101 protein-coding genes, 1 tRNA gene, 1 pseudogene and 1 riboswitch (1 of these 104 running past the window's edge) are annotated in these 114427 nt (G+C 60.7%); of the genes and pseudogenes, 49 read left to right on the forward strand and 54 right to left on the reverse strand.

What is annotated here, in order from left to right; translation table 11 throughout:
• Positions 1-57: 57 nt before the first annotated feature.
• Positions 58-1155 carry a calcium:proton antiporter gene (locus G5380_RS10855; protein WP_266134562.1) on the forward strand — a complete coding sequence of 366 codons (1098 nt, stop codon included), beginning with the start codon at positions 58-60 and terminating at the stop codon, positions 1153-1155.
• A 145-nt stretch (positions 1156-1300) separates the two neighbouring features.
• Here G5380_RS10855 and hutH read toward each other — a convergent pair whose 3' ends face one another.
• The 10 genes from hutH to ftsY all read right to left on the reverse strand — a co-directional run bounded on the left by hutH (position 1301) and on the right by ftsY (position 13352).
• Positions 1301-2833, reverse strand: coding sequence for a histidine ammonia-lyase (hutH, locus tag G5380_RS10860; RefSeq protein ID WP_376901819.1), 1533 nt, complete (start codon positions 2831-2833; stop codon positions 1301-1303).
• A 4-nt stretch (positions 2834-2837) separates the two neighbouring features.
• Entirely contained in the window at positions 2838-4547 is a 1710-nt protein-coding gene (gene hutU, locus G5380_RS10865) for a urocanate hydratase (RefSeq protein WP_421352733.1), read from the reverse strand.
• A gap of 53 nt (positions 4548-4600) precedes the next feature.
• On the reverse strand, positions 4601-5557 hold the full coding sequence (hutG, locus tag G5380_RS10870) for a formimidoylglutamase (protein ID WP_421352734.1): 957 nt from the start codon (positions 5555-5557) through the stop codon (positions 4601-4603).
• A complete protein-coding gene (hutI, locus tag G5380_RS10875; protein WP_421352735.1) occupies positions 5550-6785 on the reverse strand; it encodes an imidazolonepropionase in 1236 nt (411 codons plus the stop codon). The genes hutG and hutI overlap by 8 nt, the downstream gene beginning before the upstream one ends.
• Before the next feature lie 154 nt (positions 6786-6939).
• Entirely contained in the window at positions 6940-7644 is a 705-nt protein-coding gene (hutC, locus tag G5380_RS10880; RefSeq protein WP_110304222.1) for a histidine utilization repressor, read from the reverse strand.
• Positions 7645-7655: 11 nt separating this feature from the next.
• A complete protein-coding gene (gene can / locus G5380_RS10885; RefSeq protein ID WP_005339998.1) occupies positions 7656-8315 on the reverse strand; it encodes a carbonate dehydratase in 660 nt (219 codons plus the stop codon).
• Positions 8316-8440: 125 nt separating this feature from the next.
• Complete coding sequence (gene rpoH / locus G5380_RS10890; RefSeq protein ID WP_005339997.1) at positions 8441-9295, reverse strand: RNA polymerase sigma factor RpoH; 855 nt, start codon at positions 9293-9295, stop codon at positions 8441-8443.
• Between the two features lie 451 nt (positions 9296-9746).
• Positions 9747-10700, reverse strand: a complete 954-nt coding sequence (gene ftsX, locus G5380_RS10895; protein WP_005342860.1) for a permease-like cell division protein FtsX — start codon at positions 10698-10700, stop codon at positions 9747-9749.
• A complete protein-coding gene (gene ftsE / locus G5380_RS10900; RefSeq protein WP_005339995.1) occupies positions 10700-11368 on the reverse strand; it encodes a cell division ATP-binding protein FtsE in 669 nt (222 codons plus the stop codon). Before ftsE ends, ftsX begins: the two co-directional genes overlap by 1 nt.
• 58 nt (positions 11369-11426) lie before the next feature.
• Complete coding sequence (ftsY, locus tag G5380_RS10905) at positions 11427-13352, reverse strand: signal recognition particle-docking protein FtsY (RefSeq protein WP_421352736.1); 1926 nt, start codon at positions 13350-13352, stop codon at positions 11427-11429.
• Between the two features lie 110 nt (positions 13353-13462).
• Between ftsY and rsmD the strand changes: the two genes are divergently transcribed.
• Positions 13463-14092, forward strand: coding sequence for a 16S rRNA (guanine(966)-N(2))-methyltransferase RsmD (gene rsmD / locus G5380_RS10910; RefSeq protein WP_124930360.1), 630 nt, complete (start codon positions 13463-13465; stop codon positions 14090-14092).
• Complete coding sequence (locus tag G5380_RS10915) at positions 14076-14387, forward strand: DUF1145 domain-containing protein (RefSeq protein WP_042052536.1); 312 nt, start codon at positions 14076-14078, stop codon at positions 14385-14387. Before rsmD ends, G5380_RS10915 begins: the two co-directional genes overlap by 17 nt.
• Positions 14388-15185: 798 nt before the next feature.
• On the opposite strand, the gene G5380_RS10920 is transcribed toward G5380_RS10915, so the two are convergent.
• The 5 genes from G5380_RS10920 to G5380_RS10940 form a co-directional block, all read right to left on the reverse strand.
• Entirely contained in the window at positions 15186-16172 is a 987-nt protein-coding gene (locus G5380_RS10920; RefSeq protein ID WP_005339987.1) for a helix-turn-helix transcriptional regulator, read from the reverse strand.
• A gap of 290 nt (positions 16173-16462) precedes the next feature.
• Positions 16463-16849 carry a SirB2 family protein gene (locus tag G5380_RS10925; protein WP_421203295.1) on the reverse strand — a complete coding sequence of 129 codons (387 nt, stop codon included), beginning with the start codon at positions 16847-16849 and terminating at the stop codon, positions 16463-16465.
• The gene (locus G5380_RS10930) at positions 16846-18702 is read right to left on the reverse strand and encodes a monovalent cation:proton antiporter-2 (CPA2) family protein (RefSeq protein ID WP_128816427.1); all 1857 of its coding nucleotides are present in this window, start codon (positions 18700-18702) and stop codon (positions 16846-16848) included. Before G5380_RS10930 ends, G5380_RS10925 begins: the two co-directional genes overlap by 4 nt.
• Before the next feature lie 67 nt (positions 18703-18769).
• Positions 18770-19366 (reverse strand): NAD(P)H-dependent oxidoreductase, encoded by a 597-nt coding sequence (locus G5380_RS10935; RefSeq protein ID WP_005339958.1) that lies wholly within the window; start codon positions 19364-19366, stop codon positions 18770-18772.
• 101 nt (positions 19367-19467) lie between these two features.
• The gene (locus G5380_RS10940) at positions 19468-20310 is read right to left on the reverse strand and encodes a LysR family transcriptional regulator (RefSeq protein WP_199416573.1); all 843 of its coding nucleotides are present in this window, start codon (positions 20308-20310) and stop codon (positions 19468-19470) included.
• Between the two features lie 142 nt (positions 20311-20452).
• Between G5380_RS10940 and G5380_RS10945 the strand changes: the two genes are divergently transcribed.
• The 6 genes from G5380_RS10945 (at position 20453) to G5380_RS10970 (ending at position 28498) form a co-directional block, all read left to right on the forward strand.
• Positions 20453-21175 carry an SDR family oxidoreductase gene (locus G5380_RS10945; RefSeq protein WP_005348556.1) on the forward strand — a complete coding sequence of 241 codons (723 nt, stop codon included), beginning with the start codon at positions 20453-20455 and terminating at the stop codon, positions 21173-21175.
• Between the two features lie 88 nt (positions 21176-21263).
• On the forward strand, positions 21264-21587 hold the full coding sequence (locus G5380_RS10950) for a hypothetical protein (protein WP_204420131.1): 324 nt from the start codon (positions 21264-21266) through the stop codon (positions 21585-21587).
• A gap of 46 nt (positions 21588-21633) precedes the next feature.
• The gene (locus G5380_RS10955; RefSeq protein WP_005339953.1) at positions 21634-22065 is read left to right on the forward strand and encodes a DUF411 domain-containing protein; all 432 of its coding nucleotides are present in this window, start codon (positions 21634-21636) and stop codon (positions 22063-22065) included.
• A 234-nt stretch (positions 22066-22299) separates the two neighbouring features.
• Positions 22300-24453, forward strand: a complete 2154-nt coding sequence (locus G5380_RS10960; protein WP_368194872.1) for a S9 family peptidase — start codon at positions 22300-22302, stop codon at positions 24451-24453.
• A gap of 414 nt (positions 24454-24867) precedes the next feature.
• Positions 24868-25839: a TAXI family TRAP transporter solute-binding subunit gene (locus tag G5380_RS10965; RefSeq protein WP_204382487.1), complete on the forward strand. Its 972-nt coding sequence runs from the start codon at positions 24868-24870 to the stop codon at positions 25837-25839.
• Positions 25840-25942: 103 nt separating this feature from the next.
• The gene (locus tag G5380_RS10970) at positions 25943-28498 is read left to right on the forward strand and encodes a TRAP transporter permease (protein WP_139747997.1); all 2556 of its coding nucleotides are present in this window, start codon (positions 25943-25945) and stop codon (positions 28496-28498) included.
• 75 nt (positions 28499-28573) lie between these two features.
• Here G5380_RS10970 and pmbA read toward each other — a convergent pair whose 3' ends face one another.
• Positions 28574-29917, reverse strand: coding sequence for a metalloprotease PmbA (gene pmbA, locus G5380_RS10975; protein ID WP_421352737.1), 1344 nt, complete (start codon positions 29915-29917; stop codon positions 28574-28576).
• Between the two features lie 114 nt (positions 29918-30031).
• On the opposite strand from pmbA, the gene yjgA reads away from it, so the two are divergent.
• Together yjgA and G5380_RS10985 are read left to right on the forward strand one after the other, a co-directional pair.
• Positions 30032-30556: a ribosome biogenesis factor YjgA gene (gene yjgA, locus G5380_RS10980; RefSeq protein ID WP_005336359.1), complete on the forward strand. Its 525-nt coding sequence runs from the start codon at positions 30032-30034 to the stop codon at positions 30554-30556.
• A 401-nt stretch (positions 30557-30957) separates the two neighbouring features.
• Positions 30958-31740: a gamma-glutamyl-gamma-aminobutyrate hydrolase family protein gene (locus G5380_RS10985; protein ID WP_421208906.1), complete on the forward strand. Its 783-nt coding sequence runs from the start codon at positions 30958-30960 to the stop codon at positions 31738-31740.
• A gap of 12 nt (positions 31741-31752) precedes the next feature.
• Here G5380_RS10985 and G5380_RS10990 read toward each other — a convergent pair whose 3' ends face one another.
• Positions 31753-32136, reverse strand: coding sequence for a hypothetical protein (locus tag G5380_RS10990; protein WP_040069030.1), 384 nt, complete (start codon positions 32134-32136; stop codon positions 31753-31755).
• Between the two features lie 145 nt (positions 32137-32281).
• Between G5380_RS10990 and G5380_RS10995 the strand changes: the two genes are divergently transcribed.
• Positions 32282-33808, forward strand: coding sequence for a cyclic nucleotide-binding domain-containing protein (locus G5380_RS10995; RefSeq protein ID WP_421208907.1), 1527 nt, complete (start codon positions 32282-32284; stop codon positions 33806-33808).
• Between the two features lie 45 nt (positions 33809-33853).
• A complete protein-coding gene (locus G5380_RS11000; RefSeq protein WP_421208908.1) occupies positions 33854-34252 on the forward strand; it encodes an STY0301 family protein in 399 nt (132 codons plus the stop codon).
• A gap of 76 nt (positions 34253-34328) precedes the next feature.
• Here G5380_RS11000 and G5380_RS11005 read toward each other — a convergent pair whose 3' ends face one another.
• The 6 genes from G5380_RS11005 to lptM all read right to left on the reverse strand — a co-directional run bounded on the left by G5380_RS11005 (position 34329) and on the right by lptM (position 39289).
• Complete coding sequence (locus tag G5380_RS11005; protein ID WP_421208909.1) at positions 34329-35039, reverse strand: HAD-IA family hydrolase; 711 nt, start codon at positions 35037-35039, stop codon at positions 34329-34331.
• A gap of 32 nt (positions 35040-35071) precedes the next feature.
• Positions 35072-36049 carry a tyrosine recombinase XerC gene (xerC, locus tag G5380_RS11010; RefSeq protein WP_337073095.1) on the reverse strand — a complete coding sequence of 326 codons (978 nt, stop codon included), beginning with the start codon at positions 36047-36049 and terminating at the stop codon, positions 35072-35074.
• Positions 36042-36722, reverse strand: a complete 681-nt coding sequence (locus G5380_RS11015; RefSeq protein ID WP_005336370.1) for a DUF484 family protein — start codon at positions 36720-36722, stop codon at positions 36042-36044. The genes xerC and G5380_RS11015 overlap by 8 nt, the downstream gene beginning before the upstream one ends.
• Before the next feature lie 91 nt (positions 36723-36813).
• On the reverse strand, positions 36814-37644 hold the full coding sequence (gene dapF, locus G5380_RS11020) for a diaminopimelate epimerase (protein WP_005336371.1): 831 nt from the start codon (positions 37642-37644) through the stop codon (positions 36814-36816).
• Positions 37645-37829: 185 nt separating this feature from the next.
• Positions 37830-39080 (reverse strand): diaminopimelate decarboxylase, encoded by a 1251-nt coding sequence (gene lysA / locus G5380_RS11025; RefSeq protein ID WP_064335261.1) that lies wholly within the window; start codon positions 39078-39080, stop codon positions 37830-37832.
• A gap of 32 nt (positions 39081-39112) precedes the next feature.
• Positions 39113-39289 (reverse strand): LPS translocon maturation chaperone LptM, encoded by a 177-nt coding sequence (gene lptM / locus G5380_RS11030; RefSeq protein WP_019444858.1) that lies wholly within the window; start codon positions 39287-39289, stop codon positions 39113-39115.
• A 73-nt stretch (positions 39290-39362) separates the two neighbouring features.
• On the opposite strand from lptM, the gene cyaY reads away from it, so the two are divergent.
• Together cyaY and G5380_RS11040 are read left to right on the forward strand one after the other, a co-directional pair.
• Complete coding sequence (gene cyaY / locus G5380_RS11035; protein ID WP_069554181.1) at positions 39363-39677, forward strand: iron donor protein CyaY; 315 nt, start codon at positions 39363-39365, stop codon at positions 39675-39677.
• Entirely contained in the window at positions 39674-40327 is a 654-nt protein-coding gene (locus G5380_RS11040) for an alpha/beta hydrolase (RefSeq protein ID WP_421352738.1), read from the forward strand. Before cyaY ends, G5380_RS11040 begins: the two co-directional genes overlap by 4 nt.
• A 70-nt stretch (positions 40328-40397) precedes the next feature.
• Here the strand turns inward: G5380_RS11040 and G5380_RS11045 are convergent, their stop codons facing one another.
• A complete protein-coding gene (locus G5380_RS11045) occupies positions 40398-42917 on the reverse strand; it encodes a class I adenylate cyclase (RefSeq protein WP_421352739.1) in 2520 nt (839 codons plus the stop codon).
• A 323-nt stretch (positions 42918-43240) separates the two neighbouring features.
• On the opposite strand from G5380_RS11045, the gene hemC reads away from it, so the two are divergent.
• Genes hemC through G5380_RS11065 form a run of 4 tightly spaced genes read left to right on the forward strand, consistent with a single transcriptional unit; the run spans position 43241 to position 47121 of the window.
• A complete protein-coding gene (gene hemC, locus G5380_RS11050; protein WP_421208942.1) occupies positions 43241-44170 on the forward strand; it encodes a hydroxymethylbilane synthase in 930 nt (309 codons plus the stop codon).
• Positions 44167-44901 carry a uroporphyrinogen-III synthase gene (locus tag G5380_RS11055; RefSeq protein WP_257725499.1) on the forward strand — a complete coding sequence of 245 codons (735 nt, stop codon included), beginning with the start codon at positions 44167-44169 and terminating at the stop codon, positions 44899-44901. The genes hemC and G5380_RS11055 overlap by 4 nt, the downstream gene beginning before the upstream one ends.
• Positions 44898-45947 (forward strand): uroporphyrinogen-III C-methyltransferase, encoded by a 1050-nt coding sequence (locus G5380_RS11060; protein ID WP_236341209.1) that lies wholly within the window; start codon positions 44898-44900, stop codon positions 45945-45947. The genes G5380_RS11055 and G5380_RS11060 overlap by 4 nt, the downstream gene beginning before the upstream one ends.
• A 10-nt stretch (positions 45948-45957) precedes the next feature.
• Positions 45958-47121: a heme biosynthesis HemY N-terminal domain-containing protein gene (locus G5380_RS11065; protein WP_421208911.1), complete on the forward strand. Its 1164-nt coding sequence runs from the start codon at positions 45958-45960 to the stop codon at positions 47119-47121.
• Positions 47122-47191: 70 nt separating this feature from the next.
• Here the strand turns inward: G5380_RS11065 and G5380_RS11070 are convergent, their stop codons facing one another.
• Positions 47192-47443: a YkgJ family cysteine cluster protein gene (locus G5380_RS11070; RefSeq protein ID WP_005336384.1), complete on the reverse strand. Its 252-nt coding sequence runs from the start codon at positions 47441-47443 to the stop codon at positions 47192-47194.
• A gap of 134 nt (positions 47444-47577) precedes the next feature.
• Complete coding sequence (glpX, locus tag G5380_RS11075) at positions 47578-48588, reverse strand: class II fructose-bisphosphatase (RefSeq protein ID WP_005336386.1); 1011 nt, start codon at positions 48586-48588, stop codon at positions 47578-47580.
• A 218-nt stretch (positions 48589-48806) separates the two neighbouring features.
• Here glpX and G5380_RS11080 point away from each other — a divergent pair, with 218 nt between their 5' ends.
• The 8 genes from G5380_RS11080 (at position 48807) to G5380_RS11115 (ending at position 59176) form a co-directional block, all read left to right on the forward strand.
• A complete protein-coding gene (locus tag G5380_RS11080; RefSeq protein ID WP_216952723.1) occupies positions 48807-49868 on the forward strand; it encodes a porin in 1062 nt (353 codons plus the stop codon).
• A gap of 119 nt (positions 49869-49987) precedes the next feature.
• Positions 49988-50908, forward strand: a complete 921-nt coding sequence (locus G5380_RS11085) for an ABC transporter substrate-binding protein (protein ID WP_216952722.1) — start codon at positions 49988-49990, stop codon at positions 50906-50908.
• Positions 50909-50941: 33 nt separating this feature from the next.
• Positions 50942-51820, forward strand: coding sequence for an EamA family transporter (locus G5380_RS11090; RefSeq protein WP_421172968.1), 879 nt, complete (start codon positions 50942-50944; stop codon positions 51818-51820).
• 436 nt (positions 51821-52256) lie between these two features.
• Positions 52257-53723 carry a glutamate/gamma-aminobutyrate family transporter YjeM gene (gene yjeM / locus G5380_RS11095; RefSeq protein WP_421352740.1) on the forward strand — a complete coding sequence of 489 codons (1467 nt, stop codon included), beginning with the start codon at positions 52257-52259 and terminating at the stop codon, positions 53721-53723.
• 259 nt (positions 53724-53982) lie between these two features.
• The gene (gene pbpG, locus G5380_RS11100) at positions 53983-54894 is read left to right on the forward strand and encodes a D-alanyl-D-alanine endopeptidase (protein WP_042053464.1); all 912 of its coding nucleotides are present in this window, start codon (positions 53983-53985) and stop codon (positions 54892-54894) included.
• A 222-nt stretch (positions 54895-55116) separates the two neighbouring features.
• Positions 55117-56154 carry an acyltransferase gene (locus G5380_RS11105; RefSeq protein ID WP_227341551.1) on the forward strand — a complete coding sequence of 346 codons (1038 nt, stop codon included), beginning with the start codon at positions 55117-55119 and terminating at the stop codon, positions 56152-56154.
• A gap of 291 nt (positions 56155-56445) precedes the next feature.
• A complete protein-coding gene (locus G5380_RS11110; protein WP_421208913.1) occupies positions 56446-58488 on the forward strand; it encodes a TonB-dependent receptor in 2043 nt (680 codons plus the stop codon).
• Between the two features lie 64 nt (positions 58489-58552).
• The gene (locus G5380_RS11115) at positions 58553-59176 is read left to right on the forward strand and encodes a PepSY-associated TM helix domain-containing protein (RefSeq protein WP_421208914.1); all 624 of its coding nucleotides are present in this window, start codon (positions 58553-58555) and stop codon (positions 59174-59176) included.
• A 237-nt stretch (positions 59177-59413) separates the two neighbouring features.
• Here G5380_RS11115 and G5380_RS11120 read toward each other — a convergent pair.
• Positions 59414-59499: transfer RNA gene (locus tag G5380_RS11120), tRNA-Leu, on the reverse strand.
• A 143-nt stretch (positions 59500-59642) separates the two neighbouring features.
• Here G5380_RS11120 and G5380_RS11125 point away from each other — a divergent pair.
• Positions 59643-60176 carry an RDD family protein gene (locus G5380_RS11125; protein WP_421352741.1) on the forward strand — a complete coding sequence of 178 codons (534 nt, stop codon included), beginning with the start codon at positions 59643-59645 and terminating at the stop codon, positions 60174-60176.
• A gap of 66 nt (positions 60177-60242) precedes the next feature.
• Here the strand turns inward: G5380_RS11125 and lptG are convergent, their stop codons facing one another.
• Positions 60243-61313: an LPS export ABC transporter permease LptG gene (gene lptG / locus G5380_RS11130; protein ID WP_216952705.1), complete on the reverse strand. Its 1071-nt coding sequence runs from the start codon at positions 61311-61313 to the stop codon at positions 60243-60245.
• Positions 61314-61339: 26 nt separating this feature from the next.
• A complete protein-coding gene (gene lptF / locus G5380_RS11135; RefSeq protein ID WP_005342794.1) occupies positions 61340-62452 on the reverse strand; it encodes an LPS export ABC transporter permease LptF in 1113 nt (370 codons plus the stop codon).
• A gap of 172 nt (positions 62453-62624) precedes the next feature.
• Here lptF and pepA point away from each other — a divergent pair, with 172 nt between their 5' ends.
• The 3 genes from pepA (at position 62625) to G5380_RS11150 (ending at position 67680) form a co-directional block, all read left to right on the forward strand.
• The gene (gene pepA, locus G5380_RS11140) at positions 62625-64133 is read left to right on the forward strand and encodes a leucyl aminopeptidase (protein WP_005336423.1); all 1509 of its coding nucleotides are present in this window, start codon (positions 62625-62627) and stop codon (positions 64131-64133) included.
• Positions 64134-64307: 174 nt separating this feature from the next.
• Positions 64308-64763, forward strand: coding sequence for a DNA polymerase III subunit chi (locus G5380_RS11145; RefSeq protein ID WP_100644885.1), 456 nt, complete (start codon positions 64308-64310; stop codon positions 64761-64763).
• 64 nt (positions 64764-64827) lie between these two features.
• A complete protein-coding gene (locus G5380_RS11150) occupies positions 64828-67680 on the forward strand; it encodes a valine--tRNA ligase (RefSeq protein ID WP_421352742.1) in 2853 nt (950 codons plus the stop codon).
• 67 nt (positions 67681-67747) lie between these two features.
• On the opposite strand, the gene G5380_RS11155 is transcribed toward G5380_RS11150, so the two are convergent.
• Positions 67748-68734: a sodium:calcium antiporter gene (locus tag G5380_RS11155; RefSeq protein WP_227341555.1), complete on the reverse strand. Its 987-nt coding sequence runs from the start codon at positions 68732-68734 to the stop codon at positions 67748-67750.
• Positions 68735-68822: 88 nt separating this feature from the next.
• A riboswitch (yybP-ykoY riboswitch) is annotated at positions 68823-68929 on the reverse strand.
• A gap of 169 nt (positions 68930-69098) precedes the next feature.
• Here G5380_RS11155 and G5380_RS11160 point away from each other — a divergent pair.
• On the forward strand, positions 69099-69686 hold the full coding sequence (locus tag G5380_RS11160; protein ID WP_216952701.1) for a superinfection exclusion B family protein: 588 nt from the start codon (positions 69099-69101) through the stop codon (positions 69684-69686).
• A 96-nt stretch (positions 69687-69782) separates the two neighbouring features.
• Here G5380_RS11160 and G5380_RS11165 read toward each other — a convergent pair whose 3' ends face one another.
• Together G5380_RS11165 and G5380_RS11170 are read right to left on the reverse strand one after the other, a co-directional pair.
• Positions 69783-70637 carry an AraC family transcriptional regulator gene (locus G5380_RS11165; protein ID WP_421352756.1) on the reverse strand — a complete coding sequence of 285 codons (855 nt, stop codon included), beginning with the start codon at positions 70635-70637 and terminating at the stop codon, positions 69783-69785.
• 4 nt (positions 70638-70641) lie between these two features.
• Positions 70642-71139: pseudogene (locus G5380_RS11170) on the reverse strand (GNAT family N-acetyltransferase).
• A gap of 644 nt (positions 71140-71783) precedes the next feature.
• Between G5380_RS11170 and G5380_RS11175 the strand changes: the two are divergent.
• Complete coding sequence (locus tag G5380_RS11175; RefSeq protein ID WP_421352743.1) at positions 71784-72947, forward strand: hypothetical protein; 1164 nt, start codon at positions 71784-71786, stop codon at positions 72945-72947.
• 109 nt (positions 72948-73056) lie between these two features.
• Positions 73057-73836 carry a substrate-binding periplasmic protein gene (locus G5380_RS11180; protein ID WP_216952698.1) on the forward strand — a complete coding sequence of 260 codons (780 nt, stop codon included), beginning with the start codon at positions 73057-73059 and terminating at the stop codon, positions 73834-73836.
• Between the two features lie 7 nt (positions 73837-73843).
• Here G5380_RS11180 and G5380_RS11185 read toward each other — a convergent pair whose 3' ends face one another.
• The gene (locus G5380_RS11185) at positions 73844-74653 is read right to left on the reverse strand and encodes a LuxR C-terminal-related transcriptional regulator (protein WP_421352744.1); all 810 of its coding nucleotides are present in this window, start codon (positions 74651-74653) and stop codon (positions 73844-73846) included.
• 145 nt (positions 74654-74798) lie between these two features.
• Between G5380_RS11185 and tyrS the strand changes: the two genes are divergently transcribed.
• The 3 genes from tyrS (at position 74799) to G5380_RS11200 (ending at position 77890) form a co-directional block, all read left to right on the forward strand.
• Entirely contained in the window at positions 74799-76064 is a 1266-nt protein-coding gene (gene tyrS, locus G5380_RS11190; RefSeq protein WP_421352745.1) for a tyrosine--tRNA ligase, read from the forward strand.
• A gap of 168 nt (positions 76065-76232) precedes the next feature.
• A complete protein-coding gene (locus G5380_RS11195; protein ID WP_421352746.1) occupies positions 76233-77144 on the forward strand; it encodes a lipase family alpha/beta hydrolase in 912 nt (303 codons plus the stop codon).
• Positions 77141-77890, forward strand: a complete 750-nt coding sequence (locus G5380_RS11200; RefSeq protein ID WP_421352747.1) for a lipase secretion chaperone — start codon at positions 77141-77143, stop codon at positions 77888-77890. Before G5380_RS11195 ends, G5380_RS11200 begins: the two co-directional genes overlap by 4 nt.
• 36 nt (positions 77891-77926) lie before the next feature.
• Here the strand turns inward: G5380_RS11200 and G5380_RS11205 are convergent, their stop codons facing one another.
• Genes G5380_RS11205 through sgrR form a run of 3 tightly spaced genes read right to left on the reverse strand, consistent with a single transcriptional unit; the run spans position 77927 to position 80835 of the window.
• A complete protein-coding gene (locus G5380_RS11205) occupies positions 77927-78628 on the reverse strand; it encodes a hypothetical protein (RefSeq protein ID WP_421205763.1) in 702 nt (233 codons plus the stop codon).
• 44 nt (positions 78629-78672) lie between these two features.
• Positions 78673-79068 carry an acyl-CoA thioesterase gene (locus G5380_RS11210; RefSeq protein ID WP_216952694.1) on the reverse strand — a complete coding sequence of 132 codons (396 nt, stop codon included), beginning with the start codon at positions 79066-79068 and terminating at the stop codon, positions 78673-78675.
• 48 nt (positions 79069-79116) lie between these two features.
• The gene (gene sgrR, locus G5380_RS11215; protein ID WP_421352748.1) at positions 79117-80835 is read right to left on the reverse strand and encodes an HTH-type transcriptional regulator SgrR; all 1719 of its coding nucleotides are present in this window, start codon (positions 80833-80835) and stop codon (positions 79117-79119) included.
• 100 nt (positions 80836-80935) lie between these two features.
• Here sgrR and G5380_RS11220 point away from each other — a divergent pair, with 100 nt between their 5' ends.
• The 3 genes from G5380_RS11220 (at position 80936) to G5380_RS11230 (ending at position 83264) form a co-directional block, all read left to right on the forward strand.
• Entirely contained in the window at positions 80936-81112 is a 177-nt protein-coding gene (locus G5380_RS11220) for a hypothetical protein (protein WP_005355239.1), read from the forward strand.
• A 150-nt stretch (positions 81113-81262) separates the two neighbouring features.
• Complete coding sequence (locus G5380_RS11225; RefSeq protein WP_005336464.1) at positions 81263-82531, forward strand: O-acetylhomoserine aminocarboxypropyltransferase/cysteine synthase family protein; 1269 nt, start codon at positions 81263-81265, stop codon at positions 82529-82531.
• Between the two features lie 106 nt (positions 82532-82637).
• Positions 82638-83264, forward strand: a complete 627-nt coding sequence (locus G5380_RS11230; RefSeq protein ID WP_236353289.1) for a glutathione S-transferase family protein — start codon at positions 82638-82640, stop codon at positions 83262-83264.
• A 64-nt stretch (positions 83265-83328) separates the two neighbouring features.
• Here the strand turns inward: G5380_RS11230 and G5380_RS11235 are convergent, their stop codons facing one another.
• Positions 83329-84228: a DMT family transporter gene (locus G5380_RS11235; protein ID WP_216952690.1), complete on the reverse strand. Its 900-nt coding sequence runs from the start codon at positions 84226-84228 to the stop codon at positions 83329-83331.
• A 72-nt stretch (positions 84229-84300) separates the two neighbouring features.
• Positions 84301-84741, reverse strand: coding sequence for a DUF2214 family protein (locus G5380_RS11240; RefSeq protein ID WP_421172982.1), 441 nt, complete (start codon positions 84739-84741; stop codon positions 84301-84303).
• A gap of 83 nt (positions 84742-84824) precedes the next feature.
• Between G5380_RS11240 and G5380_RS11245 the strand changes: the two genes are divergently transcribed.
• A complete protein-coding gene (locus G5380_RS11245) occupies positions 84825-86465 on the forward strand; it encodes a sensor domain-containing diguanylate cyclase (RefSeq protein ID WP_421172983.1) in 1641 nt (546 codons plus the stop codon).
• Between the two features lie 97 nt (positions 86466-86562).
• On the opposite strand, the gene G5380_RS11250 is transcribed toward G5380_RS11245, so the two are convergent.
• From G5380_RS11250 to G5380_RS11275, 6 genes are read right to left on the reverse strand one after another with little or no spacing between them, the layout of a single operon-like run.
• Positions 86563-87216, reverse strand: coding sequence for an HAD family hydrolase (locus G5380_RS11250; RefSeq protein WP_421172984.1), 654 nt, complete (start codon positions 87214-87216; stop codon positions 86563-86565).
• 39 nt (positions 87217-87255) lie between these two features.
• Complete coding sequence (locus G5380_RS11255; RefSeq protein WP_158110437.1) at positions 87256-88263, reverse strand: ABC transporter ATP-binding protein; 1008 nt, start codon at positions 88261-88263, stop codon at positions 87256-87258.
• Between the two features lie 6 nt (positions 88264-88269).
• The gene (locus G5380_RS11260) at positions 88270-89046 is read right to left on the reverse strand and encodes an ABC transporter permease (protein ID WP_204380513.1); all 777 of its coding nucleotides are present in this window, start codon (positions 89044-89046) and stop codon (positions 88270-88272) included.
• Complete coding sequence (locus G5380_RS11265; protein ID WP_421208925.1) at positions 89039-89938, reverse strand: ABC transporter permease; 900 nt, start codon at positions 89936-89938, stop codon at positions 89039-89041. Before G5380_RS11265 ends, G5380_RS11260 begins: the two co-directional genes overlap by 8 nt.
• On the reverse strand, positions 89938-90771 hold the full coding sequence (locus G5380_RS11270) for an alkaline phosphatase family protein (RefSeq protein WP_421208926.1): 834 nt from the start codon (positions 90769-90771) through the stop codon (positions 89938-89940). The genes G5380_RS11265 and G5380_RS11270 overlap by 1 nt, the downstream gene beginning before the upstream one ends.
• Before the next feature lie 9 nt (positions 90772-90780).
• On the reverse strand, positions 90781-91842 hold the full coding sequence (locus G5380_RS11275; RefSeq protein ID WP_031227932.1) for an ABC transporter substrate-binding protein: 1062 nt from the start codon (positions 91840-91842) through the stop codon (positions 90781-90783).
• Between the two features lie 264 nt (positions 91843-92106).
• On the opposite strand from G5380_RS11275, the gene G5380_RS11280 reads away from it, so the two are divergent.
• Complete coding sequence (locus G5380_RS11280; protein WP_088868366.1) at positions 92107-92871, forward strand: UTRA domain-containing protein; 765 nt, start codon at positions 92107-92109, stop codon at positions 92869-92871.
• 150 nt (positions 92872-93021) lie between these two features.
• Here the strand turns inward: G5380_RS11280 and G5380_RS11285 are convergent, their stop codons facing one another.
• Positions 93022-93786 carry a helix-turn-helix domain-containing protein gene (locus tag G5380_RS11285; RefSeq protein WP_005336490.1) on the reverse strand — a complete coding sequence of 255 codons (765 nt, stop codon included), beginning with the start codon at positions 93784-93786 and terminating at the stop codon, positions 93022-93024.
• 1276 nt (positions 93787-95062) lie between these two features.
• On the opposite strand from G5380_RS11285, the gene G5380_RS11290 reads away from it, so the two are divergent.
• Positions 95063-95689: a porin family protein gene (locus tag G5380_RS11290; protein WP_421208927.1), complete on the forward strand. Its 627-nt coding sequence runs from the start codon at positions 95063-95065 to the stop codon at positions 95687-95689.
• Positions 95690-95764: 75 nt separating this feature from the next.
• On the opposite strand, the gene G5380_RS11295 is transcribed toward G5380_RS11290, so the two are convergent.
• Positions 95765-96763 (reverse strand): sensor domain-containing diguanylate cyclase, encoded by a 999-nt coding sequence (locus G5380_RS11295; protein ID WP_216952682.1) that lies wholly within the window; start codon positions 96761-96763, stop codon positions 95765-95767.
• 190 nt (positions 96764-96953) lie between these two features.
• Positions 96954-97850: a helix-turn-helix transcriptional regulator gene (locus tag G5380_RS11300; protein WP_227341565.1), complete on the reverse strand. Its 897-nt coding sequence runs from the start codon at positions 97848-97850 to the stop codon at positions 96954-96956.
• Between the two features lie 75 nt (positions 97851-97925).
• Between G5380_RS11300 and G5380_RS11305 the strand changes: the two genes are divergently transcribed.
• Positions 97926-98324 (forward strand): VOC family protein, encoded by a 399-nt coding sequence (locus G5380_RS11305; protein WP_421205737.1) that lies wholly within the window; start codon positions 97926-97928, stop codon positions 98322-98324.
• 332 nt (positions 98325-98656) lie between these two features.
• Positions 98657-99826, forward strand: coding sequence for a helix-turn-helix domain-containing protein (locus tag G5380_RS11310; RefSeq protein WP_421312821.1), 1170 nt, complete (start codon positions 98657-98659; stop codon positions 99824-99826).
• Between the two features lie 41 nt (positions 99827-99867).
• Here the strand turns inward: G5380_RS11310 and recD are convergent, their stop codons facing one another.
• The 6 genes from recD to G5380_RS11340 all read right to left on the reverse strand — a co-directional run bounded on the left by recD (position 99868) and on the right by G5380_RS11340 (position 110620).
• Positions 99868-101931 carry an exodeoxyribonuclease V subunit alpha gene (gene recD, locus G5380_RS11315; RefSeq protein WP_421352749.1) on the reverse strand — a complete coding sequence of 688 codons (2064 nt, stop codon included), beginning with the start codon at positions 101929-101931 and terminating at the stop codon, positions 99868-99870.
• The gene (gene recB / locus G5380_RS11320) at positions 101928-105527 is read right to left on the reverse strand and encodes an exodeoxyribonuclease V subunit beta (protein ID WP_421352750.1); all 3600 of its coding nucleotides are present in this window, start codon (positions 105525-105527) and stop codon (positions 101928-101930) included. The genes recD and recB overlap by 4 nt, the downstream gene beginning before the upstream one ends.
• Positions 105527-108880 carry an exodeoxyribonuclease V subunit gamma gene (gene recC, locus G5380_RS11325; protein WP_421352751.1) on the reverse strand — a complete coding sequence of 1118 codons (3354 nt, stop codon included), beginning with the start codon at positions 108878-108880 and terminating at the stop codon, positions 105527-105529. The genes recB and recC overlap by 1 nt, the downstream gene beginning before the upstream one ends.
• 258 nt (positions 108881-109138) lie before the next feature.
• Positions 109139-109531, reverse strand: coding sequence for a DoxX family protein (locus G5380_RS11330; RefSeq protein WP_005342720.1), 393 nt, complete (start codon positions 109529-109531; stop codon positions 109139-109141).
• A 39-nt stretch (positions 109532-109570) separates the two neighbouring features.
• Positions 109571-110257, reverse strand: a complete 687-nt coding sequence (locus G5380_RS11335; protein ID WP_216952676.1) for a pirin family protein — start codon at positions 110255-110257, stop codon at positions 109571-109573.
• Between the two features lie 30 nt (positions 110258-110287).
• Positions 110288-110620, reverse strand: coding sequence for a hypothetical protein (locus G5380_RS11340; RefSeq protein ID WP_013723379.1), 333 nt, complete (start codon positions 110618-110620; stop codon positions 110288-110290).
• Between the two features lie 258 nt (positions 110621-110878).
• Here G5380_RS11340 and G5380_RS11345 point away from each other — a divergent pair, with 258 nt between their 5' ends.
• Entirely contained in the window at positions 110879-111793 is a 915-nt protein-coding gene (locus tag G5380_RS11345; RefSeq protein WP_213390526.1) for a LysR family transcriptional regulator, read from the forward strand.
• Positions 111794-111892: 99 nt separating this feature from the next.
• The gene (locus G5380_RS11350; protein WP_421208934.1) at positions 111893-112312 is read left to right on the forward strand and encodes a hypothetical protein; all 420 of its coding nucleotides are present in this window, start codon (positions 111893-111895) and stop codon (positions 112310-112312) included.
• Positions 112313-112490: 178 nt separating this feature from the next.
• Here the strand turns inward: G5380_RS11350 and G5380_RS11355 are convergent, their stop codons facing one another.
• Positions 112491-112841: a hypothetical protein gene (locus tag G5380_RS11355; protein WP_005355311.1), complete on the reverse strand. Its 351-nt coding sequence runs from the start codon at positions 112839-112841 to the stop codon at positions 112491-112493.
• 199 nt (positions 112842-113040) lie between these two features.
• Between G5380_RS11355 and G5380_RS11360 the strand changes: the two genes are divergently transcribed.
• Positions 113041-113763 (forward strand): response regulator, encoded by a 723-nt coding sequence (locus tag G5380_RS11360; RefSeq protein ID WP_216979694.1) that lies wholly within the window; start codon positions 113041-113043, stop codon positions 113761-113763.
• Between the two features lie 33 nt (positions 113764-113796).
• On the forward strand, positions 113797-114427 hold the 5' portion of the coding sequence (locus G5380_RS11365; protein ID WP_371878966.1) for an ATP-binding protein. Its footprint extends 734 nt past the window's final position; the window shows 631 of its 1365 coding nt (coding positions 1-631); its start codon is at positions 113797-113799; its stop codon lies beyond the right edge, outside the window.

Raw genomic sequence — 114427 nt, forward strand, 5'->3', positions numbered from 1 at the left:
CACGCCTCCCATCAATCCCTGTCGGCCAGCGCCGTCCCGAGATGAGAACCATTGCCTATGAAGACATTTATCCGGCAAGAGATTGCCCTGCCCGTCGGCCTGCTGACCCTGCTCTTTTTCAAGACGATCGGGAGCGACCTGCTGACAGAGACAACTCCGCTCGGGATCTATCTTCCAGTTTCGGCGGCGCTGCTAGCCATCGTCACCTGGGCCATCTTCTCGGTGGTGCGCCACTCAGATGCCCTCGCCATCAAGCTAGGCGAGCCCTTCGGCACCCTGATCCTCACCCTCTCGGTCATCTCGCTGGAGGTGGTGATGATCTCCTCGGTGATGCTGACCGGCGAGCCCAACCCCACCATGGCCCGCGATACCATGTTTGCGGTAGTGATGCTGGTGAGTACCGGTCTGGTGGGCTTCACCCTGCTGTTTGGCGGCTGGCGCTACCACACCCAGAGCTTCAATCTGGACGGAGTGAAATCCTATCTGGTGGCCATCATCCCGCTGGCCCTGCTCTGTCTGGTACTGCCCAACTTCACCGAGGGCGGTGCAATCGGCAGCATGTCGCGCGCCATGTCGTGGATGCTGATCATCATCTCGATCCTGCTCTACGGGGTCTTTCTGCTGATCCAGACCCGCAGCCACAGCCACTTCTTCGTCGACAGCGATCACGAGGATTACGAGGAGCACCACGGCCCGCTGCAGAGCAACGTCTATCACACCATCCTGCTGCTCGCCTACCTGCTGGTGGTAATCCTGCTGGCCAAGACCCTGGCCATCCCCATCAACTACGGGGTGCATGTGATGGACGCGCCCGCCGCACTGGGCGGCTTTATCGTCGCCTGCATCGTGCTGGCTCCCGAAGCAGTCGGCGCCATCAAAGCCGCCTTCAACAACCAGTTGCAGCGAGCAATGAACCTCTACTTCGGCTCGGTGCTGGCCACCATCGCCCTCACCGTACCTGCCGTGCTCTTTATCGGCTCCATGCTGGGTCAGGAGGTACGCCTCGGCCTCTCCCCCGCCGATATGGTGCTGCTGGTCACGACCCTGATGGTCTGTAAAGTGACCTTCAGCAGCGGCCGCACCAATGTGCTCCATGGTGCGACCCATCTGGTGTTGTTCGTGGTCTATCTGTTCCTGATGTTCGAACACGAATAACCGCGTTCAACCAACGTCAGAAACGCAAAGACCGCCCGATTGGGCGGTCTTTTGTTATCTGCTCCCGGCGGTCACCGGCGCCACTGAAGCGGCTTCCCCCTCATCCCCAACCCTTCTCCCGCCAGGAGAGAAGGGGGATCAAGGCTTACAGGCTGGGCAGTACCCCGACCGGGATCAGGTCGTTGTAGCTGGCACGGCCCAGCAGGGCGGCGGCCGCTTCGATATCCGGCGCGAAGTACCTGTCCTTGTCGTAGAAGCTTACCTCTGCCCGCAGTCGTCCCTTGGCCAGCTCGATCAGCTCGGTACTGCGCAGCGGCGCGCGGAAATCGAGCCCCTGTGCCGCCGCCAGCAGTTCGACTGCCAGAATGCCGCGGGTATTCTCGGCCATGTCAGCCAATCGACGACCGGCGAAGGTCGCCATGGAGACGTGATCCTCCTGATTGGCGGAAGTGGGCAAACTATCCACCGAGGCGGGATGGGCCAGGGTCTTGTTCTCGGAGGCGAGCGCCGCCGAGGTGACCTGAGCGATCATAAAGCCCGAATTCACTCCGCCGTTGTTGACCAGAAACGCCGGCAGACCGGACATCCGCGAGTCGATCAGCAGTGCCATTCGCCGCTCGGAGAGCGAGCCGATTTCGGCGATGGCCAGCGCCAGATTATCGGCGGCGAAGGCAACAGGTTCTGCGTGGAAGTTGCCGCCGGAGAGGATGTCTTCATCCTCGGCAAACACCAGCGGGTTGTCGGAGACCGCGTTGGCCTCGCACACCAGCACCTCGGCGGCCTGACGGATCTGGGTCAGGCAGGCCCCCATCACCTGCGGCTGGCAGCGCAATGAGTAGGGATCCTGCACCTTCTCGCAGTTGTGATGGGACATACCGATCTCGCTGCCATCCACCAGCAGGTGGCGATAGCAGGCGGCCGCGTCGATCTGGCCACGCTGACCGCGCACCGCGTGGATGCGAGCATCGAACGGCCTGCGGCTGCCGAGCGCAGCCTCCACACTCATGGCACCTATGGTGATGGCACCGGCGTAGAGATCCTCGGCATGGAACAGCCCTTCCAGCGCGAAGGCGGTGCTCGCCTGAGTGCCGTTAAGCAGCGCCAATCCTTCTTTGGGTGCCAGCGCGATAGGCTCGAGCCCGGCAATTTTCAGCGCAGTAGCGGCGTCGATCAGCTCGCCCTTGTGGCGAGCTTTGCCCTCCCCGATCAGCAGGCAGCTCATATGGGCCAGCGGCGCCAGATCGCCGGAGGCACCGACGGATCCCTTCTTCGGCACCACCGGATAGACTTCGGCGTTGATGAGGGTCATCAGGGCCTCAAGCACCGTCAGCCGGATGCCGGAGAAGCCCCGCGCCAACGAGTTGAGCTTGAGCACCATCATCAGCCGTACGGTGGCGTCATCCATGTACTCGCCAATCCCTGCCGCGTGGGAAAGCACGATGGAACGCTGAAGCTCATCAAGCTGCTCCACCGGAATGCGGGTGTTGGCCAGCAGGCCAAAACCGGTGTTGATGCCATACACCACCCGGTTCTGCTCGATCACCTTGGTAACCACGGCGGCGGAGGCGTGGATCCCCGGCAGGGCGGCCGGATCCAGTGAAACGTGTACCGGCTCGCGGCTGACGCGGCGCAGGGTGGCAAGATCCAGCTCGCCCGGGGTAATAGTCAATTCAAACATGGTGTTACACCTTTCCTTTGACACCGTTGGCGCCGTCAATCATCGGCAGATCCAGTTTCGCCTCATGGGCACAGTTGATGGCAATCTCGTAACCCGCATCCGCATGGCGCATCACGCCGGTGGCCGGGTCGTTGCGCAGCACCCGACCGACCCGCTTGGCAGCATCATCGGTGCCATCACAGACGATCACCACGCCGGAGTGCTGGGAGAAGCCCATCCCCACACCGCCGCCGTGGTGCAGGGAGACCCAGGTCGCGCCGCCAGCAGTGTTGAGCAGGGCGTTGAGCAGCGGCCAGTCGGAGACGGCATCGGAGCCATCCATCATCGACTCGGTCTCGCGGTTCGGGCTCGCCACCGAGCCGGAATCCAGATGGTCGCGGCCAATGACGATGGGGGCTTTCAGCTCGCCGTTTTTCACCATCTCGTTGAAGGCCAGACCGAGGCGCACCCGATCCTTGACCCCGACCCAGCAGATCCGCGCCGGCAGTCCCTGAAACGCGATGCGCTCGCGGGCCATGTCGAGCCAGTTGTGCAGATGAGGATCGTCGGGGATCAGCTCTTTCACCTTCTGATCGGTCTTGTAGATATCTTCCGGATCGCCGGAGAGGGCCACCCAGCGGAACGGGCCAATCCCCTCGCAGAACAGCGGGCGAATGTAGGCGGGGACGAAGCCGGGGAAGTCGAAGGCGTTCGCAACCCCCTCCTCAAGCGCCATCTGACGGATGTTGTTGCCGTAATCCAGAGTCGCCGCGCCGCGCTCTTGCAGGGTCAGCATCGCCTCCACCTGACGGGCCATGGAGCGACGAGCGGCCAGATTCACCTCCTGCGGGGCACTCTGCTGCAGCTCGCGCCACTTGGCCACGCTCCAACCCTGCGGCAGGTAGCCGTGCACCGGGTCGTGGGCGGAGGTCTGGTCGGTCACCACGTCAGGGGTGATGCCACGGGCCACCAGCTCGGCGAAGACGTCGGCGGCGTTGCCAAGCAGACCGACGGAGATGGAGCTGCCGCTCTGTTTGGCCTCTTCGATCATGGCCAGCGCCTCATCCAAGCTGTGGGCCTTCTTGTCCACATAACGGGTGCGCAGACGAAAATCGATGCGGGTCTCGTCGCACTCCACGGCGATCATCGAGAAACCGGCCATGGTGGCGGCCAGCGGCTGGGCGCCGCCCATGCCGCCAAGACCACCGGTCAGGATCCAGCGCCCTTTGGGTTCACCGTTGAAGTGCTGGTTAGCCACCGCGAAGAAGGTCTCGTAGGTGCCCTGCACGATCCCCTGGGTGCCGATATAGATCCACGAACCCGCAGTCATCTGGCCGTACATCATCAAGCCCTTCTTATCGAGCTCGTTGAAGTGCTCCCAGTTGGCCCAGTGCGGCACCAGATTGGAGTTGGCGATCAGCACCCGCGGCGCATCCTTGTGGGTCTGGAACACCCCGACCGGCTTGCCGGATTGCACCAGCAGGGTCTGATCCTCCTCCAGCCGGGTCAGCACCTCGACGATCTTGTCAAAGCAGGCCCAGTTGCGGGCGGCGCGACCGATGCCGCCATAAACCACCAGCGACTGGGGATGCTCGGCCACCTCGGGGTCCAGGTTGTTCATCAGCATCCGCAGCGGCGCTTCGGTGAGCCAACTCTTGGCGGTCAGTTCGGTGCCGCGTGGGGCACGGATCACACGGTTCGGATCATGACGGGGATCCTGCTGTTGCACAGACATACACACTCCTTGTTGTATCAATAGGGTGCCTTCGGCGACGGGCGACCAAAGGGTTAACGGGTCAACAGATGAACCAGTCGCGCGGCCACGCGGGCACTGCGGTTGTCCTGATCCAGCGTCGGGTTGTACTCGGCCAGATCGGCAAGCCTCAGCTTGCCGCTGGCCCGGATATGGGCGATCAGTGGTTCGATCACCGCCAGCTCCACGCCACGGGCGGCGGGAGCACTCACTCCCGGCATCAGGTTGCCGGGCAGCACGTCAAGATCGATGGTCAGATAGAGGTGATCACAATCGGCGATAAAGGCGTCCAGTCCGCTTAGCAAGGCTGGCAGCTCGCGCAGGGTCATAGCCTCGTCCAGCACATGCCACACTCCCAGCGCCTTGGCACGGGCAAACAAGGCTTGGGTATTGGCGGTCTCGGCCACCCCGAGGCAGGCGTAGTGAAACGGTGTGCCCTGAGCGGCGCACTGCTCGGCAATCTGGAAGAAGGGGGTGCCGGAGCTGGCCAAATCCTGCTTCATCCGCAGGTCAAAGTGGGCGTCGAAGTTGATGATGCCTACCTTGCCACTGCCGCCCAGATGACTGTTAAGGCCGCTCCAACTGCCGAAGGCCACCTCGTGGCCGCCCCCCAGCACCAGCGGGAAATGGCCCAGTTCGAGCGCAGCAGCGACCCGCTCGGCCAGACGGCCGTGGGCGGCATCGAGATCCCCATCGGTACAACTCACATCCCCGCCATCGTAGACAGGTCGATTCAGGTGCCAAGCGGTGTTGGCCAGCAGCTTGCGCACCGCCAGCGGCGCACCGGCGGCGCCCACACGCCCCTTATTGCGGCGCACCCCTTCATCGCAGGCAAAACCAAGCAGCACCACGCCGGGCTCGCTGTCGGCTTGCCTAGGCTGCGCCTCTTGCCAAGGCAGAACTTTGTCGTGCCAACGCAGGGCCAGTTCGCCATCTTCCGGATCCTGTCGTCCCTGCCAGAGCGACATGTCGATCGGGTTGAGCTTATCCATGGAGGGTCTCCTCGCCGTTGAAGATGCGGCCTGCCAACTGATCGACGCCGACCATGTAGCTCAACTCGGCCGGATGGGCGCAGTGCCAGATCAGGAAATCGGCAGCCATCCCCACCCTAAGCTGGCCAAGGCGCTCCTGCTCGCCAAGCGCTTTGGCGGCGTGGCGGGTCACCCCGACCATCGCCTCCACCGGTGTCAGGCCAAACAGGGTACAGGCCATGTTCATCGCCATCCGCAGCGAGACGATGGGGGCGGTGCCCGGGTTGATGTCGGAGGAGACCGCCATCGCCACCCCCGCCTTGCGCAGCGCGGCAACCGGCGGCAGCTTGGTCTCTTTGAGGAAGTAGAAGGCGGTGGGCAGCAGGGTGGCAACCACACCACGGTGGGCCAGCGCCAGGATCCCTTCCGGATCCAGATACTCCAGATGATCCACCGAGAGGGCGCCAAAGTTGGCGGCCAGCGTGCTGCCGCCGAGATTGGAGAGCTGATCCATATGCCCCTTCACCGGCAGGCCGTATTGATCCGCCGCAAGATAGACCTGCTCGGTCTGGGCCAACGAGAAGCCGATGTGCTCGCAGAAGACATCTACCGCATCGGCCAGACCCGCCTCGGCGGCGGCCGGGATAATCTCCTGACAGATGGTCTCGACCCAGCTGTCAGGGTCATCGCGATACTCCGGCGGCACCGCATGGGCCGCCAGCAAAGTGGTCTTGACCCGGATCGGCAACGCCTCTCCCAGTCGGCGGGCCACCCGCAGCATCTTGATCTCGTCATCCAGCGTCAGGCCGTAGCCCGACTTAATCTCCACTGTGGTGACACCCTCGCGGATCAGGGATTTCACCCTCGGCAACGCCAGCTCGAACAGTTGCTCTTCGCTGGCGGCACGGGTGGCACGCACCGTGCTGATGATGCCGCCGCCCTTGCGGGCGATCTCCGCATAGGGCACCCCTTTCTGGCGCAGTTCGAACTCCTCGGCACGGCTGCCAGCAAAGACCAGATGGGTGTGGCAATCGATAAGGCCGGGAGTGACCAGCTTGCCCCGCATATCCTGCCAGTGAGCGGGATACGGCCCCTTCAACTCGGCCATCGGCACCAGCGCGTGGATCTTGCCATCCTTCACGCCGATGGCGTGGAGCGGCAGCAGGCCGTAGTCGGCCAGCTCATCATTCAGGGTGGCGGGTGTCACGTTGAGCCAGACCCGCTCGCAGTTCAACAGTTCCTTGTTCATAGCGACCTCAAATGTATATACATATTCTTATAGTCGATCTCTATGACGAAAGAAAGAGCGAAGTTCACATCCTGATAACAGCATCAAACTTAGAGTTTAAGCACAAAAAAGCCCACCAGGAGGTGGGCTTTGCAAAATTGAGTTGTATATACATTTACTCCAACTGAGTCTTGGAGCTGAGCTTGTAGCGGGAACCGGGGGAGAGCAAACGGGCGTAGGAGACCAGGTGCCCCTCCGACCAGGTACGCCGGTGCAACAACAGGCAGGGGGAATCTACGCGGATCTGCAACAATCCCGCCTCACCGGCGCTGGGCAGCACGGCTTCCACCACGTGCTCCATCTCGGAGAGGGGGCAGATATCCATCAGATAGCGGTTGGGGGTCTGTTGGGTAAAATCCTGCTCGCCATAGCACGGCAAGCGCCCGGCATCGACGAAGCGTTCCTCCAATTGCAACGGCTCCCCATCGGCCTGATGGACGATCAGGCTGTGAAAGATGGGGGCGCCAACCCGTAGCCCCAGTTGTACCGCCACCTTCTCGTCGGCAGCCAGTCGCTGTAGCCGGATCACCCGGGCGCTGTACTCGCTGCCACGCTCGGCGATCTCGTCGGCAATATTGCGAATAGCCAGCAGCGGCGATTCGGTGCGCCTGTCCGCCACGAAGCTACCGGAACCGGCGGTACGCACCAGCCAACCTTCCGCCACCAGCTCCCGCAGCGCCCGGTTAACCGTCATCCGGCTCACGGTGAACTGCTCGCACAGGGCCGCTTCGGTCGGGATCCTGTCCCCCGCCTGATAGTGGCGTTCGCGGATCCCGTCCAGAATGTGCTGCTTGATCTGCAGATAGAGGGCTGGCGCCACCATGAAGCTCCCTAGCGCCGACGGTGGGGCGGACGCATGTCCGGCCAGGCGCGATAGACATCGGGGATCTGATCCGGGCCGCTGATGCAGAGATCAAGATCGTGCAGCAAGCCATCCTTGATCCCGTAGATCCAGCCGTGAACGGCCAGCTCCTGCCCCTTGCGCCAAGCGTTCTGGATGATGGTGGTGTGGCAGACGTTGGCGACCTGTTCGGCCACGTTCAGCTCGCACAGGTAGTCGAAGCGCTCATGCTCATCCTCGATGGCCTCGAGCTCTTCACCATATTTGAAGTAGACATCCTTGATGTTGCGCAGCCAGTTGTCGATGAGCCCCAGCTCCTGGTTCTGCATCGCTGCCTTGACGCCGCCGCAACCGTAGTGACCGCAGACGATGATGTGCTTCACCTTGAGCACTTCTACCGCGTATTGCAGCACGGAGAGGCAGTTGAAATCGGTATGTACCACCAGATTGGCGACGTTGCGGTGGACGAAGACATCCCCCGGCAGCAACCCCATCAGCTGGTTGGCGGGGACCCGGCTGTCGGAACAACCAATCCAGAGGTATTCGGGGGCCTGCTGGGCAGAAAGAGTGGCAAAGAAAGCGGGATCTTCGGCTTTGATCCGTTCGGCCCACTCACGGTTGTTGGTAAACAGGTCGTTCAACAGTTTCACTTCTGCTCTCCCTAATGTGGCAGTGGCGGCAACATAACACACTCAAGGGTAACCAAAGCAAGGCCGACCAGATCCCTGCGAAACAAAAACAGGGCCATCAGGCCCTGTTTTTATGAGAGGAAGCATCAGGCTTCCATGGCATCTTTCAGCTTCTTGAGTGCGTTTTTCTCAAGCTGACGCACACGCTCGGCGGAGACACCGTAGGTATCGGCCAGCTCCTGCAGAGTGGTCTTGCTGTCATCATCGAGCCAGCGGGCGCGGATGATGTGCTGGCTGCGCTCATCCAGAGTGGCGAGGGCCGAGCTCAGACGACGGGTCGCGTGATCGTCCCAGTTGTCATTCTCGATGGTCGCGGCCAGATCGGAGGATTTGTCCTCCAGATAGTGAACCGGTGCGAAGCCGCCCTCTTCCTCATCGTCACCAACCAGATCGAACGCCTGATCGTAGTTGGCCATCCGCGCTTCCATCTCGGTCACGTCAGCGGCAGAGACGCCGAGATCGGCCGCCACGGCCTGAACCTCTTCGTGGTTCAGCCAGCCCAGACGCTTCTTGGATTTGCGCAAGTTGAAGAAGAGCTTGCGCTGGGCCTTGGTGGTCGCCACCTTGACCATGCGCCAGTTGCGCAGGACATATTCGTGAATTTCGGCCTTGATCCAGTGCACGGCAAAGGAGACCAGACGCACGCCGACCGTCGGGTCGAAGCGCTTGACCGCCTTCATCAGGCCGATGTTGCCTTCCTGAACCAGATCAGCCTGAGGCAGGCCGTAACCGGCATAACTCTTGGCGACATGAACGACAAAGCGCAGGTGCGACATAACCAGCTGACGAGCAGCCTCGAGATCGCCATCCTGCTGCAAACGCTCAGCCAGCTCACGCTCTTCCTCTGCGCTCAGCACCGGAATAGAGTTTACTGCCTGGATATAGCCTTCCAGACTACCTTGCGGAATCAAAGCCATAGTGCGCTGCAATGAAGTTCCCATCTGTTACCTCTTACTTTTCAATCGAATCAGTCTAACACCCAGATTGGGTCTGTCTACTGACCGGATGTCATTCTGCGGCGTGTATCAAATAACATGCCCCAGCTTTAGACCGGCTTATCTTATGCCTGCAGGATGAATCATGAATGAACAGTCAAAAAAAAGGGGTCACAATGAAGGACCCCCGAAAAGTAGCATGCTAAGTCCATTGTTGCGGAGCTCGCAACCTTCACATGCTTGCCAAGTCTGACGAGCAAGGCAGAGGGGCCACACTCGTATAAATGCTTCAGCTTAATAGACTGCTTATAAATCAGAAGGTTCCACGGATCCAGCAAAGATCCGGAAGATCGCCGCTATTCAGAATACTCTGACTAAGGGGGTCAAGCCAGAAACGGAGCCTCTTTTACTTGATCCACCTCTCAAAATCCAGCGATTTACTTTGATAATAAATTAATCAGGATGGCTCTATATCTCGAATGTGACGATGAACCGAAAACCAGGAAGCAATCAGCCCCAGCAAGGCCCCCAGCAGGATCAGGTTCACCCCATCTACCAGACCCATGCCAACCAGCCGGAAGTTACTGTTATACAAGCCCGCCAGCTCCTTCACCACCCCTTCGCTCCAGATCACCATCACCTCGGTCAGCCACCATGCCAGCATGCCGCCGATCACCCCGAACCAGATGCCGGTATAGAGGAAAGGGCGATGGATGAAGGCATCGGTTGCCCCCACCAGCTTGAGCACCTCGATCTCTGAACGCTGGTTGAGGATGTTGAGACGCAGGGTGTTGCCGACGATCAGCAGCACGGCGGAGAGCAGCAGCACGGCGATACCGGTAATGGTGTGACGCAGCAGGTTCATGATCCCCTGCAGGCGGGTCAGCCACTGCAGATCCAGCTTGCCCTGCTCGACCCCATCCTCATTGTTTAGCTTGCCGAGCAACTCGGCGGCCCCTTCCGGATTCTGCCAGCGCGGATCCGGAATGACGCTCAGCACCGGCGGTAGCGGGTTGCTGTCCAGATAATCGAGGGCATCGCCGAAACCGGAGATCTCGCGAAACTCCCGCAACGCATCGTCACGGCTCAGGTAGGTGACCGAATCCACCTCGGGATAGAGCAGGATCCTGTGCTGCAGATCGAGAATGCTCTGCTCCGGCAGATCCTTGCGCAGATAGAGGGAGATCTGGGAGCTGTTCTGCCAGCTCCCCTCCACCACCTCGGCGTTTTTCAACAATACGTGGAAGCAGGAGGGCAACGCCAGACTGACACCGAGCACCGCCAGCGTCATCAGGGAGGCGAGCGGATTTCGCCACAGCTCCCCGAGACTGGCAAACGCCTGCCGCACATGGTCAACCCCGTACATCATCAGACGACGCAGCGGTGGTTGTTTATGACGAACAATAGCCATCAGAGCTCCTCCCCGGCCGAATACATGCGACCCGCCTTGAGGGTCAGGGTGCGATAGCGCATGCGGGCGATCAGCCCCAGATCGTGAGTAGCAATCAGTACAGAGACCCCAAAATTGTTGAACTCCTGAAATAGCCGCATGATATCCATGGAGAGCTGGGGATCCAGGTTGCCGGTCGGTTCATCCGCCAGCAGCAGCGGCGGCTTGTTGACGATGGCACGGGCGATGCCGACCCGCTGCTGTTCACCCCCGGAGAGCATCCGCGGCTGGTAACGCTCCTTGCCGAGCAACCCTACCTTGTCCAATGCCGCCGCCACCCGCTTGTTGATGTCCGCATGGCTGTAACCATCGATCACCAGCGGCAGCGCCACGTTGTCAAACACGGTGCGGTCCATCAGCAGGCGGTGATCCTGAAAGATCATCCCGATCTGGCGGCGAACATAGGGGATCTGGCTGCGCTGGATATGGCTGACATCGTCGCCATGAAAGAAGACGCGACCATCGGTCGGTCGCTCCATCACGCTGATCAGTTTGAGGAGGGTACTCTTACCCGCCCCCGAGTGCCCGGTCAGAAAGGCCATCTCTCCCTTGCGCAGGTGAAAGCTGACCTTCTGCAGCGCCTGATGGCCGCCGCTGTATACCTTGCTGACCTTGTCAAAACGAATCATAACGGTTCCCTGACATTGACAAACCCCGACCGAAGTCGGGGTATGGAACACTTAATCATCACGGCTGAGCTGACTCATCGCGGCTGAAGAGCGCCTCGATGAAATCGTTGGCAACGAAGGGACGCAGATCGTCGATCCCCTCGCCCACCCCGATATAGCGGATCGGGATCTGGAACTTGTCGGCCACCGCGAAGATGACGCCGCCCTTGGCGGTGCCATCCAGCTTGGTGAGGGTGATGCCGGTCAGGCCAACCGCCTCGCTGAACAGCTTGGCCTGGCTCAGGGCGTTCTGGCCGGTGCCGGCATCCAGCGTCAGCATGATCTCGTGGGGGGCCTCTTCATCCAGCTTCTTCATCACCCGTACTACCTTCTTGAGCTCTTCCATCAGGTTGCTCTTGTTCTGCAGGCGACCGGCTGTGTCGGCGATCAGCACGTCAGCCCCGCGGGAGCGGGCGGCCTCGATGGCGTCATAAATAACGGAGGCGGAGTCGGCACCGGTATGCTGGGCAATCACTGGAATGTTGTTGCGCTGGCCCCATACCTGCAGCTGCTCGACCGCAGCGGCACGGAAGGTGTCACCCGCTGCCAGCATCACGCTCTTGCCTTCAGCCTGGAACTGCTTGGCCAGCTTGCCGATGGTGGTAGTCTTGCCGACGCCATTCACGCCGACCATCAGGATCACGTAAGGCTTCTTGCTGGTGTCGATCACCAGCGGCTGCTCCACCTTGGCCAGCATCTCGCCCATATCCTGTTTGAGCAAACCGTAGAGCGCCTCGGCATCCTTGAGCTGCTTGCGATCCGCGTGCTGCACCAGCCCCTCGATGATACGAGTGGTGGTATCCACACCGAGATCGGCGGTCAGCAGCTGGGTTTCCAGCTCTTCAAACAGCTCATCGTCGATCTTCTTGCCACGGAACAGGCCGAAGAAACCGGAACCGATATTCTCCTTGGTGCGAACCAGACTGCGTTTGAGGCGAGCAAAGAAGCCCTCCCGCTGCGGTTTGTCCTGGGTGTCGTCGTCCACCTTGGCGGCCAACGGCAGGGCAGCCAGTGCGGCAGTCTCAGCCTCCATCGCGGCGACCAGGCGCATATCTTCCGCTCGCTGGGCCTCTTTGGCGATACGGGCTTCTTCCGCAGCCTGAGCTTCAGCGGCAATGCGAGCCTCCTCCGCAGCGCGAGCTTCAGCAGCAATGCGAGCTTCTTCCGCAGCACGGGCTTCGGCAGCAATACGAGCCTCTTCCGCAGCGCGAGCTTCAGCAGCAATACGAGCCTCTTCAGCCGCACGGGCTTCAGCGGCAATACGAGCCTCTTCCGCAGCACGGGCTTCGGCGGCAATACGAGCCTCCTCTGCAGCGCGAGCCTCGGCGGCAATGCGAGATTCTTCCGCGACGCGAGCCTCGGCGGCAATGCGAGATTCTTCTGCGGCGCGAGCTTCGGCGGCGATACGAGCATCTTCTGCAGCGCGAGCCTCGGCGGCGATACGAGCATCTTCTGCAGCGCGAGCCTCGGCAGCAATACGAGCCTCCTCTGCAGCGCGGGCTTCGGCAGCGATACGTGCCTCTTCCGCAGCGCGAGCTTCGGCAGCAATACGAGCCTCTTCGGCTGCCTTGACCTCAGCGGCTTGCGCTTCTGCGGCAGAGCGAGCGGCTTCAGCGGCACGCTCCTCTTCGGCGATCAGCGCTTCGTTGACGATCACCGGCTCCAAATCGGAAGCGCACTCCTCCACCACCAGTGGGCCGTGGTCGTCCAGGTCGGTCGGCAGGCAGCAATCATCTTGCAAAACGGAATTCTGTGCGCTGGCAGGCACTTCGGGGGCAACGGCCGGCGTACTATCGGAAACAGTGGTATCGGAAACGGGAGCGGGGGTAGCAGTGACCTCGGGCTCAACGGTAACGGGGGTGGCTTGGGGTGTCTGTGGTTGGACAGCCTCAGCCTCTTCTTTCTTGCGGCCGAAACCCAGCCAGGAAAACAAACCTTTTGCCATCTAAAAATACTCACATCAAAGGCTGACTGCTAAGATAGCCGTCCCTTGGCGGGTCGGCATAAAAATGAACCGCCTTATACTACCACTTTATTTTCTGACGATGAAACGCGATGCCCAGAGTGAAATCCAGCCGTAGCAACCCGAGCAAGAGTCCTGCCCCGCAAGGAAAATCGGGCTTTGTAAGAATCATCAGCGGCCAGTGGCGAGGCCGCAAATTGCCGGTCAAGGATGTGGAGGGGCTCAGACCCACCACGGATCGCGTCAAGGAAACCATCTTCAACTGGCTGGCCCCCCATATTCGCGGCACCCGCTGCCTGGATCTGTTTGCCGGCAGCGGCGGACTCGGACTGGAGGCGCTGTCGCGCTATGCCGAGCAGGTGACCCTGATCGAAATGGACAAAGGGGCCGCCGACCAGATCAAGAAGAACCTGACCGCTCTCGGCAGCAGTCAGGGTCAGGTGATCCAGTCAGATGCAGTGAGCTGGCTGCAAGGCCCGGCCACGCCGTTTGATCTGGTGTTCCTCGATCCGCCGTTTCGCCGCGAGCTGCTGCCGCAAGTGTGCGAACTGCTGGAGCAGCGCGGCTGGCTGGCAGCGGACGCCCTCATCTATCTGGAGCGGGAGAAGGAGATGGCCGATCTGGCGCTGCCCGCCAGCTGGCAACTACTCAAGGACAAACAAGCCGGTCAGGTCTGCTATCAACTCTATCTAAGGGAGGTAAACAATGAAGCGAGTCTTTAATCTGTTGGCGATGGGGCTGATATTGTTCTTCTGGTTTGGTGTGCTGATGAGCCTGATTGCCCCGCTGCCCGGCAAACTCAACGGCTTTCTGCCGGTCTGCGGCGTGATCGTCGCCCTGCTGCACTGGCTGCAGGCCAGCATGATCAAGGCAGCTTGCAAACGCTACTTCGCTGTCACCAAGGCCGAGTTTGTCACTGTGCTGATATTTGGCGTGTTTGGCATGGTCGACATTCGTCAGCGCCTGCAAGAGATCGTCAACGCCGCCCAGCGCGGCAATCTCTCGGACAAACCATAAAAGAAAAGGGGACGGCGGTAGCCGTCCCCTAGAGTCGTGTCGTCCTGTCCGTAGAACTGCAATGCTCCCTGCAATCCCTGACGTTATCCTAATCCTTTGGAATATCCCCTTTCCAATCCGTTGGCGTGTCCTGCGGCGTTCCTGGCCTGGCAATTCATCCTGAACTGCTTCCCTGTCTCCATCCTGGAGGTGTCCATTACCACGTCCTGTGGGGTTCCTTGCGTCTTCCTGACAGATAACCATCCGGGTTATCTCACTTCATCCTGAAGTATTCCTCTCGCATCCGGCGAGGTCCTGTTCATCCTGAAGAACGAGGTTCCGTTCGTTCTACTCCCATCCCGAGAGTGTCCTGCCGCATCCCGCGGTGTTCCTTGTCCACATCCTGCGGAATATTCCATCTTTATGCGCTGCCCTGCATCCTGCCGGACCAGCTCCGTCCTTGTGAGACCCATACTAAGGAAATGCGCCCCCCGAACAAGGGCCATCCGATGATAAAGATCCGATGCAGCTCTCATCCCAAAAAACAAACTTAAAAACTAACCCTTTAATATCAGTTATTTATTTAGTTTCACGGGAAAGTTCGATCATTCTGGCATGGCTTCGCGTACGGCTCAAAGCGCCAGCCTCTTACAGTCGCTATGGCAGATCTCTTACACGGGTTTCGCCCCCAAAAACGGGGCAGGAAAACGGTTCAATCCTGACGTTAAGACTTAAAAATTAGTTGAATAAATATGCTTAAAAAAACCGCAAAAAAAGAGCCGAGACCAGGCTCGACTCTTCAACATTCCAATTTTTTAATCAGCTCAAGCGGTTGGCCGGATTGAGATAGGCCTTGCGCAACGATTCCGGTGCCAGCACCTCCAGTTCACCGCCGATGTTGTTCAACCAGCTGCGAAACTCCGGGGTGTCCTGCACTTCGGTCTCCACCACCACGCTGCGCTTGTCATAGCGGGTCATGCGCGGATTGTTGCCGGGGATCTGGTTATCCACCAGCGACTGGCTGTTGGCATCGATCCGGCCGACGAAGCGGATCGGGCCGCTCACATCCTGATAGCCCTGATCGCGGATCAGCTTCTGGATATTGAAATCCTTCGGCTGGGTGGCGCTGAAGTTGGTCAGCTCCACGTTCTTGATATGGTCAAACGGGATGCCGTAAACCTTGGGATCCAGCTCGGATAGTGTGCAGAGCAGGATCGGCCCGTCCGGCTGATTGAGAATGCCGAGCGGGTTGATACGGTCGTAGCAGAGCCACACGGTGCGCTCTTTGATCACGCGCTGGATCTCGGCACTGAACTTGCGACCACGCCAGAGCGCATCGCGGATCAGGGTGCTGCGACGGATCTCCGGGTTGCCGGCAAACGGGCGCGGTGACTGGTGGACACTCTCCAGCCAGCGTTCGGCCAGTTCACTCTGGCTGTCGCGGATCACCTGGCTCGCCTTGTCGACCAGCGGATTCAATTCAGTCAGTACACTCGCCGGCAACAGTTGGCTCGCCTGATCACTCCAGGTTTTCAGGGCCACCGCCAGCGAGAGCGGCATGATATTGGCAAAGTCGTTGAGGCCGTGGCGCTCGAAGCACCAGCCATGGGGTTTGCTGCGCTCGTCCGAGGTGAGGTCGAACAGTCCCATGCCGGACATCTCCTCCAGGTCCCGTTGCACGGTACGCAGACTGACATGGATGCCTTCCTCTTCCAGTTTTACCTGAAGTTGGCTGGCGGTCAGCTTGTAAGGGCGGTGCGGGATGCAACGCGCCAAGGTCAGTTGTCGTAACAGCTTCTTACTCATGGTGCATGCCTTCACTGGTTTAGCGTTGACTGTATGCTAGTCGCAACTTGCGACAGTATATGTCGTAAGTTTTGTAGCGACAACTGTCGCCATTTTCATACAAAACTACGTATATATATGATTTATAAGAAAAAATATGGATAAACACAGCTAACTTGACGTTTTCAGACAAGCTAAGCGTATCGAAGAAAACTAAGTGGAGAGGCAGGCTAACATAGAGGGGCGTAGGATTTTTCTGAATCTATTCTTTTGAGATAGCCGGAGGGAGGCAATCCTCCCTCCCAGCCAAATCACGTCAGCCACGACCAGGCTGACTTGGTGATGGCCGCACCGACCATGTAGCCAAACACCGCCAGTGCCGCCACACCGGCCACCAGCTTCTGACCGCGGGCCGGGCGCTTGAGCGCCATGACACCCAGACCGATATAGAGCACCAGTGCAATCAGCTTGGCCATCAGCCAGGGTTGTTGACCCGGGCTCAACTGCAAGGCCACCGCCAGCAACACACCAAACAGCAGCAGGAAGGTGTCGTTGATATGCGGCAGGATCTTCAGCCACTTCTGCTGCAACCGATCGCTGCCGGCCAGCGCCAGACTCCAGCGATAGATAAAGAGCAGCAGACTGACCAGCGCCAGCGTCATATGCAGGTGTTTAAACATGGGGTAATAGGCAATCATTTTGCTTCCTTGTCGTCGTCGGGTAACCCGCTGTTCCAGTTATGGGCATGGATACGCTCCTGCCCCTCCTCGTCGTCTTGCAACAGATCGGAGAGGATCTCCCGGTATTGCAGGCTCTTGTTGATATAAGTGTGCTCGTCGTCCAGATAGTTGACCTGCTCGCGCAACAGCCAGTTATCGTGCTGCTTGAAGGTCTGCCCCGCCCGCCAGGCCTGGTTGGCACGAAAACCGAGCTGGGTCAGGGCTTCCACCCCCAGATCGACCGCCGAGCCCAGGGTTTCCCGGTGTACGCTCTCGACCCCGTGGCGCAGGATCTCGTGGGCATGGGGTCGATCCAGCGCTCGCGCCAGGATCTTCAGGTGCGGGAAGTGCTTCTGCACCATCTCGATCACCGCCAGCGAGGTAGCCGGATCGTTGATGGAGAGCACCAGCAGCTTCGCCTTGTGCGCCCCGGCGGCATGGAGCAGGTCGATCCGGCTGGCATCGCCATAGAAGACCTGATAGCCGTACTTGCGCAGGGTCTCTATCTGGCTGGCATCCTGCTCGAGGATGGTGGTGCCGATGCCGTGACCATGCAGCAGACGCCCCACGATCTGACCGAAGCGGCCGAAGCCCGCGATGATCACCGGATGCTCCACCAGCTCAGGTTGCTCATGCTGCGGCGCATCGCTCTGGTTACGGTAATCGAACCAGGGCTGGATCACCCGATCATTGAGGATCAGCAGCAGTGGGGTGAGCGCCATCGAGAGCGCTACCACCAGCGTCAGCAGCGAGATGGTCTCACCGGGCAGCACCCTGTTTTGCGCGGCAAACGAAAAGAGCACGAAGGCAAACTCGCCCCCCTGTGCGAGCGCCAGCGCGAAGGTCCAGCGCTGGCTCGGCGAGATGCGGATAATGAAGCCGAGCGCCATCAGCACCAGCCATTTGAGCACCATCAGGCCAACCACCAGAGTGGGTATCAGGAAGGGGTGCTCGGCAAACAGCCCGAAGTCGATCCCCGCCCCCACCGACATAAAGAACAGGCCGAGCAGCAAGCCCTTGAACGGCTCAATGTCTGCCTCCAGCTCATGACGATATTCGCTGTCGGCCAGCACCACACCGGCGAGGAAGGAGCCAAGTGCAGGCGAAAGCCCCACCGACTCCATCAGCACAGCGATAGCGATCACCAGCAGCAGGGCGGCGGCGACGAAGATCTCCCGCATATGGGACTGGGCGATGGCACGAAACACCGGCCGCATCAGATAGTGGCCACCCAGCACGATGCCGGAGATGGCCGCGACCACCAGCAGACCATGCTGCCAACCCGCCAGCTCGGAGCCACCATTGCTAGCGACCGGCGCCATGGCCAACAGCGGCAGGATCGCCAGGATCGGAATGACCGCAATATCCTGAAACAGCAGCACCGCAAAGGCGGAGCGACCGCTCTCGCTCTGCATCAGCTTGCGCTCCTGCAGGCTCTGCAACACGATGGCGGTGGAGGAGAGCGCCAGAATGAGGCCGATGGCCAGCCCCTGTTGCAGCGGCAGACCAATCAGGTGCGCCACGCCGGTCAGTGCCGCCGTGGTGAGCAGCACCTGCAGGCCGCCGGTGCCGAGGATCGGCCCCTTCAACTGCCACAAGAGGGCCGGACGCAATTCAAGACCGACCAGAAACAGCATCAGCACCACGCCAAACTCGGCGAAGTGCATCACATCCTTCTGCTCCCCCACCAACCCCAGCAGAAAGGGGCCTATGATGATCCCCGCCAGCAGGTAGCCAAGCACCGAACCGAGCCCCCAGCGCTTGGCCAGCGGCACCGCGATGACGGCGGCAGAGAGATAGATAAAGGCATCAAACAGGATCCCGTGGCCCATCAGTCAGCCCTCCGTGTGAACATCAGATCCGGCTCATAAGCTCGGCCAACAAGCTGTCCGTGTTTCATCAGAGCACCTCCAGCAAGTCGCGCAGATAAGGGCGCCCGGCCAGTTGCTCTGGAGTCAGCTGATCGTCACGCAAGGCGCAAAGCAGCTGGCGGTAATCCTGTCCACAGCGGCGCAGGGCGGCGGGATCCTTGATCTTGTGAAAGGAGTGGAGCACGAAGGGGGGCAGCCAGTTCATGCCGCACAAGGTGGCAGCCTGCTGAAATGGCAGCAGAAAATCGAGCAGCGGTCGGCTGTTGTAACCCTCGCTGCAGTAGGACTCCGGCGCCCCGCCGGTGGTGATGGCGCTCAGCCACTGCTTGCCCTTGAGGGCGTGGGCTTCGGGGCCGTAGGCGTAGCCATACTCCAGCACCAGATCCATCCACTCCTTCATGATGGCCGGACAGGAGTACCAGTAAAACGGGTGCTGGAAGACGATGATATCGTGCTCACAGAGCAGCGCCTGCTCCCGCTTCACATCGATGAACATGTCGGGATAGTGCTGATAGAGGTCGTGAACCGTGACCCCCTCCAGCCCCTCAATCGCCTGCAACAGCTGCTTGTTGGCCCGCGAGCTCTGCAGAGCGGGATGGGAAAAAATTACCAGAATGCGTTTCATGACCACATCACCCGAACAAAGCCTTGCAGTGCAAGGCACGGTAAACAGAAAAGGGGAGTCTGGGGAGCTGCATCGTAAAGGTGCACAGGAAAGCGACCTTATCAGGAAGCGCCATAACCTGCCAACTCGGGGATCAGCTCCCGCAGCGCCGGATTGAGGGTCTGGTGGGCGGGATAGCAGAGCCCGATCCGGCGAAACATCCGCGGCCCGCTCACCGGCAGGGTACAGAGCCCCGCCTCATCCTCGACCAGCCCGTCCGGCAGAAAACTGATGCCGACCCCCGCCAGCACCAGCGCCATCACCAGCCCCTTGCTCTCGGCCTTGGCCACCAGATTGAGGGTAAGCCGGTCACAGGCCAGCAGGCCGATAGTCTGCTGATGGGCTTCGCAGGGCGGGCACTCAATAAAATCATAATGTTGCAGCTCGGCCAACTCGATCCTTTCGCGACTGGCCAGGGGATGATCGACCGGCACGCAGAGCACGTAATCCTCCTCCCACAGCGGCAGAAAGATCTCGTCCTCCCGGCGCAGGACATCCAGCGTCAAGCGGCAATCGGCGGGCGTAGCGTAGTCGGAGAGGGTGAGATCCAGCTGCGGCAGCACGCGCTGTACTTGCTGCAGCAGCCCGGCCACCCGGCGGCGACTCAAGTCCGGCATGATGGCGATATTGAGCCTCGCACGCGTCGCTTTCTGGCGAAACAGCTCCGGCAGACGGCGCGCCTCCTCCACCAGCTTGACTGCGTGAGGATAGAGATAGTGGGCCGGATCTTTCGCCACCACCCCTTTCTTGCCCCGGACAAACAGGCTGTCACCGAGCGCCTCTTCCAGCTGGCGCAGTCCCGCCGAGAGGGAGGGCTGGCTGACGTGGCAGCGCTCGGCCGCCGCCGTGATGTTCTTCTCTTCATAGATGGCGATGAAGAAACGCAGCAATCTCAAGTCCAGCATAAACCAACCATAGTTTTTTCAGATGATAACCAGCGGAAAACAATATTTATCACTTATAGATACAGTGACTATAGTGATTGGGTTCCGTGCTGGCCAGCCACCTGTTTGCTCAAACCGACTCTTGAATCAGAAGGAAAGACCCATGTCCAAATCTCTCGTCGTGATCACCGGCGCCTCCGCCGGGATCGGTGCCGCCATCGCCCGTGCCTTCTCTGCCGCCGGTCATCCGCTGCTGCTGCTGGCCCGCCGGGTCGAGCCGATGCAGGCGCTGAACCTGCCCGATACCCTCTGCATCGGGGTCGATGTGACCGACACCGCCGCCATGAAGGCCGCAGTCCAGCAGGCAGAAGCCAAATTTGGCCCGGTCGGCTGCATGGTCAACAACGCCGGCGTCATGCTGCTGGGTCAGGCAGATGTGCAGGATCCCGCCGAATGGCAGCAGATGCTCAACATCAACGTGATGGGGGTGCTGAACGGCGTCCACGCAGTGCTGGCAGGCATGAAGGAGCGCCGCAGCGGCACCATCATCAACATCAGCTCCATCGCCGGTCGCAAGACCTTCCCGAACCATGCTGCCTACTGCGCCACCAAGTTCGCCGTGCACGCCCTGACCGAGAACATCCGCGAAGAGGTGGCCGATGTCGGCGTGCGTATGGTGACCATTGCCCCGGGTGCGGTCGAGACCGAGCTGCTCAGCCACACCACTGACGAGAGCATCAAGGCCGGTTACCACGACTGGAAAGATCAGATGGGCGGCGTCATTGCACCGGAAGTGATCGCCGATGCCGTGCTCTACGCCTGGAACCAGCCTGCCAACGTCTGCGTGCGCGAGATCGTGCTGGCGGCGACCCGTCAGCAACCTTAATCCTGGCTGACTGACTCTATGGGGAGGGCTTGACCCTCCCCCGGGGCACAGGGTTACCATGTGCCCCTTGTTATTTTCGAGTCATTCCATGGTTCTCACCCGTCGCCAACTCGCTCACGCCCGTCGCTGGCTCCCCTTGTGGAGTCTGGTGCTGGTGTTGATGTCGTTTGGCAGTCGGGCCGCAACCGACCTCTGTACCCTGACCACCCACTGCAGCCAGAGCGAGCGAACCCTGGAAAAAGCAATGCCCTGCGGCAGCTTTACCACCGCCCTCTCGATGACGCTGGTAGGCAGCGACAGCCTGACGGTCGCCGTGCTGGAACCGGATACCCCCGACTTCGCCTCCCCCTCTCTCTTTATGCCGGACGCTCCGTGCGAGCGGCTCGAACGTCCCCCACGCACCCGGACCTGAAACGCATCCCGTATCGGGCATCTTTTCTTTCAATCTGAGGTGAGTGATGTACAAACCCCTGTTACTGGCCATGCTGGCCGGTACCGTCAGCTTTTCGGCTCTCGCGGCCGAGAAGATGACCGTCTACAAATCCAAATATTGTGGCTGTTGCCAAAGCTGGAACGAGCACATGGAGCAGAATGGCTTCGAACTGGAAGTCATCGAAACCGAACAGCTCGGCGCAGTGAAGCAGCAATACGGTATCGCGCCGGAACTGGCCTCTTGCCATACCGGTATCGTAAATGGCTATGTGATCGAGGGGCATGTACCGGCCGCCGATGTGCAGAAGCTGCTCAGGGAAAAACCGGCGATCCGGGGCCTGACCATTCCGGGCATGCCCCAGAGTGCGCCGGGCATGGATATTCCGGGCCATCCCTATGAGGTACTGAGTATCAGCAACGAGGGCGCGACCAACCGCTGGTCGAGCTACCCAGGCTGACGAAAACTGGCCATGAGAGGGCACTCCCATATCATGTGAGGCACACCTGAGCGGACTCTTGCCGCTCATGGCCAGAAAGAGGGCCGCTATCGCGAGATAGCGGCTTTTTTTGATTACATTTCCTGCAATAACAAGGGATTGCTTGCAACCACCGGCAACAAGGGGCAGATTTAACGCCAATTCATGGAGCCGATGCTCAGGTCTACCAACCCTTTCCAGCGCCAAGGATGCGACATGTTTACCTTTTCCCGAGGAGTTCTGCTGCTAGCCTTTCTGACAGTTCTCCCCCCCACTTATGCCAATGAAGAGCCCGCCATGCTGACAAGCGAACATCCAATCCAGCCGCCCGTGGCCGCCAAACATCCCCGCACTCTGAAAAAACACGGGGATACCCGCATCGACAACTACTACTGGCTGCGTGACGACGAGCGGCAGAAGCCCGAGGTGTTGGACTATCTCAAGGCCGAGAACGCCTATACCGAGGCCATGCTCAAGCCGACCCAACCCCTGCGCGAACAGCTTTACAAAGAGATGGTCGCCCGCATCCCCCAGCAGGATGAGTCGGTGCCCTATGTGAAGAACGGCTACCGCTACCAGACCCGCTATGAGCCGGGCAAGGAGTACGGGATCTATTCGCGCACCAAGCTCGGTGAAGAGCAGGCGAGCCTGCTGCTCGACAGCAACCTGCGGGCTGAAGGGCACGAGTTCTATGCCCTCGGCGCCCTTGAGGTGAGCCGCAACAACCGCTGGCTGGCGGTGGCGGAAGATTTCCTCTCCCGCCGTCAGTACCAGATCCAGTTCCTCGACCTGGAGAGTGGCCAGTGGGCCACCGACAAACTGGAAAATACCTCCGGCAATCTGGTGTGGGCCAACGACAACAAGACCGTCTTCTATGTGCGCAAGCATCCGCAGACCCTGCTGCCCTATCAGGTCTATCGCCATACGCTCGGGACGGATCCGGCCACGGACAAGCTGGTCTACGAGGAGAAGGATGACTCCTTCTACATCAGCCTCTACGCCACCACCTCGGAAGATTTCATCGTCATCGCCCTCTCCAGCACCACCACAGGCGAAGCACGGCTGATCGATGCCAACCAGCCGGAGCACGCCCCCCGCCTGTTCCTGCCCCGTCAGGTGGATCACGAATACAGCCTGGATCACTACCGCGGCCGCTTCTATGTCCGCTCCAACAAGGATGGCAAGAACTTCGGCCTCTACGAGACCAAAGAGAGCCCGGTCGATCGCTGGAAGGCGGTGATCGCCCCCAATCCGGACGTGCTGCTGGAGAGCTACGCCCTGTTCAAGGATTGGCTGGTACTGGAAGAGCGCAACAAGGGGCTGACCCGCTTGCGTCAGGTCAACTGGCAGAGCGGTGAGCAGAAGGAGATCGCCTTCGATGATCCCGCCTATGTCACCTGGCTCGCCTACAACCCGGAGCCGGATACCAGCGCCCTGCGCTATGGCTACTCCTCCATGACAACCCCCGCCTCCACCTATGAGCTGGACATGGCGAGCGGCAAGCGCACCCTGCTCAAGCAGCAGCCGGTGGCCGGCTTCAAGGCCGACCAGTACGCCAGCGAGCGGCTCTGGGTAACCGCCCGCGACGGCGTATCGGTGCCGGTGTCGCTGGTCTATCGCAAGGACAAGTTCAAGAAAGAGCAGGCCGATGCGCCCAAGAATCCGCTGCTGGTCTATGGCTACGGCTCCTACGGCGCCAGCATGGATCCCGACTTCAGCAGCTCGCGCCTGAGCCTGCTGGATCGCGGCTTCGTCTACGCCATCGCCCATATCCGGGGTGGCGAGGAGCTGGGCCGTCACTGGTACGAAGATGGCAAGTTGCTGAAAAAGCAGAACACCTTCAATGACTTCATCGATGTCACCAAGGCGCTGGTGGAGCAAGGCTACGGCGCCAGGGATCAGGTCTACGCCATGGGCGGCAGCGCCGGTGGTCTGCTGATGGGGGCCGTCATCAATCAGGCGCCCGAACTCTATCGCGGCGTGGTGGCGCAGGTGCCGTTCGTCGATGTGGTCACCACCATGCTGGACGAGTCCATTCCCCTCACCACCGGGGAGTATGACGAGTGGGGCAACCCGAACCAGAAGCGCTACTACGACTACATGAAGAGCTACAGCCCCTACGATCAGGTCAAGGCGCAAGCCTACCCCAACCTGCTGGTCACCACCGGGCTGCACGACTCGCAAGTGCAGTATTGGGAGCCCGCCAAGTGGGTCGCCAAGCTGCGCGAGCTGAAGACGGATGATAACAAGTTGTTACTGAACACCGACATGGACGCCGGCCACGGTGGCAAGTCGGGCCGCTTCAAAGCCTACGAAGATATCGCGCTGGAGTACGCCTTTATCCTGGATCTGGCCACCCCGGCCAACTGATCCATTATGACCCCGGCCCTTGTCACACAAGGGCCGCATAAGAATCCCCTCCTAGTTTTTCCCTCTTCCATTTCCCTTCATATCAAATTAATCTTCGGCTAGAAAATGAATGATCAAGGTCATGTTTCTCAAGATTAAACTCCGTGATTTTGCCATTTCGTTTGATTTATGTTGGGTGAATGTGCTTAATCGGAGTGCTTGCAACTTTTTATTTGGCCCCTCAGGGGCCAATTTATCTTCGACCGACAGGAGGTCGGTAACCTCACCACAGGATGAGGGTGACCGCCGGAAAAGGGGGCAATCAACTCCCCCGCTTTCGCGCAACGAGAAGAGCGGGCAAGCCCGGCGCAGAACGGGATTGCCATCAATTTATCCGGGGATCGGATAAACAAAATCAAAGAAAAGGGAGAAAAAATGAAAGGATTAACTTTGGCATGCGCCCTGTCGGCGGCTCTGGTCGGTGTTTCATTCGGTGGTCCGGTACAAGCGCAGGAGCGCTTCGTGACCATAGGCACCGGCGGTCAGACCGGCGTCTACTATGTCGCTGGCCAGTCCATCTGCCGCTTCCTCAATCGCGGCGCCGCCGATCACCAGATCAAGTGCAACGCCCCAGCCAGTGGCGGTGGTGTTGCCAACGTCAACGGCATCCGCAGCGGTGAGTTCAACTTCGGCATCATGCAATCCGACCACCAGTTCAAGGCGATGAAAGGGCTGCCACCGTTCCAGGCCGAAGGGGCCATGGACGATATGCGCGCCGTCTTCTCCCTGCAGAGCGAGGTGTTCACCATCCTGGCTCGCCGCGATGCCAAGATCGCCAGCTTCGACGACCTGAAAGGCAAGCGCGTCAACATCGGCAACCCGGGCTCCGGCCAGCGTGACACCATGGAAGAGATCATGGCGGTCAAAGGCTGGAAGAAGGGTGACTTCGGTCTGGTCTCCGAGCTGAAGCCGGCCGAACAGGCCTCCGCCCTCGGTGACAACAACATCGACGCCATGAGCTACTTCGTCGGTCACCCGAACGGCGCCATTCAGGAAGCTTCCACCACCACAGATGCAGTACTGGTACCTGTGACCGGCGCCGACATCGACAAGCTGCTGGCCGAGAAGAGCTACTACAGCAAGGCCGAGATCCCGGGCGGCATCTACAAGGGCAGCGACAAGCCGACCCCCTCCATCGGTGGCAAAGCGGTGCTCTCCACCAGCGCCAAAACCGATCCGGAAGTGGTCTATCAGCTGGTCAAGTCGGTGTTCGACAACCTGGATCGCTTCAAGCGCCTGCACCCTGCCTTTGCCGACCTGAAAGAGGCCGACATGATCAAGGTGGGTCTCTCTGCACCGCTGCATGAAGGGGCTGCCCGCTACTACAAAGAGCGCGGCTGGATCTGATTGAAGGCCCCGGGGCCTTTGTCACTCTCTTCGACACCCGTCCGCCGCCTGATTGCGGGGGCGGGTGTCGCTCTTGTTGTACTCGTTGGCACAAGTTAACCCTATGCAAGATAAACAACTCTCTACCGAGGAACTGATCGCCCAGGATGTGGGCGCTCGCCTGCCGCTGGGCATCATGGGCTGGCTCATCACCGCGCTGGCGCTGGCCTGGTCCCTGTTCCAGCTCTGGATCGCCTCGCCACTCCCCTTCATGGTGGGGTTTGGCGTACTCAATGACACCGAAACCCGCTCCATTCACCTCACCTTCGCCCTGTTGCTGGCTTTTCTGGTGTTCCCGGCATTTCGCTCCTCGCCGCGGGATCGGGTTCCCCTCGGCGATATCGCCCTCGGTCTGATCGCTGCTGGCGCCGCCTCTTACCTGTTCGTGATGTATGAAGCACTGGCGCTGCGTCCCGGCACCCTCACCACCGCCGATCTGGTGACCGCCTGCATCGGCATTCCGCTGCTGCTGGAAGCGGCGCGCCGCGCCCTGGGGCCGGCACTGGCGGTCATCGCCATCGTCTTTCTGATCTACAGTCTGGCGGGCCCCTGGATGCCGGGACTGCTGGCACACCGCGGGGTAGGTTTCACCGCGCTGGCCAACCACCAGTGGATCACCACCGAAGGGGTGTTTGGCATTGCCCTTGGCGTCTCCACCAGCTTCGTGTTCCTGTTCGTGCTGTTCGGCGCCCTGCTGGAACGGGCCGGTGCCGGTCACTACTTTATCCAGCTCGCCTTCAGCCTGCTCGGCCACCTGCGCGGCGGCCCCGCCAAGGCGGCAGTGGTCGCCTCCGGCCTGACCGGTCTGATTTCCGGCTCGTCGATTGCCAACGTGGTGACCACCGGTACCTTCACCATCCCGATGATGAAGAAGGTGGGCTTCAGTTCAGAGAAAGCGGGGGCGGTGGAAGTAGCCTCCTCGGTCAACGGCCAGATCATGCCACCCGTGATGGGGGCTGCGGCTTTCCTGATGGTCGAATACGTGGGCATCCCCTATGTGGAGATCATCAAGCACGCCTTCCTGCCTGCCACCATCTCCTACATAGCGCTGCTCTACATCGTCCATCTGGAGGCGCTGAAACTGGGCATGCAGCCCATCGGCAACCATCAACCCAAACCCTGGCTGCGTCGCCTGACCGGTTTTGCCTTTGGCGCGGCCCTCATCAGCGGCCTGTCACTGGCGGTCTACTATGGCCTCGGCTGGCTCAAACCTGCTCTGGGTGACTACGCCCTGCCGGGGATCTCGGTACTGCTGGCTGCCACCTATGTGGCTCTGTTGAAGATCGCCGCCAGCAATGAACCCCTGCCTGCCGAAGATCCCGACAAGCCGCTCACCGAGTTGCCCAACACCCGCGCCGTGCTGCTCTCCGGCCTGCACTTCCTGCTGCCGGTGGTAGTACTGGTGTGGTGCCTGATGGTGGAACGCCTCTCGCCGGGGCTGTCGGCCTTCTGGGGTACCGTGATGCTGGTGATCATCCTGCTGACCCAGCGCCCGCTGCTCAACTGGCTGCGCAAGGACGGCAAGCACGACTACGGTACCGTCGCTGACGGCGTGGTGGATCTGCGGGAAGGGCTGGTTGCCGGTGCCCGCAACATGATCGGTATCGGCATTGCCACCGCCACCGCGGGGATTATCGTGGGTGCGGTCTCCCAGACCGGGGTCGGTCTGGTGCTGGCGGATCTGGTGGAGTTCCTCTCCATGGGCAACCTGCTGCTGATGCTGCTGCTGACCGCCCTGCTGAGCCTGATCCTCGGCATGGGGCTGCCCACCACCGCCAACTACATCGTGGTGTCCAGCCTGCTGGCACCGGTGGTGGTGACGCTGGGGCAGCAAAACGGGCTGATCGTGCCGCTGATCGCGGTGCACCTGTTCGTCTTCTACTTCGGCATCATGGCGGATGTGACGCCGCCGGTGGGGCTGGCCTCCTTCGCGGCAGCAGCTGTCTCCAAGGGCGACCCCATCAAGACCGGGATCACGGCGTTTTACTACAGCCTGCGTACCGCGGCGCTGCCGTTCCTGTTTATCTTCAACACCGACCTGCTGCTGATCGACGTGGACTTCGCCCACGGGGTGCTGATCTTCATCGTGGCGACCATCGCCATGCTGATCTTCGCCGCCGCCACTCAGGGCTGGTTCCTGGTGAAGAGCCGCTGGTACGAGAGCGTGCTGCTGTTGCTGGTCGCCTTTACCCTGTTCCGCCCGGGTTTCTGGATGGACATGGTGCACGACCCCTATCGCGAGACCCCGCCTGCCCAGCTGGCCCAGACCATGGGTGAAGTGGAGGCGGAGAGCACCCTGCGGCTGCGGATCCTCGGTGAAGATGCGGTGGGCAAGCCACGCAAGTTCACCCTGCTGGTCGCCGTACCGGATGGGGCAAATGGCGAAGAGCGGCTGGCCAATCTGGGGCTGAGCCTCTATGAGCAGGATGGCAAGACGCTGATCGACAACGTCGCCTTTGGCAGCCCGGCCGCCACCATGGGACTGGAGTTCGATCAAGAGATCCTCACCGTCAAGGCGCCGACCGAGCGCTGGACCAAGGAGTGGATGTGGATCCCGGGCTTCCTGCTGTTCGGGGCGATCGTCTGGCTGCAGCGTCGCCGCAGCGTCAAGGCCGGTTAATCCGCCAGGCAAATAAGACAGAGGGCCGCGATTGCGGCCCTCTTTTTATGGATATCGATCTCGCTGCAGCGGCGATCAGTGACCCGCCAGCTTCATATTCTCTACCAGCACCGAGCCGGTCTTGAGACTGGAGCGCTCATCCTCGTCACTACCCACCGCCACGATATGACTGAACATCTCGGCCAGATTGCCGGCGATGGTGATCTCCTCGACCGGATAGGCTATTTCGCCATTCTCGACCCAGAAACCGGCAGCGCCGCGGGAGTAGTCGCCATTGACGATATTGACCCCCTGCCCCATCAGCTCGGTCACCAGCAGACCGGTACCCATCTCTTTCAGCATGCCCTGAAAATCCTGGCCGGTATTGGAGACCTGCCAGTTGTGGATGCCACCGGCATGACCCGTAGTGGTCAGCCCCAGCTTGCGAGCGGAGTAGGAGGTAAGCAGCCAGCTCATCAGCTCGCCGTTACGGATGATATCCATGTCGCGGGTACGCACCCCTTCGCCATCGAACGGGGTACTGGCGAGCCCCCCCAGCAGGTGGGGGAACTCCTGAATGGTGAGCCACTCTGGCAGGATCTGCTTGCCCAATTTGTCGAGCAGGAAGCTCGACTTGCGATAGAGGTTGCCACCGCTGATGGCCATCACCAGATGGCCCCACAGGCCGGAGGCAGTATCGGGGTGGAACAGCACAGGGGCATGGCGGGTAGAAATCTTGCGGGCGCCGAGACGGGAGACGGTACGCTCCACCGCCTCGTCGGCGATGCGCTGCGCGCTCCAGAGCCCGTCGAGGGAACGGCTGGAGGAGTAGCCGTAATCCCGCTGCATGTCGCCATCCTGCTCGCCGATCAGCACGCAGCTAAGGGAGTTACGCGACGCCGCGTAGCCTTTGACGAAGCCGTGGCTGTTACCATAGACCTTGATGCCAAGATGGCTGGAGAAACCGGCACCGTCGGAGTGCTTGATACGGACATCGCGACCCAGAGCGAGTCGTTCGCACTCGATGGCCAGATCGATGCCGCGCCGGGGATCCAGCTCGATTTGGTGACACAGTTGCAGGTCGGGGGCATCCCAGGCCAGCAGCTCGGCGTCCGCCAGACCGGCGCAATCATCCGCCGAGGTGTGGCGGGCAATCTCGATGGCCGCTTCAACGGCGGCACGAATGGCGGGTTTGCTCAGATCGGTGGTCGAGGAAGATCCCTTGCAACCATCGCGATAGACGGCGATGCCGAGGGCGCCATCCTTATTGAATTCAATGCTTTCTAGTTCACAACCCCGGGTGTTCACCGACAACCCGGTCTGCTTGCTGATGGAGACTTCGGCCAGCGAGGCGCCCAGTCCTTTGGCTATCTCCAGGGCTTCGGCAACCACGGCCTCGAGATGGGCTTGATCCTGGCGGATTTGGTCTTGCTGATCCATAACTCACATCTGTATGAAAGAAGGAAAGGGGGGTAAGCATATCAGACCCCTGCGCCCAGCGGGAGAAGCTGGTAACATATCCGCCAAACGTGAATGACAGGAATCAAGAGACCGATGAGTCAATATCAAGACGACAACGAGTTCGAAGACTGGGGCCCCAGCAAGAGCCAGCTCAAGCGCGATGCCGAAGCATTGCAGAAAATGGGGGAAGAGATCGTCTCCCTCAGCCACAGCGAGCTGGAAAAAATCCCGTTGGATGAAGAGCTTGCAGAAGCTGTCGAGCTGGGTCGCAAACTCAAGCCGAAGAAGGATGAGTCCTTCCGTCGCCATCTGCAGTTCATCGGCCGCCTGATGCGCAGCCGCGATATCGAGCCGATTGCCGAAGCGCTCTCCATCATCAAGAACCGTCACTCCACCGTGAATGCGCGCCTGCATCGCCTGGAGCAGTGGCGCGAGCGCCTGATCACCGAAGGTGACAGCGCCCTCAATGAGCTGATGTCCCAGTTCCACGAACTGGATCGCCAGAAGCTGCGCCAGCTGATCCGCTCCGCCAACAAGGAGCGGGAGCTGAACAAGCCGCCGGTCGCCTACCGCGAGATGTACCAGTATCTGCGCGGCGAGATCGAAGACCTGCTGTGATCCCCGACACACGCCTCCCCTCGGGGAGGCGTGTTTCTATTGATGCCTTTTCCTCTCAACATCCCCCGCCAGCCCTGCGCGTTTAATATATCCACCATTTTACTACCCCAGCCATAACGGCTCATCTCAACAGCCCCGTTAAATCGCCGCTTAAGAGCCGTTCAAGACAAACCTGTTAACAACTTTGCATCATTTTGTTTGACATATTGAACAGCCTTGGCAGACTGGGGAGAGGATCCAGGCTGTCGCTGCCGAGGCTGACCGACGATTCGATTCTGCCACCCGGTAAGACGCGGGATCCCATGACCATACCTTGAGGCATGCCCTTGCCCAGCCGATGTGCAAGGGTCTGCCCAAGGTGCAGGATGAGACTTCAACGCCAAGGATAATCAAGGTGCCCTATGCCAAATCCCCTGCCTCCCGCTCCCCGTAAACCTGTCGTACTGATGACCATGGGCGCCCAGCCCCGCAACGGCCACGCCTATCAGGTGATGACCCACAAATACATCATGCCGCTGGTCGAGATCAGTGGCTGTGTCCCGCTGCTGGTACCCACCTGCTGCGGCACCGCCGATCTGGAGCAGTATCTGGATCTCGCCGATGGGGTCTATCTGAGTGGTGCAGGTTCCAATATCGATCCGGCCCTCTACGGTCAGGAGAACCTCACGCCGGAAAAACAGCAAGACAGGGATCGCGATTTGTTCGACCTGCCCCTCATCAAGGGGGCGCTCGCCCGTGGCTTGCCGATCCTCGGTATCTGCCGCGGCATGCAGGAGATCAACGTGGCGCTGGGGGGAGACATCCATCAGAAGGTCTATAACGAGCCGGGATATGACGATCACCGGGAGGATGCCGACGATCCGGTCGACGAGCAGTATGGGCCGAGCCATCAGATCAAACTGCTGCCCGGCAGCTGGTTTGCCGAACTGATGGGGGAAGAACAGATTCCGGTCAACTCCCTGCATGGGCAGGGCATCAACCGGTTGGGGAAGGGTCTGGAGCCGTTGGCCCACGCCGAAGATGGGCTGATAGAGGCACTTCATGCTCCCGCACTGTCGCCCTTTTTGCTGGCAGTGCAGTGGCATCCGGAGTGGAAGGCCAATGAAAACCCCCACTCCATCAAGATATTTCAAGCCTTTGGCGATGCCTGCCGCCAGCGCTGTGCATTGATGGCAGCGAGTTAATCCCTCATCGATTCAGTCGCCAAACCCGCGCGCCTTGAGCTTGGGCAGTCCACCCCGCTCGGGGCGCAGGGTACGGCAGATATCCATCCCCTTGAGCCCGCGCTGGATATGGTCAGGCGAATGGCCAAACACCATGCCGTTGCTGCGGTAGAGGTTGTTGTCATCCAGCTCGAACTTCTCGCCACCGATCAGCAACTGCTCGCGGCCATTGACCGTGTCACCCCGCTTGATGGGCACCTTCATGTCGCTCAGCACCTCACCGGTGGCACACCCCTCACGCCAGCGCGCCTCGCTGGAGAAGGGGGTAATGGCTATTTCACGCCAGGAGCCATCCCGGAATTCGACCCGATACTTCTCGGCCAGCAGGTCGCAGCCAGCCAATGGCAACAGGGCCATCAAACAGATGATTTTCTTTGAAAATTTCACTCAATCGCACTCCTTTGCCCGGTTCTGCACAGGATAAATAAATTGCCGCCCCAACGCACCATTTCCCAGCGCCGCAGCAGCTATGCTGGAAATAAAACCACAATAAGGTGCTGCTATGGCTGGCGAAAACCTCACCGCGCTACCGACGCTGATCTGGATTGGCGAACACCCGTTCTGGACCCTGCTCACCCTCTCCCTGATGCTGATCCACTTCTGGCGCCGTCCGGGACAGCGACGGGAGCTGCTCTCCGAGCTCAGTTTCGTGATGATAAGCGCGGTGGTGATCCTGCTGATCCAGCTGGAGGGGGGCTGGTTCAAACTGCCGCTGCCCCATCAATTGCTGATCGAGATTTCAACCCTGCTGGCCGGCCTGATACTGGTCAAGATATGGGGGATCCTGCTGTTCGAATTTCTGCTCCCCCTCTGCCATGTGCGGATCCCGCGGATCATCGCCGATATCGTCATCACCATCGGCTATATCGGCTGGGGTCTGTTTCGCCTCTACGCCTCCGGCATGGCGCTCGGGGAGATAGTCACCACCTCCGCGGTGATCACCGCGGTCATCGCCTTCGCCATGCAGGACACCCTGGGCAACCTGCTGGCCGGGGTCTCCATTCAGCTCGACAACTCCATCGCCATCGGTGACTGGCTGCAAGTGGATACCACCCAGGGCCGGGTGGTGGAGATCAACTGGCGTGCCACCACCATCGAGACCCGCAACTGGGAGACAGTCGTCATCCCCAACAGCCACCTGCTCAAACAGCGCTTCACCGTGCTCGGGCGTCGCCGTGGCGAACCCTTGCAGTGGCGGCGCTGGGTCTGGTTCGATCTGACCCTGGATACCCTGCCGACCCAGATCATCGCGCTGATCGAGAAATCCCTGCGGGAGACCAAGCTCCCCTGCGTCGCCAAGTATCCGCAACCGGACTGCCTGTTGATGAATGTCGAGGGTGGGATTGCCCGCTATGCAGTGCGCTACTGGCTGACCGATCTGGCTCGCGACGATCCGACCGACTCCATGGTGCGCAGCCTGATCGATGCCGCCCTGCGCCGCAACGATCGCCGCCTCACCCCGCCGATCTTCAACGTCTTTATGGCCAAGGAGAAGCAGCATCTGGATGCCCGCCACAAGCGCCACACCGCCGAACGAACCGATACCCTGCGCAAGCTGCCGCTGTTTGCCATGTTGCAGGAGGATGAGCTGATCAGACTGGCGGACCAGGTGAAGTTTGCCCCCTTCGTCAGCGGCGACATCATGCTGGAGCAGGGAGATGTCTCCAGCTGGCTGTTCGTGCTGGTCAAAGGGGAAGCCGAGATGGTGGTCAATGTCGAGGGGCGAGAGCTGAAGCTTGGTACGCTCAACGCGGGAGACTTTTTTGGCGAACTGAGCCTGCTCACCGGCGAGCCCAGCTCCTTCACGGTACGGGCGGTGGCCACCGTCGAAACCTATCGCATCAATCAGGCAATGTTTCAGGAGCTGGTGATGCAGCGTGAGGCGCTGGTCGAGCCCCTCTACCGGGTGCTGAGCGATCGTCAGCAGGAGCAGCGGGCGCTGCTGGAGCGGGAGGCGGAAGCCATGAAACAGCCACCACAACAGCTTGATCTGCTTGATAAACTGATGAAGCTGTTCGGTGGAAGATGACGTAACATGGCATCGTATTGAGGACGTGAAGAGAGAACAGCAGCCATGTTACTGACAACCCTGGCCCTTGCCGCCAGCCTGCAATTTGATTGTCCCGCCACCATCGAGAGTCGCCAGCAGCTGCTGACCCCGCAGCAGGGCTGGCAGGCGTTCACCCGCAATGACGATGGCAAACCGGACGAAACCCTCAGTCACCGGCTCGATAATCTGGCCCTGTTCGACGGAGATCCTGCTGAACTGGCCCAACTCAAACCGGATAATGGCGACAGCGACGAGATCCACTACTGGAGCCAGCTCGATAGCAGCCTGCGCCCCCTCTATCTGGTTTGCCGCTATCAGAACAGCGCCATCACCCTGCAACAAGCGCTGCCCGCCGGTATCAGTTACTGCCGCGTCAACCAGCGCGACCGCTACACCCTGCTCGGGTTGGTTTGTCGCAAATAGCGGGCGTAACCCCTTGCCATATATTGCTATTCGCTGACAGCCATTACCGCCTGAGCGTGGCCACCCGCCAGCGCCATCAGAGCAGCAGCTCGGCCAGCTCCTCCAGTGCCGTCAGCTCCACGTCCGGCAACAGTTGCAGCTGTTGCCACCGTTGCTGCCGCTCGTTGAGCCAGGCGGCGCGAAAGCCATGCAGACGGGCACCCAGTACATCGGTCTCGGGATGATCCCCCACATGGAGGATCCGCTGCGCAGGCAGCTTGAGGGCACTGCGGGTCTGCTCAAACATATCCGGCGCCGGTTTCATCCTGGCGCCCGCCCCCGCCTTGCAGACCAGCGTGAAGTAGCGATCCAGCCCGGCCTGAAGCAGATCCAGATTGCCGTTGGTGATGACCACCAGCGGGTAGCGTTCGGCCAATCTGGCCAGCAGCTGATGAGTGGACTCGCTCACATCGATCTTCGAGCGCTCTGCCAGAAACGCAGCAAAGACCTGCTCCGCCTCGCGACTGGCCTGCTGGTCGGCCATCCCCCCCTCGACCATGGCGGCGCGGATGGTCTGCTGGCGCGCCAGGCTGACATCGTGGCGCAGCCCGGGGTTGGCCAGCAACACAGCGCGTTTTAGCTCCAGCCAGCGTGGCTTGTCGAGCATGGCTGTCGCCAGATATTCGCTGCGCAGATGGCTCAACATCCACTGCTCGGCCCGCACGATGGCGGGGCCGTTGTCATAGAGGGTGTCATCGAGGTCAAACGAGATGGCAGCAACCGGCTGCCAGCGGCGATAGAAGTGCATGGACTATCCTCTGCAACGGGGCTCAGGGCCCGTTATTCATCGTCCTGCGCATCCGGGTCACGCTTGGCCCTGGGGTGGGCGCTGTCGTAAACCTTGGCCAGATGCTGGAAGTCGAGGTGGGTATAGATCTGGGTGGTGGAGAGGTCGGCATGTCCCAGCAGCTCCTGAACCGCCCGGAGATCGCCGGAAGACTCCAGCATATGGGTGGCGAAGCTGTGGCGCAGCTTGTGGGGATGGACGTGGGCGTTAAGCGCCTGCTTGTTGCCCCAGCCATCGAGGCGGGCCTGCACCGAGCGCGCCGACAGCCGCTGCTTGCGGTTGGAGACAAACAGCGCCTCGCTCTCATCCCCGGCCAGCAGCGGGCGCACCTTGAGCCACTTCTGCAGCCACTCCACCGCCATCCGGCCGATGGGCAGCACCCGCTCCCGCGAGCCCTTGCCGGTCACCTTGAGCTGGCGGTCGTCGAGCTTCAGATCCACCAGATTGATCCCCACCAGCTCGGCCAGACGCAGCCCTGAAGAGTACATCAGCTCCATGATGGCGCGATCCCGCACCGCCAGCGGATCCTGCTCGTCGGTAATGTTGAGCAGCTGGTGCATCTCGTCCACATCGAGGTTTTTCGGCAGCGGCCGCCCCTGTTTGGGGGTGACGATACCGCGAGCCGGATTGGCGGTGAGCCGCCCCTGCCGCACCTGCCAGTCGCAAAAGCTGCGCAGGGCCGAGACCTTGGTGGAAAGGGAACGAGGAGCAAGGCCCCCCTTGTGCATCCGGGTCACCAGAGTGCGCACCTGACTCGCCTCGAGCCGACCCCAATCAGTGAGCCCGAGGGCCACCAGCTCGGCGGTCATCGCCTCCAGATGGGCTTGATAGTTATTGCGGGTATGAGGGCTGAGCTGACGCTCGACCCTCAGGTATTCGATAAAGGCCGCCAGCTCGTCCGCCAGTGCCGCAGGCAGTGGCGGTGCGATGACGGGTGCTTTGGCAGGCGCCTTGGCCGGTGTTCTAGCCATGAGTCAACTCGGGCAGACGCAGTTGCAGCAGGCGCCCCAGTTGGCCCAGCAGCAGGGTGTCGTTGTGGGGAGTAAAGTGGCCGGGATCCGAGCTGGCGAAGGCCAGCACACCGAGATCGCCGAGCCGCATCAGGGCCACCGAGTTGACCAGCACATCATGGCCAAACAGCGCCTGCTTCTCGCTCTGGCTCAGGCGGCCAAAGTAGTAATCCTGCCCCGGCAGACGCTGACCCAGCAGGGATTCGAGCTGCTTGCCCTGCGCCAGAAAGCGCTGCTCGGGCCCGCTCAGGGCAAACTTCTTGGGATTGAGCCAGAGCCGCAGCCCGGTCAGGCGCAGCCGCTGGACAAAGGCCTTGCCCATCACGGCACTTACCTCGAACAGGGTCTGGCAGCCGTACAGCTCGCCGTAGAGATCGGCATAGACCCGGAAGATCCGCTCGTTTTCGCTGGCGATCCCCATCAATTCGGTGATCTCCTGCTCCAGCTGTTCGATCCGCTCGCGCTGACGCTCCAGCTGGCGCTCGACCAGCGAGACCGACCCTTTGCGTTCATGGGGAATGCGGATCCGGTCCAGCACGGCGGCATGGCGTTGGAAAAACTCGGGATAACGGGCCAGGTACTCCAGCACAGTGGCTTCATCCACCGATTGCTCCTGCCGTTTGAGTTCGCTCATAAATTGGTTGATCCATCAGAGAAATGGGGCTCGCTGCCCCGACATCATGGGCAAAGGGGGCCAGCGCCCCCCGTACCTGAACCTTTATCGGCTAAACCTCTATCTGGCCGTCAAACACATGCTCGGCGGGGCCTGTCATGTAGACCGGCTGGCCCGGCCCCTTCCAGGCGATGGTCAGCTTGCCGCCCGGCAGACTGACGGTGACCCGCTCCTTGAGCTTGCCCTGACTGATGCCAATCACCGCCGCCGCACAGGCACCGGTGCCGCAGGCCAGGGTCTCGCCACAGCCCCGCTCGAATACACGCAGCTTGATCTCGGTGGCGTTGACCATCTCCATGAAGCCGACGTTGACCCGCTCAGGGAAACGCTCGTGGCGCTCCATGATGGCACCGAGCGTCTCGACGGGCGCATCGGCGACCGAAGGCACCTCGATGACGCAGTGGGGATTACCCATGGAGACCACGCCACACATCACGGTATGCTCCTGCGCCCGCAACAGATAGGTTTTCTCTGCCTTCTGGGCCCGGAACGGGATCTTGCCCGGCTCAAACTGGGGAACACCCATGTTGACCGTGACCTGATTCTCCCCCTCCAGCTGCAACACGATGCGACCCCGGGCGGTACTGACCGCGATGCGATCCCGGTTGATCAGCCCCTTGAGACGCACGAAACGGGCAAAACAGCGGGCGCCGTTGCCGCACTGCTCCACCTCGCTGCCATCGGCATTGAAAATGCGATAGTGAAAGTCGAGTTCAGGGTCATAGGGCGGCTCCACCAGCAGCAGCTGGTCAAAGCCGATCCCGAAGTGGCGATCTGCCAGCTTCTTGATGACGTCATTGCTGAAAAATACCTTCTGGGTGACGCCATCCACCACCATGAAGTCGTTGCCCAAGCCATGCATCTTGGAAAAATCTATCAACATCGTGCATTCCTGTGCTGTTAGGGCTGTAAAAATTCACCGAACCAAGGGTCGCTAAACGCCATGAAGTCGTTGTCCAAAGCCCCATGCATCCTGGAACAATCTGTCAACATCGTGCATTCCTGTGCTGTTAGGGCTGTAAAAACTCACCGTCAACCGTTATGAAATCATTGTCCCAGCCTGCGCCATCAGGGCAGCAGGTGCTCACCACGCCAGAGATCGGCCAACTGCTCACGCTCGCGGATCAGATGTGCTTCGGCACCATCCACCAGCACTTCGGCTGCGCGCGGACGGGTGTTGTAGTTGGATGACATGGTAAAGCCGTAGGCTCCGGCCGAACGCACCGCCAGCAGGGAGCCTTCGGCAATGGCCAGGGTGCGCTCCTTGCCGAGGAAGTCGCCGGTCTCGCACACCGGGCCCACCACGTCATAGAGCGCGGGAGCATGACCGGCGCGGCTATCCACCTCGATGATGTTCATCCAGGCGCCGTAGAGCGAGGGGCGCAGCATGTCGTTCATACCGGCATCGATCAGCGCGAAGTTGCGGGTCTCGCCCGGCTTGAGGTACTCCACCCGGGTCAGCAGCACGCCGGCATTGGCGACGATGGCGCGGCCCGGCTCGAACAGCAGGGTCAGATCCCGGCCCGCCAGCTTCTGCTTCAGCGCTTCGGCGTACTCGGTCGGATGGGGCGGCTGCTCGGAACCGTAGTTGACCCCAAGGCCGCCCCCCACGTCCAGATGATGGATATGAATGCCTTCCGCTGCCAGACCGTCGATCAGCCGCAGCAACTTGTCAGCCGCTTCCATAAAGGGATTCAATTCAGTGAGTTGCGAGCCGATATGGCAATCCACCCCGACGATTTCGATGTTCGCCATCGCGGCCGCCTTGCGATAGATGGCGGGCGCCAGCTCGATGGGAATGCCGAACTTGTTCTGCTTGAGGCCAGTGGAGATATAGGGGTGAGTACCGGCATCGATATCCGGATTGACCCGCACCGAGACGCGGGCCTTCTTGCCCATGCTGCCCGCCACCCGATTGAGGCGCTCCAGCTCGGCTTCCGACTCCAGATTGAAGCAGAGGATCTCTTTATCCAGCGCAAGGCGCATCTCCGCTTCGCTCTTGGCGACCCCGGAGAAAACCACCTTGGCCGGATCACCGCCCGCCGCCAGTACCCGCGACAGCTCGCCACCGGAGACGATGTCAAACCCCGAGCCCAGACGGGCCAGCAGGTTGAGCAGCGCCAGATTGGAGTTGGCCTTCACCGCATAGCAGATCAGATGGGGAATATCGCCAGCGGCCTTGTCGAAGGCGTGCCAGTGGCGCTCGAGGGTCGCACGGGAGTAGACGTAAAGCGGGGTACCGTACTGCTCGGCAAGCTGTTGCAGCGAGGTTTGCTCGGCCTGAAGCTGGCCGTCGGCGTCGTAGTTAAAGTGATCCAAGGGGGCGGTTCCTTCCTAGAATGGGTGCGGCATTAGTGCGGCGCGGCCTCGGTGGCAGCCTCAGTGGTCGCAGGCGGCGCTGCTTGCGGTGTACTCTGGCTCTGTGGCTGCTCGGGGGGCGGCATATAGAGCGGCCCCTTCAGACCGCACGCGGCCAACCCGAGGGACAGAAGAGTGGCAAGCAGACACTTGGTGAACTGGGTGATCATAATGGTTCGCTGCGAAAAAATTTTTGGCCCTCTATAATCGCACTCACATTGTTAAAAGCAACAGGATAAACCGATGAAGGATCACGAGTATCACGCCCTGACCGACGCCTTTTTCCAATATGTGGAAGACACGCTCGACGAGGGGTATCCGGATATCGACTGCGAACGCAACGGTGGCGTATTGACCCTCTCTTTCGAGAACAAGACCAAGGTCATCATCAACAAGCAGGAGCCACTGCATCAGATTTGGGTCGCCACCCGCGAGAACGGCTTCCACTTCGAACTGCAGGGTGACACCTGGATCGACAACCGTTTCGGCCACGAGCTCAAGGCGCTGCTGAGCCAATCCTGCACCGCCCAGGCGGGCGAAGAGGTGGTGTTCCCATGACCGACCTGCACCCGCAGGGCGCCCGTCACGCGGTGATCTGGCTGCACGGGCTGGGTGATTCCGGCGCCGGTCTCGCCCCGCTGGTGGATGCGCTGGATCTGCCCGCCGACTTGCCGGTGCGTCACCTGTTGCCGGATGCGCCGGAGCGCCCCATCACCATCAACATGGGCTACAAGATGCGCGGCTGGTACGACATCAAGAGCTTCGAGGACCCCGCCGAGCGGGCCGTGGAGTCCCATGTCCGTGAATCGGCCAGCCAGATCAGCGCCCTGCTGGATCAGCTGGTCGCCGAAGGGTTTGCCCCCGAGCATATCGTGCTGGCGGGTTTCTCTCAGGGCGGGGTGATTGCCTCCTTCACCGCGCTGCGCTATCCGGCACAGCTGGCAGGCCTGCTCTGCATGTCCACCTATCTGGCCGCCCCCGACAAGCTGGCAGACGAGATGAGCGAGGCCGCTCGCACCCTGCCCATCTGCTACATGCACGGCATCTACGACGATGTGGTGAGCCTGTCGCTCGGTTGGGATGCCAAGAACCGGCTGGAAGAGATGGGGCTCGCCCCGGAGTGGCACGAATACCCGATGCGCCACGAGATCTGCCGCCCGCAACTGGGCGACATTCGCAGCTGGCTGCTGGCCCGCCTCGGCGCCTGAGCAACCGCAAACGGCCTGCAACTGCAGGCCGTTTTTATTGCTGTGCTCTCAGGATGCGTATCCGCAGCGGCTAACCCACATCGCGGGTCGGCGGCACCTGTTCACGCCCCGCCCCCTGGCTGCGGTAGGGAATAACCGCCAGCTCGCCATTGTGCTGCACTATCTCGTAGTACTGGGGCAGGTTGAAGTTGATGAACTGACCGTCATCGCTGAATCGCTCGTGATTCGAGGTGTAGAAGCGGTTCACGCCGGAGACCAGCTCATCCTTGTTGCCGGCAAAGTGCTGGTAGATCTCGACCCGGTTCGCCTCATCGAGGATATAGATGTTGGTGCCCGCATCCCGGGTATCGAAGAAGAACTGCACCAGCCCCTCGCTGGCGTAGGCATCGACGATGCTCGGCAGATGCTGGCTGTGGGTCTTGTCGAGCCGCAGCGGCAGGTGATCCAGCTTGTTGTGGGAGATGTGGCGGTAAAAATCGATGGCGTTTTCCAGCTTCTTCACCGACACCCCGCGCCGCTCGAAGAAGATGCCGTACTTCTCCTTACCGAGCGCCATGGTCTTGACCAGCTGCTGCTTGTCGCGGGCCAGGCGCAGATCGATACACTCGGCCACCAGCGTCTGGAAGCGGGAGCGCACCAGAGAGCGGAAGTGCTGGCTGTAGCAGAACACCTCGATCATCTCGGGAGCGGCGGCATCCTGATGCATCTTGCCGAGGATAGTGGTGAGGGCATCGACCACAGCTTCATCCCCCTGGAAGTGCAGAGTACGGATCTCGCTCCAGGAGTTGCGATAGACCAGATCCACCGAACCGACCAGACACTCCTGATTGCGGCCAAACGAGAAGACATCCACGGTATTGGCGTCGAACTCGATCACCTGCCCGACCCAGTGGCTGGTCGGATCCATCTCCAGGTTGAGGAAGATGGAGAGCTGGCGAATTTCGCACGGCCGACTGAGCGCAAGGTTGGTGGCGAGCGGGTACTTCTCGGGGAAGCAGCCGGAGAGATCGCGACAGAACTGGTGCAGATTGTCGATGTGCAGATCCGACCCCTGATTGAAGAGGTGCACCCGCGACTGGGGCGTCAGCAGATCGTTGAAATAGGCCCAAGAGACCAGCTTGCTGATGTAACCGTTGAACTCCAGCGGCGCGCGGCCAATGATGTCCACCGGCTCCAGCGAATGCTTGTAGAGATACCAGCCGGCGCGATTGAGACGACCGTGCGGCACCTGCACGAAGCTGAGATCCGGCTCGCTCAGATCCGGCGCTATCTTGAGGTTCACCCGCTGCACCTTGCCCGGCAGGCTCTCGAAAGCGGCATAGAGCTTGCGCGACAAGATGCCGATATCTTCCGGGTTGATCGACTCGCTGATGTTGTTGCGGCGGGCGAACTGGATCAGGTTGCGGTAGCTCTGCATCAGGGCTTCCAGCAACTCGGCATGGGCGATCTTCACCTCCTCGACCTTCCACTCGTGGCGGTGATCGAGATGGTACAGCTTCTCCTGACTCCAGCCCCAGTAAGAGACCAGCTGGCTCATCTGCTCGCGGCGCCACTCGGGGGAGTGATCGTCCTTGGGATGGCTGAGGCCATCGCACACCTTGAGGTAGAAGCAGCGGCGCACCAGATCGAGTCGCGCCATGTCACCGATGGACTTGAGGTAGTTGGTCACCTTGTCCAGCATCAGACAGTAGTTGTCGAGCCGGTAGTGCATCCCCTCGTTGTGCTGGAACCAGTCGCGGCCAATCATCGAGAGCAGGCGGGTATTGGGGTACTCGTGGGAGTAGGCTTCCATCAGTACCGACTTGAGCACGGCTTTATAGGGAGAGTCGATCCCCTTGTAGAGCTGCCACAGGGCCGAGCCGAAATACTCCTCGGCCGGGATCCGGTTAAAACTGCCCAGATCGAGCCAGTCATCCTGATCGAGCTGGCCGCTCTCGAACAGCCCGTTCACATACTCGTCGTAGTGGTCGTCATATTCGACGGGCACCAGATACCAGATAAGCCGCTTGCCGGCGATATGCATGGCGCTGCGGTAGAACTCGTCGAGCAGCAGCAGATGCTGGGCGCTGCCACAGCTCTCCCCCTGCATCTCGGCATCGTTGGTCTGGCGGAACTTGTCTTCCGGGATCAGGAAGAAGTTGAGATCGACCCCGCGCTGTTCCGCCCACTTGGAGAGTTGCTGGCACTTCTGCTCCAGCAGATCGAGCCGTTCCTGCGACAAGCCAGCTACGTGGCAGACCCAGATATCGAGATCGGAGTGGCAGCACTGCCCAATGGAAGAGGTGCTGCCCATGGAGTAGAGCCCTTGAATGGCTCGGTCATGGGTCGCAAGCCCGTTGAGACAATTGGCATTCTGACAGAGGTCATCGATGAAGGCTTGCTGTTCTGGGGTGGTGCTGAAACTCCAGATGCCATGAGGGACATCACCGGAAACATAGCCAGGCAACAGGGGATGATTGAAGTGCAGCATGACCGGCAGCAGTTGAAATACCTGCTGCCCGTAGCGACTCATGAGGCCCAGCGCCCGTTGCGTCTTGAGACGGGTAATATCGTCATAACGCGCAACCAGCGTATCGATGTGTTCCTGCAATGCCCTGCCTATCACCTAAGTGAAAATGACGCACCAAAAGGGGGATACGTCAAAAAAGTGTGATCATGTTAACAATGCAAACAGCGGTGGTAAACAAGCCTTCAGCTAAACGCCAGATTATTTCTGGTATGACCACATCAAGTATCAGGGGAAATCATTAAATCCCAATACATTCAATGAATTAATCAACACCGCTTGCTTAATGAAAATCATTTTCAGCATGCATTTTTGAGCTTGGCCCCGCTTTTGCCGGCTCCGCCATGAAAGCCCGGGCAAAGGGTGGTAATATCGATTTCCTTCTAAAAATGAAACAACTGATTGATATGGCAGCCCGAACCCTGAAAATTGCCACTCGCAAGAGCCCGCTGGCCCTGTGGCAGGCCAACTTTGTCAAAGACCGGCTCGAAGCCCTGCACCCGCAGTTGCAGGTTGAACTGGTGCCCATGAGCACTCAGGGTGACAAGATCCTCGATACCCCGCTGGCCAAGGTCGGTGGCAAGGGATTGTTCGTCAAGGAGCTGGAGACCGCCATGCTGGAAGGACGGGCCGATATCGCCGTTCACTCCATGAAAGACGTTCCGGTGGAGTTCCCCGAGGGGCTAGGCCTGCACACCATCTGCAAACGGGAAGATCCCCGCGATGCCTTCGTTTCCAACCGTTTCAAGGCCATTGCCGAACTTCCGCAAGGGGCCGTTGTCGGCACCTCCAGCCTGCGCCGCCAGTGCCAGCTGCGCGCCGCCCGCCCGGATCTGGTGATCCGCGACCTGCGTGGCAACGTCAACACCCGCCTCGCCAAGCTGGATGCCGGTGAGTATGACGCCATCATCCTCGCCGCCGCCGGTCTGAAACGACTGGAGATGGCGCACCGCATCACCGCCTTTATCGAGCCGGAGCAGAGCCTGCCGGCCAACGGTCAGGGGGCTGTCGGCATCGAATGCCGCCTCGACGATACTGAGCTGCACGCTCTGCTGGCGCCGCTGGAGCACGCCGAGACCCGCGCCCGGGTGCTGACCGAACGCGCCATGAATCGCGCCCTGCAAGGGGGGTGTCAGGTGCCTATCGGAGCCTACGCACTGGTCGAGGGCGAGCAGATCTGGCTGCGCGGTCTGGTGGGTAGCCCTGATGGCACCCAGGTAATCCGCGACGAGATCCGCGGTCCGCTGGCCGATGGTGAGGCCCTCGGCGAGCAGCTGGCCCAGCGCCTGCTGGCCGCCGGAGCCGACGAGATCCTGGCCGAGGTCTACCGCGCATGATCCCGTTGGTGGTGCGTCCGGCCACTCAGGCCGCCGAGCTGGTGCAGTTGCTGCGCCAGCACGGCCATGCACCACTCTGCTGCCCGCTGCTGGAAACCGTGGCGGGCAGCGAACTCCCTCTCCTGCCCGACCTGTTGCGCAGTGCTGACGCTGTTATCGCCGTCAGCATCCATGCCGTTCATTTTGCACACGATTTTCTGTTGCAAACTGGTCAGACCTGGCCACATATTGAGTACTTTGCGGTAGGTCAGGCCAGCGCAGATGCGTTTGCCGCCATAGGCATCACGGCAAGTTGCCCAGATGACCCGCGCAGCGAAGGGCTGCTGGCCCTGCCCGCCCTGCAGCAGGTAGCAGGCAAACGGGTACTGATCCTGCGCGGCAATGGCGGGCGGGATCTCATCGCCAGCACACTGGCCTCACGCGGTGCTCTGGTGCACTATTGTGCGGCCTATGAGCGCCACTACCCCGAGCTGGACGGGGAGACATTAACCCGCCACTGGCAGGCAGCTGGGCTGGACAGCCTGCTCATTACCAGTGGTGAACTGCTGCAACGGCTGCTGGAGCTGGTTCCCGACCACCAGCGGCCCTGGCTTTTTGACCGCCTGCTGGTGGTCCCCAGCCCGCGCGTGGCCGAGATGGCCCACTCCGCGGGCTTTATCCATATCACGATTGCCCAAGGTGCATCCAACCAGGCCCTGACGGCCGCACTGGAACTGAGGAAGATGGAATGACAGAACAACAAGAATCCCAGGTCAAACCCCAGCCGACCGCTGCGGTCAATGGCAACAAGAGCCGCTCCGGTGCCGTACTGGGAGGGGTCGCCATCCTGCTGGCCCTTGGCCTGACCGGCGGTCTCTATCTGCACGGTCACAAGAATGCGGTAGCCCAGCAGGCCGAACTGGCCCAGCTCAAGCAACAGCTGGCGAGCGCCCTTAGCAAGATCGACCAGACCAGCAGCAAGGATGCCGAGCAGCTGGCCGCGCTGGATCAAACCCAGCAGCGGCTGCAGGGGGAGATGCAGGGTCTGCAGAACCGGGTACTGGACCTGAATGACAAGCGCCCCAACGACTGGATGCTGGCCGAATCCGAGTATCTGGTACGGATGGCGGGCCGTAAACTGTGGCTGGAGCATGACCTCGTCTCCGCCATCACCCTGCTCGGCAATGCCGACGAGCGGATCGCCGCCCTCAACGACCCCAGCCTGATGCCGATCCGCAAGGCGCTGGCCGAGGATATCGCCAAGCTCAAGGGGATGCCGCGCATCGACCGCGAGGGGCTGACCCTCAAGCTGGCCGCGCTCTCAGACCAGATCGAGCTGCTGCCCCTCTCCACCGTCAGCATGCCGGAAGCCAAGGCCGAGCCGGATCAGGCGGTCAGCGCCAATCCCGACGAGTGGGAGAGCAACCTGAAGAAGAACTGGGTCAAGTTCACCGAGAACTTCGTCACCATCCGTCGCCGCGATGGCGCGGTCGAGGCGCTGCTCTCGCCGCAGCAGGAGATCTTCCTGCGTGAAAACCTCAAAACCAAGCTGTTGCAGGCCCAGCTCTCCGTCTATCGCGAGCAGCAGGCGCTCTACGAAGACAGCCTGGACAAGGCCCAGCGCTGGCTGACCCAGTATTTCGACACCGACAACAGCGCCACCCGCTACATGCAGGGCGAGATCGACAAGCTCAAGGGTGAGCAGATCCAGATCGACTATCCGGCCCAGTTCAAGACCCAGGCCATGCTGGAGCAGGTACTGACCGAACGCCTGCAACGCATTCTGGCCAGCAGCTGAGGAGGGCACCATGATCCGTATAATCATTCTGGTCGCCGTGATGGTCGCAGGGCTGATCTTTGGCCCGCAAGCCTCCGGCAACAAGGGCTATGTGCTGATTGCCCTTGGCAATTACACCATCGAATCTTCCGTAACCAGCGCGGTGATCCTGGCCGTGCTGTTCTACGGCGCCCTGCTGATCGTCGAGTGGCTGCTGGGTCGGGTATTCGGCCTGCGCCGCAAGACCCTCGGCTGGTACGGCTCGCGCCGCCGCCGCAAGGCCAATCAACAGACCGTCGCCGCCACCCTGGCAATGGCCGAAGGGCACTACAGTCAGGCTGAAAAGCTGATGATCAAGGGGGCCAGCAACAGCGACACCCCGCTGCTCAACTACCTGAGCGCCGCCAAGGCGGCACAGGCCCGTGGTGACGACGCCCGCCGGGATCAATACCTGCAAAAAGCGCAGGAGGAGAATCCCAAAGCCGAGCTGGCGCTCACCCTGACCCAGACCCAGTTGCAGATCGAGCAGGGCCAGTACGATACCGCGCTGGCGATGCTGGAGTCGGTCTACGCCCTCAACCCGCGCCACCCCATGGTGCTGGATCAGCTGCGTCAGGTACATCTGGCCCGTCAGGACTGGAGCGCCCTGTGCGACCTGATACCGGCGCTGCACAAGGTGGGCAAGCTGACCCCGAAACAGGAAGAAGATCTGCTGCAACAGGCTTGGTCTGGCCGCCTGCAACAGGCTGCCGGCAGCCTCGAGACCCTCAAAGCGGTATGGCAGGATCTGCCGCGCAAGCTGCGCCTCGAGCCAGAACTGCTGGCCTGCTACGGCGATCTGCTGCGCCAGCTGGGTGCTGACAGCGAGGCTGCCACCCTGTGGCAGGAGGCGCTGCGCAAACAGCCGATGCCCCAGTTGCTGGCTCGCCTGCCCAAGCTGAAACTCGACAGTTACCAGCCGCTGCTGGCGCTGCTGCAAAAACAGCAGGGACAACCGGAAGTGGACACCGCACTGGCCCAGCTCTATCTGCTGGCAGGTCAACTGGACGATGCCCAGAAGCTGCTGGAACAGGAGGTGGAGCGGGCGCCGAGCGCCGCCGCCTATCACGCTCTCGGCCAGCTGATGGACAAACGCCGCCTCACCAACAAGGCCAACGAGTACTATCGTCAGGCACTGGAACTGGCGGGGATCTGATCCCCGGCAAACAGAAACGCGAGAGGCCGCATGATGCGGCCTCTTTTTTTATCTCTTCGCCCTGCCCTCGTCAGGTGGTGAGCCGCTCCAGCTCGCCGATCAGCCAGATGGCCTCGGCACGGTGGCTGCCGCACACATCCATCATGGGGCGGAAACCGCCGCACACCGCTGGCCGCTCCGGTTGACCGAAGATCTTGCAGCCAAGGGCGCTATCGAGCTGGATACAGGGGACGCCAGCCGGTTTGCCATCTGGCATACCGGGAATGGCACTGCTGATACTGGGGGCGATGCAACAGGCAGCGCAGCCGCTACGGCACTCCATAGACTCCACTCCTTTGGGACGGTCTGAGCCACCATAGCCGAAGCGGCGGCACAAACGTAGCTGGCGCACAAGAAAAAGCCCGACCGCACGGGCGATCGGGCTTCAGACAACACAGCCGGTTCAGCGAGCCATCATCACAGGATGATATCGCGTACCACGCTGTCTTTGCGCTCAAGATAATGGATCGACTTGATACGACGAATGGTGCGCGACTTGCCACGGATCAACAGAGTCTCGGTGGTCGCCATCACGCCATCGCTGGTGATGCCATCCAGCAGATCACCCTTGGTGATGCCGGTAGCGGAGAAGATGACGTTGTCATTCTTCGCCATGTCTTCCAGCTTGAGCACCTTGTTGACATCGATGCCCAGCGCTTCGCAGCGGGCAATTTCCTGCTCGCCCAGCGCACGCACTTCCGGGCTGTCACCCTTGACGCGGTGACGCGGCACCAGACGGGCCTGCATGTCGCCATCCAGCGCGCGGATCACCGCCGCGGAGATCACCCCTTCCGGTGCGCCGCCGATGCCATACAGCATGTCGACTTCGCTGTCCGGCAGACAGGTGAGGATGGAGGCGGCAACGTCACCATCAGGAATGGCGAACACCCGCACGCCCAGACCCTGCATCTCCTTGATTGCCTTGTCATGACGCGGCTTGGCCAGGGTAATGACAGTCAAACGGGAGAGCGGCTTGCCCAGCGCCTTGGCCACGGACTTCAGGTTCAGCTCGAGAGCCTGATCCAGGTCGATGGCGCCTTTGGCCTTGGGCCCGACGATCAGCTTTTCCATGTACATGTCAGGTGCTTTCAGGAAAGAACCCTTGTCGCCCACCGCCAGCACGGCCAGCGCGTTGGCCTGACCCATGGCGGTCATGCGGGTACCCTCGATGGGATCGACCGCGATATCCACCGCGTCGCCGTGTCCGGTACCGACCTTCTCGCCGATATAGAGCATCGGCGCTTCATCAATTTCACCTTCGCCGATCACAATCTCACCATCGATCTCGATCTGGTTGAGAATGTGGCGCATGGCCGCTACGGCCGCCCCATCAGCGATATTCTTGTCACCACGTCCGAGCCACTTGTAGCCAGCCAGTGCAGCCGCTTCCGTCACTCGGGAAAACTCGATTGCCAGTTCACGTCTCATCGCATATCCAACCTATGGAGCTCGAAAACGGGCGGCATTCTACCACAAGGGCAAACCTTTGCGCACAAAAGTAGCCGCTGCGAGCAAGAATGTAGCCAATTCATCCAATTGCAACCCAATTGCCATCGACTCTTCATCCAGTTGTCACCCCGCTGTCATGCATCCTCCCTAGGATGGCCCCGTCTTCAAAACAAAAGCTTGCAACACAAGGGATTAAGATGAAAAAGCTGACTGTAGTGGCACTGGCTCTGACCGCCGCCTTCCAGGCGCAAGCCGTTGAGGTGTATAAAAATGATACCGCCATGCTGGACCTGTATGGCCGCATCTACGCCGGTCAATTCTTCGGCGACAAGAAAGAAAACGTCGATACCGCCAACCCGAATGGCACCAAGGATTACAGCGCCAAGCAAGGGGCTAACCAGTTTGTCCGCTTCGGTGCCAAGGCTGAAACCCAGATCCAGAGCGGTCTGAAGGCGCTGGCCCAGTACGAAGTTCAGATGTACATCAACGACAGCGAGAAGACCATCAGCGAGAGCTCCGACAACCTGCGTACCCGTCTGGCCTTTGCCGGTGTGGGCGCTGACTGGGGTACAGTGACCTTCGGTCGCCAGAAAGGTGCCCCGGGTTTCCTGGCGGACTGGACTGATGTCTCCCTCTCCGACGGCTACGGTAACGAAGCGCTGGGTGCAAAGACCGACACCTTCGCCACCAACCGCGCCGGTTCCGTACTGAAATACTCCGGCCTGTTCAATGGCTTCCAGCTCGACACCAGCTACAAGTTCGACGGTGGTGACACCGAAGAGACTACCAGCAAGGATAGCGACGCGGCCTACGGAGCAGCCGTGGCCTATACCTTCCCTTTCAACCTGTCGCTGGGTACTGCCTATAACGTCGGCCTGCGCGACAAGAGCGGTGAAGAAGATGCAAAACTGTGGCTGATCTCCGCCAAGTTTGACAACAAGGCCGCCTACGCCGCCCTCAGTTATGCCGATGGCAGCGACTTCCTGGCGACCGGCACCGATCACACCGGTTGGGAAGCCGCGCTGGGCTACAACTTCGAGAATGGCTTCGGTCTGATGGCGCTGTGGAACAAACAGGAGCAGGACAAGGCTGGCACCAAGAAAGACAATGTGGATTACTACACCCTGGGAGCCCAGTACAAGTTCAACAAGAACCTGCGGGTGATCGGCGAGTACCGCATCAACAATCTGGACAGCGTTGCCGGCAAAGCGACCGCCAACAAGGATGACTTCCAGCTGGCTGCTCGCTACGACTTCTAATCGAGGTTTTCTGATACCCAAAGCGCGATGGCTTGCCATCGCGCTTTTTCGTCGCTGTTGCTCAGAAAACCACAAACTGGCCTAGGCTCAACAGTAGATGTATCGCCGGAGAGATGATCATGGTCAGGCTGCTTTTCGTCCTGCTCTTGCTGCTGGCTCTTCCCGCTCACGCCCTCAATATCGCCATGGTACTGTGGCGTGGCGAAACCGCCGCCGAGGCGGGCTTTCGGGCCGAACTGACCCGACTTGGCTATCAGACCACCATCACCGTCTACAATGCCAATCAGGATCGCACGGCGCTGGCGACCATGCTACGTCAGCAGATGCTGCCGAAACTGGCCGAATACGACTACATCTACACCTTCGGTACCACAGCCACCACCATGGCAAAGAGTTTGGTCGCCAATCGCAAGCCCATGATATTCAATGTGGTTTCAGATCCTGTCGGGGCAGGTTTTCTCTCGGAAGACAAAGCCCAGAACAGCATGGTGGCCGGGGTAAGCAATATGGTGCCGATGGCGCTGCAACTGGCCAATGCCAGCAAGTACCTCCCATCGGATAAGCGGCTGCTGCTACCCTTCAACCCGCGGGAGCAAAACACCCTGCTGGTGGCCGACATGCTGATCAACGCGGCCAAAGGCTACCAATGGCAAGTCGCAACCTGGCGTATAGCACCGGATCCAAAGCGACTGGAGAACGAGTTGAAGCGGCTGCAACAGGATGCCAAAAACGACATCGTCTTTCTGGCCGCAGACAGCTATCTGCTCTCCATCGCCCCCCGTTTGCTGAATGCACTCAACGCAGCTGCCATCCCTACCATCTGCAGTGCAGAGCTGTTCGTCGAGCACGGCTGCAGCGTGGGCACCATCAGCAGCTACGAGGCGCTGGGCAAGATGGCCGCAGTAATCATCCATCGCCACCAGCAGGGAACGCAGTTGCAGGATATTCCGCTGCAGACAGATCCCCACCCCAAACTGGTGCTGGGGCAACTGGGCAGCACCACCAAGCAGGAGAAGAACCCCGAGAAACCGAAGCTTTGATAAAGATCTCGGCCAATCAGGCTCCAGGCGGGTATGCTGTTGGCCCCCATCGCCCGAGAGCCTTTTCCCATGAGCACCACCGTCTTTTTTGCCGTTCTGCTGGCAGCCCTGCTTCACGCCAGCTGGAATGCGCTGGTCAAAATTGGCGAAGAGCGGCTGGTGGGCGTGTCACTGGTGGCGATCTTTTCAGGGCTTATCGCCGCCGTGGCGCTGCTGCCCATGGGGCTTCCCTCTGCTGCCGAGCTGCCCTGGCTCGGCCTCTCAGTCCTGCTCCATATCGGTTACTGCCTGTTTCTCAGCCATGCCTACAATCAGGGCGATTTTGGCCAGATCTATCCGCTGGCCCGTGGCAGTGCCCCGCTGCTCGCCATGGCGTTAAGTGCCCTGCTGCTGGGGGACTACCCCGGTTACGGCGGCATCATCGGCGCCTGCGTGCTGATCATGGGGGTCTTGCTGATGGCCTGGCGAGGTGGGCAGCAGCGCCTTGACAGCAAAGCGGTTCGGGCAGCACTGATCACGGCCATGTTCACGGCGACCTATACCCTCTCGGATGGAGCCGGCGCCCGCGCAGGGGGTGAACCGGTACGCTACACCCTCTGGCTCTTTGCCTGCACCGGGCTGGCGATGCTGCTAGTGCTGATCGTCCACCAGAAACGCAACGCATGGCGCCAGATCCGTCGCCATGCGATGGCGGGAATGGCAGGAGGTGCCATGTCACTGCTCGCCTACGGGATTGTTATCTGGGCCATGACCCAAGCACCCATTGGCGTGGTCGCGGCTCTGCGCGAAAGCAGTGTGCTGTTTGCCATGCTGCTCTCGGTCTGGCTGCTGAAAGAGCCGCTCGGGCGCATGCGGCTGACGGCGGCGGCCATTATAACCGGCGGCGTGCTGCTGACCCGGCTGGGAGGATAAGCGCTGTCGCCATTGGGGCGCATTTATCAGGCAGGATGGCGTAATTCACTCCGCCAAATATGCCGAATACCAACTAATGGAAATAAGTGTCGGCCCGGGCGTAAATGTTTACATCCGCAACGTATCAATTAACTGGCAGGTCTGTTTATTTCAACCACAGCTTCATTCGGGAAACTTACCTGCCAAGCAGCATTAATGATAAAATCGTTCACAGTTAATTTTCGGCAACGCTGACCAATACTGCGCATGGCACAGACCATGCCGCTCCGCCCATACATTCATTGACCGCCTGACGGGTAAGCCAGCCCGGTCAGAGATGACCCGATCGCGCCCGCCACAGCAGGATGGCATGGCGCTACCGCGTTATTAATGGGTCCGGTTTCGTCTGTTTAATTTTTGATTATTTTAAATCCAGCACCATCAGGGAGTTTTTAATATGTCGGCAAAAAAGCTGAAGTTGGGCGCCTTTATATTGATGATATTAACATCGGTATTTGGCGTCACTAATATCGGGATCGGTTTTTACCGAATGGGATATGCCGCCATTCCGATGTTCGTGATCGGCGGTCTGTTTTTCTTCATCCCGTTCATTTTGATGATGATTGAGTTTGGTACCGGCTTTCGCAAAGAGGCGGGCGGCATCTTTACCTGGATGCGCCACTCGGTCTCGACCCGATTCGCCTTTATCGGTCTGACCATGTGGTTCGCCTCCTACGTCATCTGGATGTTTGGCAAGGCGCTCTCTATGTGGGTGCCCCTCTCCTTCATGCTGTTTGGCCGCGACATCACCGTCATCCCGGTCACCCTGGGCACCAGCATCGACTTCGGCCCCTTTATTCTGGGAGTGGTCGCCATCGCGCTGGTTGCCACCGTCACCAAGCTCATCACCCTGGGTAGCGCCCGCTTCGCCAAAGTGGCGGCCATCGGCGGTCTCTCCGTGGTGGCACTCAACGTGTTGCTGCTGGTCGGTGGCGTCTTCACCTTCGCGGTGAGCGGCATGACTCTGCAGGAGCCCTTCACCCAGGCATCGCTGACGGCTTCTCCCAATGCCGCTTTCAACGACATCATCCCCTTCCTCGGCTTTATGGTGTTCGCCATCTTCGCCTACGGCGGGGTCGAGGCGATGGCCGGGGTGGCTGACGAGCTGGAAGATCCGGAGCGCGACCTCAAGCGCGGCATCTTCCTCTCCGGCGCCTTCATCGTGCTCTGCTACATCATCGGCTTTCTGGCGGTCGGCTCCATCATGCGCTGGAGCGACTTCCCGGCCGAGGGGATCACCTCACTCTCCGCCCTTTTCATCATCATGCTGGAGCTGGGGCGCCATCTGGGTGGCGAGTGGCTGGGACAGGTGTTCATGCGCTTTGCTGGCCTTGGTATGTTCCTGAGCTATCTGGGTGCCTTTATCGCCCTCTCCTACGCGCCGCTGCGCCAGTTCATCACCGGCACCCCGAGCTACTTCTGGCCGGAGCGTTTCCAGCGCGAGAACGAGAATGGCGTGCGGATTGAAGCCCTCAAGGTGCAAGCCTGGGTGGTCTGTCTGTTCATTGCCGCCAAGTCCATCTTTACCCTGATCAACCCGGAAGGGGCCGCTGCCCTCTATGAGCTGATCATCACCATGACCAACGTCGGCATGACCCTGCCCTACATGTTCCTCATCTACGCCTGGTATCGCTATCGCAACAACCCGGCGCTGGGCAAGGACCTGATCTTCTTCAAGAGCGCGGGCTCGGTACTGTTTGCCACCATCATCAGCCTGATCCTGGTCGCCTTCGGCAACGTCTTTACCGTGGTCGCCCCCTTTATCTCCGGCGATATCTCCACCGGCGTCTGGACCATCATTGGCCCGCTGCTGTTCGTGGTGATCGCCATGCGCTTCAAGGTCAAGCAGGAAGATGCCCACTAAACGGTAAGCAATGCTCCATGCCAATCGGGACTGTTCTGGTCCCGATTTTTTTTAGCGCCGGCTTCCGCTCGCCATCACGACCAGCCCATATTGTTAATGCAGAAAAGACTCCATGGAGACCCTTTTTACGTTCTCCTCGCCGCCAGAGCGCGCTCAACGCCGTAAATTATCAATATCAAGGTGAGAATGATTGTGAAGCGCCAGTTCACGACATATAACTTAGCGAGATATCCCTGTATTTCGTCCGGTAGAGCTGATCATGATGATGCGTTCCCTCCTTCCCCTGTTGCTTGGCGCAGTAATGCTGCCGGCCACTATGGACAGTGCCCATGCCAACCCCTTTTCCGCCAGCAGCAAAAGCAGCAGCGGCTTTCTCGAGCGACGGGATGTGCCCAACCTCAGCTCGGCTGCCTTCGTGGTGGCCAACCACAGAACCGGCGAGGTGATCTCCGAGCGCAACGGCAACCGGGTAATGCCCATCGCCTCACTCACCAAGCTGATGACGGCGCTGGTAGTGCTGGATGCCAACCTGCGCCTCAACGAAATGCTCACCGTGACCAATGCCGACATCGACCGCATCAAGGGAACCGGCTCGCGCCTGGCCATAGGTTCCAGGCTCAGCCGCGCCGAAATGCTCCATATCGCCCTGATGTCCTCTGAAAACCGTGCCGCCTCGGCACTGGCCCGCCACTATCCCGGCGGTCAGCGCGCCTTTGTCGAGGCGATGAACGCCAAAGCCCGCATGCTGGGGATGTGGAATACCCACTATGCAGACAGCACCGGGCTCAACCCGCGCAATGTCTCCACCGCGCAGGATCTCGCCAAGCTCGCCGCCGCAGCGGCCTCCTATCCGCTGATCCGCCAGTACTCCACCGACGAGCAGAGTTATGTGCGCACCAACAAGCGTCAGCTGCACTACCTCAACTCCAACCGGCTGATCCGCGAAGGGCAATGGGAGTTCACCCTCTCCAAGACCGGCTATATCCGTGAAGCGGGCCGCTGTCTGGTGCTGGGCACCAAGGTCAATCGTGAGCCGGTGATCATGGTGTTGCTCAATGCCGAGACCACCAACGATCGGGTCGCCGACGCCAAGCGGATCAAAACCTGGCTGGAGAGCTCGGGCAGAACCACCCTGGCCGCCAACCAGAGCAGCATGCTGACTCACCAGTAAGCTCGAGATCCCCAACCAAGCGAGGCGCCCGCCTCGCTTTTTTATCTGCATGAGCGCGCCCAAAAAACGGGAGCCCGCTCCCGTTACAGGTAACACCTTCCACCATCCCGTTACAAAATGTAACTACTCAACAGCGTAATTCACACTAATAGAATCAATTGGTTGTAACCTAGCAGCGAGAATTTTAGCGTGCCATCACAACCCCTGTAACGACGAGCCACCATGCGTATTTCCAGTATCGAGTGCGGGCGGGTACTGGCCATTCTGGCCGTGATGACCATTCACGTATCCCCCTTCGCCAATCCGTTCAATCCCGCCCTGTGGGGAAGTGGATCCTGGCTCTGGCTGAGCGGCACCATCAACCAGTTATGCCGCTTTGCCGTGCCGCTGTTTTTCCTCTGTGCCGGTTACTTTCTGCAGCCGAGACTGAGCCGCGAAGCGCCGCTGACCGTGGCCTGGCGCTACTGCCACCCCTTGCTGCTGCTCTGGCTGGTATGGAGTCTGGTCTACCTGCTGGTGCCGTTCAATCCGCTGGATGCCGTACAGCAAGGCTATCTGGCCTCCCTGCGCGGGCAGTGGCAATTCCAGCTCGGCGACCCCCTCAATGGCTGGCTGGTGGGCGGCATGATCCACCTCTGGTTCCTGCCAGCCCTGGTCATGGCGGTAGCCCTGCTGGCACTCTGTTACCGGCTTGGCAGACCATCGCTCGCCATCTGGCTGGGTCTTGGCCTCTACCTGCTGGCGCTGCTGGGGGGCTCCTATGCCAAGCCGCTGCTGGGCGCCGAGTGGCCACTGCTCACCCGTAACGGCCCCTTCTTCTCCCTGCTGTTTGTGGCGCTCGGGGCCCTGTTGCGCCAGCGTCAGTGGCAGCCCGATGCCCGCACCGGCTGGCAACTGCTGCTGGCGGGCGTGACGCTCTATGGCTGTGAAGCCTGGGCGCTGCAGCACTTTGCCGCAGTGCCGCTCACCCGCCACGACTTCCTGCTCGGCTCCCTTCCCTGGGCTCTCGGCCTGTTTGGACTGCTGCTGGCCAACCCCGAGTGGGGCAAGGGCAGCTGGCTTGAACGTCAGGCCCCCAAAGTGCTCGGGATCTACTGCCTGCACATGATGCTGGTGGTCTGGCTCTTCGTGTTTGGCCCGCAGGCCGCATCCATCCTGTGGGAGATCGCCAAGGTGCCGCTGCTGCTGGGATCGTCTCTGCTGGTCTATCGCCTGCTGGCGACTATCCCCCTCACCCGCCGACTGCTGAGCACTCGCTGAGTCCGATATCCGGCCCGTCCTATCGGGCCGGATATCGCTTCACATTTCGCACCTTTTTCTTCCGCTACGCCCTTTTCCCTCGCTTCGTTCTCGCGGTTTGCTGTAATGGCTCTGCTTTTCAGCCGAGCTCTGCCGACCACACAACACGCACCCAAAGCTCCCTCCATTTTCACCTTGCCAGACAAATGAAAATCAATATCATTGGCATCCCGCTTAAGCGGGTCAGGCTAATTATAATTAAATCAATATGTTCGAGCCGTCAGGTCGACATCCAAAGAGTCAATATTGAATATGCAGCACCCTCACTTTCGCAGAACGCTGGTCTCGCTGGCACTGCTGGGCACCGGCTTCACTGCCCAGGCCACCGATGAAACCATGACTGTGGTTGGCAAACGCTCCCAGCATCAGGAAGTTGCCACCGCAACCCGTACCAATACGCCAGCCAAGCTGGTTCCCCAGACCATCGACAGCGTCAAGGTCAGCGAGCTGACCGCCTTCGGCCAACCTACGCTGAGTGAAGCCCTGAGCGGCATTCCCGGGGTCAACGCCAGCGGTGATACCCGCTTCGACGGGGTCAATATCCGCGGCTTCAGCGCCAGCAACGACTTCTATCTCGACGGATTCCGCGACGACATGCAGTACACCCGGGATCTCGGCAACATCGAGCGGGTGGAAGTGCTCAAGGGCCCGGCTGCCGTGCTCTACGGCCGCGGTAGCACGGGGGGCATCGTCAACCGGGTCAGCAAGAAGCCGCAAAAAGGGCAGGAGTCCAGCGTCACCGCCCGGGTCGGCGGCTTTGACAGTCAGCGACTGGCCGCCGACCTCAATGGCGAGGCGAGTGAGCAGGTGCAACTGCGCCTCAACATGGCGCAAGAGGACAAAGATAGCTTCCGCAACGGCGTGAAGAGCAAGCGCACCCTGCTGGCCCCCTCCGCCAACTGGGAGATCAGCGACAACCTCAACTGGCTGGTGCAGTACGAGCGCAACGAACATGACCGCACCCCGGATCGCGGCATTCCCGGGGTCAATGGCCGTCCGGCCGATGTGCCGCGAGAGTATGTCTACAGCGATACCAGCCGCGACTTCATCGATGACGTGGCACAATCCACCCGCTCCCGCCTCTCCTGGGATATCAACGATCAGTGGCAGTTGCGCCAGCAGCTCGGTTACTCCACCCTCGACAGCCAGTTTGACAACACCTATGTCACCAGCGTCAAAGGGGATCAGGTGACCCGCTCCCGCTGGCAGCAGGATCTCAAAGCGAAGAACCTGATCAGCAACACCGAGGCAGAAGGTCTGTTCCAGACCGGCCCGGTGGAACATCGCCTGCTGGCCGGCTTCGAGCAGAACTGGCAGGAGCGCACACCCAAGCTCTACCAGAACGCCACCGCCATCCCGTCCGGCAACCTCTACGACCCGGGCTCACTGCCTACCTACAATGGCGCCATGAAGCTCTCCAGCGACGCCAAACACAAGGTGCGCGGCAATGGCCTCTATCTGCAGGATCAGCTCAGCCTGGGTGACTGGCATCTGGTTGGCGGGCTGCGCCGTGACGACTTCACCGTCACCAGTCGCCGCTACGACCTCAACAAGGAGGAGAGCGTCTCGGTCAACAGCCTGAGCCCGCGCCTCGGTCTGGTGTGGAATCCCCTCGAGGATCACGCCTTCTACACCTCCTACAGCAAGACCTTCACTCCGGTGGGTGGCGAGCTGATCGGCATCACCCCGGGTGACAAGAACAACGGGCTGGAACCCCAGCACACCCGCCTCTACGAGGGGGGGGTGAAGAGTGACTGGCTGAACGGCAAGCTGGCGACCACTCTCTCCCTCTATCGACTGGAGATGTACAACAAGCGCACCAAGGACCCGCTGGATCCCACCAAGGTGATCCTTACCGGCCTGCAACGTACCGAAGGGATCGAGCTGAGCGCCCGTGCCGAGCTGACCGACGAGATCTATCTGCGTGGCGGCTTCGCCATTCAGGATGCGGAGCAGGTCAAGGCGGATGCGGATCTGCAGGGCAAGCGCCCGATGAACGTCTCCCGTCAGAATGGCCAGCTCTATCTCGGCTACAAGAGTGGCGAGCAGGGCTGGTTCGGCGAAACCGGCGTGACGGCAGTGGGCGATCGCTTTGCCGACAACGCCAACACCACCACACTGCCCGGTTACGCCCGCTTCGATGCGCGCGCCGGTTATCGCTGGCAACAGTGGGAAGCCGAGCTGAGCGCCGAAAACCTGACCGATCACGAGTACTTTGTCAGCGCCACCAGTGCCACCCAGATCATGCCGGGTACGCCCCGTCAGCTGAGTCTGACCGGAACCTACCGCTTCTGATCTCTGTGACAACCACCCCGACTGGCCAGCCCTTGCTGGCCAGTTTTTTTATGAAGCAACCACGATGAAACGCAGAAGAGTTCCCCTTCACAACAACAAATGGGTACGCCGCCTCCATGCCTGGGCCGGTTTTTTTACCCTCGCCCTGATGCTGATGTACGGCATCACCGGTCTCTGGCTGCAACACCGTGCCGTGTTGCCCATCCCCGGCCCCCACACCGATAAATCGAGTGAAGAGATAATGCTGGAGGCGCCACTCGCCAGCCCGGAGCAGCTGAAAAGCCTGCTGCAACAGCGCTATCCCGATACCTTTGCCGACGGGCGAACCATGATCACCCCGGCCCAGACCCTGCCCACCCCGAACGGCCCGCTCACCCTGCCCGCCAAGTGGGAGATGCGCGGCGTCACCCTCAGCCAGAGCGTGGCCGCCAGCTATGTCGAGGGTACCCTGCTGGTACGTACCGACCTGCAGCAAGCCAACTTTGCCGCCAGCCTCAACCGGCTGCACCGCGGCATGGGCACCGGCCTCGGCTGGCAGCTGTTTGGCGATATCGCCGCCCTGGCCCTGCTGCTGCTCGCCCTCACCAGCCTGTTTATGTGGACCAAGCTGCACGGCACACCCAGAGCCATCATCGCGCTGACGCTCGCAGGCAGCCTCGGTACCCTGCTGTTTGCCCTGCTGGGATAACGCAGCAACCATGATCTGATGCAGCAAGGTTTGGAAAGAAAACAGCGATAGAAACAAGCCGCTGGCGGTGATGTCGGCGGCCACATCAAGAAAAGGAAATAACGGAGAGCGGGAAAAGAGAAGGGATACCAAGAGGTAACGGGAAGTACTGCCAGCTCAACAGTAACGCCCCAAAAGCGTAGAAACGCCAAAAAACAAAAGGCCATCATTGCTGATGGCCTTTTGTCATGAATTTTATGGTGCCCGGGGTCGGACTCGAACCGACACGGTTATTCACCGGCGGATTTTGAATCCGCTGCGTCTACCGATTTCGCCACCCGGGCAACTGCGAGGGATTATACGAATGGCGCGATGCCATGCAAGGTGTTTTTCGATTGAACACTCCCGTTTGTTCATTTATTCAACGCCTTGCCGATGCGGGGCCAGTTACATAGAATGCCGCCATCATCTTAATGGAATAAAAACGATGGCCAAGCCTAAAAAAGTCCAACAAAAATCCCTCTCTCCCGCCACTCAGCCATACCCGTCAGCAGGTCTGCTGCGTCGCCTCGGCGCCCTGATCTATGATGCGCTGGTGGTGACTTCGCTGCTGATCATCGCCGGCTTTATCGGCATGGGGGTCGCCAAGCTGCTGCTGGTCACCGGCATGGCCAGCGTACCGGCGGGTGAAGATACCGTCTGGTTGCTGACCCGCCACCCCCTGAGCCTGATCTACACCCTGTGGCTCGCCTTCGTCATCTGCGGTTTCTACACCTGGTTCTGGACCCGCGCTGGCCAGACCGTCGGCATGCGCGCCTGGCGGCTGCGCATTCAGAACGAAGATGGCAGCCATATCCGTATTACCCAGGCGCTGATCCGTCTCGCCACTGCCGCCTTTGGTCTGGGCAACCTGATGTGCCTGTTCAACCGCAAGCGCCCACGGGCGTTCCAGGATATCTGGGCCGAATGCGAAGTGATTGTGCTGAGCAAAGAGGCAAATCTGGAATTGTTGAACAAGTAATACCGGATCAATGCAATAACGAAAGAGGGCACCAGCAGGTGCCCTCTTTGTATTACCACGTGTGAATTACTGCTTGCGGCTGAGGATGTAGAAGGAGATGCCGCCAAACAGCAGGCTGGGCGCGACAGCCGCCAGAATGGGCGGTACCGCATAGACCAGACTGATGGGGCCAAACACCCGATCACTCACATAGACGGCAAAGCCGGTCATGATCCCCATCAGCATCCGCGCGCCCATGCTCACCGAGCGTAGTGGGCCGAAGATGAAGGAGGAGGCCAGCAGGATCATCGCCACCACCGAGAGCGGTGACAGCAGTTTGCGCCACATCTCCAGCTTGTAGCGACCGGCATCCTGCTTGTTGGCGTCCAGGTAACCGATGTAGTCGAGCAGACCGGAGACCGAGAGATTCTCGGGGTCGATACTCACCACCCCCAGCTGCTTGGGCGTCAGCTCCGAGCTCCACTCCATCTTGTCGTGCTCTTCACTGCGGATCTGAGCCGGGTCGTCGAAGCGGGTAACCTGCGTCTGCTTGAGCAGCCAGTGATGCCTTTCAAATACCCCCTCCCGTGCCTGCACCACGTCGATCAGCTTGCGCTCGGGGGTGAAACGATAGAGGGTGATGCCGGTCAGGGCACCATCGTTGCGCACCCCGTTGATATTAACGAAGTTGTTGCCATCCCGTGCCCACACCCCGTAGGCCGAGACGGTAAGCCGCCCTTCCGACATGGCACCGGCACGGATATCATCCGCCATCCGTTTGGCGACAGGGGCCACATACTCCCCCATCAGTCCTACCAGGATCATCAGCGGGATCGCGGTTTTGAGCGCCGCCATTACAATACTGATCTTGGAGCGGCCCGCCGCCTGCATCACCACCAGCTCGGAGCTGGTCGCCAGCTGGCCCAGACCGATCAGACCGCCCAGCAGTGCCGCCAGCGGGAAGAAGAGCACCGCCTCCTTGGGCATGGAGAGCAACACATAGTAGAGAGCATTGAGCATGTCGTAGTTGCCCTCTCCGACAGACTTGAGCTGTTCCACATACTTGATGAGCGCAGCAAGACCAACGAGCGTGAGCTCACACAGCAGGATCGACATAAAAATGACCCTGCCGATATATCTATCGAGAATGCCAAACATCAGCGGTAGTTCCTATGTGGGCTTCATCATTTTGATTTGTTTATGAAATATTTGCTCTTTACCCCGTTCCACCAGCTGGTGCCCTGCAAATTGAGGGGCAGGCCAATAAACAGCAGATAACCGAGCGGAACCAGGAACATCCCCGGCCAGTAGGGCAACCGGCCACTGTCGATAGCCGAGCGGGCAGCACTGAGCAGCAGGAAGTAGGAGAGATAGAGCATGATGGCCGGCAACAGCTTGGCGTAGCGCCCCTGACGGGGGTTGACCCGAGCCAGCGGAACTACCAGCAGGGTGAGCACCGGAATGGAGAGGGGCAGCGAGATACGCCATTGCAATTCACCCATCATGTCGTTTTCCTGGGTACCCAGCAGCTCCATGGTGGGTTTGGCCGCCGCCTTGCGGTTGGAGCGCTCCATCTCCTGCTGACGGATCACCAGACCATACTCGCGAAAATCGGAGATCTGGAACTGCTTGCCGGAGAAGTTCCCTTCATAGCGGGAACCATCCTTCAGAGTCAGCCACTGCAGACCATTCTCATCGATCGTCACCACCCCTTCGCTGGCCACCACCACCGAAGGGGGGTTGCTGCCTTCAGCCCGCTGCAAGATGAAGATCTTCTGCAGCTTCGAGCCGTTGTCGTTCAAATCCTGGATATAGGCAACCAGGCGCCCCTTATCGAGCTCCATAAAGCGGCCCGCCTGCAGGAAAGAGATCCCCGGATCCGACTTGAACTCGTCGATCACCTGATACTCTCGCTCCTTGGCCTGCGGGGCGATCCAGCCGGTGTTGAACGCTGCGACTGCAGCGGTCAGCAAGGCCAGCAACATGGCGCTGCGCATTACGAAACGGTGGCTGAAACCCACCGCATGCATCACCGTCATCTCGCTTTCGGCGTAGAGGCGACCATGGGCAAACAAAATGGCTAAAAAGAGACTGATAGGCAGCATCAACAGCGCCATATTGGGCAAGTTGAGCAGCAGCAGGGTGGAGACCAGACGTGTCGGCACCTCGCCATCGGCGGCATCACCGATGATCTTGATAAATTGTTGGCTGACAAAGATAAGCAGCAATACGAATAACACTGCCAGCTGGGTTTTCAGGGTTTCCCTGAACAAATATCGGAAAACGATCACAGTCATTCCCAAGTAAACTTGTGTTTTTAGTCGAATGCCTGAAAAATAGGGCCGTATATTGGATTTTTACCAGTTTGAACTGCGGAGCCTGTGGCTGTTCGCTCCGCCTCTGATACCCCAACAAGCACCGCATTATTCAATAAAAGGTGCCTTTTGTCTTTAGGATGTAGGAGATTCCATGGAGTTCAGTGTAAAGAGTGGCAGTCCAGAGAAGCAACGGAGCGCCTGCGTCGTAGTCGGCGTATTTGAGCCGCGTCGCCTCTCTCCGGTTGCCGAACAACTGGACAAGATCAGCGATGGCTATATCAGTTCGCTGCTGCGCCGTGGCGACCTGGAAGGGAAACCAGGCCAGATGCTGCTGCTGCATCAAGTACCGGGCGTGCTCAGCGAGCGCGTACTGCTGGTCGGATGCGGCAAGGAGCGGGAACTCGACGAACGCCAGTACAAGCAGATCATCAACAAGACCATCACCACCCTGAACGAAACCGGCTCCATGGAAGCGGTCTGTTTCCTCACCGAGCTGCACGTCAAGGGTCGGGATACCTATTGGAAGGTGCGCCAGGCGGTAGAAACCACCAAGGCGGGCCTCTACAGCTTTGATCAGTTCAAGACCAACAAGGCCGAGCCACGTCGCCCGCTGCGCAAGCTGGTATTCAACGTGCCGACGCGTCGGGAACTGACCATTGGTGAAAAAGCCATCGCTCACGGTCTGGCCGTGGCCAAGGGTGTGCGGGTCTGCCGCGACGTGGCGAACATGCCGCCCAACGTCTGCAACCCGGCCTATCTGGCCTCCCAGGCCCGTCGTCTGGCCGATGCCTACGACAACATCACCACCAAGGTGGTGGGCGAGCAGGAGATGGCCGAACTCGGCATGAACTCCTATCTGGCCGTGGCTCGCGGCTCCGACAACGAAGCCATGATGGCCATCATCGAATACAAGGGTCATCCGGATGCCAAGCCCATCGTGCTGGTTGGCAAGGGTCTGACCTTCGACTCCGGCGGCATCTCCATCAAGCCGGCCGACGGCATGGACGAGATGAAGTACGACATGGGTGGTGCCGCCTCCGTGCTCGGTACCATGCATGCGCTGGCCCAGCTGCAACTGCCGATCAACGTCATCGGCGTGCTGGCAGGCTGCGAGAACATGCCGGGTGGCAACGCCTATCGTCCGGGTGACATCCTCACCTCCATGTCCGGCCAGACCATCGAAGTGCTCAACACCGATGCGGAAGGTCGTCTGGTGCTGTGTGATGCGCTGACCTATGTGGACCGCTTCGATCCGGAAACCGTCATCGACGTGGCGACCCTGACCGGTGCCTGCGTCATCGCGCTGGGCCACCACACCTCGGGTCTGCTGGCCAACCACAACCCGCTGGCCCACGAGCTGCTCAACGCCTCCGAGCAGGCGGGTGATCGCGCCTGGCGTCTGCCGCTATTTGACGAGTATCAGGAGCAGATCGACAGCCCGTTCGCCGACATGGCCAACATCGGCGGTCGTCCGGCCGGCACCATCACCGCAGCCGCCTTCCTGTCACGCTTCACCAAGAAGTACAACTGGGCCCACCTGGATATCGCCGGGACTGCCTGGAAGAGTGGCAAAGACAAAGGCTCCACCGGTCGTCCGGTGCCCCTGCTGACCCAGTTCCTGCTGAACCGGGCTGGCGTGGATATCGAAGAGAAAGAGTAACTCTCCGGCCCCTGCCGATGGCTGCATCGGAAGGGTTGGCGTTACCCTGAACCACAAGGAAGAGGCCCGCCTCTTCCTTGTTTCATTCTTGAATCAGTGAGTTGCGGACGGGAAACGCCCCGTCAGCCTCATGAGGCGGTCAACAGTCCGTCACCGCAAAACGGGATCAACCTGATGAGCCAAGTGACCTTTTACCTGATGAGCGAACAGGATGACACGCAGGCCTCTGCGGTCGAGCGACTGGCCTGTACTCTTGCGGCCGAGTCGTGGGGCACGGGCCATATCTACCTGTTCTGCAACGATGAGGCCCAGGCCCTGCGTCTGGACGAGCTGTTGTGGCAACTGCCACCGGAGCGCTTCGTGCCGCACCAGCTGCAAGGCGAAAGTGGCATGGCCCCGGTGGAGATCGGCTATCAGCCACCGAAACGGCGCTACGCCCGCCTCATCAATCTGGCCACTGCGACACCTTTGTTTGCAGGACACTTCGCTCAAGTGGTAGATTTTGTCCCCACTGACGAAACACAAAAGCAGCAAGCTCGCGAGCGCTACAAGCACTATCGCCAGGCAGGCCATGCCCTCGAAATGAGGGATCAGCCCGTCCTTGCCGCACCGGATCCGGCGCAGCCCTGACTGCAACCAATTGATCCATAAAGAATCAACACCAGACTCCATCCATCCAGATTACGGCGAGACCATGGAAAAGACTTTTAATCACAACGCCATCGAACAGGCGCTCTATCAGCACTGGGAAGCCCAGGGTTACTTCAAGCCCCACGGCGACACCAGCAAAGACTCCTTCTGCATCATGATCCCGCCGCCGAACGTCACCGGCAGCCTGCACATGGGTCACGCCTTCCAGCAAACCCTGATGGATACCCTGATCCGCTACAACCGCATGCAGGGCAAGAATACCCTGTGGCAGGCGGGTACCGACCACGCCGGTATCGCCACCCAGATGGTGGTTGAGCGCAAGATCGCCGCAGAAGAGGGCAAAACCCGCCACGATTACGGCCGGGAAGCCTTCATCGACAAGATCTGGCAGTGGAAGGAAGAGTCCGGCGGCACCATCACCCGCCAGATGCGCCGTCTGGGTGACTCCGTGGATTGGGAGCGCGAGCGCTTCACCATGGATGAGGGGCTCTCTGCCGCCGTGCAGGAAGTGTTCGTCCGTCTCTACGAAGATGGCCTGATGTACCGTGGCAAGCGTCTGGTGAACTGGGATCCCAAGCTCAACACCGCCATCTCCGATCTGGAAGTGGAAAACCGCGAGATCAAGGGCCACATGTGGCACCTGCGCTACCCGCTGGCCAACGGCGCCAAGACTGCCGAAGGCCAGGATCACCTGATCGTCGCCACCACCCGTCCGGAAACCATGCTGGGTGATACCGCCGTCGCGGTAAACCCGGAAGACCCGCGCTACAAGGCGCTGATCGGTCAGCACATTCTGCTGCCGCTGGTGAATCGTCTGATCCCCATCGTTGCCGACGAACACGCCGACATGGAGAAGGGCACCGGCTGCGTGAAGATCACCCCGGCCCACGACTTCAACGACAACGAAGTGGGCAAGCGCCACAACCTGCCAATGATCAACATCTTCACCCTGGACGCCCACGTGCGTGCCGAGGCCGAAGTGGTCGACAGCAACGGCAACCCCAGCACCGCCTATGACGCCGCCCTGCCGACCGAATTCGCCGGGATGGAGCGCTTCGCCGCCCGCAAGGCCATCGTCGCCAAGCTGGACGAGCTGGGCCTCTTGGCCGAGATCAAGGATCACGTGCTGCAGCAGCCTTACGGCGATCGCGGTGGCGTGCCCATCGAGCCGATGCTGACCGACCAGTGGTACGTACGCGTGGCACCGATGGCCAAGACCGCCATCGAGGCGGTGGAAGATGGCCGCATCCAGTTCGTGCCAAAGCAGTACGAAAACATGTACTTCTCCTGGATGCGCGACATTCAGGACTGGTGCGTCTCCCGTCAGCTGTGGTGGGGTCACCGCATCCCTGCATGGTATGACGACGCCGGCAACGTCTACGTGGGCCGCAGCGAAGATGAAGTGCGCGCAAAGCACAGCATCCCGTCCGTGACTACCCTGCGTCAGGACGAAGATGTGCTCGACACCTGGTTCAGCTCCGCCCTGTGGACCTTCTCCACCCTGGGCTGGCCGAACAACACAGAGGCGCTCAAGACCTTCCACCCGACCGACGTGCTGATGAGCGGCTTCGACATCATCTTCTTCTGGATTGCCCGGATGATCATGATGACCATGCACTTCATCAAGGACGAAAACGGCCAGCCACAAGTCCCGTTCAAGACCGTCTACATCACCGGCCTAATCCGTGACGAAGAGGGCCAGAAGATGTCCAAGTCCAAGGGCAACGTGCTGGACCCCCTCGACATGATCGATGGCATCTCGCTGGAAGATCTGCTGGAGAAGCGCACCGGCAACATGATGCAGCCGCAGATGGCCGAGAAGATCGCCAAGCGTACCGCCAAGCAATTCCCGGAAGGGATCGATGCCCACGGCACCGACGCCCTGCGCTTCACGCTGGCGGCGCTGGCCTCTACCGGTCGTGACATCAACTGGGACATGAAGCGCCTGGATGGCTACAACAACTTCTGCAACAAGTTGTGGAACGCCTCCCGCTATGTGCTGATGAACACCGAAGATCAGGATTGCGGCTTCAACGGCGGCGAGATGCAGTTCAGCCTGGCGGATCGCTGGATCCAGTCCCAGCTGCAAGTGGCCATCCGTGACTTCCGCACCGCCCTCGATACCTACCGCTTCGACATCGCGGCTGGCGTGCTGTACGAGTTTATCTGGAACCAGTTCTGTGACTGGTATCTGGAGCTGACCAAGCCGGTACTGACCAAGGGTTCCGAGGCCGAGCAGCGCGCTGCCCGCCACACCCTGGTGACCGTGCTGGAAACCCTGCTGCGTCTGGCGCACCCGATCATCCCGTTCATCACCGAGACCATCTGGAAATCGGTCGCCCCGCTGGCCGGCGTACACGCCGACACCATCATGATGCAGGCCTTCCCGGAGTTCGACGCCGCCAAGGTGGACGAAGCCGCGATGGCGGATCAGGAGTGGGTGAAGGAGTTCATCGTCAGCATCCGCAACATCCGCGCCGAGATGAACGTGGCCCCGAGCGTGCCCCTCAACGTGCTGCTCCAGTGCGATGCCAAGGATGCCCAGCGCGCCGCTGACAACGAGGCCTTCCTCAAGTCGCTGGCCCGTCTGGAGTCCATCCGCGTTCTGGCGGACGGTGAAACCGCCCCGCTGTCAGTGAAGAAGCTGATCGGCGCTACCGAGCTGATGATCCCGATGGCCGGTCTCATCGACAAGGATGCCGAACTGGCCCGTCTGGCTAAAGAGGTTGCCCGTCTGGTGGGCGAGTGCGGCCGTATCGAAGGCAAACTCGGCAACGAAGCCTTCGTCGCCAAGGCGCCGGAAGCGGTCATCGCCAAAGAGCGCGAGAAGCTGGAAGATTACCGTCTCCAGCTGACCAAGCTGGAAGCCCAGCAGGCTGAAATCGCCGCGCTGTAAGCACCGCCCCAACCGATACAACAAAGCCCCCTGCCAAGGGGGCTTTTTCATATCCGCGCTTCCCGCTTCAGCTCACCAGCAGCCAGCCGCAAAAACCGAGATAGAGCAAGCCCACCAGCGCCAACCGCCCGGCGGTCATCACTCCCTTTCTGAACCCCCACCAGAGCAACCCCACCGCCAGCAGCGTCACCAGCGAGGAGGCCATCATGGCACCATCCAGCAACCAGGGGGTGAAGATCAAGCAGAAGGCCTTGGGGATAGTGCCCTGGATCATCATGGCCCCGGAGATATTGGCCAGCGCCAGCCGATTCTTGCCCTGTCGCACCCAGATCAGCACGTTCATCAGCTCCGGCATCTCGGTCGCCACCGGACTCAACAGCAGGGCCGCCAGCACCGGCGAGAGGCCAAACAGTTCGCCCATGCTCTCCAGCTGATGGACAAACAGCTGTGCCGCCAGCGCCACCACCACTAACGCAGCCAGCGTCTGCAGCAGCACCTTGCCAAGAGGCGGGATCCCGGCATTTGGAGCCAGCTTGAGGGGCTCAGGCAACTCGACCTCATGGCTGTCGCTCTGCTTCAGCTCGCGCCTTACATAGACGAGGTAGACCAGCAGGAAGAGCGGGGCCAGCCAGCTCTTGCCGGTAAAGGCGACCAGACCCAGTACAGTGGCCACCAGAAAGATTCCCATAAACCAGCGCTGATCCCGGCCAATCTCGCGCTGTACCTCCCCATTGATGGCGCGCTCGGTACGCCCCATGCAAAGCAGCAGAGTGAGACCGACCGCACCATAGCCGATGGTGGCCAGCACCAGCGGCCCGCCGAGGGCGGCGCCGATGCCGATCTCCTGCTGGGCGGTTGTATTGCCTATCAGCAGGGCGGTCAGGGTGACGATGCATTCGGGCAGCGCCGTACCCAGTGCAGCCAGCAGCGAACCAGTGGCACTTTGCGAGAGTTTGAAGTGGTGTCCGGTCCATTCGATGCCGTTAACGAAGTATTCGCAGGCAAGGTAGATGGTGACCGCAGAGACGAGAAATAACAGCAGGGTAATCAACATAATAGATACCGCCAGGCGAGCAGAATAACCGATGGACCCGACATGGCTCGCCCGGCTGGCGTGCATATCGAGGCCAAAGGTCTTGCAGAGCGATAGTGCCTATCGCCGCCCATGCCATGGATGCGAGGATCCAAGAGTGTTGACATGGGCCCGGCCCGGAATACGGGCGGGTTGCTACTCCCCAATGACTGAGGGGACGTTTTACCAACTCGACCGTCACCTCACAAGGCAAATTACTGATAACTCATTCAATAAGTTGTAAGGAAATGTATCGCCAGCCTCCCCTACCCGGCGCCATTACGCTGTTGGCACACCGATTGCTGTAGGTAGTTCACTATCCACAACAGTTTGGGAAGGATGAACAATGAAACGGTGGATCCAACATTTCTATCAACTCAGCCGCCTCAATTGGCTGATGGTCTGGTTGTTGCTCTGTTGCAGCATCATTTTGCTGTTTCCGGCCGGGCTGATGAAAGGGGCCGTCAGCCAGTGGGCTGCGGATCATGCGGCCTGGCTGGGGGTCGGCATGCTGATCGCCATCTCCTACTTCTGCAGTCAGGGCTTCCTGATCGCCTGGGAGTGGGCTTGCGAAGAGTGGCAGGCGCGCCGTCAGCAGGACCAGCTGGCCCAGATGATCGGCTTCCTCGACTTCAACGAAAAGGCGGTGCTGCGCGAGTTCGTGCTGCAGCGTAAAAGCGTCATAAACTTGCCGATCACCGAGCCCGCCGTCAAAAACCTGATGGATGCCGGCGTCCTCACCTATGCCTACGGCAAGCCGACCCGAGATAAGGATGACGAGAACCAGATCCGCGCCCTGATGATCGCCCTGCCCGCCCGACCGCTGCTCACCTACAAGGTGCTGGGGCTGTCGCGTGGCAAGATGAGCGACGAACAGGTGGAGCAGATCATGAACGCCCGCCCCAAGTTCGCCCAGAAGGGGTTCCAGCGCTAACCGCTGCCCAACCGCCAGATGCAAAAGAGCCGGACACTGTCCGGCTCTCTAATTTCTGCGCGATGCTCTGTACCATCCCTTACGTCTTGTTGTGCCCTAACCCTTTAGGCTGGAGCAAAAGCTCACATCGGCCACCTTGGTCACCGGATCGAAGCTGTGATAGAGCTCGAAACAGGGTCGATCATCAAATTCGAAACCGGCCGCTACCACCTCACCGATATGTTGCTGCCAGAGTGCGGGGTACTGGGCCGGGTCGGTCACGGTAAAACGTGACTGGCCATAGCGGCCGCCCGCCAGCTGCTGGATCTCCACATTGCCACTTCCCCTGATGCCCGCCGGCACGGTGACGCAAATATCGGTGCGGCACTGCTGGGGAGCCGTCACTTCGGGGTTGTCGTGGTAGATGAAGATCCACTCCCCTTCGGCCAAGCCCAACCCGACAGCCCATTGATAGAGCTGGTCACACACCGGCTCATAGCCTATGCCGTAAGGGCCGGTGACCCGGATATAGGCCAGAGTGCGCGCAGCCATCTGTTCGGTTTTCATCTGTAGCCTCCTTTCACTGGAACGGCCTTCAGCATAATCAGAGACCCGGGCAGCCGCGTGTCCATTCTTGCTCAGTTGCAAGAGTGACGGCTGGCGGCGCAACATCCCCGGTGCCATGGCAAACTGCTTGCGAAACGCCTTGGCAAAGGCCTGTGAGCTGGCAAAACCGGCCGAGAAGGCAATCTCGGTGATCGGGTCGCGACTGTAGCAGAGAGAGCGAGCAACCCGCTCCAACCGCAGGCGGCGCTGCATCTCGGTCGGGGTTTCACCGGTGACGGCGGTAAAGACCCGATGAAAGTGATAGCTGGAGAGCGCCGCAAGACTGGCCGCCTCACTGAGGCAGAGCTCGGGATTCTGCTCCAGCGCCCGGATCACCGGGCGCAATCTGGCCTGATAATCGACCATGCCGTTAGCGACTGACGCCCCCCGCAACTCTAGCCATATAGAACACATCCACATAGCGCCCTTGCCGGAAGGCATAGTCACGAGCCAGCCCCTCCTACGTGAAACCGAACTTGCGATAGAGCGCCTGTGCGGCCTCATTGTCGGTATAGACGGTCAGCTCAATCCGGTGCAGGTTGAGCCAGTTATCGGCCAGATCCAACGCCGCAGCCATCAGGGCAGAGCCCACCCCCTTGCCTGCCCAGTCATCCCGTACCCCCATACCGATACAGGCCACATGCTTGCGTCTCGGATTGGGCTCAACCAGCAGCGAGAGCTGGCCTACCAGCAAGCCGTCAACATCGGCGACCAGTGCCACCACGCTGTCACTCTCCAACCGCTTCTGCCACTGGCTAAGGGGAGACATAGGCAAGTGCAAAGTGCCCGCCTGGGCATTGGGCATGGCATAGAGATCCCGCAAGGCGGGGGCATCGGCGGATTCGGCATGACGGATGGTAATCTGCATATGAGGCTCCTTCTCGAAACGTCCATCATGCATCATCCATCGCATCAGTCCATACAACCGGCACGGTCAGAGTGATTTATTGTCGGCAGACAGGGCTGCACACTGAGCCATTCAGCCAGTTTCATAGGTGAAAAAAAACGGAGCAAACGCTCCGTTTTTCAATGCTTTATCAATCCCGGACGGAACGCGCTTCGCGCTCTTGCCGCTCCCTTGCCAACAGGCGTTTGTACCACCAGCTACTGCGACGACGTTGTGCATTGGAAGAGCGACGAGCCATTTCTTAGGTTCCAGCCAAGAGTAGAAAGGAGCTGCATTATGCGACAGGGATCACGTCCATGTCTTTAGCTGGATCAAGAAAAGCCTCACTGGCCCCCTGAAATCCTCTTCTGGTTTTGCTGCCATGTGGCCACTGGCAGCACCATCGCAGGGGAACGCCAGACTCTCAGGCCCACTCCAGCAATCAACCCGGCCCCGAGTTTACTTGACGGATAATCATACAGCCTGCTGGCATTGTGGAACCAATATGGTAGCCTGCCAGCGCCTGCGGGCAGTCTCTCGCTGCCACGCGCAAACTCCCGGTGAATTTGTCACGTCCTGACAAAATATAACCTTATTTATCAAATCGTTATTTGGATCTTATCCCAATGCGTATCATGCCGTTGCTCAAGGCTGCCTGCCTGAGCCTGATGTTGTCCGCCTGCGTTGCCCCATTGCTAATGATGAGCCCCACCAGCCAGCTGATGTGGGCCCTGCTCAAGCCGCTGGTCGGCTTTGACCCGAACGAGGTCAATCTGTTCGAACAACCCCTGATCAAGGATCGGATGACCGCCATCCTTGGCCCCAATTACGACAGCACCATGCAGTTGCTCAAGACTGCCGACAAGTTACAGCAGGAGGGGCCGCTTTTCTATGTGGTCTCCGAGTATGCGCCCGTGCCGGATATCGCCAAGCAGGCGGGGATGGTGTGGAACTCGCAAACCAACCAGATGTCTGTATTGCTGCAAAAAGGGGATGGCACCACCCTGACCTTCGGCGAAAATCTGGCGGGCACGGCACCGACATGGCCAACCGCCATGCAGGGCTGGCAGACCCCCACCAGCCAGCTCACCCCGGCGGCCAATGCCCTGACCGGGGCGGCGACCAGTCAGAGTGGCGCCTCCCCCTTCTCCCTTGGCAGCGCTCTGGGCACAGTGACCCGCGGCGTCACCGGCTCGCTGACCAACAGTGCAAGTCAGGCTATCAGCGGCGCAGCCGCCAACGCCACAGGGCAGGCCACCCAAGCGGTAAGCCAAAGCGCGACCGATCTGACCCGTAGTGCAACCACCGCAGTCACTGCACCCGCCAAACAGGCGGTGAGCAGCACCGCTGCGACCGCAACGCAAGAAGCCACCAAGGCCGTTGCCACTTCTGCCAAACAAGCCGTCAGCACCGCCGCCGCAACCGTGACGCAAGAAGCCACCAAGGCCGTTGCCGTTCCTGCCAAACAAGCCGTCAGCAGCGCCGCTGCGACCGCGACGCAAGAAGCCACCAAGGCCGTTGCCGCTCCAGCCAAGCAAGCCGTCAGCAGCGCCGCTGCGACCGCGACGCAAGAGGCCACCAAGGCTGTTGTCGTTCCTGCCAAACAGGCAGTCAGCACCGCCGCAGCTACTGTGACACAGGAAGCCACCAAGGCTGTTGCCGCGCCAGCCAAACAGGCCGTCAGTGCCGCCCCCCATACGGCCGGAGAGAGCGCCACCGATGCCGCCATAGCAGCAGAAGCCGAGGCTCGCGCCAAGGCAGAGGCGGAGATGGAGGCCCTGCTAAAATAAACCGACAGGTCACCGCAAGGTGGCCTGTCGCGGTATCCGCGACCCGACTATGAACTTCCGGCCAAGGACACATAGACTGATAGGTAATTCCCTGCACAAGGAGTGCGCCATGCGATCCCTGCTCGCGGCCCTTATCGCCCTGCTCCTGCTGACCAGCTTCCCCGCACGGTCCGCCTTTATCTATTACTCGGAGCAGAACATGCCCCTCAACGGGCTGGACAAGGAGGGCAAGCCCATCGGGCTGGCAGTTGAGCTGCTGCGGCTGATGTGGCGCGAGCTGGGGGAGCCGGAGCAACCGATCCAATTTCTGCCATGGGCCCGCGGTTGGTATCTGCTGACCCAGCAACCGGAGGCCGTTCTTTTTACCACCGCCAGAACCAAAGAGCGTGATCCCCATTTCCTATGGGTTTGCCCCATCAGCCACTCGCGAGTGACGCTGGTCGGACGAAAACAGGATGCCCCCAGAGTGACCGGCAAGGGGGATCTGGCCAAACTGCAGGTAGGGGTAATGCAGGCTGACGTGGGGGAGCAGTTACTGCTCAACCGCGGCATCAGCCCGGGCAACATGATGGCGGTGGAGCGCATGGAGCAGGTGGTACGCCAGCTCATCATGGCCCGTACAGATCTGGTAGCAGGCAACGAGGTGATGTTATTCCATCAACTGAAAGCTCTGGGATTTGCCGCGGAAGATTTCATCTCTGTCGCAGTGCTGGAGGAACAGGACAACTGCTTTGCTTTCAACCCGCGGGCGGATCGGCAGCAGGTCGCCCGGTTGCAACAAGCCCTCGATCAGGTTCGTCTCGGTAGCGAATACCGGCAGTTGATGGAACGCTACCAGCGACTCAGTAACCTTCCCCAAAGCGATAAGCCGCTACCGAAGATCGAGTAACCCCGGTTCATCCTCTTCCCTCTGTGGTGATCAGATGGTTGAGGAAGAGATGAAACAGCTCTGCCCGCGAGCCGAGCCGCAGCTTGCCATAGAGATGCTTGCGGTGATTCTTCACCGTACCGCTGCCAATCCCGAGCTCCGCGGCAATCGCCTCCGTATCCAGCCCCTGCAGCAACAACTCCGCCACCTGCCGCTCGCGCCGGGTAAGCCTATCGCCCCCGACACTCGCCATCGCCTGCTCCACCGCACTCCGGATGCTGGCGCTGTCTGGCAGCACCGTGCTCTGTGCCAGCAGCGGCTGGCTCTGCCGCCACTGCTGACGACAGAGCGAATGCACCAGCGGGAACAGCTGCTCCAGCCTCGCCAGCTCGTCACGGCTGAGGGTACTGCGCTTGTCGAGTCGCCCGAGAAACAGCATCAGTGTCAGTCCATCCCGCACCGGCAGGATCAGCCCCACCTCCTCCTGCCAGCCGGTGGCCTGATAGAAGTGGTGGCGATATTCGGGATCGAGCCGCCCTTGGGAGACCTGCGCCAGGGTCCAGACGCCGGCAGGCAAGCCCTGCTCCAGCGCCTGCATAAAGGGATCCTGACTGAAGTGGCTGGTGAGGTAGCGATCAAAGAGCAGAGCCCGCTGATGGTTGAGGTTGTCGTAGAGGTAGACGGGCCGCTGCCCCACCCCGAGCAGCAGGGCGCAATCAAACGCCACCTGCTGCTGGATCAGCCGCACCAGCGCCGCCGGAAAGGCGCTGCTGTGCAGGGCATCGACCACCTCGGTCATGCTGCGGGTCAAGGCATCTGTGGTGAATGGCTGGGTCATGTTGGCACGTTTCCGGTGACGGGGAGCGATTCTCCGCTATGGCTGAATGCTAGCACGAGAGTGGCAAAAATGTCCCTCAGGGGACATATCCGCCACCAGCCAGAACGGCGAGGATGACGGCTTTTCCCCTGTTGTTGGAGCACACATGATCAACCCCCACCTGCTCGATGAGCTGACCGAGCGCGGCCTTGTGGCCCAGAATTCCGACCCGGCGGCCCTGGCCGATCATCTTGCCACCTCGCGCACCGTCTATTGCGGGTTCGATCCCACCGCCGGCAGCCTGCATATCGGTCATCTGGTGCCGCTCTTGATGCTGCGCCGCTTCCAGCTGGCGGGCCACACCCCGGTGGCACTGGTGGGCGGGGCAACCGGCCTTATCGGCGATCCCAGCTTCAAGGCGACCGAGCGCAGCCTCAACAGTGCCGATACTGTGCAGGGTTGGGTCGCCAGCCTGTCGGCCCAAATCAGGGCGCTGCTGCCCGCCGATGATGGCCTGTCGGCCCCGCAACTGGTCAACAATGGCGACTGGATGGGGCAGATGTCCGCCCTCGATTTTCTGCGGGATATCGGCAAGCACTTCTCGGTCAACGGCATGCTGGCGCGGGAGTCGGTGCGCCAGCGACTGGCCCGCCCGGATCAGGGCATCTCGTTCACCGAGTTCTCTTACGCCCTGCTGCAATCCTACGACTTTGCGGTGCTGCACCAGCGGCTCGGTTGCACCCTGCAGATTGGTGGCAACGACCAGTGGGGCAATATCACCAGCGGCATGGATCTCACCCGTCGCCTCCATCAGGCGCAGGTGCACGGCATGACCCTGCCCCTTATCACCAAGGCGGACGGCACCAAGTTTGGCAAGACCGAAGGGGGCGCGGTCTGGCTCGATCCGGCGCTCACCTCCCCTTACGCCTTCTACCAGTTCTGGCTCGGCACCGCAGATGAGGATGTCTACCGCTTCCTGCGCTACTACAGCTTTATGCCGCTGAGCGAGATTGATGCACTGGAGGCGGAAGACGCGAAGCGGCAGGGGCGCAAGCAGGCCCAGCAGGTGTTGGCGAACGAGCTGACCGAGCTGGTACACGGCAAGGCGGCGCTGGCGGCGGTGCAGCGCATCAGCGAGCTGCTGTTTAGCGGCGATGTAGCCCGCCTCGGCGAGAGCGATCTGGCCCAGCTGGCGCAGGATGGCATGCCGAGCAGCACCGTCAGCGGCGAGACGGATCTGGTCAGCCTGCTGGTCAGCTGCGGTCTGGCGAACTCCAAACGCATCGCCCGCGAGCTGCTGGCGGCGGGGGCCATCAGCCTCAATGGTGTGATCAAGCAGGATGAACAGCTGAGTGCCGATGATCGGCTGTTTGGCCGCTACCTGCTGCTGCGCCGGGGCAAGAAGCAGTATCACCTGGTGGAGTGGCAATAAGCCGCAGGGCGGGGAGTTCAGCCTCCCCGCCCGCACCCTGAATCCCTTTTGAATCCCGAGTTGCGATCCCCCTCACAGCCTCTCCCGTCAGCAGCCACCATACTGGCACCGGCGAACATGGAGTACGCCACACAATCTGTTCCTCACGAATCAACAAGGATGCTGATGATGAAGAGATGGCTTCTGATGCTGCTCTGCACCCTGCCCATGCTGGCACACGCCAGCGGATACACCCAGACCCGCTACCCCATAGTGCTGGTGCACGGCCTGTTCGGTTTCGACAAGCTACTCGGGGTCGATTACTTCTACGGCATTCCCCAGGCCCTGAGCCGGGATGGTGCCAAAGTCTACGTGGCTCAGGTATCGGCCACCGCCAGTTCGGAGCAACGGGGCGAACAGCTGCTCGCCCAGGTCGAGCTGCTGCTGGCGGCCACCGGCGCCGAGAAGGTCAACCTGATCGGCCACTCCCACGGCGGTCCCACCATCCGCTATGTCGCCTCGGTCGCCCCCGAGCTGGTCGCCTCCGCCACCAGCGTCGGCGGGGTCAACTACGGCTCAGAGATCGCCGATCTGGTGCGGGCCAATGCCGCCCCCGGCAGCGCCGCCGAGAAACTGGCGGCCGCCGCTGCCCACGCCCTCTCCGGCATGATTTCACTGCTCTCGGGCGGGAGCCAACTGCCGCAAGATCCGGTCGCCGCCCTCGATGCCCTGACCAGCAAGGGGGCCAGCCAGTTCAACCAGCGCTACCCGGAGGGGCTGCCCAGCCGCTATTGCGGCGAGGGGCCGATGCAGGCCAGCAACGGCGTCTACTACTTCTCCTGGAGCGGGCGCGGCAACCTGACCAATCTGCTGGATCCGGTGGATCCGGCGCTGGCGCTGACCGGCGCCTTCTTCAAAGAGCCCAATGACGGACTGGTCGGAGTCTGCAGCAGTCACCTCGGCAAGGTGATCGGCACCGACTACCGGATGAACCATCTGGACGAAGTGAACCAGTCATTCGGCATCCACCATCTGTTCGAGACCGATCCGGTCACTCTCTATCGCCAGCATGCCAACCGTCTCAAGGAGCTGGGACTATGAAGATCGCCACCCTGCTCGTCGTGCCCTGCGCCATCACCCTGCTGCTTGGCGGGGTGTTGCTCTGGCCCACAGCACCGACGGCAGACTCATCACAGGCTCAAACCAATCAGCATGCACAGAGCCACCCGCACGATCCCGAGCAGGAGACCGCCGATGCCCTGCAGGCGCGCTATCGCACCTTTGTCTCCGCCCAGAGCAGCCTGACGGTGCCCACCGAGATCTCCCTCGCCAGCTTGCAGATCCTGTTTGACGAGCGAGAGCAGCTGCGCCAGCAGAGCTTTACCCCGGCGGAGCAGGCCCAACTGTTTGCCGAGGATCGGCTGATGGAGCAGCTGACCCTGCGCCGCAGGGCGCTGGCGGAGGCAAGAGACAGCGACAAGTCGCAGCTGGCCAGCGAGCTGGATCTCTGGCTGGCGGAGCAACCGGACTGGTTTCGCGAGGCGGAGGCCAACAGCCGCCTGCTTGGGGAGTTGCAAGGGCTGGCACAGATGGACCCGGCCAAACGGGAGGCTCTGCTGCTGGAGACGGGGGGGCCGGAAGCGGTGGATCGGATGCGCCAGCTGGAGCAGAACCGGCAAGGGTTCGAGGAGCAGCTCAGCGGCTTTCTGGCCGAGCTCAGACAACTGCCGAACGAGGCCCGGGCCGAACAGCAGCAGGAGCTGCTGGCCCGCTGGTTCGAGCCCGGACAGTGGCGCCGGGTCGAGGCGCTCACCCGGCTCAAACTGGGTGAGCCACAAGCCGAATGAGAAGGGGGCCCGTGATGGGCCCCCTTGCTATTGCGCTTATTGCGGCTTGTTGGCCCCCGGCAGCGGCTGCCAGGTGAGGCGGGTCACTTGGGTGCCCTGCACCTCGCACTTGAGGCTCAGCTCCTGCCACCCCTTATCCTGACGCAGGGAGACCTCCCCTTCGATCCCCTGCTCGCCAATCTTCAGCTTATCCTGCTCGAAGATCACCTTGTCGCCGTGGGCGAGATCCATCAGTTTGCCGTTGCATAGCCAGTGAGCGAGATCCGCCCCCTTCAGCTTGACGCCACCCTTGGCCGCCTTCTGTTCGGCCGCGCTCACCACAAACAGCTTGCTCAGCTCGGCGGCCCGCTTGGTGAGCCACTCCTGACGCTGCTGAATGCTCATCTTGCTGACGAACTCGGCGGGCTGCCCCTTCTCGTCCAGCCATTGGGTCAGCTTGCCGCTGTCGTCAAAGGCAAACTGGGCGGCGGGCTCTTTGACCCCGAACAGCTTGCCGCCCTTGAAGTAGTAACGGCTCTCCCCTTCCAGCTTGCCCAGCTCGTTCATGATGGGCACGGCGATGATGACCGGGGCGCCATCGATCCAGGCCTTGATATCGACGCCGTCATGGCTGAATTGACGGGTATCGAGGGCGCTCTCGGCCCCCTTCTCCATCAGGGTAAACTGCTCGGCGAGAGAAGCGGCCAGAGAAGGGAGGGAGCAGAATCCCAGGGTCAGCGCGATCGCTGTGTTGCGCATTGAGTTGTACATAACACTCCTGTGATGGGCCATCCGGCCCGTGGTTAACTCTCTGTCAGCCAGGCCCGCAGCCCTTCCCGGTGAACATCGCTCAGGGGCAGGGATTGGCGGGTCCGGTAGTCAAAATGGATCAGGGTCGTTTCGGCGGTGACGGCCAGTTCGCCGCCCTGCCAGGCCTCCTGCCAGACCGTAAATGAGCTGGTGCCGATGCGGCGCACGCCGGTCTTGATGGTGACCGGCTGGCCGTAGAACAGCTCCCGTTTGAACTGCACCGTATAGCCCGCGATGATCAGATGCCAGTTATGCACATCCAGATCGGGGGAAAAGATCCGGAACAGGGGATCCCGCGCCGATTCGAACCAGACCGCCGGCACCGTATTGTTGATATGGCCGAGGGCATCCGTCTCCTGAAAGCGGGGTTGGATCTGCATTTCCAGCATGGGTTGACTCCTTGTCATTGAACCGCGCTCAGGCTAACGCGCCCCGCATCAGGACTCAAGCCTCCCCGTCTTATCCCAAGTGCTGACAGCCAGTTCCGGCCGCAACCAGGCGCTGCGAAAATCGAACCAGCCGAGCGCCGTCATCCGCACCCCGTGCACGCCGACCCGGCTCTCCAGCTCCAGCCAGTGGTGAAACAGCGGCACAAACCAGCTCTGCTGCTGCACAGTTGCCAGCAGGGCGCGGGGGCCGGGCTCCTCACCACTGGCCCGCCACTGCATCAACCCTTGCCACAACTCATGCTGACTGCTCCACACCTTGCGCAGCAACGGGGTGCCCTGCAACCAGGCGTAGGGGGCAAAGGGGCCGGCATGTTCGAGGTTGAGGGTGCCGAGCCAGAGATCCACGTCTTCATCCTCGCCACTCACCCAGCGACCGTAATCGAGGGTGCGCACCTCCAGCCGGATCCCCTGTTCGGCCAGCAGGCTGCTCATGGCGTTGGCGCACTCGTTGAACTCCAGATGCTGGTTGAAGCAGGCAAGCACCAAGGTCGTCGGCAACTGCGCCGGTGTGGGCAAGGGGGCGGGCAGTGCTTCGCGCCAGTGGGGCAGCAGGCCGAGGGCGCTGGTCCAGCCCCGTTGCAACTCGGGGGCGACCCGCCCCATCAGGGCAACCGGATTGAGCAGCTGGCCGAGCCACTGGCGCAGGGCGGGATCCTGCAAGGATCCGGAACGATCGTCCTGCAGCAGGAAGTAGCAGCCCGACTCCAGCTCCGACTCGCCGCGCATGGTGCCGAGCTCAGGGCTGTCGCGCCCCAGCTGCAGGTGAGTCTCCAGCCGCTCAGCAAGCTCCGGCAGCATCCAGATATCGATCTCGTCGAGCAGGGCCCGCAGGCCGAAGTAGTCGTCAAACGCCGCAAGGCAAAGATGCAGGGGATCGTTGGCGGCCACCCGGTAAGGGCCAGTGCCCACAGGTTGCAGGGCAAAGCCCGCCTCCCCCTTGAGCTCCCGCGGCAAAATGGTCGCCACCGGCTCCGCCAGCAGGTGGGGCAGCCAGGGATCCGGGCTGTCGAGATAGAGATCCAGGGTGCGCGGCCAGGGGCTCTCCAGCCGGTCCAGATGGGCGAACAGCGGGCGATCCCGCAGGGCCAGCAGGCTCTCCATCACATCCTCCACCACCAGCTCGCGGCCGTGGTGAAAGCGCACCGCCGGACGCAGGTAGAAGCGCCAGTGGCAGGGGCCCAGACACTCCCAGTGGTGGGCGAGATCCCCTTCGATTTCCCCATTTTCCTCATTTCGCCGGGTGAGGCCGTTGAAGATCTGGCGGCTCAGGTGAATTTCGGAGCGGCGCATCGGGCCGGTGGGCAGCAACTGCGGCAGCGGCCGGTAGTAGGGCACCCGCAGGATCTGGCGCCCCTCGCGGGTGGCCTGACCGAGCTGTTCGATCAACAGCGGAGTGAGCAGATCGAGGCGATCTTCGGCCAGCCGTACCGCCTGCGCCAGCTGGCCCTGACTGAGCAGATCCCGCAAGCGGCGCCGGGTCAGGCTCTCCTGACTGTCGAGCAAGGTGAGCCGGGAGCGCCGCCCCCGCCCCGCTTCCGCCGACCAGCTGAGCCAGCCCTGATCCTGCATCCGCCGTAGCAGCAGGCGGGCGTTGCGCGGGGTGCAGCAGAGCAGATCCGCCACCTCGGCGAGACTGATCTCCCGCTCGTCGCTGCCAAGCAGCTGGGCGAGTCGTTGAAATTGCTGGTAGAGGCGACCGGTCGGCATAAAAGAGGAAATCCTGTTGCTATAAGTCATCAGTTTTTACTTCCGCATTTTAGCTCAATACTGCTGATGAACGTGAGAACCACAGCAGAGGAGCACCATCATGAGCCACGCCAACCCCATCAAACCGAACCGGATCCAGCAGACCTTGCGCCGTTACTTCAAGCGGATCCTGCCGCGCCCTTTGCCACTTATCGAAGATCCCATGCAGCAGCTCAACCGCCTGATGCAGTGGGATATGAACCAGATCGATGACAAGGAGTATCGCCGCCGCCTCTGAGTGCGGGCCATACCAACCACTCGGGACGCGCATCCCCTGCGGGCGACATTGCTTTGCCGGATCTTGCTGTTTACATCGGCCACGGGCCTGATAGATTGGACGTCTATCCATCTATAACTGCGACAAGCAACATCCAACAAGGAGTGTGTGATGAAAGATGCGACCCTGGCCCTGCACCACGGCTTTTCCAGCGACCCCACCACCAAGGCGGTCGCCGTGCCCATCTACCAGACGGTGGCCTACGAGTTCGAGAGCGCCCAGCACGGGGCGGATCTGTTCAATCTGGCGGTGCCGGGCAACATCTACACCCGCATCATGAACCCCACCAACGATGTGCTGGAGCAGCGGATGGCCGCGCTGGAAGGAGGGATCGCCGCGCTGGTGGTCTCGGCAGGTTCCGCCGCCATCACCTACGCCATTCAGGCGCTGACCGCCGCCGGTGACAACATTGTCTCCACGCCCCAGCTCTATGGCGGCACCTACACCTTGTTCGCCCACATGCTGCCGAGTTTCGGGGTCGAGGTGCGCTTCGCCAAGGATGACAGCGCCGAAGCCATCGCCGCCCTCATCGACGACAAGACCAAGGCGGTCTACTGCGAGAGCATCGGCAACCCGGCGGGCAACATCGTCGATCTGGCCGCGCTGGCCAAGGCAGCCCATGCCCGTGGCGTGCCGCTCATCGTCGACAACACGGTCGCCACCCCGGTGCTCTGTAAACCCATCGAACATGGCGCTGACATAGTCGTCCACAGCCTCACCAAATATGTCGGCGGCCATGGCAACTCGCTGGGTGGCGTCATCGTCGACTCGGGCAAGTTCCCCTGGGCAGATCACGCCGAGCGCTTCCCACAGCTGACCAAACCGGAGCCCTCCTACCACGGGGTGGTCTACACCGAGGCCTTTGGCCCGGCCGCCTTTATCGGGCGGGTACGCACAGTGCCACTGCGCAATACCGGCGCAGCGCTGGCGCCAATGAACGCCTTCCTGCTGCTGCAGGGGCTGGAGACCCTGAGCCTGCGCATGGAACGCCACGTCGACAACGCCCTGCGGGTTGCCAATCACCTCAAGCATCACCCCAAGGTGGCCTGGGTCAGCTACGCCGGTCTGCCGGGTCATCCCCACTATCTGCTGGCAGAGAAGTACATGGCCGGTCGCCCCTCGGCCATCCTCTCGTTCGGTCTGAAGGATGGTTACGAGGCGGGCGTGCGCTTCTACGATGCGCTCAAGATCTTCAAGCGGTTGGTCAACATCGGCGATGCCAAGTCGCTGGCCTGCCACCCCGCCTCCACCACCCATCGCCAGTTGAGCGAGGAGGAGCAGGCCAAGGCAGGAGTCAAACCTGAGATGATCCGGCTCTCGGTAGGGATCGAGGCGATCGAGGACATTCTGGCAGATCTGGATCAGGCGCTGGAGGCCTGAGTCTGGTGTTGAGCGAGCGGGCATAAGCCCGCTCTTTTTTTACTGCCGGTGAACCGCCCTCCTCACCCGCTCGTATACCCCATCCTGCCACCGAATCGAGGTCATTATGATAGTCCTGCACCACCTGAACAAATCCCGCTCCCAACGCATCATCTGGCTGCTTGAAGAGCTGGGCCTGCCCTATGAGATCAAGGCGTATCAGCGCGACACCACCACCTTTCTGGCGCCGCCCGAGCTCAAGGCCATCCACCCCCTCGGCAAGTCGCCGGTCATCGAGTTCGACGGCCGGGTACTGGCGGAATCGGGCGCCATCACCGAGTACCTGATTGCCCGCTACGCCGCCGAGCGGCTGGCTCCGGCATCAGATAGCCCCGACTATCCCGAATATCTGCAGTGGCTCCACTTTGCCGAGAGCTCGGGCATTCTGCCGCTGCTGCTCGACATGTTCGTGCGCAAGGATGGCAGCCCGATGCGCTTCCTGCCGGACTACGCCAGGGCGGAGTGTGCCAAGGTGCTGGGCTACCTCAATGAGGTACTGGCGAATCGCCACTATCTGGTGGGGGATCGCCTCTCCGGCGCCGACATCATGAACTCCTTCCTGGTGGATCTGCTGGCGCAAAGCGGCCAGCTGGCCAACTTCCCGCATCTGCAAGCCTATTGGGAACGCCTCAATACCCATCCGGCCCGTCAGAAGGCGGTAGAGCTGGAGCACGAGCTGGATCAGCGCCCCTGACCCAACAGCCGCCATGCAAAACGCCCCGATAGTCGGGGCGTTTTTGTTATGCAGCGAGCGCGGTTTACTTGGTCGCAGGCACCTTGTCCCGGCGCGACTTCCACCACCAGCGCAGCCGGATCTGGGAGATGAGCATCCCCGCCAGCATCAGGGCGCAACCGGCAATGGCACGCTCGTCCAGCGTTTCATCCAGCAGCAATACGCCCCCCACGGCGGCAAAGACGGTCTCCAGACTGAGGATGATGGCGGCGTGGGCCGGATGGGCGCCCCGCTGCCCCAGCACCTGCAGGGTATAACCCACCCCGACCGACACCAGCCCGGCATAGAGCAGCGCCTGCCAGCCAGCTACTGCGCCAGCCACGGTCGGAGTTTCGATGACAAAGGCGGTGGCGAGACTGAGCAGGCCGCACACCACAAACTGCACACAAGCCAGCTTGATGGGGGCCACCCGGTTGGAGTAGTGATCCACCAGCAGCAGATGGATCGCCCAGAACAGGGCGCCAATCACCTGTAGCAGATCGCCAAAACCGATGGTGAACTCGTCGGTCACGCTCAACACATAGAGCCCGCTCAGGGCAATGAGGGCTCCAATCCAGGTATTGGTACCCGTCTTGTGCCGCAGCAGCAGCCCCAGTACCGGCACCAGAATGATGTAGAGCCCGGTGATGAAACCGGCCTTGGCGGCAGTGGTATAGAGCAGCCCCACCTGCTGCAGGGATGCGGCACAGAACAGCACCAGTCCGGCCAGCACACCACCGGTCAGCAATTGGCGATGGTCGCCAGTGGCGACCACTGGTTGACGGGATTTGAGCCACCAGAGCAGCGGCAGCAGGGAGAAGGCACCGAGCAGAAAGCGCAGGCCATTGAAGGTATAGGGCCCCATATGATCCATCCCGAGGCGCTGGGCGACAAAGCCCATACCCCAGATGGTGGCAGCCATCAGCAACATCAGATTGGAGCGCATGGCGATTCTTCCTTAAATCGGCGCGTGACGGGTTATCCAATCCAAGATACCTGCCTCCCTACCCTCTTGTCTTTAGAGCGATAGCTGTTTTGTCAGCACGGCCAGCAGGGCGACCATTACCAGATTGCCCCGCAGGATCCACACCACCCGGAAGTACTGCTGGATCGAGATCATCGGCGCCTTGCCCAGACGCAGGGCACGACGCCAGCGATAGAAGAGGCGACTGGGATAGTCGAGGGAGCCGACAATCAGCAGAAACAACCCCACTTTGAGACCGTGGGCAGGATGAGCAAAGAGCTGCGCCACCGAGCTGGCGTGTTCGAGGGCCAGCAGACAACCGGTGGCAAAGATGGAGAAGAGCGCCAGCGCCGCCACCGCATCTGCCAGCAGCAGACGGTGCACCCGCAACATATTCAGGCCGCGACGAAAGATCAGATACTCGACACAGAGCGCCAGGATCAACAGCATGATGCCGCCGTAGTGAGCCATCAGGAGCAACGTGGAGTTCAGCATTGAACGGATCTCATTTTCTGCCTTTAGACGGGCGGGACGGCATCATATATGCTGGTGACACCCGAGCTGAAAAGGATCTGTGCATGTCCCCCGCCAAGCCCAAGCACACTTGGTCTTTAATCACCCGCATGCGGCTGGGCCTCCTCCTGCTCTTTATTCCCGTAGTGTTGCTCGGCAGCATCTACTACCTGCATATGGAACGTACCCTGCGCCTCGAGCAGCAACAAAACCTGATTGCCCGCAACACCCAATATCTCCATACCCTGCTCGAACCCTATCTGGAGACCCTCAAACGCCAGTTTACGCTTATTTATCAGCAGGTAAATTATCAGGATTTCAGCGGCCCAGCGATCAGTAACGGCGAGCGCTACCTGCAACAGTGGCAGGCCTATCACGAGGTGATGGAGCTCGACTACGTCTATGTAGGAACCGAGCATCGCCAGATGCTGATCCACCCCACCTGGCAGGCGGACGAGAAGTTCGATCCCAGAACTCGCCCCTGGTATCTGCTGGCAGCCAGCCACCCGAACCGGATCGTCTGGACCGATCCCTATTACGACTACACTCTGGGTACCCTCACCATGGCGCTGGCTCGGGTAATTCAAGACCCTGACGGCAAGCGAGTGGGGGTGCTCTCCCTCGATACCCAGCTCACCCCCCTCGCCAACTGGCTCAACAACCGGCATGAACAGAGCCATCATCTGGGCAAGGGCTATCAGATCCTGATCAACCATGACGGGCTGGTGCTGGCTCACCCGGATCGCGAACAGGTATTCAAACCGCTCACCCACCCTGAATGGCTGACACACATGCAACAGCCGCAAGGTTTCTTCCTCGACGATGCCAGCGGCATGATGGTCTCCTACTACCGTGTCCCCGAGCAGCGCTGGTTCCTGCTCAGTGTCGAGCCCACCGCCAGCATGCAGCAGGTGATCGACAGCGTCTCCATCAACGTGCAGCTGATGATTGCCGTTGCCTGCTTTTTCTATCTGCTGCTAGCCCTGCTTTGGGCCCGCTACTTCCGCCGCATGCTGGGGGAGATTACCCTGTTGATCCGCACCAGCCGCTCTGGCGGGATTGCCTATCATGGCAGCCGCATGCTGGAGCTGGCCAAGGTCTATGAAGAGATGGATGCCGCCAGTCAGGACTTTGCCCAGATCCGCCAGCAAGCCAATCAGGACAAACTCACCGGTCTCTACAACCGCCGCTTCTTCGACGAGTGCCTGCAGAGACAGCTCAGCAGCGGTGCCCCCTTCCTAGTAGTGATGTTCGATCTCGATAACTTCAAACAGGTCAACGACACCTTTGGCCACCAAACAGGGGATATAGTGCTCAAACGGGTGAGCAAGCTGGGCATGAAAATGTTTGACCAGTGGGGCTGGCTCTGTCGTTACGGTGGCGAGGAGCTGGTGCTGATCTTGCGCCTGGAGATGCAAATGAGTGAGGCCACCTCGCTGCTGGAGAGCTTCAGACTTGCGGTCACTCAACTGGAGTGGCGAGAGCCGGAACTGACCATTACCCTCAGCGGCGGGGTGGCCTTGAGCCACTCAGGGCTCTCGACCAAGGAGCTGATAGAACTGGCCGACAGCGGGGTTTATCAGGCCAAGCGGGAGGGGAAAAATCGCATCTGCTTCCCCCAGCGTCGCACCTGCGACGTGACGGAAGAGGACCCTTCCCCTAACCTTGATTCTACCCGACGCCCCCCCCGGCCGGAGGGGGGGTGAGCACAACCGGGGGAAGGAGACAAGGGAGAGGCAACTGCCTCTCTCTGTTGTTTATGTCGCTATTCTTGCCGCACGTTAAGCCAGTGTGGCGCGCGACTCAGCGCTGCCACTCCCACACCGGCCAGCCCAGCTCCTCGGCTTGCTGGCGCAGCGCGGGGGCCGGATTGACCGCATGGGGATGGCTCACCGCCCGCAGCATCGGCAGATCGTTGTGGGAATCGCTGTAGCCAAAGCTACCCTGCCAGAGGTGGTCCCTGCCGGCAAAGAGCTGGTTGATGCGGGCCACCTTGCCCTCGCGAAAGCTGAGGGTGCCGCGGGTCTGACCGGTCAGCATCCCCTCCTCCTCATCGAGCAGGATGGCGACGCAGTGATCCATCCCCAGCATCTTCGCCATGGGCGCCACCAGATGCTCACCGGAGGCGGAGATCAGCACCAGATCGTCGCCCCGCTCCCGATGCCATTCGATGCGCGCCAACCCCTCGGGGTAGAGGCGCTCGCGCAGCACCTGTTCGGCGAAGTGGTGGCAGAGCGAGTCGAGCCACTGGCGCGTCTTGCCCGCCAGCGGTTGCAGGGTGAAAGCCATGTACTGGTGCATGTCCATCTTGCCCTGATGGTAGAGGGACATCATGGCCTGCTCCTCGGCGATCATGCTGGCAGGGGCCAGCTCCTCGGCCACCATGTACTCCAGCCAGAGGCTGGCAGAATCCCCCGCTATCAGGGTCTCGTCCAGATCAAACAGTGCCAGTGCCATGGGCGCTCCTCGCAGTGAAAATGGAAATGAAATGCGGCCTCATGCTACCTCACAGAGTTGATCCCGGGCCACCACCAGGGTCACGGCACTGCCGGTGGCCAGCAGATCGCCAGCCGAGCGGTTGAGGCAATCCACCGTCAACAGCCCCGCCTCGCACTCCACCTGATAGCGGATCACGTTGCCGAGCAGCTGTTGCTGGCGAACGATGCCGGGCAGGCTGGGTTCGCTGCTGGTCGCCCCGGCGGGCAGCAGGGTGATGGACTCCGGCCGCAGCGCCAGCTTGCCCTGAAAACGGGGGCCGAACAGCGACTTGCCCTGCTCGGCGCCGAGCAGGTTGTAGTTGCCGATAAAGCCCGCCACAAACTCGCTGGCGGGGCGGGTGTAGATCTCCTCCGGCGTGCCGCTCTGGACGATGGAGCCCTTGTTCATCAGGAAGATCCGATCCGACATGGTAAGCGCCTCCTCCTGATCGTGGGTCACGAAGATGGTGGTGAGTTCGAGCCGCTGCTGGATCTCGCGGATCTGCTGGCGCAGGCTGCGGCGGATGCGAGCATCCAGCGCCGAGAGCGGCTCGTCCAGCAGCAGGATCCGCGGCTGCACCACCAGTGCCCGGGCCAGCGCCACCCGCTGGCGCTGGCCGCCGGAGAGCTCGGCCGGATAGCGGCGCTCGAAGCCGGTCAGCTCCACCAGCGCCAGCGCCTCCTGCACGCTGGCGGCGAGATCCCGTCCCGGCTGGGGTTTCATCTTGAGGCCGAAGGCAACGTTGTCCCACACCGTCATGTTGGGGAACAGCGCATAACTCTGGAACACCATGCCGATGCCCCGCTTCTGGGGCGCCTGCCAGGTGATATCTTCACCGGCCACCCGCACCTGACCGCCATCCACCGGAGTGAGCCCCGCCAGCGCCCGCAGCAGGGTGGATTTGCCACAGCCGGAGGGGCCGAGCAGGGTCACCAGCTCCCCCTTGCGGATGCCGAATTCGATCCCCTCGAACACCGGCGTATCGCCGTAAGATTTGTGCAGTTGATTCACTTCTAGATGGAACATGTTGATTCACCGATGAAATCTGTTGGCTGCCCAGGTGAGCAGCAGAGTCAGCAGGAAGTAGCTCATCACCAGCGCACTGGTGAAGTGGCCAGAAGTGGCGCGCATGTTGTAGAGGTAGACCTGCAGGGTCTCGTAACGGGTGCCCACCAGCATGTTGGCAAACACGAACTCGCCGAGCAGGAAGGAGAGCGAGAGAAACAGCGCCGCCAGCAATCCCTTGCGCAGGCAGGGGATCACCACCAACAGAAAGGCGCGCCGACTACTGGCCCCCAGCAGATGGGCGGCATCCATCAAATCCCTGAGCGGCACCCCTTGCAGGCTGTTGGCCAGTGCCCGGTACATGAAGGGGAGCACCACGGTGAACCAGGTGCCGATCAGGATCCACGGCGTGCCGATAATGGGCAGAACACCATCGGCGTAGATCTGCAGCAGCCCCACCGACGAGACCACAGGTGGCACCGCGAAGGGGAGCAGGATCAGCAGGTTCATCCAGGGATCCAGCTTTGGGAAGTAGTAGGCCACCACCAGCACGGTCGGTACCAGCACCAGGGTCCCCAGCATCAGGGTGGCGACACAGACCAGGAGACTTCGGCCAAAAGCCGCCAGAAAGCGCGGATCGCCCCACAGCTTGAGATACCAGTCGAGGGTGAAGCCATCCGGCAGCAGGGTCGCCCCCCAGCGGGTAGAGATGGAGTAGAGAAACGTGGCCAGCAGCGGCAGCAGCAGGGTGGCGACCAGCCCACCCAGCACCCACTTTGGCCAGCGCGGCGTCAAATCATGCATGGGATTGCCCCTTGTTCACATAGCTCTTTTTCAGCAACCACTGGTTGGCGGCCGTCACTACCCCCAGCAGCACCATCAGGATCACCGCCAGCGCCGCCGCCATATTGGGCTCGAGAAAGATGTCGCCGGAGACCAGACTCGCCACCCGGATGGTCACCAGATTGAAGTTTCCAGTAGTGAGGGCGTAGGCAGAGGCATAGGCCCCCACCGCGTTGGCAAACAGGATGATCAGGGTGCCAAGCAGCGCAGGCGTCAGCACCGGCAGCGCCACGTGCCACACATATTGCCCCTTACTCGCGCCGAGCAGCGCGGCCGCTTGCGGCCACTCATCCTGCAGCGCATCGAAGGCCGGGTAGAGCAGCAGCAGGGCGAGCGGGATCTGGAAATAGGTGTAGATGAGAATAAGGCCCGACCCCGAGTAGAGGTTGAAGCCGTCGATCAATCCCCAGGATTTCAGCAGCAGGGTCACCGCACCATTGATGCCGAGAATGATGATAAAGGCGAATGCCAGCGGCACCCCGCTGAAGTTGCCGGTCATGGTGACAAAGGCCAGCAGCAGCCGTTTTACCCGCTCGCCACTGTGGCGCAGCGCCGCTGCCCCGAGGGTGCCGATGGCAAGCCCCGCCAGACTGGCGATACCGGCGATGCGCAGCGAGTTGCCGAACGATTGCAGGTAGAAGGGGGAGCTCAAAATCTCCCGGTAGTAGTCGATGCCCCAGCCATCCGGGGTCTGGAAACTGCCCACCAGCACCCACACCATGGGGGCGAGCTGGAACAGGATCATCAGGAGAACGAACGGCAGCAGCACCAGGGCGGGCAGCCAGTGACGGCGAGCCCGGCGCCGGGTGACGGCCGGTTGATCCGCCAGGATCTCGGTGGTGGCGGGCATCATCAGTGTACCTCCCGCAGGAAGGCGGCCTTGAGCAGTGGCGGGCAGCCCGGCTTGTCGTGGGAAACTCCCAGCAGATCGGCCATCAAGGCGCAGAGCTGGGTCTGGGCGATCACTACCCCATCCGGCCAGCGCTCGATAAATGCATCGCCAAACAGCCAGAGCGGCACGGTGCGCTCTTCGGTCAGGGTGCCGCCGTGGCTCAAGTCGTTGTTCATGCCGTGATCCGAGGTGATCACCACCTGATATCCCTGTGCCAGCCACTGGGGCAGCAGGTCGGCCAGCAGGCTGTCCATCCGGCGCGCCTGATTGCGGTACTGACGGGAGTCGAGGCCGAACTGGTGGCCAGCGTTGTCCACCCCCATGGGATGGATCAGGAGAAAATCGGGGTCGTACTGGCTGCGCAGCCACTCGCCATCCATCAACAGGTGGCTGTCGGGGTAGCCGTCATCCCAGTAGAAACAGCCGTGCTGGATGGGCAGTCGCTCGTCATGGGTGAAGCGATCGCGGGCTGCCAGCCAGGGGCTGCGGTTGTAGAGTTCGCTCACCCAGTAATAGGCCGCCGCTGCGGTGCGTTTACCCGCAGCGCGGGCCAGATGGAAGATGGAGTCATGCAGACTGAGGCGACTCACCCCGTTGTGGGTGATGCCGCTCACCACCGGCGGCACGCCGGTCAGGATGCACTCGTAGAGGGGTCGGGAGAGAGACGGCAGGGCAGCATTCAGGGTCGTATGCAGGCCCCGCCCCGCCTCCACCATGCCACCGAGGTAGCCCATGGTGTGGGCTACCTCGGCTGCCAGACCATCCACAAGTACCACTATCACCTTGTGTTGCACTGGATTCCCTTACTGCATGTTGATCATGACGGTTTCTTGCCACTGGCGCGGCAGGGCTTTGGAGCTCTGCTCCCAGGCGGCGTGATCCTGCACCGGCTTGGCATTGGCGTACTGCTCGGCCGGCAGCAGCTTGGCCTTCACATCATCCGGCAGGGTCACGTTGCTGCGGATCGGGCGGGCGTAGCCGCGGGCCAGATTGATTTGACCGGCATCGGAGAGGATGTATTCACGGGCCAGCTTGGCGGCGTTGGGGTTCTTGGCCCACTTGTTGATGATGGTGGTGTAACCGGCGATGACGGAGCCGTCGCTCGGGATCACCACCTCAAACTTCTTGGGGTCGATCTGGTCGCGGTAGTTGAGGGCGTTGAAGTCCCACAGCACACCCACTTCCACCTCACCCTTCTCGATGTTGGCGATGGTAGGATCGTTCAGGGAGAGACGACCCTGCTTGGCCAGCTGACCGAACAGCTCCAGTGCAGGTTTCAGATTCTTCTCGCTGCCGCCGGTGGCATAGGCCGCCGCCAGCACGCCGTTGTTGGCCTGGGAGGCAACGCCCACATCACCCAGGGTCACCTTGTAGTCGCCACCCAGCAGGGATTGCCAGCTGGTGGGGGCGGCCTTGACCAGATCCTTGTTGATCAGGAAGGCGATGGTGCCGGTATAGGCCAGCATCCAGTGACCGTCGGCGTCCTTGGCCCAGTTGGGAATATCGGCCCAGGTGGAGGGTTTGTAGGGTTGGGTAACACCCTGCTTGACCGCAACCGGACCGAAGGCGCCGCCCACGTCACCGATATCGGCGGTGGCATTGGCCTTCTCGGCGGCGAACTTGGCGATCTCCTGCGCCGAGCTCATGTCGGTATCCTGATGCTTGATGCCGTAGATGCTGCCCAGCTGCTGCCAGGTATCCTTCCAGTTGGCCCAGCTGTCGGGCATGCCGATGCTGTGGAGCTGGCCTTCGCCACGGGCGGCCTTTTCGAGATCCGCGATATTTTCGGCTGCATAGCTATTTGTGGCAAACAACGGTTGGCTGATGGCCACCATGGCCAGTGCACTTGCGATCACGCTTTTCATCATCCCATCCCTCTGGACTAGGTCAGTTAAGGTTCGAGAGGGATGCTAGAGGGGAATTGTGACGGTGGCGGGGCGCTTTAATGGCAGTTTGATGACAATCACCCTGTCATGGCGCTGTCATCCACAGCAGTTACAACTCTGAACCCGAGTGAGGCTGGACTATTCCAGTAAGGGATTGGCCAGCCACCCGCCTTCTGAATAAGCAACAGGGACAAGAGTGTGACCGAGCCGAGATTGAGCGAGCAGAGAGTGAACGAACAGAGCATGGCCGATGGCCGCGTCTCCTCCAAGTGCGAACAGATTTGCCAGACTCTGCGCCGCTATATCGGCAGCGGCCAGTTGGGGGCCGGGCAGCAGCTACCCGCCGAGCGGGCCCTGAGCGAGCGCTTTGCCACCACCCGCATCACCATCAAGGAGGCGCTCTCCAGCCTCGAAGCAGACGGCCTTATCTACCGGGCCGAGCGGCGCGGCTGGTTTGTGGCGCCACCCCGCCTCACCTACGATCCCGCCATCCACACCCACTTTCACCAGTGGATCGGCGAGCAGCAACGCACCGCCGAAACCCGGGTGCTGGCCCATGGCAGCGAGCTTGCCAGCAGCGAGCTGTGCCGCTGGATGGGGTTGGAACCCTTCACTCCACTTTATGAGATCCGCCGCCAGCGGCTGATCGACGGCCGCCCGGTGCTGCATGTCAGCCACCACCTGCTGGCGAGCCGCTTTCCCGATATCGCCAGCGCGCCGCTGGCCAGCTCCCTCACCGAGCTCTATCAGCAGCGCTATGGCATAGGCCAGGGTGGGGCGAGTCTCGAGATCACCCCCTCGGCGGCGCGCGGCGCCATCGCCCGCGCCCTCAATCTGGCAGAGGGGAGCGCGGTGCTGCGGCTGGTGCGGGTCAATTACGACGAGCGGGGCGGTCTGGTAGATTGCGATATCGAGCACTGGCGGCCGGATGCGATCCGTATCTGTCTGGATACGCGAGCGTTGCAGCCGCTCGCAGGCAAGCTGCAACAAACCCGGGTCGCCGATTAGGGAAAATATCCAGAGCACTGTCGAGCACAGTGGCGATCCGCATCGGCCTCGATAACCGGGTGCTGCAACCGGTCGCAAGCAGATCGCATACCGTTCAACTCAAGGAATAACCAGACTCCAACATGGCGGATCCCGCAGGATCCGCCGGGATCAGTTGTCGATATTGGGGATCATGTCGTCGAAGCTCTGGTAGCCGCAGTCGGCCAGTTGCAGCGACATGGTGTAGGTCTTGGCGTGCTCCTGCTGGCCGATGGCGGGGCGGTTGAGCTTGATCTCCTGATGCCAGTACTCCTTCATCCGGTCGATCAGCGCCATCGCCTCCCCCTCGTTGAGGTGCAACTGGCAGAGCGCCATATAGTTGTTCGACTTGTGCATGTTCTCCACCAGATACTCCCCCAGCACCGACATCGCCTGCCGTGCCTGCTGGCGGGCGAAACGGCTGTGCTGCTCGAAGCTGATCCGCTCGCTGATCAGGAAGTGGTAACTGTTGTCGATACCAAGCTGCAAAATGCCGAGCTTCTCCAGCTTGCGCAGATAGAGGTAGCAGGAGGCATCGGTCAGGCCGTACTCCCGCTTGAGATCGATCAGCGTCTTGTCGCGCCAGAAGATATTGGCGAGAAAAGCGTAGAGCCCCGGCTCATTGTGAAACGCCTCGTCCTGCTCCTGGGTAAAGACGGCGCGGCGGCTCTGGGCGTCCTGAGTGCGATCCAGCAACTCCTCGAACGAGAGACCCACCAGATGGCAGATCTCCAGCAGAGTATCAAACGGCAGCGAGGGCTTGTTCATCATCCGTTTCACGGTCGCGATGGAGACACCCATGGCTTCTGCCAGGGTCTGATAGCGGATCCCCTTGTCGGTCAGGGTCTTCTTCAGGGTGTCGAGAATATTGTTGGCCAGGGTCTGGCTGTAGGTCATGCCACTCTTCCTTGTTATCGCACTTTCATTGCATGGTTATGCCGAGTCAGCTTCTGACCTGTTTTTACCTTCAAGGCTCAGATATTGACACCGAAAAAACAGCCTAGAGAAAAAATCGCCTACAACGCCCATCAGGACAGACCAGTTGAACGATGAGGTCGCAAAATCTGACACCAGACAGTGCATATCTTTCAACCCGCAAACATTTTGCTAGTGCTGCATAGAACATCGCGCATAATCGAAACGTATCGAATTCAAGACCCTTCCTGGTTGAGAAATCGATTGTTTGCTTCCAAATTTTTATCTTTTAAACCGCAAGGTTTTTTCTCTTTCCTGGCATTGGGCGGCGCTGATAGCACCGCCCTTTTCTTTTCCCTGAATTCGCAGGTCAGGTCAAGGGCCCCGGCAAGGGGAAGTGTCACAGGCCACCCGCCGCCCACTGATGCGCCAGCCACTACGACCTCTCTGGCAAGGTATCCTAAACGATCCTTAATACCGTCTCATTGCCATTAAATATATTTAAATGGCTTACTTGGAAAGCTTCACTCAATATAAAAACAAATATAATCAAGTAATTTAAAACATCAAAAACTTATCTTTTAAATGGCTTGCATATATAAGCAAACAAAATTAATCGGGCCGCACGCCCCATATCTGCTTATCACACCCCATGCCCACCCCAACAACTGCTACCGGGTGAAGAGAAAAGCCACCCACAAGCGCCCATTCGCGTATCTGGTGGGTAGCATAGCCCACGCAAAAACAGCCTCAAAAGACCACCAAAAGTTACAATGGGAACAATCCCAAACCTCAAAAAGAGCAAAAAACAGGCAAAGAGAGAAATTTTTTTCTCACGGTTTCACCTTGTGATGCGTTCAAAAAATCATCGAAAAGAACCTGATGCCAATCAGTGACATCTGAGATGCCAATTTTTAGACGGCTCATCATGGCCACGCTCGAATGAAAATTCAATGCTGATAAAAATCAATCACATAGAATCAAAATAGAACTCGCAGCCGGTCATTTGCCTCACCAGTTAATTATTTAAACCTCAATAAAGCTAAAACTCTAATAACACCATTTATTAAACAAAATGGCCCTGCTTGCAGCCAGTCATATTTATAATGATGGGGAAACCACTCTCTTGTTATTCAGAAATGTGCTGACTATACTGCGGCCCCTCTGTGAAAGCAGAGCGATGACGGAAATATAAAAAGCTTCATGGATTGAGCAATATAAATTACACGCAGTTCACGCAACACAAGGTTATTTATCCATGAACAAGTTTAATAAAATTGCCGCTTTCTCCCTGCTTGCTCTGGCCATGAATGGCGGCGCCCATGCCGAAGGCTGGTATGCAGGTCTGGATCTGACCACCTCCAAGATGGATCTCGACGGTGACCTCCAGCGCGCCTATGACGCCAAAGTGATCGACGACCAGCTCGACGGCGGCAGCCTGATCGTCGGTTACAGCTTCAAACCCTGGCTGGCCATTGAAGGTGGCCTGCACGCCCAACAGATGGAGCAGCTGATCTGGGTGACCTCTCAGGGGGCAACCGGTTTTGCCGACACCACCATCGACACCCGCAGCATCAGCCTGGCCGCCAAGCTGAGCCATCCGCTGGCCTGGGGCTTCAGCGCCTATGCCAAACCGGGTATCGCTTACACTCGCACCGAAGTGGAAGTTGTCGGCAATGCCACCATCCTCGGTATGAGCGGTCAGGTAAGTGGCAGCGAAACCAAGAGCAAGGTACACCCCAATCTGGAAGTGGGTCTGGACTACGCCTTCAACGACAGCTTCTCTGCCGGTATCGGTTACGAGCGCCAGTTCAACGCCCTGAGCCTGGGTGATGAGCACTACTCTCTGGATACCCTCAAGCTGGGTCTGCGCTACCACTTCTAAGTCGCGCCGCGTCAGTAACAATGCAAAAGGGCCACAGGTTTCACGCCTGCGGCCCTTCTATTGGCTGATGTGCCATCAGCAGATCTGATTCTTGCCCTGCTGCTTGGCCTGATAGAGCGCCCGATCGGCACGCACCATCAGACTCTCCTTCTGCTCACCCTGCTGATACTCCGCCACTCCGAAGCTCATGGTGGTGACACCGCGGGGACAGATGGGGTTCGTCACCATCAACGCCTGAAACTTGTTCGCCACCACCAACGCATCTTCACGGCCGGTATTGGGCAGCAGCACCATAAACTCGTCGCCACCCCAACGAGCCAGCAGATCAATCTCGCGGATATGGTCGCGCACCAGCGCCACTATGTTGATCAGGGTCTGATCCCCGATATTGTGGCCATAGCTGTCATTGATCTGCTTGAAGTTGTCCACATCCATGGCAATCACGGTAAAAGGCAAGTGAAAGCGGCGCGCCCGTTCGCACTCCAGCTGCAACGCCCGCTCCAGCCGATAGCGGCTGGCGGCACCGGTCAGGGCATCAGTCTCCGCCAGCTGACGATTCTCCTCCACCCTCTGTTGCAGTGCCTCGTTGACTCGCACCAGCTCGGCGGTGCGCTCCGCCACCAGTTGCTCCAGCGACTGATTGCGCAGCTCCAGCTGCTCCAGCAGCAACTTGCTGGCGTGGATATTGCGATGGGCGCCGATCATCCGCGCCACAGACCCATCGGGATTGCGCTCTATGATGCGGCCGCAATCCTCGATCCAGATATAGTCTCCGCCGCGACTGCGGCAGCGATACTCGACACGGTAGTCGGGGGCGGCGCCGCTCAGATAGGCATCGAAGCTCGCCATCACCCGATCCATGTCGTCGGGGTGGATCACACTCTCCCAGGTGAAGACATTGTTGCCTAGAGTATGGGGCTCGTAGCCCAGCATCCGGTACCAGCCCGGGTTGCGATAGACGAAACCGGTGTTGGCATTCCAGTCCCAGATGCCATCGCTGATCACCTCGAGAATGCCATGTACCACGGCTTCGCTGACATCCGAGATCCTGATCGTGTCGCTGTCCTGCAGCATGGGAGACCATCCTTGTATTGCCGCCCCGCTGGGGAGCGGGGCATTCCAGCCTGATGTTGAGAAATGATAGCGGCAGACGGCTGCACAGTCCGCTATCCGTTGATCGATGAAAACCGCCACTACTTGTTCCGGTTATCGGCCGCCATCGGGTTCGTCTGAATAACATTAGCAACCAGTGTGGCTCAATATTTCACCCTTGTCCGGTTTTAAAGGCAGGATGATGCAGGTTGCGATAGTGGCTGGGCGCCAGGCCATGCTGGCGTTTGAAGGCGGTGGAGAAGTGGTACTCGTTCTTGAAGCCGCACTGCTCGGCCAGCAGCTTCACCGGGTCGGCCCGGCTGGCCAGCAAGAGCGCCGCCCGCTGCAGCCGCAGGCGTTGCAGCAGCGCCATGGGCGCCAGCGCGAAGTGCTGCTGGCAGAGCCGGTAGAGCTGGCGCTCGGAGAGATGCAGGGCGCCAGCCATGCGCGCTATGTCCCACGGCTCGGTCAGCGCCTCTTTGAGCAGCAATTCGAGGCGCAACGCCAGCCGCTCGCCACGCCGCTGCCCCTCCCCCTTTTGCAACAGACGGCGCAGGTAAAAGCCGAGCTGCTCAACCAGCAGGGCGCTGAGCAGCGGGTCCTGATGGCGCTCCTGCTCCGCATAGAGGTTCTCGAGCGTGCGCAGCACGGTAGCCTGCTGGGAGGTACAACCGAGCCGGGGGTGGCTGGCGAAGGCATCCCAGGGGGAATCCTTGTGCAGCAGCAGCCACACCAGCTCCCACTCACTCCCCTTATTCACCTGCTGGTTCAACGGCTCACTCAACTGATAGCAGAGTGGCTCCCCGGCTGGGATCAGCGCCCACTCCCCGGCCTGCAACCGCTCGCGGCGATCGCCCACCTGCACCTCCCCCTCACCGCCCAGGGTCAGCAGAAAACAGTGCATATCGGCAAAGCGGCGCGCGATGCGGTAGCGGGTCTTGAGACGGGAATAGCCCGCCAGCCACACCTGCTCCTGTGCGAGGGCCGGCAGCAGACTGTCGCAACAGATCTGCTCGCGGCAGTCGGGGGAGACATCGATAATCTCGGTGTTGGCAGTTTCAGACATCATCAGGACGGGCTCAGCCATGTCGAAGGGACAGGCCCCAGCATAGCATTAAGGGCATCGAGTCACAGGAGACCAGCCATGCATATCCATCACGTCGCCATCTGGGCGCAGGATCTGGAGGCACTCAAGGCATTCTACTGCACCCTGTTTGGCGGGCAGGCCAATGAGCGCTATCACAACCCGAGCAAACAGTTCAGCTCTTACTTCGTGCGTTTCGAAGGGGGCGCCAGCCTGGAGCTGATGCACATCCCCATACTGTTTCCGGCAGATCTCACTCTGCCACACCCGTTGCAGGGGCTGGCCCACCTCGCCTTCTCCCTCGGCAGCGTGGAGGAAGTGGACAAGATGACCGCCCGCCTCAAGCTGCTCAAGGGCGCCGAAGTGAAACACCTGGACGGCCCCCGCTGGACCGGCGACGGCTATTACGAGAGCACCTTCCTCGACCCGGAAGGCAACCGGCTGGAGCTGACCATCTAATACCTGAATGCTCCCCTCACCCTGGCCCTCTCGTAAGTTCGATTAGCGAAGCGTAATCGGACAACGGTAACGGCATTGCTCCCTTCTCCCGTTTATTAAAAATGGAGGAGAAGGGCTGGGGATAAGGGAAAGGAAAAAGAGATTTCGCGGTAAACGTTGGGCTTCGCTACGCTCGCCACAACCTACACGATCGGTAGTTTGGTGCTGAGCCTGCGAAGCCCAACATGCGAGTTCAGCTTATAAGCATGTAAATAGTTCCATTGCGACCATATTTGAAGGTAAACTGACGACAATTACAAAATACAATTTACATTACTTCATGGTTTTATTTAATGAACAGCATCATTAATGACTTACTCTCAAAAGGTAAAGAAGGTCTCTGGTGGGACTTCAAACAAAAATTCCACAACAATATTGTTGCAATGGTCCATGATATTCTATGTATGGCTAATGTAATTCACAATGGGAATAGATACATAGCTTTCGGAATATCTGATTCATTAGAAGTAGTTGGATTAAACGAGAGTGATAAAAAATATACTCAAGCAGATATTATAACTGCGCTTAGAAGACTACGTTTTAGTGAAGATAACATCCCAAACATTCAGCTTGATTTTTTACAATTTAATGAAGCCAAGTTAGCAATCCTAACAATATTTAATGAGCCTTTAAAACCATATTACCTGACAAAAGAATACAGTTATCAAGGTAAATCCATACGAGCTGGTGTTGTTTATTCACGGACAAATGATGCTAATACACCATTAGATTCATGTGCCAATCCAATTGATGTCAGAACGATGTGGAGTGAAAGATTCGGCCTCAACCTAAAAGTCCCTGATAGATTCTCCATTCTTTTAGAAGATGCCAAATGTTGGGACTATGACGGTATTAGCCAAGCCTTCTATTCTAATGATCCTGATTTCACTATTGAGATTGGAAGTGTAGAACATGAGGGGGGTAATTACTGGTGGCAAAACTTATATTTTGAGAATGCAAGACAGTTTGACTACCACTTAAAATATAAGAACAGAATTATTAAAACCTTGCCTGTTGTTAATTACTACAACGAGGGTTTGACTATACCATTCCCAAACATTGAGTTTATTACCTATCCAGAAGCTCAAGATGGGTCAAATGCAGAATTTTACTGTGAGATTTACTATTATAAAAAAGGAACTATTGAATATAGTTTATTTCAACACATAAGAAAAAGTGAAGTGCATTGTGATACATATCAAACACTGTCTACACCAATCACAACTCAACTGAAACCACCCATAATAAAATTGCCATTTTTTATAATTAACAGTGACAGTGAACTAAATGAACTGTCCAAGAAATTCATGGAAAAATATCATGAGTTTAATTCCTGTAAGTCAGATTTGATGAGAAAACGTTACCCTGACGAAAATTATAATAGATGGGATGTTGAAAAAGTTTTTTCGGAGTGGGTTTTTGAGCAAATAAATCCTCCCTCTGAATTTTCAATTAGTGAATGACATTAAAACGGCGGCAAATCCCTTTACCGCCATCCAATCAATCACTCCCCCAACCTCTGTGCCAATCCGGAATAACGCTCGGTCTTTTTCCGTACCGCTTGTGCCAGCAGGGCGCGATCGCCGTAGAGATCGAGCCGCGCCTTGGCGCGGGTGATGCCGGTATAGACCAGCTCGCGGGTCAGCAGCGGGCTGGGGCTGTCGGGCAGTACCAGCACGGTATGGGCAAACTCCGAACCCTGGGATTTATGGATGGTCATGGCGTAGACCGTCTCGTGGGGCGGCAAGCGGCTGGGCAACAGGGCGCGCAAGGTGCCGTCTGGCTGCTCAAACCAGACCTTGAGCCGCCCGCTTTCATCGGGCAGGCAGAGCCCCATATCGCCGTTGTAGAGGCCGACCCCGTGGTCGTTGCGCACCACCATCACCGGGCGACCGGCATACCAGTCGCCATCGCGGGCAATCAGGCCAGCCCGTGACAGGGCCAGTTCCAGCCGCTCGTTTAGCCCCAGCACCCCGAACGGGCCGTCGCGCAGGGCGCAGAGGATCTGGAAGCTGTTGAATGCCTTGAACACGGCGGCGGGCGCTTCCCCCGCGCGGGCCGCCTTCAGATAGCTGCCATAACCGGCCACCCCCTGGGCAATCAGGGCGTCGTAAGCCTCCCCCGCCCAGGGGTGCAGGCTGATATCGGCGAATCCAGCGCCCCAGACTGATTCCACCGCCGTGGCATCGCCACTGTTGCAGGCGCGCGCCAGCTGGCCAATGCCCGAATGCTGATCAAAACGCCAGCTCTTGGCCAGCAAACAGAGGCTGTCACGCACCGGTGCCCCTGCGGGCGTGCCCTGCAGGCGGTAGCCGGTCTGGCGGGAGAGCCAATCAGCCTGCGCCGGACTGATGCCCTGCTCAATAAAGCTGCAGATATCGCCGAGCACGGCCCCCGCCTCCACCGAGGCGAGCTGATCCTTGTCACCAAGCAGGATCAGGCGGGCGTGGCTCGGCAGTGCATCGAGCAGGCGCGCCATCATCGGCAGGTCAACCATGGAGGCCTCATCCACCACCAGCAAGTCGAGGTGCAGCGGGTTGCCCGCGTGGTGGCGGAACTGGCTGCGCCCCGGAATGACCCCGAGCAGCCGGTGCAAGGTGCCCGCCTCGGTGGGGATCGCCTCCACCCACTCGGGGGGCAGATCGAGGGCCTGCAGGGCAGAACCGATACTCTCGGTCAGGCGCGCCGCCGCCTTGCCGGTGGGGGCCACCAGCCGGATCGCCGGGGCCTTGCCCGCTTGCAGGCCGGTCTCCACCAGAATGGCGAGCAGTTTCGCCACAGTCGTGGTCTTGCCGGTGCCGGGGCCGCCGGAGATCACCGCAAAGGGGCGCGCCGCCGCGGTGGCCGCCGCCAGCTTCTGGCCGTTGCAGCAGAGCGCCTCGGGCACCAGCGCATCCAGTTTGCTCAAGTCGCTCGCCGCCTGGGCGCTGGCCAGCAGTGCCTCGATGGCGGGCCAATCCACCTCGCTCGGGAACACCAGATCCAGATACTTTTCGATAAAGTGGCGGGTAGAGAAGTCGGGGGCGAGGCGGGCCTTGAGCAGCGCCGCGAACACCAGCCCGTAGTCGCGGGCAAACAGCCGCGACAGGGCCGGGGCTATCTCCGGCCATTCGGCGCGCTCACTCAGGGCGCGCAGATGGCGGGCCACCCCCAGTTCAAAATCGTGGTAGCGGGTGAGATAGAGCCGCCCGTGCCACAACCGCAGCGGCCAGCGCGGGGCGAGCCCGTCATCCTGCTCACAGCCAACCAGCGGGCTTGCCGCAAACAGGGCGGGCCAGCGGGCAGGATCCGCCAGATCAGCCAACAGATCCCGGCTCTGCTGGGGATCCAGCCCGAACGGGCGCAGGGATCCGGCAGTCAACATTTCAAGCGGCAAACAGACATGGCCGCGCCCCAGCTCGAAGCAGGCGAGCGCCGCCCCCAGCACCAGCTCGGGGCTGCCGCCAAGATCGGCCACCAGCCGGGCAAATTGCAGATCCAGCTGGCGGATGCGGCCAGCCAGCGCCAGTGTTTTGAGCCGTTCAACCATCATTGCGCTGGCTGCGGTGCTGATCATGGTGCCGCTCATGCCTCTACCTCGTTCAATGCTTGAGATCCCGCTGCTGGCAGCTCACTGCCTTCGCGAAACAACTTATCCAGCCCCAGCACCAGTTCACGGCTCGGGCGGGTATGGAAAATGCCCCCCTGCGGCATGCCGCGCAGGAACAGATAGAAGACCCCGCCAAAGTGCTGCTCGAAGTCGTAGCCCGGCAAGCGCAGGGTGAGCAGCCGGTGCAGCGCCAGCGAGTAGAGCTGGTATTGCAGGTCGTAGCGGTGCTCGGCCATCGCCCGCTCCAGCGCCGGACGGTTGTAATCGGCCGGGCTCATGCCGAGGTGGTTTGATTTGTAGTCGAGCAGATACCAGCGCCCCTGCCACTCGAACACCAAGTCGATAAAGCCCTTGAGCATCCCCTGCACGGTGGCAAAGCTGAGCGGTTTGTTGCCCCGCGACAGCGGGTCATGCTGCTGGCAGAGGGCGGTCAGCGCCGGGGCCGTCACCCGCCCCATGGGCAGGAAGAACTCCAGCTCCACCTGTTTGCGCTCGGGCGCCAGCTCCCGTAGCCGCACCGGCTCGCCAAAGCCGGTATCGAGCGGAGTATCCAGCACAGCCTCCACCTGCTGTTGCAGCACTTGGTCCCAGCTTTCGTCGAAGCCGTCCTGCGCCAGCAAGGTGGCGATATGCTCTGCCAACGGTTCTCCCGCGGCGCTTTGAAAGTCGATGGTCTCGAACAGGCTGTGCAGCAAGGTGCCGGGGCGCGCCCCTTTCGGGAAGGTGAAGATGGAGGGTTGTAGCTCGTCCTCTTCGTGTACAACAGCCGCCTCGGCAACGACCTCCACATCGAAGCCGGGGTTGGCCAAGACACCTTTGCTGTGACCATGGCCCTGCGCCGCCAGCCCGGAGTAGGAGCTGATCCACCAGTCCCGCTCAAGGGAGCCGCTAAAGTGGCGCACCTGCGGCTCGCCCAGCAGCTCCTCTTCTGGCGGCAGCGGGGCCGGACGGGTGAGCGAGGGCTCACCGACGGCCACTCCGGGCAGCGCCTGCGACAGCTCGGTCAGAGCGGTCGCCAGCGTCTGCGCATCCCCCTCTTCGCCCTTTTGCAGCAGGTAGCCGATGGCGGTGTGGTGCAGGTCGGTCTTCTCCGACTTGCCCGCCCCCGCCCGCACCGGTGCCAGCCCCAGCCAGGTGGCGTAGACGCCCCGGGTCAGCGCCACATAGAGCAGCCGCAAATCTTCAGCAAGGCGCTCCCTGTCCGCTTCGGCGAGCGACGAGTCGGCGCCGGTCAGATCGAGAATGGTGCGATTGCCCGCCTCATCCGCCTCGTGATAGAGCGGGGTCTCGGCGGTTCTGTGGCTGCAGATAAAGGGCAGGAACACCAGCGGGTACTCCAGCCCCTTGGATTTGTGGATGGTGACGATCTGCACCAATTTCCGCTCGGATTCGAGCCGCAGTACCTGCTCCGCATCCTGGCCGTTGGGGCGGCTCACCGCCTCCCCCAACCAGCGCAGCAGGGCATACTCCCCGTCCAGCTCGCAGCTCACCTGTTGCAGCAGCTCGCCAAGATGGAGGAAGTTGGTCAGCCGCCGCTCGCCATAGGGGCTCGCCAACAGCGAAGAGGCGAGATTGCGCCGGTGCAGCAGGGCCCGCAGCATCGCCAGCACGCCGCGGCGGTGCCAGATCTTGCGGTACTCCATAAACTCCTGCACCGCGCTCTCCCACGCCCGCTCGTCGCTGGCCAGCCCATCGAGCGCCTTGGCATCGAGATCAAACAGGCCGGTCGCCAGCGCCGCCCGCAGGCTGCGCTCATCGCTCGGGTTCTGGCAGGCGTGCAAAATCAGCAAGATCTCCCGCGCCTCCACCTGCTCCAGCACACTCTCGCGGTTCGACAGGTAAACGGAGGCGATGGCGAGTCGCGCCAGCTCCTGCTGCACCAGCTTGCCCTCGGCGCCGGTGCGCACCAGCACGGCGATATCCCCGGCCTTCACCGCTTTGTCGCCGATGAGCGCCTTGCCCTCGCGGGCCAGGGTCAGCAGGCGGTGGATCTCGGCGGCGGTGGCGCGGGCCATCTTGCTCTGGTAATCCCCCCGGTTGAAGGTGGGCTGGCCGGTCAGCTGCCAGCAGTGGAGCACAGGGGCGGTAACGCCATCGAGCAGCAGCGCCTTGCTCTTGCCCTGCGCCTCCACCGGCAGGAAGGGGATATCCGCCTCGTAGATAAAGGGATCCTTGGCCCGCACGAACAGGCCGTTGACCGCCCCCACCAGCGCACTGCTGGAGCGCCAGTTGCGCCCTAGGGTGTAGTGGGCGCTCACATTTCGCCGCGCCTGAATGTAGGTAAAGATGTCGGCGCCGCGAAAGCCGTAGATGGCCTGCTTGGGGTCACCAATCATCAATAGCGCCGTGTCGGTGTGGCCGCCGTAAAGCCGATGGAAGATGCGGTACTGCTGAGGGTCGGTATCCTGAAATTCGTCGATCATCGCCACCCGGTAGGTGGCGCGAATCCGCTCGCAGAGCCGCTCGCCAAGGCTTGAGCCAAGCGCTCCGTCGAGATCTTTGAGCAGGTCATCGAACGAGAGCTGATGAGCCTGCCGCTTGCTCGCCTGCATCCGGCTGCGCACCACCTTGGCGGCCCGTTGCAGAATCAGATCCCGAATACCGGGGCGGCTCGCCAGCAGCTGGTCGATCTGACTGAACAGCGGCAGGGTCGGCACAGCGCCCCCCTTCTTGAGGTTCTCCTCCAGCACTGTCTGGCCGAAGCGCTCCAGCTCCTTGGGAATGGCGTAGCCACTGCTCTCGTCCTGCGCCCAGTCGGCTATCTTGGCAAGCCACCCTTCGTAGTTCTTGCCGGTGTAGCGGCTGATCTGGCCGTCGGTCTGGCGGCGGATCTCGTCCGTCTGCGCCAGCCACTCGCTCTTCACCGCCGCGATGCGATTCATGGCCGCCTGATGGCGAGCAGCGAGGGTCTCGTCCCCCAGCGCGGGGTGGATCTCCAGCTCGCTGTTGTCGAGCCAGCTACCCATCTCCCGCAGCAGGGCTGCGGGGCTCGGCCAGAGCGCGCGCACGGCGCTGGCGAGGGTTTTATCCACCGGATAGAACTCGGCGCGCCAGTAGTCGCTCACCGCCTGCAGCCTAAGCTGGCTGTCGTCGGTAAGAAATTCGGTTTCAAAGAGGGCACCCGACTCGAAAGCGTTCTGCTTGAGCATCCGCTGGCAGAAGCCGTGGATGGTAAAGACCGCCGCCTCATCCATCTGCCGCTCGGCGGCCAGCAGGCGACGGGCCGCCAGCTCGTGATCCGCCACCTCGTCCAGCAGCTGGGCCAGCAGGGTGTCACTGCTGTGACCGCGCATAAAGGCGAGCCGTGCCTCGTGGATGCGACCGCGGATCCGCCCGCGCAGCTCGGCGGTGGCCGCTTCGGTAAAGGTCACCACCAGAATTTCGGTCACCGAGAGGGGCCGCTCGTGGGCGCTCGGCTGACCGGCATCGGCCCCCTCTTCGATGAGCGGGCCGTGGCCCAGCAGCAGGCGCAGGTAGAGGCCAGCGATGGTGTAGGTCTTGCCGGTACCGGCAGAGGCTTCGATCAGTCGTTCACCATGGAGGGGAAAACGCAGTGTATTGAGCGGGTTAGCCATTATTTCAGCTCCTCCAGGGTCTTGAGCAGCGGAGTCAAGTGTTCGCGAGCCAGCGCCTGCAACTGACCAAGCACCTCGTCATCGAGTTCGGGGAAGCAGCGGGCGACGTAAACGTCTTGCCCCTCCCCATTGATCATCCAACCGCCGTTGAAACGAGTGAGGGCCGCCTTGTCGGCCGCCTCCGGCTTGTCGGGATCCTTCTCGATCGCCTTGAGCCAATCCCAGGCAGTGTTGGGGAAAAACGGCAGCGGCCGCTTCATCCCCTGCGCCCAACAGGCCACCAGCGCCGCCAGTTTGGGGCGCGCCTCGTCGGCAGAGAGCTTGGGCAGTCGCAGACTCTGTTTGGCATCGAACAGCAGGGTGTCGCCGGGGGCGCCACTCAATGAGAGGCAGAGGTGCTGGATCCAGCCCAGCAGCAGATCCTTGCCGTTGAAGCTGCCGGGTTTGACCACCAGCAAGTGCCCCTTCTGGGTGTCGATCCACCCTTGCAGCTGGCCCTGAGTGAGGGAGATATCGATCTCCACCGCCTGTTTTTCTGACTCATTGGCCGCAACCCATGGCCGCAGCCGATCCGCCAGCTTGCCCATCTCGGCGTCCAGATCGTCCAGCAGCAGGCTGCCGAACCACCCTTGCGGCAGCAGGCCGGTGAGCTGCAACCGCTCGCGCCGCTCGGTACTTTCACCTTCCGCCAGATGGGCATCGAGCAGCAGATCTTTCAGCTGGTAATGTTGCAGGCTATCCAGCTCGAACGGCTCGCTATCCTCGATGTTGGCTTCGTTCAGCTCAAACCACACCTTGAGGCGGCGGTTGAGGAAATATTTGGTGGGCTGGCGATAGAAGCGCAGCAGCTCCGCCAGCTCCAGCCCCTGCTCCTTGCCCCATTCGGGAGGTAAAGGCAGCTCGCCGCTCTGGAAGTTGGCCGCGCCACGCACCGGATTGAGGGCGGGCAGCCAGTCGGCGGCATAGGTAAAGAGGCGCGAACCCGCCTCCGGGTAGAAGTAGTTGCGGCTGTAGGGGGTGAGCGGGTGCGCAACCATCAGGTGGTTGAGCAGCCGCTTGCCGGAGGTTTCATCGTCCAGATCCTCATCCCCCGCCAGCACAAAGCCCTGCCGCACATAGTCGATCAGCTCCGCCAGCAGCACCGATGGCACCTTGTCGCTGTTGTCCTGCGCGCTGAAGCCCTGATAGCTGATATAGAGCCCCTGCTGGGCACTCAGCAGTGCCTCGAGGAAGAGGTAGCGGTCATCATCACGACGGGAGCGATCCCCGCGCCGCGACGCCACCGCCATCAGGTCGAACCCCATGGGAGCCAGGGTACGCGGGTAGACGCCATCGTTCATGCCGAGCAGGCAGACCTGCTTGAAGGGGATGGAGCGCATCGGCATCAGGGTGCAGAAGTTCACCTGACCGGCGAGAAAACGCTGGCTGGAGCGGGACTCCCCCAGCACGCTGCCGAGGTAATCCTGCAACAGGTCGGCGGTAATGGGCTGCTCGAAACGGGCTTCGCCGAGCCGGGTCTGCCACTCGACCAGCTGGCTGCGAATGAGCTGGAGCTGACGCTCTTCATCCTCGTCGGCCAGATAGAAGCGCTCCAGCAGCGCCAGCAGGCAGGCGTTCCACTCGGCCAGCGGCTGCGCCTGTTGCAGGCGGGGCAGGAATTCGGCCAGCGAATCGACAAACCAGGCGAGCTTGCCGAGTGCCACCCCCTGCTGCCCCTCGATGTCGGCGTAGGGCAGAATGCCCGCCACCGGCTCGCCGTCGCCCATGGCAAAACCGAGCAGCATGCGGCGCAGGCCGAACAGCCAGCTGTTGCCGGACATGGGCGGAAGATCGAAACAGACGGGGTAGCCGTCGTTCAGCCCCCAGCGGATGCCGGTCTCCTGCACCCAGACCCGCAGCTGGTTGAACTCGTCGTCATCCAGCTCGAAACGGCGCAGCACGGCGGGCACCTCGAGAATGGCGAGCAGCTCGCCTGCCCCGAAGCGGGCATTGGGCAGCCTGAGCAGGGCGAGGAAGCTTTGCAGCAGGGGGCTCTCCTGACTCGCCGCCCGATCCGATACCGCAAACGGGATCTGACCGCGCGCGCCAAACACCGCCTGAATGTAGGGGCCGTAGCTGTTCACATCCGGCATCATCACCACCACATCTTTCGGGGTGAGGGTCGGATCCTGCTCGAACAGCGCCAGCAGCCGGTCGTGCAGCACCTCGAGTTCGCGCATCGGGCCATGGCAGGCGTGGATCTGCAAGGATCCATCCGCCGGATCGATGGGGCTCTTGTGATGGCTGCTGTCGAGATCGAACTGACCAGCGCCTCGCTCGGCCAGCTCCAGCACATCCTTCTGGATGGCGCGCAGCAGGCTGACATTGCCCTTGCCATCCACTTCGTCGATATCGACGAAAGCCTCGATTTGCGGCACCTCCAGCTCCATCAGCTGATGCAGGTAGTCGCGCCCCAGCTTGCCCATGGAGGCGAGCAGCGGGTTGGCGGGGCCTTGCAATGTCTCGATGTCGGTACCGGGTTTGAGCTTGTTCTCCAGCCGAGCCAGGGTCTTGCGATCCAGCAGATCCCCCCAGTAGTAACGGCAGGGGTTGGTGACGAACAGGTGCACCTCCACCTCCGGTCGGCTACCGAGGGCCAGCAGCGCCTCCACATAGCGCGGCGGCAGCGCCGAGATGCCGAACACGAAGACCCGTTGCGGCAGCTTGCCCGGCAGATCGGCGGTGCGCGCCAGCTCGTGGATAAACTCCTCGTAGAGGTTGGCGCGGTGGTAGCCGCTCGGAGAGAGCGCCAGGGTGCGGGCCACCAGCTCGCGCCACAGCTCGGGCTGCCAATCCTGACCGCTCACCCCGGCCAGCTCCTGACTCAATCCTTCCCCCTCTTCCCAGCGGGCGATCCAGTCCGGCCGGTAGACCAGATACTGGTCAAAGAGATCCGCCACCTTCTGGCAGAGCTGCCACAACCGCACCTGCTCGGGATCCTGGGCAGGATCCACCTCATCTCCCCCGCCCAGATAGGCGGCGAGCGGGGCAAAGGCGGGGCGCTCCAGCAAGGCGGGCAGAATGGTCATCAGCTGCCAGCTCATGGAACCCTTGTTGTAGGGACTCTGACGCGGCACATCCGCCAGCACCCGGGTGAACATCTCCCAGATAAAGCTGGCGGGCAGCGGAAAGTCGATATTGGCAGCGATGCCGAACGCTTTGGCCAGCTCCAGCTTGAGCCACTGGGCCATGCCCGGGCTCTGCACCAGGATCTGCTCCCGATCGAAGGGGTGAGAGAGAGGGGCCTGCCGGATGCGGCTCACCAGCAGTTCTTTGAGCAGATCCAGCTGATTGGAGTGGTAGAGGGTAAACATGAGCAATTCCCGCCTGTGGATGAGAGGGGGCGAGGGAAAAGGCGAGCCATTTCCGTCACTTCACAAGAGTGAGAATTGTCGGGGATCGAGGGGGAAGATGCAAAAGGCTCTTGTGGCCAGCAGGCGGGTAAACCGCCGAACCATGAGGGGCGCCGCAGATTTGACGCGCCGCCTCACCTATCCGGAAAACGCAGACAGAAAAAAGCCGGTGCAGTTGCACCGGCCAAAAAGCATTGGAAAACTTGACTCTTCAGGGCATTACCAGTTTTTGCCGAGACGGGCATCCAGACTGAAAGCCCCTGCTCCGGCCGCCGCCAGCGCCAGGAAACCACCGGCAACGGAGACGTTCTTCATAAACATCAGCATCTGCATCTGTTCTGCAGGCTGATAATGGAAAATAAAGGCAGCCATCAGGGTGAAACCGGCCAGCAGCACGGAGAGGCTGCGGGTAAAGAGACCCAGCACGACGGCAAGGCCACCACCCAGCTCAAGCAGGATCACCAGCGGCAACATAAAGCCCGGCACACCCATCGCTTCCATATAGCCCTGAGTACCGGCATAGCCGCCGATCTTGCTCCAGCCCGCCATTACGAACATCAGCGCCAGCAGTACACGACCCGCCAGCAGCGCTACATCTTTCATCTTGTCCATTTCATATTCCTCGTTTGTGTCACATCACCGCTGACTGCTTCAGGGTAGGTCAAATAACAGGGCTTGGCTGGCACTGGTCGCAACCAGCTCCCACCGGTATTCATCACGACTGAGTACCCCGTCGCCGGGTCGGGCAGCCAGACCGTTGGCGGCAAGCGTACCTGAAATCATCTGCAGGTAACCGTGTCGGCCAGCCAGTGCCCATTCGAGCGTCTCGCCCGGGGCCAGTTCCAGCCGCCATACGCGGGCCTGTTGGCGGATCCGCAGCGATCCCGCCTCGCCATCCGGTGACGCTACCAGCGTCATGCCCGGTCTGGACTCGATCTTCTTCTGCTGATACCCGGGTGGCGTGCCGAACTCGTTCGGCTCGATCCAGATCTGCAACAGGGAGAGGGGTTCCGTCTGCGAGGGGTTGTACTCGCTGTGGCGGATCCCGCTACCTGCACTCATCAGCTGGAAATCCCCTGCCGGGATCTGCTCGGCATGGCCGAGGCTGTCCTTGTGCTCTATGGTGCCTTGCAGCACGCAGGTGAGGATCTCCATATTGGCGTGAGGGTGGGTGGCGAATCCGCCACCCGGCGCAACCAGATCCTGATTGATCACCCGCAGTACCGAGTGTCCCATCCACTCCGGGTCATAGTAGTGACCGAAGGAGAAACTGTGGCGCGCGTCCAGCCAGCCAAAGTTGGCCTTGCCCCGCGCTTCTGCGGCTCTCAATTGCATCATGGTCTGCTCCTCATCTACCGGGACGGTTGATTAACGCTGTTTGCCGCTACCGATACCGAACGGAATACGGTATTCGCTGCTCTGGTCAGCCAGGCTGACGGTCAGGTTGCCCTGGGTACGGCTTGGGATCCGTACCTGCTGGGTGCCAGTCAGGTTGGCGTGGACTGATGCCAGCAGATCGCCAGACTCGTCACGCACTTCCAGCATCGGATTGGCTTTGCCATCCATTGCGGCAGTGGCGTTCCAGTTCACAAACAGCACGCCGGGCATGGCATTGAAGTCAGCCGGTACGGAAGCTTGGGCGAAACCTGTGGTCATCAGGCCTGCAACGGCCAGCATCTTGATTACGTTTTTCATGTTCATTCACTCTCTTGTTTTATATGTCATTGCCAAGGCCTTTTCGGCCAGAATCAATGCATCCATGCAAGAGGTTATTCAAATAGTGTGTTGTTCTTTCACCGACATCAGACAGACCGATTTGGTGTGTCACAGTGCGGAACTACCCGCATATTTGGCCGCTCGACGTTCCTGCCTAAGCGTTGATTGAATATTAAAGTGACATGACCTAACTTGTTAGCGAGATAAACTGGCAAACATATTCAAAAAAATTGAAGGTGAGGAATGGCCAAGGAATCGAACAAGGAGCGGGCGCTGACCCTGGAGGCAATCCGGGTGCTGGATGCCATCGACCGCCGCGGCAGCTTTGCGGCGGCGGCCGACGAGCTGGGCAAGGTGCCCTCGGCATTGAGCTATACGGTGCAGAAGCTGGAAGACGAACTGGATGCCATGCTGTTTGACCGCAGCGGCCACCGCACCAAGTTCACCCCGGCGGGGCGCATGCTGCTGGAGCGCGGCCGGGTGCTGCTGGAGGCAGCCGAGCATCTGGTGGGAGAGACCCGGGCGCTGGCCCGTGGCTGGGAGACCGACATCACAGTCGCCGTCGATGCACTGGTCCCGGTGCAGGCCCTCTACCCCTTGGTGGAGAAGCTGGCCGAGCAGACCGATACCCGACTGCGGCTGCGGGCCGAGGTGCTGGCGGGTAGCTGGGAGTGTCTGGAAGATGGTCGCGCCGACCTGCTTATCTCCTCCATCAACCCCGACATCATGATGACCGGCATCAAGCATCAGGTGATCAAGGACGAGGTGATGCTCTACGTCGCACATCCCGCTCACCCGCTACATCAGGAGCCCGAACCCTTGGCCGACGAGACCCTGCGCCGCTACCGCGCCATCGCCGTCGCCGATACCGCCCTGCGCAAGCCGGTGCTCACCTACCGCCTGCTCGACAAGCAGCCGCGTCTCACTGTCAGCACCATGACGGAGAAACGGGATGCCCTGCTGGCAGGGATCGGCGTCGGTACCATGCCACAGAGCTGGATTGAGGAGGACATCCGGGCCGGACGACTCAAGGTGATCAGCCCCGAATATCGCCATCAATTGCAGGTGGTGCTGGCCTGGCGGCGAGACACCATGGGCAAGGCCAAAAGCTGGCTGGTGCGGGAGATACCAAAACTATTTGCAACTGGTGAGAAATGAGATCCAGTTAACAGAAATGTTAATTGCATGCCTCACTTGACGCCCAATATCTTTGCTGATTTCATAGCCGCCTCATTGAACCCATGGAAGCTGTAGAAAATGAAAAAGAGTTTGCTGGTTGCCCTCACCACCCTGCCCCTGTTTGCCAATGCCGGCCTGATGGACTCGCTGACCGACAGCGTCACCAGCAGCGTCAAGGATGCGGCCAGCACTGCCGTATCCGGTGCCATGGACAGCGCATCCAACGAAGCCATCAAAAAGGCACTGGATATCAAGGAAGGCGGCTCCAACAAGCAGGCAGTCAAAGATAAGCTGGGCGCTCCTGCCTCTACCAAGACCGAGGCCAGTCTGGAAGTGTGGACCTATGATCTGGATGCCCTGAAGAAGGCCTCTCCGCTGCTGGCAGAAACCACCAAGACCCTGCTGAAAGATACCGACGCCGCCAAGAAAAACGTGGTCATCAAGTTCGAAGGCGAAACCGTCAAGAAAGTAGACCTGAGCGACAAGGCTCAGGGCTAAGTTCGCTCGTCCGGTGGAGTGGGCTGCACACTCGCACCGACGCAGATAGCAAGAGGGGGGAGCATCAGGCTCCCCTCTTTTATTGGCAATCACCAGCGTTCAACCAATCTGCTGCTCAACGCAGTAAGCGCAAAAAGGGTGGCCTCGGCCACCCTTGGGTTGATAACAGCTGGCGCTGTTACTGGTTCGCTTCGGCGAACTGCTTCATCGCTTCGGCGTGCTTGGTCATACCGGCGGCACGCTCGTTGAGCTTCTTGATGAACTCCGCCTTCTTGGCAGGATCCTCGATGCGATCATAACGTTGCTGCAAGTTGGCCTGGATCTGCTCCGGGGTCATGTTCTGCATACGAGCCATCTTGTCGTGGCGACCACCGTGGTGTTTACCACCCATCATGCCACCACCGTCCATCGGGCAATCCACCATGGCGCCGGGCTGGCCGGTGGGGGCCGCTTCACTGGCAGCATAGGCACCCAGCGGCAGGCCAAGGATCAGGGTGGCGGTCAGCAGGGTTTTGGTCAGCTTTTTCATGGTCTATCTCCTGTAGGGATGATTCTGGTTCGGCGCTCTTGCCTTGCCCTCAAGTAAACACCCTATCGGTGTCTGAACTTTGCCAGCATCGCCCTTTTTTGTAGCAGAGTGTGGCATCGTGCGGATCTGGCACACTTTGACACAAACCGCCGTCCGGATTTTCGTATACTCGGGCCAACGCCAAGCAGGGGAGGTATTCATGAACCAGGGCAACACCCACATTCTGGTGGTCGACGACCACAGCGAGATCCGCGATCTCTTGAAACGCTTTCTGGAACAGCACGGCCTGCGGGTCAGCTGCGCCCGGGATGGCAAGGAGATGAAGCGACTGCTGGAGGAGCGGGAGTTCGACCTGCTGGTGCTGGATCTGATGATGCCGGGTGAAGATGGTCTGACCCTCTGCCGCGAGCTGCGGGTCAAATCGAACCTGCCCATCATCATGCTCACCGCCATGGGGGAAGAGACCGACCGCATCATCGGATTGGAGATGGGGGCCGATGACTATCTGGCCAAGCCCTTCAACCCGCGCGAGCTGCTGGCGCGGATCAAGGCGGTGATGCGCCGCACCCAGGCCGAGACACAACCTGCCGCTGACACCCTGACCCGGGATCTGCGCTTCGATCGCTGGCTGCTCGACGTCAATCGTCGGGAGCTGGTCGATGAGGATGGGGTGGGCCTGAGCCTCTCCACCGCCGAATTCGATCTGCTCAAGGTGTTTCTCGAGCGACCGCAGCGAGTGCTGAGCCGGGATCAACTGCTGGACCTGGCCCGTGGCCGCGAGGCGGTGGCCTTCGATCGCGCCATCGATACTCTGGTGAGTCGACTGCGCCGCAAGCTGGAGCGGGATCCCAAGAATCCGGAGCTGATCAAGACCATCTGGGGTGGCGGCTATATGTTCTCCGCCGACGTGACGCAGGCATAAGCGGTGACCTTTTTGAAACGACTGTGGGCAAAAATATGGCCCAAGGGGCTGACAGGCCAGATCATTCTGGTGGCGCTGGCAGGGCTGATCCTGATCCAGCTGCTCAGTATCCAGATCTACCGCTCGGATCGGGAGGAGGCGCTCGGCTTCGTCAACAGCCGCAACGCCATGCAGCGGATCATCTCGGTGGTCAGGCTGCTCTCTCTATCACCCCCATCTCTCTATGACGAGATCCTCAAGGCGAGCCGCAGCGAAACCCTGCTGCTGCGCCTCTCAGACGAGCCACTGCAACCGGATAATCGCAGCCCCCGCTTCGAGCAGCTGGTGCGCTCTCGGCTCGGCTACCCGCAGGGTCTCACCATAGAGATCAGCGCCGAGCTGAAAGAGGATGCCCAGCGCAGCAAAGCCTGGGAGCATCACGCCCGCATGATGCGGGATCGCAAGGGACCACCGCCCCCATCACGCGACATGCGGCTCTATGGCTCCATCGAACTGCCGCAGGGAGGTTGGCTGCAGTTCAGCTCACTGGTCGACAAGGAGGCGGGCAGCTGGTCGTGGCAAACCACCCTCAATCTTATGCTGGTCGCCAGTCTGGTGATCGGGCTGATGGTGCTGCTGTTTCGCCGTGCCACTCGCCCGCTCAAGCAGCTGGCAGGCAACGCAG

It is taken from the genome of Aeromonas sp. 604443, from assembly GCF_049170315.1.
GTDB lineage: Bacteria > Pseudomonadota > Gammaproteobacteria > Enterobacterales > Aeromonadaceae > Aeromonas > Aeromonas veronii_A.

Excerpts from the sequence above, each read along its gene's own strand:
- G5380_RS11285 (WP_005336490.1), bottom strand. The coding sequence starts at position 93,786 with ATGACCTACAGCCAGACCCTGGCCAACAATATTCTCGACACCCTGAAG.
- G5380_RS11305 (WP_421205737.1), top strand. The coding sequence starts at position 97,926 with ATGCATATCCATCACGTCGCCATCTGGGCGCAGGATCTGGAGGCACTC.
- G5380_RS11330 (WP_005342720.1), bottom strand. The coding sequence starts at position 109,531 with ATGGACAAGATGAAAGATGTAGCGCTGCTGGCGGGTCGTGTACTGCTG.
- lptM (WP_019444858.1), bottom strand. The coding sequence starts at position 39,289 with ATGATCACCCAGTTCACCAAGTGTCTGCTTGCCACTCTTCTGTCCCTC.
- G5380_RS11040 (WP_421352738.1), top strand. The coding sequence starts at position 39,674 with ATGACCGACCTGCACCCGCAGGGCGCCCGTCACGCGGTGATCTGGCTG.
- glpX (WP_005336386.1), bottom strand. The coding sequence starts at position 48,588 with ATGAGACGTGAACTGGCAATCGAGTTTTCCCGAGTGACGGAAGCGGCT.
- G5380_RS11230 (WP_236353289.1), top strand. The coding sequence starts at position 82,638 with ATGATAGTCCTGCACCACCTGAACAAATCCCGCTCCCAACGCATCATC.
- pbpG (WP_042053464.1), top strand. The coding sequence starts at position 53,983 with ATGATGATGCGTTCCCTCCTTCCCCTGTTGCTTGGCGCAGTAATGCTG.
- hutG (WP_421352734.1), bottom strand. The coding sequence starts at position 5,557 with ATGGATAAGCTCAACCCGATCGACATGTCGCTCTGGCAGGGACGACAG.
- G5380_RS11350 (WP_421208934.1), top strand. The coding sequence starts at position 111,893 with ATGAAAAAGAGTTTGCTGGTTGCCCTCACCACCCTGCCCCTGTTTGCC.
- G5380_RS11205 (WP_421205763.1), bottom strand. The coding sequence starts at position 78,628 with ATGCGCAACACAGCGATCGCGCTGACCCTGGGATTCTGCTCCCTCCCT.
- G5380_RS11180 (WP_216952698.1), top strand. The coding sequence starts at position 73,057 with ATGCGATCCCTGCTCGCGGCCCTTATCGCCCTGCTCCTGCTGACCAGC.
- cyaY (WP_069554181.1), top strand. The coding sequence starts at position 39,363 with ATGAAGGATCACGAGTATCACGCCCTGACCGACGCCTTTTTCCAATAT.
- G5380_RS10960 (WP_368194872.1), top strand. The coding sequence starts at position 22,300 with ATGTTTACCTTTTCCCGAGGAGTTCTGCTGCTAGCCTTTCTGACAGTT.
- G5380_RS11175 (WP_421352743.1), top strand. The coding sequence starts at position 71,784 with ATGCGTATCATGCCGTTGCTCAAGGCTGCCTGCCTGAGCCTGATGTTG.
- G5380_RS10985 (WP_421208906.1), top strand. The coding sequence starts at position 30,958 with ATGCCAAATCCCCTGCCTCCCGCTCCCCGTAAACCTGTCGTACTGATG.
- G5380_RS11115 (WP_421208914.1), top strand. The coding sequence starts at position 58,553 with ATGAAACGCAGAAGAGTTCCCCTTCACAACAACAAATGGGTACGCCGC.
- G5380_RS11155 (WP_227341555.1), bottom strand. The coding sequence starts at position 68,734 with ATGTTGATTACCCTGCTGTTATTTCTCGTCTCTGCGGTCACCATCTAC.
- G5380_RS11195 (WP_421352746.1), top strand. The coding sequence starts at position 76,233 with ATGAAGAGATGGCTTCTGATGCTGCTCTGCACCCTGCCCATGCTGGCA.
- pepA (WP_005336423.1), top strand. The coding sequence starts at position 62,625 with ATGGAGTTCAGTGTAAAGAGTGGCAGTCCAGAGAAGCAACGGAGCGCC.
- G5380_RS11000 (WP_421208908.1), top strand. The coding sequence starts at position 33,854 with ATGTTACTGACAACCCTGGCCCTTGCCGCCAGCCTGCAATTTGATTGT.
- G5380_RS11160 (WP_216952701.1), top strand. The coding sequence starts at position 69,099 with ATGAAACGGTGGATCCAACATTTCTATCAACTCAGCCGCCTCAATTGG.
- G5380_RS11245 (WP_421172983.1), top strand. The coding sequence starts at position 84,825 with ATGTCCCCCGCCAAGCCCAAGCACACTTGGTCTTTAATCACCCGCATG.
- G5380_RS11235 (WP_216952690.1), bottom strand. The coding sequence starts at position 84,228 with ATGCGCTCCAATCTGATGTTGCTGATGGCTGCCACCATCTGGGGTATG.
- G5380_RS11220 (WP_005355239.1), top strand. The coding sequence starts at position 80,936 with ATGAGCCACGCCAACCCCATCAAACCGAACCGGATCCAGCAGACCTTG.
- G5380_RS11290 (WP_421208927.1), top strand. The coding sequence starts at position 95,063 with ATGAACAAGTTTAATAAAATTGCCGCTTTCTCCCTGCTTGCTCTGGCC.
- G5380_RS11340 (WP_013723379.1), bottom strand. The coding sequence starts at position 110,620 with ATGAACATGAAAAACGTAATCAAGATGCTGGCCGTTGCAGGCCTGATG.
- G5380_RS11210 (WP_216952694.1), bottom strand. The coding sequence starts at position 79,068 with ATGCTGGAAATGCAGATCCAACCCCGCTTTCAGGAGACGGATGCCCTC.
- G5380_RS11265 (WP_421208925.1), bottom strand. The coding sequence starts at position 89,938 with ATGATGCCCGCCACCACCGAGATCCTGGCGGATCAACCGGCCGTCACC.
- hutH (WP_376901819.1), bottom strand. The coding sequence starts at position 2,833 with ATGTTTGAATTGACTATTACCCCGGGCGAGCTGGATCTTGCCACCCTG.
- G5380_RS10955 (WP_005339953.1), top strand. The coding sequence starts at position 21,634 with ATGTACAAACCCCTGTTACTGGCCATGCTGGCCGGTACCGTCAGCTTT.
- G5380_RS11015 (WP_005336370.1), bottom strand. The coding sequence starts at position 36,722 with ATGAGCGAACTCAAACGGCAGGAGCAATCGGTGGATGAAGCCACTGTG.
- G5380_RS10970 (WP_139747997.1), top strand. The coding sequence starts at position 25,943 with ATGCAAGATAAACAACTCTCTACCGAGGAACTGATCGCCCAGGATGTG.
- G5380_RS10990 (WP_040069030.1), bottom strand. The coding sequence starts at position 32,136 with ATGGCCCTGTTGCCATTGGCTGGCTGCGACCTGCTGGCCGAGAAGTAT.
- G5380_RS11080 (WP_216952723.1), top strand. The coding sequence starts at position 48,807 with ATGAAAAAGCTGACTGTAGTGGCACTGGCTCTGACCGCCGCCTTCCAG.
- lptF (WP_005342794.1), bottom strand. The coding sequence starts at position 62,452 with ATGACTGTGATCGTTTTCCGATATTTGTTCAGGGAAACCCTGAAAACC.
- G5380_RS11310 (WP_421312821.1), top strand. The coding sequence starts at position 98,657 with ATGAACAGCATCATTAATGACTTACTCTCAAAAGGTAAAGAAGGTCTC.
- yjeM (WP_421352740.1), top strand. The coding sequence starts at position 52,257 with ATGTCGGCAAAAAAGCTGAAGTTGGGCGCCTTTATATTGATGATATTA.
- xerC (WP_337073095.1), bottom strand. The coding sequence starts at position 36,049 with ATGGCTAGAACACCGGCCAAGGCGCCTGCCAAAGCACCCGTCATCGCA.
- G5380_RS11125 (WP_421352741.1), top strand. The coding sequence starts at position 59,643 with ATGGCCAAGCCTAAAAAAGTCCAACAAAAATCCCTCTCTCCCGCCACT.
- pmbA (WP_421352737.1), bottom strand. The coding sequence starts at position 29,917 with ATGGATCAGCAAGACCAAATCCGCCAGGATCAAGCCCATCTCGAGGCC.
- G5380_RS11005 (WP_421208909.1), bottom strand. The coding sequence starts at position 35,039 with ATGCACTTCTATCGCCGCTGGCAGCCGGTTGCTGCCATCTCGTTTGAC.
- G5380_RS11255 (WP_158110437.1), bottom strand. The coding sequence starts at position 88,263 with ATGTTCCATCTAGAAGTGAATCAACTGCACAAATCTTACGGCGATACG.
- G5380_RS11150 (WP_421352742.1), top strand. The coding sequence starts at position 64,828 with ATGGAAAAGACTTTTAATCACAACGCCATCGAACAGGCGCTCTATCAG.
- G5380_RS11295 (WP_216952682.1), bottom strand. The coding sequence starts at position 96,763 with ATGCTGCAGGACAGCGACACGATCAGGATCTCGGATGTCAGCGAAGCC.
- G5380_RS11145 (WP_100644885.1), top strand. The coding sequence starts at position 64,308 with ATGAGCCAAGTGACCTTTTACCTGATGAGCGAACAGGATGACACGCAG.
- G5380_RS11250 (WP_421172984.1), bottom strand. The coding sequence starts at position 87,216 with ATGGCACTGGCACTGTTTGATCTGGACGAGACCCTGATAGCGGGGGAT.
- ftsE (WP_005339995.1), bottom strand. The coding sequence starts at position 11,368 with ATGATTCGTTTTGACAAGGTCAGCAAGGTATACAGCGGCGGCCATCAG.
- G5380_RS11300 (WP_227341565.1), bottom strand. The coding sequence starts at position 97,850 with ATGATGTCTGAAACTGCCAACACCGAGATTATCGATGTCTCCCCCGAC.
- G5380_RS11200 (WP_421352747.1), top strand. The coding sequence starts at position 77,141 with ATGAAGATCGCCACCCTGCTCGTCGTGCCCTGCGCCATCACCCTGCTG.
- G5380_RS10855 (WP_266134562.1), top strand. The coding sequence starts at position 58 with ATGAAGACATTTATCCGGCAAGAGATTGCCCTGCCCGTCGGCCTGCTG.
- ftsY (WP_421352736.1), bottom strand. The coding sequence starts at position 13,352 with ATGGCAAAAGGTTTGTTTTCCTGGCTGGGTTTCGGCCGCAAGAAAGAA.
- G5380_RS11275 (WP_031227932.1), bottom strand. The coding sequence starts at position 91,842 with ATGAAAAGCGTGATCGCAAGTGCACTGGCCATGGTGGCCATCAGCCAA.
- G5380_RS10915 (WP_042052536.1), top strand. The coding sequence starts at position 14,076 with ATGAAGCGAGTCTTTAATCTGTTGGCGATGGGGCTGATATTGTTCTTC.
- G5380_RS10935 (WP_005339958.1), bottom strand. The coding sequence starts at position 19,366 with ATGAAACGCATTCTGGTAATTTTTTCCCATCCCGCTCTGCAGAGCTCG.
- hutI (WP_421352735.1), bottom strand. The coding sequence starts at position 6,785 with ATGAACAAGGAACTGTTGAACTGCGAGCGGGTCTGGCTCAACGTGACA.
- G5380_RS11060 (WP_236341209.1), top strand. The coding sequence starts at position 44,898 with ATGACAGAACAACAAGAATCCCAGGTCAAACCCCAGCCGACCGCTGCG.
- G5380_RS10925 (WP_421203295.1), bottom strand. The coding sequence starts at position 16,849 with ATGATTGCCTATTACCCCATGTTTAAACACCTGCATATGACGCTGGCG.
- tyrS (WP_421352745.1), top strand. The coding sequence starts at position 74,799 with ATGATCAACCCCCACCTGCTCGATGAGCTGACCGAGCGCGGCCTTGTG.
- G5380_RS10945 (WP_005348556.1), top strand. The coding sequence starts at position 20,453 with ATGTCCAAATCTCTCGTCGTGATCACCGGCGCCTCCGCCGGGATCGGT.
- G5380_RS11225 (WP_005336464.1), top strand. The coding sequence starts at position 81,263 with ATGAAAGATGCGACCCTGGCCCTGCACCACGGCTTTTCCAGCGACCCC.
- G5380_RS11260 (WP_204380513.1), bottom strand. The coding sequence starts at position 89,046 with ATGCATGATTTGACGCCGCGCTGGCCAAAGTGGGTGCTGGGTGGGCTG.
- recB (WP_421352750.1), bottom strand. The coding sequence starts at position 105,527 with ATGGCTAACCCGCTCAATACACTGCGTTTTCCCCTCCATGGTGAACGA.
- G5380_RS11065 (WP_421208911.1), top strand. The coding sequence starts at position 45,958 with ATGATCCGTATAATCATTCTGGTCGCCGTGATGGTCGCAGGGCTGATC.
- G5380_RS11240 (WP_421172982.1), bottom strand. The coding sequence starts at position 84,741 with ATGCTGAACTCCACGTTGCTCCTGATGGCTCACTACGGCGGCATCATG.
- G5380_RS10930 (WP_128816427.1), bottom strand. The coding sequence starts at position 18,702 with ATGGGCCACGGGATCCTGTTTGATGCCTTTATCTATCTCTCTGCCGCC.
- ftsX (WP_005342860.1), bottom strand. The coding sequence starts at position 10,700 with ATGGCTATTGTTCGTCATAAACAACCACCGCTGCGTCGTCTGATGATG.
- G5380_RS11355 (WP_005355311.1), bottom strand. The coding sequence starts at position 112,841 with ATGAAAAAGCTGACCAAAACCCTGCTGACCGCCACCCTGATCCTTGGC.
- G5380_RS10920 (WP_005339987.1), bottom strand. The coding sequence starts at position 16,172 with ATGAGTAAGAAGCTGTTACGACAACTGACCTTGGCGCGTTGCATCCCG.
- hutU (WP_421352733.1), bottom strand. The coding sequence starts at position 4,547 with ATGTCTGTGCAACAGCAGGATCCCCGTCATGATCCGAACCGTGTGATC.
- G5380_RS10950 (WP_204420131.1), top strand. The coding sequence starts at position 21,264 with ATGGTTCTCACCCGTCGCCAACTCGCTCACGCCCGTCGCTGGCTCCCC.
- G5380_RS11090 (WP_421172968.1), top strand. The coding sequence starts at position 50,942 with ATGCTGTTGGCCCCCATCGCCCGAGAGCCTTTTCCCATGAGCACCACC.
- recC (WP_421352751.1), bottom strand. The coding sequence starts at position 108,880 with ATGTTTACCCTCTACCACTCCAATCAGCTGGATCTGCTCAAAGAACTG.
- G5380_RS11085 (WP_216952722.1), top strand. The coding sequence starts at position 49,988 with ATGGTCAGGCTGCTTTTCGTCCTGCTCTTGCTGCTGGCTCTTCCCGCT.
- rpoH (WP_005339997.1), bottom strand. The coding sequence starts at position 9,295 with ATGGGAACTTCATTGCAGCGCACTATGGCTTTGATTCCGCAAGGTAGT.
- G5380_RS11055 (WP_257725499.1), top strand. The coding sequence starts at position 44,167 with ATGATCCCGTTGGTGGTGCGTCCGGCCACTCAGGCCGCCGAGCTGGTG.
- G5380_RS11345 (WP_213390526.1), top strand. The coding sequence starts at position 110,879 with ATGGCCAAGGAATCGAACAAGGAGCGGGCGCTGACCCTGGAGGCAATC.
- G5380_RS11165 (WP_421352756.1), bottom strand. The coding sequence starts at position 70,637 with ATGGTCGATTATCAGGCCAGATTGCGCCCGGTGATCCGGGCGCTGGAG.
- G5380_RS11070 (WP_005336384.1), bottom strand. The coding sequence starts at position 47,443 with ATGGAGTGCCGTAGCGGCTGCGCTGCCTGTTGCATCGCCCCCAGTATC.
- G5380_RS11185 (WP_421352744.1), bottom strand. The coding sequence starts at position 74,653 with ATGACCCAGCCATTCACCACAGATGCCTTGACCCGCAGCATGACCGAG.
- G5380_RS10965 (WP_204382487.1), top strand. The coding sequence starts at position 24,868 with ATGAAAGGATTAACTTTGGCATGCGCCCTGTCGGCGGCTCTGGTCGGT.
- yjgA (WP_005336359.1), top strand. The coding sequence starts at position 30,032 with ATGAGTCAATATCAAGACGACAACGAGTTCGAAGACTGGGGCCCCAGC.
- recD (WP_421352749.1), bottom strand. The coding sequence starts at position 101,931 with ATGAGCGGCACCATGATCAGCACCGCAGCCAGCGCAATGATGGTTGAA.
- sgrR (WP_421352748.1), bottom strand. The coding sequence starts at position 80,835 with ATGCCGACCGGTCGCCTCTACCAGCAATTTCAACGACTCGCCCAGCTG.
- G5380_RS10940 (WP_199416573.1), bottom strand. The coding sequence starts at position 20,310 with ATGCTGGACTTGAGATTGCTGCGTTTCTTCATCGCCATCTATGAAGAG.
- G5380_RS11280 (WP_088868366.1), top strand. The coding sequence starts at position 92,107 with ATGGCCGATGGCCGCGTCTCCTCCAAGTGCGAACAGATTTGCCAGACT.
- G5380_RS11105 (WP_227341551.1), top strand. The coding sequence starts at position 55,117 with ATGCGTATTTCCAGTATCGAGTGCGGGCGGGTACTGGCCATTCTGGCC.
- dapF (WP_005336371.1), bottom strand. The coding sequence starts at position 37,644 with ATGTTGATAGATTTTTCCAAGATGCATGGCTTGGGCAACGACTTCATG.
- lptG (WP_216952705.1), bottom strand. The coding sequence starts at position 61,313 with ATGTTTGGCATTCTCGATAGATATATCGGCAGGGTCATTTTTATGTCG.
- G5380_RS11110 (WP_421208913.1), top strand. The coding sequence starts at position 56,446 with ATGCAGCACCCTCACTTTCGCAGAACGCTGGTCTCGCTGGCACTGCTG.
- G5380_RS10995 (WP_421208907.1), top strand. The coding sequence starts at position 32,282 with ATGGCTGGCGAAAACCTCACCGCGCTACCGACGCTGATCTGGATTGGC.
- G5380_RS11335 (WP_216952676.1), bottom strand. The coding sequence starts at position 110,257 with ATGATGCAATTGAGAGCCGCAGAAGCGCGGGGCAAGGCCAACTTTGGC.
- G5380_RS11360 (WP_216979694.1), top strand. The coding sequence starts at position 113,041 with ATGAACCAGGGCAACACCCACATTCTGGTGGTCGACGACCACAGCGAG.
- hemC (WP_421208942.1), top strand. The coding sequence starts at position 43,241 with ATGGCAGCCCGAACCCTGAAAATTGCCACTCGCAAGAGCCCGCTGGCC.
- rsmD (WP_124930360.1), top strand. The coding sequence starts at position 13,463 with ATGCCCAGAGTGAAATCCAGCCGTAGCAACCCGAGCAAGAGTCCTGCC.